Source organism: Vibrio sp. Vb1166, assembly GCF_033338695.1.
GTDB lineage: Bacteria > Pseudomonadota > Gammaproteobacteria > Enterobacterales > Vibrionaceae > Vibrio > Vibrio alginolyticus.
In genome coordinates this window covers 1-82,507 of record NZ_JAWOTE010000010.1, presented here as the reverse complement: position 1 = coordinate 82,507, position 82,507 = coordinate 1, and the positions used below count along the sequence as shown (strand labels likewise).

Sequence of the window (82,507 nt, the reverse complement as noted above, 5' to 3'; positions counted from 1 at the left end):
GCGTCCTGGAGGATTCGAACCTCCGACCGCCTGGTTCGTAGCCAGGTACTCTATCCAGCTGAGCTAAGGACGCGCAGATCTTCTTGCTAAGAAGTTGTGAAGTAAATCACATTCATTTCTTACGAAACAAAAAAAAGGCCATCGGGCCAGTCAATGAATGGCGGTGAAGGAGGGATTCGAACCCTCGATACGGGATAAACCGTATACTCCCTTAGCAGGGGAGCGCCTTCAGCCTCTCGGCCACCTCACCGTTTTCATTGTTATATCTCAGAAGAGATATGGCGCGTCCTGGAGGATTCGAACCTCCGACCGCCTGGTTCGTAGCCAGGTACTCTATCCAGCTGAGCTAAGGACGCACTTTTTGTTGATAAATCAACGTTGCAAGAATGGCGGTGAAGGAGGGATTCGAACCCTCGATACGGGATAAACCGTATACTCCCTTAGCAGGGGAGCGCCTTCAGCCTCTCGGCCACCTCACCGTCTTGCGGAGGCACATATTACGTTTTACCGAAAATATGTCAAACACTTTCTTTGAAAAAATCTACGAAACTGGCTTAACCGTTGCTGATTTAATCAAAGTGACTATTAAACGAACTTTATCACTCTATTATGATGAAAAAAAGAGAGTCTTCTCTGAAAAAAAGACATTTATTTTCAAATAACTTTCTGAAGTTCGAATCAACATTATTGATGAATTCACAGCCATACTCAACACAATAGTTTCTGCAAATTTTCAAAAACAGTAAAAACTAAAAAGGCCAACCCTTCGGTTAGCCTTTTTCATTCAAACTAAGCTCTGTAAACAGGAGCGACTTAGTAGTTACCTGAAGCAACGTTGCCATTGCCTTTTTCAGCTTGAATGCGCATGTAGATTTCTTCACGGTGAACTGAAACCTCTTTCGGAGCGTTAACGCCGATACGCACTTGGTTACCTTTAACACCTAGTACAGTTACAGTCACTTCATCACCAATCATCAGTGTTTCGCCTACGCGGCGAGTCAAAATTAGCATTCTTTGCTCCTTGAGTAATCTCTAAATTTTCTTGCTACAAAGCTATTATCCAACAAAAGTTATATTTTCGTAAACTACCTTGTTAGCGAAAATCAGCCTAAAAAGGCATGTTTTTGTTGAATGTTTAATGCTTCACTAGACGTAATGTAAGCATCATGCAGAATGTTTGCTGCTGTATCCACACATTCGGGTGCTAAAACTAGCATCATAGTGAGTGCATTCGTTGCGCTGAAATTGATCTCAATATCTCGCTTTGCCAACAAATCGCATGCGTGCTCTACCATTCCATTGGCCTCAAGCCCCACTGCGGTCAACAGGCTTACCACTTCACTATTACGGATTTTGTCGCTGAACACCAGATCGAACTTGGCACATGCATCTTGTTTTATCATGATACCTGCCCGTTCTGTTTCCTCGATCACATTCCAAATGTCGATACCCAACATCTGACATTGTTTTGTAGCACTAGATAAATGTTCTTTATCGACTTCGATTATGGCAAGGTCACGTTGAATGGCTATACCAGAGACGGCTTGATTGCCTAACTCCCCCTTTACCAGACTGCCTTCATTAACATCAAATGTCGAAAGCACGCGCAGTGGCACATTATTCTTCCATGCAAATTGCACTGAAGGTAAATGTAATACTTTCGCGCCTCGGCTTGCCATCGCTTCCATGGAAGGAAAATCGATAACCGCCAATTTTCGCGCGTTTTTCACTACACGTGGGTCACAAGTATAAATACCATCAACGTCGGTAAAGATTTGACACTCATCAGCGCGCAATGCGCCTGCCAGTGCCACTGCGCTCGTATCTGAGCCACCTCGACCTAATGTGGTGATATCCCCGTTCTCATTCACACCTTGAAAGCCTGCAACAATCACGATTTGGTCTTGCTCAAGCAATCCCAGAATTGTCTTAGTATCAATGTGTTTAATCGTTGCGTCATTGTGTTGATTATCCGTCACAATATTCGCCTGTGCTCCGGTAAGCGAGCGTGCAGCATGACCCAATTTATTGAGTGTCATTGCTAACAGTGCCATTGACACTTGCTCACCAGCAGAGAGCAAAACATCAAGTTCTCGAGCTGTAGGCACGCTATCTATCTGTTTAGCGAGGTCCATCAGTCTGTTTGTTTCGCCTGACATTGCAGACACGACAACAACAACTTGATTGCCATCATTTTTCGCCTTAATGATGTGTTCAGCAACTTGGTGGATTCTTTCAATTGAACCCACGGAGGTTCCGCCAAACTTTTGCACGATAAGGGGCTTTTTCACCAGTCTTCACCTTCCCAAGACCGAAGTCTCTTTAGAACTGCTTACATCGTCAGTATTTCCTTTTAGAAAAATTATATAAGCAGTAGTTACAACAAAAACCAAATAGCCTCAATGACTCGGTTAACTTTTGGTCAATTAAACCACTTGGCTGCTAAAAAAAATTACGCTCAATCAAAGAAACTTGATTGAGCGTAATTTTAGTAGTTAAAAGCTTATAAGCGCTCTTCTAACCAAGGCTGAACTGTTTTAATTGCCTCTGGTAGTGCGGCTACATCAGTACCACCAGCTTGAGCCATGTCAGGACGACCACCGCCCTTACCACCGACTTGCTCAGCAATCATCTTAACTAGATCACCAGCTTTTACTTTACCAGTTAGATCTTTAGTCACACCAGCAATCAGGCCAACCTTGTCACCTGTCACGTTGGCAAGCAGTACGACACCAGACCCCATTTGGTTCTTGATGTCATCAACCATAGTACGTAGGTTCTTGCTGTCAGCGCCTTCAAGAGCTGCGACTAGAACTTTTGTACCATTGACTTCAACCGCTTTGCCCATGATGTTAGCGCTTTCTGCTGCCGCCATCTTATCTTTTAGCTTCTGCACTTCTTTCTCTAGCGCTTTTGCTTTCTGTGCAGATTCTGCCAGTTTCTCTTCGTACTTCGCGTTTTGAGCTTCAATCGCGTCTAATGCAGCCTCGCCTGTTACCGCCTCAATACGTCGAATACCTGCAGCAATGCCGCTTTCTGAAGTGATTTTGAATAGGCCAATATCACCTGTGCTTGATGCGTGAATACCACCGCAAAGCTCTGTCGAGAAGTCACCCATAGACAGTACGCGTACTTCGTCATCGTACTTCTCACCAAACAGTGCCATTGCGCCTTTCTTCTTAGCAGACTCAATGTCCATCACGTTGGTTTCAATCGTGTGGTTGCGACGAATTTGCGCGTTAACTAGACGCTCAACTTCTTTCAGTTCTGCTGCAGTTACGGCTTCTAGGTGTGAGAAGTCGAAACGTAGGTTGTCTGCCTTCACCAATGAGCCTTTCTGCGTTACGTGCTCACCTAAAACTTGGCGTAGTGCTGCGTGTAGCAAGTGCGTTGCTGAGTGGTTTAGAGAGATAGCTGCGCGACGCTCTGCGTCAACGATAGTTGCTACTTCATCACCTTTCGCTAGAACGCCTTCTGCCATTACACCGTGGTGCGCGATTGCGTTACCTAGTTTTTGAGTGTCCTCAACGCGGAATACACCAGACTCAGTACGGATTTCACCAGCGTCACCACACTGACCGCCTGACTCTGCGTAGAATGGTGTTTCACCAAGTACGATGATTGCTTTGTCGCCCGCAGATAGCGAATCTACTTCGTTGCCTTCAACGAACATCGCTGCTACAGAACTAGAGCCTTTAGTACCTGTGTAACCACAGAATTCTGTTTGCGTATCAACTTTGATTGCTGCGTTGTAGTCAGTACCAAAGTTACCCGCTTCACGCGCACGTTGACGCTGCTCTTCCATCGCTTTCTCAAAACCTTCTTCGTCGATTGCGAACTCACGCTCACGTGCAACGTCGTTAGTTAAGTCAGCTGGGAAGCCGTAAGTGTCGTAAAGTTTAAATACGGTTTCGCCGTCCAGTACTTTACCGTCTAGGTTATCTAATGCTTCGTTTAGAATCGCCATACCGCGCTCAAGTGTACGACCAAAGTTTTCTTCTTCGATACGCAGTACTTTTTCAACCACAGCTTGTTGACGCTTCAGCTCTTCACCAGCCGTACCCATGATGTCTGCCAGTACGCTAACCAACTTGTGGAAGAATGCACCTTGTGCGCCCAGCTTGTTACCGTGACGAACTGCGCGACGGATGATACGGCGTAATACGTAACCACGACCTTCGTTTGAAGGCATAACGCCATCCACGATCAGGAATGAACATGAACGGATGTGGTCAGCGATAACGCGTAGTGATTGGTTTGATAGGTCTTCGTAACCGATCACTTCTGCTGCTGCTTTGATAAGAGCTTGGAATACATCAATTTCGTAGTTTGAGTGAACGCCCTGCATGATTGCAGAGATACGCTCGATACCCATACCAGTATCTACCGATGGTTTGGGTAGCGGTTCCATAGTGCCGTCTGCGTGACGATTGAACTGCATGAATACGTTGTTCCAGATCTCGATGAAACGGTCACCATCTTCTTCAGGCGTGCCAGGACGGCCACCCCAGATGTGCTCACCGTGATCGTAGAAGATTTCAGTACATGGACCACAGGGGCCAGTGTCGCCCATTTGCCAGAAGTTATCAGACTCGTACGGCTTGCCGCCTTCTTTATCACCAATGCGAACAATACGATCAGCGGGCACGCCAACTTTCTTGTTCCAGATGTCAAACGCTTCGTCATCGGTTTCGTAAACAGTTACCAATAAACGATCCGCTGGCAGTTTAAGAACTTCGGTTAGGAATTCCCAAGCAAAGGAGATCGCATCTTCTTTGAAGTAATCGCCAAAGCTGAAGTTGCCTAACATTTCAAAGAATGTGTGGTGACGAGCAGTAAAGCCAACATTTTCTAGGTCGTTATGTTTACCACCAGCACGTACGCAACGCTGAGCCGTAGTCGCTCGAGTGTAGGCTCGTTTTTCTAAGCCTAAGAAACAATCTTTAAATTGGTTCATACCTGCGTTTGTGAACAGCAGGGTTGGGTCGTTATGTGGAACTAACGATGAACTTTCTACGATTTGGTGTCCTTTGCTCTCAAAGAACTTGAGGAACGCGTTACGAACCTCATCAGTGCTCATGTACATGCAGCTCTTCCTGAAAATAGTCGAGTTAGAATTTTGCCGTATTGTAGATCATGCAAACAGCTGAGACTAGTTTTCTTGAGGAAAAGAGGGAGTAGGAGAAAAAATTTGAAGCAAAACAAAAATCAGTGCGGACGACTGACCGTTAATCTTCGTCCTCAAAGCTCAGCGCGTAGCTGATTTGGTCAAAACTGTAGCCGCGATACTGCAGAAAACGAACTTGTTTTGCGTACTCTTTTTGGTCTTTGGCTTTAATACCTTTGAATTTCTTTTCTGCCGCCTGTTTAGCCAGTTCAAACCAATCTTGCGGCTCTTCAGCCATAGCTTGCTCAATCACCGATTCCGCAACACGCTTCTGGTTTAACTCTTGACGAATTCGACGCTCTCCATGTCCTTTGTATACATGCTGTCTAATTTGACTCTTCGCGTAACGTAAATCATCTAAATAGTTATGGTCTAGGCAAAAATTAATTGCGATGTCGATGTCTGATTCTTCATAGCCCTTCATCGATAATTTTTGGTAAAGCTCATACTGACCATGATCGCGACGGCTAAGCAATTGGATAGCTGCCTCTTTGCTCGATAATGTTGGCGCCTGGCGTTTTTGGTACATGATGATCCTAAAAGTATTTTTGCTGTACAGGCTCTCAATGGCCTTTGTGATAATTCGATTTTTGATTTCAATAGATACAACAAAGCCCCGCATTGCAGGGCTTTGTCATTTATTAATCTATGAAAGATTAAAACTCTTCAGCTTGCTCTGGCGCTTCACCAGCTTCAGGCGCTTCCGCAAGTGCTGGCGCTAGCAACATTTCACGCAGTTTTGTATCGATAGTTTTGGCCACTTCAGGATGCTCACGCAGGTAGTTACACGCATTCGCTTTACCTTGACCAATCTTATCGCCATTGTAGCTATACCAAGCACCGGCTTTTTCAACTAACTTGTGCTTCACACCTAGATCGACAAGTTCACCTTCGCGGTTAAAGCCTTGGCCGTACATGATTTGTGTGTTTGCTTCTTTAAATGGTGCTGCAATCTTATTCTTAACAACTTTGATGCGCGTTTCGTTACCTACCACTTCGTCACCTTCTTTGATTGCGCCAGTACGACGGATATCTAGACGAACAGAAGCGTAGAACTTAAGTGCGTTACCACCTGTTGTTGTCTCTGGGTTACCAAACATCACACCAATCTTCATACGGATTTGGTTGATGAAGATACACATACAGTTAGACTGCTTTAGGTTACCCGTTAGCTTACGCATTGCTTGAGAAAGCATACGTGCTTGCAGACCCATGTGGCTATCGCCCATTTCGCCTTCGATTTCTGCTTTCGGTGTTAGTGCTGCAACAGAGTCGACAACCATAACATCGATAGCACCAGAACGTGCAAGTGCGTCACAGATCTCTAGAGCTTGCTCACCTGTGTCTGGCTGAGAAACTAGCAATGCATCGATATCAACGCCAAGTTTCTTCGCGTATACAGGATCTAGAGCATGCTCTGCATCGATAAACGCACACGTTTTGCCTTCACGTTGCGCAGCAGCAATAAGCTCAAGCGTTAATGTTGTTTTACCTGAAGATTCTGGGCCGTAGATTTCTACGATACGACCCATTGGTAGACCACCAGCACCCAAAGCGATATCAAGAGAAAGAGAACCCGTTGAGATGGTTTCTACGTCCATTGCGCGGTTATCACCAAGGCGCATGATAGAGCCTTTACCGAATTGCTTTTCAATTTGACCTAGCGCAGCGGCGAGCGCTTTCTGTTTGTTCTCGTCCATTACTTTCTCCGATTTATTCATCTTCTTTGGGCGACGAATAGTAATTCATTTTTCTTAAGCAGAAGAACTGCTCAGCAATGAAAGTTATTATACTGTTGATTCATACAGTGTCCATACCTGTATGAAAAAAATTTGGCTGACCTAAAGTCATGATTTGCTCTAGCCCTTATCAATGCTGGGCTAAAACAAGTTAAGAAATTCTAGAGCAGATGTTGATACAATTGAGTCAGCGCGTGCTCGACCGCTTTTTTGCGAACTTCTGCACGGTCACCAGAGAAATGCATGGTTTCGACTTGCTGCCAACTTTGGTTATCAGCAAAAGCAAAGCAGACCATGCCGACTGGTTTCTCTTCACTGCCACCACCCGGCCCTGCAATACCACTGATGGACACACCGATGGTGGCATTGGAGTTTTTAATTGCACCCTGCACCATTTCAATCACAACTGGCTCACTCACTGCACCATGCGCTTCTAACGTTGAAGCTTGCACACCAAGCATCTCCATTTTCGCTTCATTACTGTAGGTGACGAACGCACGGTCAAGCCAAGCTGAACTACCAGCAATGTCAGTAATGGCGGTTGCAACACCACCACCTGTGCATGATTCTGCGGTTGTTAAAACATGCCCGTGTTTAGTCAATAATGCGCCTAAATCGGCACTCAATTTTGTTGTTTTTTCCATAGCCAAAATGCCCTTTGTCTCTTTTTACTTGATAGGGATTCACGTATCCTAAGCCGCTACGGAAATAAACAAAAGAACTTACCTGTGAAAGCTGAACAAAAACACACTCCGATGATGCAGCAATACCTCAAGCTAAAAGCTGAGAACCCAGAGATTTTGCTGTTCTACCGCATGGGCGATTTCTACGAACTCTTTTACGATGATGCCAAGCGAGCTTCTCAGCTTCTTGATATTTCATTGACCAAACGTGGTGCGTCTGCAGGTGAACCTATCCCAATGGCGGGTGTGCCATTTCACGCCGTAGAGGGCTACCTGGCAAAACTTGTTCAGCTTGGTGAGTCTGTGGCGATCTGTGAACAGATTGGCGATCCGGCCACCAGCAAGGGACCGGTAGAACGTAAAGTTGTGCGTATCGTGACACCAGGTACTGTGACGGATGAAGCGCTGCTTTCTGAGCGTGTCGATAACTTAATCGCAGCAATTTACCATCACAACGGTAAGTTCGGTTATGCGACGCTGGATGTCACCTCTGGTCGCTTCCAACTGACAGAACCAGAGACTGAAGAAGCGATGACAGCCGAGCTTCAACGTACTGCACCACGTGAGCTACTGTTCCCAGAAGATTTTGAACCTGTACATTTAATGGCGGGCCGCAATGGTAACCGTCGTCGCCCAGTCTGGGAGTTTGAGCTTGATACGGCTAAGCAACAACTCAATCAACAATTTGGCACAAAAGATCTGGTTGGTTTTGGTGTAGAACATGCGTCCTTAGGGTTATGTGCTGCTGGTTGTTTGATCCAGTACGTAAAAGATACTCAACGTACGGCTTTACCTCATATTCGCTCTTTAACGTTTGATCGTCAGGATCAATCCGTCATCCTTGATGCTGCTACCCGACGTAATCTGGAAATTACTCAAAATCTAGCAGGCGGAACCGATAACACGCTCGCTGCAGTACTCGACCATTGTGCAACTCCGATGGGCAGCCGAATGCTGAAGCGTTGGTTGCATCAGCCTATGCGTTGCATTGAAACGTTAAACAATCGCCTTGATGCGATTGGTGAGATTAAAGAACAAGCTCTGTTTGCCGATCTTCAACCAACGTTAAAGCAAATTGGTGATATTGAACGTATCTTAGCGCGCCTTGCATTACGCTCTGCTCGCCCTCGCGATATGGCTAGACTTCGCAATGCCATGCAACAGCTACCAGAGCTAGAATCTGTCACCGCTTCTTTGACCCATCCGTACCTAACGAAATTGGCGAAGTATGCAGCTCCGATTGACGAAGTATGTGACCTGTTAGAGCGCGCGATTAAAGAAAATCCGCCGGTTGTTATTCGTGATGGTGGCGTCATCGCTGAAGGCTACAATGCGGAGCTCGATGAATGGCGAAAATTGGCAGACGGTGCAACAGAATATCTTGAGCAGCTTGAGCGAGATGAGCGTGAACGACACGGTATCGATACGCTTAAAGTAGGCTATAACAACGTTCATGGCTTCTTTATCCAAGTGAGCCGTGGCCAGAGCCATTTGGTTCCACCGCATTATGTACGTCGCCAAACCCTCAAAAACGCTGAACGCTACATCATCCCAGAGCTTAAGGAACACGAAGACAAAGTACTTAACTCGAAATCTAAAGCGTTAGCACTTGAGAAACAGTTGTGGGAAGAACTGTTTGATCTATTGATGCCAAACCTTGAGAAGCTGCAAAACCTAGCTTCTGCTCTGTCTCAACTGGATGTATTACAAAACCTAGCAGAGCGTGCAGATTCGTTAGATTACTGCCGCCCAACGCTTGTGAAAGACGCAGGAATTCACATTCAAGCTGGTCGTCATCCAGTCGTAGAACAAGTAACAACAGAGCCGTTCATCGCGAACCCAATTGAGCTGAACCCAGCCCGTAAGATGTTGATCATTACCGGTCCAAACATGGGTGGTAAATCAACCTACATGCGTCAAACTGCGCTGATTGCATTGATGGCACATATCGGCTCTTATGTACCGGCAGAATCCGCACAGATTGGTTCTTTAGATCGTATATTTACTCGTATTGGTGCGTCAGATGATCTTGCATCTGGCCGCTCGACCTTCATGGTAGAAATGACCGAAACAGCCAATATTCTTCACAACGCAACTAAGAATAGTTTGGTGCTAATGGATGAAATCGGACGCGGTACTAGTACTTACGACGGTCTGTCTTTAGCTTGGGCAAGTGCGGAATGGCTCGCAACACAAATTGGTGCGATGACCCTATTTGCAACCCACTACTTCGAATTAACAGAGTTACCAAGCCAGCTGCCAAACTTAGCGAACGTTCACTTGGATGCCGTAGAACATGGAGATAGCATTGCCTTTATGCACGCAGTTCAAGAAGGTGCGGCAAGTAAGTCTTACGGTCTGGCTGTTGCGGGCTTAGCAGGCGTACCAAAAACGGTCATCAAAAATGCGCGTAACAAGCTATCTCAGCTAGAGCTACTGGGGCAAAACAGTGACACACCACGTCCAAGTGCAGTAGATGTGGCTAACCAGTTGAGCCTGATTCCAGAGCCTAGCGAGGTCGAACAAGCTCTGTCAGGTATTGACCCTGACGACTTAACGCCACGCCAAGCTCTTGAAGAGCTGTATCGCTTGAAGAAGATGCTGTAAACAGACTCACACCGACGAGCAAAAAAGAAAAAAGGCTATGGGGAACCATAGCCTTTTGTGTATCTAGTGAAATACGGATTATTTAATCGTCTTCTACGTTAAACAAGTTTTCCATATTCAAACCTTGTTTGATTAGGACTTCACGAAGACGACGTAAACCTTCCACTTGTATTTGACGTACTCGCTCACGTGTCAGACCAATCTCTCGACCAACTTCTTCCAGCGTCGAAGGCTCATAGCCTAGTAGGCCGAAGCGTCGTGCAAGCACTTCTTTCTGTTTCGGATTCAACTCTTCTAACCAATGAATCAACGATGATTTGATGTCGTCATCTTGAGTCGAAACTTCTGGATCAGAGTTGTTTGCATCAGGAATAATATCCAGCAGCGCTTTCTCACCGTCACCACCGATTGGCGTGTCGACAGAGCTAATACGCTCATTAAGGCGTAACATTTTGCTTACGTCTTCGACTGGAATATCTAATTGAGCAGCAATTTCTTCTGCGGTCGGTTCGTGATCGAGCTTTTGAGAAAGTTCACGCGCAGTACGCAGATAAATGTTCAGCTCTTTCACTACATGGATAGGTAGACGGATCGTGCGAGTTTGGTTCATCAACGCTCGCTCTATCGTTTGTCGGATCCACCACGTTGCGTAAGTAGAGAAACGGAAACCACGTTCTGGGTCGAATTTTTCGACCGCTCGGATCAAGCCGAGGTTACCTTCTTCAATCAGATCAAGTAGTGCTAGACCACGGTTACTGTATCGACGAGAAATCTTAACAACCAAACGTAGGTTACTTTCGATCATACGTTTGCGTGCCGCTTCGTCGCCACGTAGGGCGCGTCTTGCGTAAAGCACTTCTTCTTCGGCAGTAAGTAAAGGTGAGAAGCCAATTTCGCCCAAATACAACTGAGTTGCATCTAAGCTTTTACTGCTCGCGTCAAATTCTTCACGCGCAGTCGCTTTGCTTTCTGTGGATGATGATCTTTCGAGTTCGTTATCAATGGTCTTCACTGACGCATTGTCAAATGCAAACTCTTCAACTTTGGTTACTGTGTTGCTGATACTCATAACGCCTCCCCCTGGCGAGTTAGCAAGACATGACAACTCAATATGTCGCTAAATGATGTCGCAAGTTGTTTTTCAAAGTTTTAAGGCAAATAGCGTTTTGGATTCACTGATTTACCTTGATAGCGAATTTCAAAGTGTAGTTTGACCGACTTTGCACCTGAACTACCCATGGTGGCGATTTTTTGTCCGCTTTTTACGCTTTGTCCTTCTGTGACCAGCAGTTTGTCATTATGTGCGTATGCGCTTAAATAATTGTCGTTATGCTTTACTATAATTAAGTTGCCATAACCTCGTAGCGCATTGCCTGAATAAACGACTGTGCCGGCTGCGGTTGAAACGATAGGTTGACCACGCTGTCCTGCGATGTCGATACCTTTATTTCCCTGTTCTCCCGCCGAAAAGTTCTTGATTACTCTCCCTTTTGTTGGCCACAACCACTTTGAGACTTTATCACTCTTTGCTGTGGTAGTTGGCGCTTTTTGCTTCACTTTTTGGTTATCTTTTGAACCAACATACTCCTTTGTTTTCGATTGTTCAACCTTCTTTGGAGGCTGTTTTTGTACGACTTTAGGCTTAGTCTCTGTAGGTTTTTGACTAGAGTTTTTACTCGAAGGTTTAGGTTTAGAGGCTGTTGATGTTTTCGTCACTGGAGCTGGGGGTGTCGTAACAACAGGAGCCACAACGGGTTCAACTTTTTGACCATATTTAGGGGCGACATATTTCGGAGCCCAAAGTTTTAGCCTCTGTCCTGGGTAGATAGTGTAAGGCTGAGTTAACTCATTGTAACGAACAAGATCATTTACATCTTTATCTGTGACATAAGCTATGAAGTAAAGTGTATCGCCTTTTTTTACCTCATAATAACTCCCTCTGTAACTCCCTCTTTCAAGGCTTGAATAGTCTTTTTTTAGGCTAGAGACAGGTGCAGGGGAATGCGCTGCACAACCAAGTAGTCCTGCAGCAAACACAAAGCTAATACCAATATGACGTAGTAACTTATTCACCTATCCCTAACCCTTAAGCTAAATCACCCGCAACCAGAGGTACGAACCGAACCATTTCTACAACGGTAGAGAGATATTCGTCTCCCTTACGCTCTATTTTTAATAACTGTTGTTCCGTATCTCCAACAGGAATGACCATTTTGCCGCCATCTCTTAATTGTGAGAGAAGAGCTTGGGGAATCACTTCAGCGGCAGCGGTAACAATAATAGCATCGAAAGGACCTCTCGCTTCCCAGCCCTGCCACCCATCAGCATGCTTAGTTGAAACATTGTAAATATCCAATTGCTTCAGGCGACGCTTTGCTTCCCATTGCAACGATTTAATTCGCTCAACGGAGTATACATGATCAACAATTTGCGCCAGTACCGCGGTTTGATAACCCGATCCCGTTCCGATTTCCAGAACACGACTCGCCGGCTCTAGCTCAAGCAACTCGGTCATACGCGCAACGATATAAGGCTGAGAAATAGTTTGTCCCTGACCAATTGGTAACGCATTGTTATCATAGGCTTGGTGCATCATCGCTTGAGAAACAAAGCTTTCTCGTGGCAAGCGTTGGATAGCATCCAGAACTCTTTGGTCTTTGATGCCACTGGAGATAAGAAACGCTATCAACCTGTCAGCATGTGGGTTACTCATTACTTCTCTTCCTTTAACCAACTATCCATAGCACGCAGCGACTCGTGAGCGGTGAGATCAACTTGCAGAGGCGTCATTGAAACTCGGCCATGCTCAATTGCATAAAAGTCCGTGCCCTCTCCTGCATCTTGCTCCTTTCCTGGTGGCCCTAACCAATAAATGTCATGGCCTCTCGGATCTTTCTGCTTGATCATATTCTCTGCGTGATGACGTGCACCTAAACGCGTAACTTCAATTTCACCTAAATTCTCTGATGGTAAGTCAGGCACGTTTACGTTCAGTAGACGATTCGTTGGAATCGGCGACGCTAAATGCTGTTGTACAATTTGACGTGCAATTTTAGCGGCGGATTCGAAATGTCGCTTACCCACTAGAGAAAAAGCCACCGACTGAACGCCAAGGAAATGACCTTCCATGGCTGCTGCTACTGTTCCAGAATAAAGAACATCATCACCCAAATTAGCGCCATGGTTGATTCCTGACAGAACAAGATCAGGCAAATCATCTTTCATTAGCTCATTCAGCGCGAAATGCACACAATCCGTGGGCGTGCCTTGCACTGAGTAGATATTTGGGGCAATTTCAGTCACGCGTAATGGTTGTTCTAATGTGAGTGAATTCGAAGCACCTGAACGATTTCGATCAGGTGCGACAATGGTCACTTCAGCGATATCTCTCAACTCATCAGCGAGGGCATGAATCCCTTGAGCATGAACACCATCATCATTGCTGATTAAGACTCTTAAGGGCTTCGGGTTTCGTGAATCCTGTTCCATTAGTATTCTCTTTCTACTTCAACCTCATTAACTAACTCACGAACAATAGAGGTCGCAAAAGATCCCGCATCCAGTGAGAAAGTCAGCGTAATGTTGTTACCTTCAACCGTCCAAGCTAAATCTTTTGGCTTCAGCGCAATATCGCGACGATCGTGGCGCATGCGATTACCACGAATCAACGCCATGAGGTCAGGCTCTTCGTCTAAAAACGGTTGCTCTAATGCCAGAGCCTCGGCTTGAGTAGGCAGTGCATTATCGCCAGCAAGCGCAGCGGTAATTGCCGCTTCACCTTGTGCAAATTGCACTTGCAAATCAGTGATGTTGTTTGCATCAATCAACTGAGTGCCTGAATTCGTCTGTGCAATGTCACCATCAATGAACTTATCAAACACACAATTCTCTAGACGAGCTGAAACGATGCGGTTGAAAATCCACGAACGAGCCGCTGATAAATACATGCTTCGCTTGTTTTGATTGCGGGTACGAACGTTTTCGCGTCCCCATCGACGTGCTTCTTCAAGGTTGTTGCCATCGTTACCAAAACGCTGACTACCAAAGTAGTTTGGCACGCCAACTTGTTTCACTTTTTCAAGACGTTGCTCTACATCCGCTATATCTGTCACTTCAGACAAAGTAACCACGAACTCGTTCCCTACTAGGTCACCAGGACGCAGTTTTTTATTGTGACGATCTGTTGCAAGGATTTCGATACTTGGGTATTGAGCCAAAAACGCTGAAAAATCTGGCGTTTCACCTTTTGGTAAATGGACACTTAACCACTGTTCCGTCACCGCATGACGGTCTTTAAGACCCGCCCAGCTAACGTCTTTCGACTTAACACCACAGGCTTTTGCTAACTCGTTAGCAACGAAGCTGGTGTTCTCGCCCGTTTTACGGATACGAACCATTAAGTGCTCGCCTTCGCCCGTAAAGGCAAAACCTAAATCTTCGCGAACCTGAAAATGCTCTGGCTGCGCTTTAATTTTTGCCGATGCAACTGGCTTACCCGTTAGGTAAGCCAATGAAGATAAAATGTCTGACATGATGTGTTTCCGCTGATATCACAGCTTAGAGGAGCAAATTGCTAGTTATTGCTTAAACAGAAGTACAACGGCTTCCGTTGCAATGCCTTCTTTGCGTCCAGTAAAACCGAGACGTTCTGTCGTCGTCGCTTTTACGTTAATGTTACTAATGTCGGTTTCTAGGTCTTCGGCTATCGCCGCACACATTGCGTCAATGTGTGGTGCCATTTTAGGCGCTTGTGCCATGATGGTTACATCAGCATTGCCAAGACGGTAGCCTTGCTCTTTAACTCGACGGTAAACGTCTTTCAGTAATTCACGACTGTTTGCGCCTTTCCATTTATCATCCGTATCTGGGAAATGACGACCAATATCGCCGGCAGCAATCGCGCCCAGCAGAGCATCCGTTAACGCATGCAACGCTACATCGCCATCTGAGTGTGCAATCAAACCTTGCTCATAAGGGATTGCTACACCACCAATAATGACTGGGCCTTCACCACCGAATTTATGTACATCGAAACCATGACCAATTCGAATCATTTTCTATCCTTTCTTTATTCGCCGCGCTCACGGCTTAGATAAAACTCGGCTAACGCAAGGTCTTCTGGCTGAGTGATTTTTATATTGTTCGCATTCCCTTGAACTAAGGCTGGCTTCTCGCCTAACCACTCCAAAGCCGAGGCTTCATCAGTAATAGTTACACCCTGTTCTAATGCGTCAGCCAGTGCTTGAGTAAGCTGCTGAGTTTTAAACATTTGTGGAGTCAGTGCATGCCACAATGCTTCTCTATCTACCGTATGATCGATATCTTGCACTGCGTTTGCTCGCTTCATTGTATCTCTCACAGGAGATGCGAGAATGCCACCCGTTGAGTGGGCGCAGCAAACATCAATCAAACGGTCAATGTCGGATGTTAATACACATGGCCTTGCAGCGTCGTGAACTAATACCCACTCGCTTTCCAGATGCTCATTGACATAGTTTAGCCCTGATAACACAGAGTCTGCTCTTTCTTTACCACCAGCTACACGAATCACATCTGGGTGCTTAGCAACGGACAATTCTGGGTAATATGGGTCGCCGTCAGTAACGGCAACGACAACCTTAGAAATATTTGGGTGAGAAAGCAGTTTCTCTACGGTATGTTCCAGTACCGCTTTACCTTCGATCAATAAATATTGCTTAGGGCGATCTGCCTTCATTCTGCTACCCACACCAGCAGCAGGCACAATTGCGATATGCGATGAGTTCATATCCAACATTTTAATGGTTTTCCTCACCTATAATGCGGTAAAAAGTCTCGCCATCTTTAACTAAACCGAGCTCATGACGCGCACGTTCTTCAATCGCATCAAGACCTTGCCTTAAGTCATCAATCTCAGCGAACATTTCATTGTTGCGAGCTTGTAGCTTGCTGTTCACTTGTTGCTGAACTTCAATTTCATCTTTTACTGTGTAGTAGTCAGACACTCCGTTTTTACCAAACCATAGAGTGTATTGAAGCAAGCCAAACAGTAGCGTAAGGGCTATAACAAAGATTCGCATATCGCTGCTAACATTCTGTACCGGAAGGAATTAGATAAGGTGACATATATAGCATAAATGCGAGGTTGCCTCTAGGGGAGAAAGGGAGACTCACACGCTCCTTACAAGAAATAAGCAGCAAAATGAAACAAGCTCATAGGAAGCGCTCCTTACCCATGACCAAAGTAAGAGCCAAAAATACAAACTTATAAATACAAAAAAACCGCCGTAGCGATGGTTTCAAAAAGCTATTTAGCGAAACTTTACTCAATAAGAATTAAGCTTGACCTTTAACTTCTTTAAGACCGCTTCCTTGAAACATGGAGGAGCGCGCTCACTTAGCGCTTCCGTCATATAAAAAACGCCCCACAAGTGCGAGGCGTTTTCAAAAGCTTTAAGTTAAGCGGTTAATTCAATTAAGAATTAAGCTTGACCTTTAACTTCTTTAAGACCGTTGAAAGGAGCGCGCTCACCTAGAGCTTCCTCGATACGGATTAGCTGGTTGTACTTAGCAACACGGTCAGAACGGCTCATAGAACCAGTTTTGATTTGACCTGCAGCTGTACCTACCGCTAGGTCAGCGATAGTTGCATCTTCAGTTTCGCCAGAACGGTGAGAGATTACTGCTGTGTAACCTGCGTCTTTAGCCATCTTGATTGCAGCTAGAGTCTCAGTTAGAGAACCGATTTGGTTGAACTTGATAAGGATAGAGTTAGCTACGCCTTTCTCGATACCTTCAGCAAGGATCTTAGTGTTAGTAACGAATAGATCGTCACCTACTAGTTGAAGCTTGTCACCTAGTAGTTCAGTTTGGTGCTTGAAGCCATCCCAGTCAGACTCGTCTAGACCGTCTTCGATAGAAACGATTGGGAATTGGTTAGCTAGCTCAGCTAGGTAGTGGTTGAACTCTTCAGAAGTGAAAGTTTTACCTTCGCCTTTCATGTTGTAGATGCCAGCTTCTTTGTCGAAGAACTCAGATGCAGCACAGTCCATAGCTAGAGTTACGTCTTTACCTAGTTCGTAACCAGCAGCTGCAACAGCTTCTGCGATAACTTCTAGAGCTTCAGCGTTAGATTTAAGGTTAGGAGCGAAACCACCTTCATCACCAACTGCAGTGCTGTAGCCTTTAGACTTAAGAACTTTAGCTAGGTTGTGGAATACTTCTGCACCGATACGTAGACCTTCTTTAAGAGTCTTAGCGCCAACTGGTTGGATCATGAACTCTTGGATGTCAACGTTGTTGTCTGCGTGCTCACCACCGTTGATGATGTTCATCATTGGTAGAGGCATAGAGAACTGACCTGCAGTGCCGTTTAGCTCAGCGATGTGCTCGTATAGAGGCATGCCTTTCGCAGCAGCAGCAGCTTTAGCGTTTGCTAGAGAAACAGCTAGGATAGCGTTAGCACCGAATTTAGATTTGTTTTCAGTGCCGTCTAGTTCGATCATTACTGCGTCGATTGCAGCTTGGTCTTTAGCGTCTTTGCCAACTAGAGCTTCAGCGATTGGGCCGTTTACAGCTTCAACTGCTTTAAGAACACCTTTACCTAGGAAACGTGCTTTGTCACCGTCACGTAGCTCAAGAGCTTCGCGAGAACCAGTAGATGCGCCAGATGGAGCTGCCGCCATACCTACGAAACCGCCTTCTAGGTGTACTTCAGCTTCTACAGTTGGGTTACCACGTGAGTCGATGATTTCACGACCTAGAACTTTAACGATCTTAGACATTAATGTTTCCTCTCGTTTCAAATATAAATGTCAATCTTAAAGGGCAGCAGCACAACCTTCGCCGCCGCCCGTATCCTTTTACTTCTCGAATTCGCCGCGTGCGTTTTGGCCCGCAGCCTTAACAAAACCTGCAAACAATGGATGTCCATCGCGAGGAGTCGAGGTGAATTCTGGGTGGAACTGAGCCGCTACAAACCATGGGTGAGCTGGGTTCTCAATCATTTCCACTAACTTCTTGTCCGCAGATAGACCTGATACTTTTAGGCCTGCTTTTTCGATTTGCGGACGAAGCACGTTATTCACTTCGTAACGGTGACGGTGACGTTCATGGATCGTCGCGCTACCGTACAGTTCACGAGCTTTAGTCCCTTTCTCTAGGTGACACAGCTGTGAACCAAGACGCATCGTACCGCCTAGGTCAGACTTTTCAGTACGCTCTTCTACGCTACCTGATTCGTCTACCCACTCTGTGATCAAACCTACCACAGGGTACTTAGTCTCTTTGTTAAATTCTGTTGAATGTGCACCTTCCATACCCGCAACGTTACGCGCGTATTCGATTAGTGCAACTTGCATACCCAAACAAATACCTAGGTAAGGCACGTTATTTTCACGTGCATATTGAGCCGCACGGATCTTGCCTTCAATACCACGATCGCCGAAGCCACCTGGTACTAGGATTGCGTCCAAACCTTCTAGAAGTTCAACGCCTTTTGTTTCGATATCTTGTGAGTCTACATACTTAATTGTGACGCTTAGGCGGTTTTTCAAGCCAGCGTGTTTAAGCGCTTCGTTCACAGATTTGTATGCATCTGGTAATTCAATGTATTTACCAACCATACCGATGGTTACTTCACCAGTAGGATTTGCTTCTTCGTAGATAACCTGTTCCCATTCAGAAAGGTCTGCTTCAGGAGCAGTAATACCAAAGCGAGCACACACAAGGTCATCTAGCCCTTGAGATTTAATCAACTGAGGGATCTTGTAGATAGAGTCTACATCCTTCATTGAAATTACTGCTTTTTCTGGAACATTACAGAACAGTGCGATTTTTTTACGCTCATTCGCAGGAATAACGCGATCGCTACGGCAAACTAGGATGTCTGGCTGAATACCGATAGATAGAAGTTCTTTTACAGAGTGTTGCGTCGGCTTAGTTTTCACTTCGCCCGCTGCCGCTAGGTAAGGAACAAGTGTTAGGTGCATGAACATTGCGCGCTCACGGCCTAGCTCAACAGCTAGCTGACGAATCGCTTCCATAAATGGTAGTGATTCGATATCACCAACAGTACCGCCAACTTCAACGATAGCCACATCATGGCCTTCAGAACCTGCAATAACGCGATCTTTGATTGCGTTAGTGATATGAGGGATAACTTGAATAGTTGCGCCTAGGTAGTCACCACGACGTTCTTTACGAAGTACGTCGGCATAAACACGACCTGCAGTGAAGTTGTTACGCTTGGTCATCTTGGTACGGATGAAACGCTCGTAGTGACCAAGGTCAAGGTCAGTCTCTGCGCCATCTTCTGTAACGAACACTTCACCGTGCTGAGTAGGGCTCATTGTGCCCGGGTCAACGTTGATGTAAGGGTCAAGCTTCATCATAGTCACTTTAAGACCACGAGCTTCTAGAATAGCCGCAAGAGATGCTGCTGCAATACCTTTACCTAGAGAGGATACAACCCCGCCAGTAACAAAAATGTAATTTGTCGTCATGTTTAACCTGAAATTGGTTGAATGAGGGAAATGGAGTGCTTCTGGACGGGAGATAAATATACCAGAAGCTCCTTACCGCCACAACGTGAAATCTATCACACCGTAATTTTTTATTTTTTGCTTCAAATCAAAGTGAGCAAAGACAAACCAAAGTCCGTTTTCGTGTAACCAAACAAGCTGACCTTATATTATGTATTCTGCCAGTTTACCTCTGCCTCGATTCTTCTTGTTTTACTTCATCCCAAAAATGGTCAAGTTCTGATAAAGAACAATCTGTAAGTACTTTGCCTGACTGCTGGACCTTGCCTTCAACTTGTTTAAAACGTCGCGCAAACTTTACGTTTGCTTTTCCTAGTGCGACTTCTGGGTTTTTATCAAGGTGGCGAGCCAAATTGACAGTCGCAAATAGCAAATCACCGAGCTCCAACTCAACTTTCTCTTCATCGGGCTGAACTTGCAGTGCCTCTTCCATGACTTCGTCAATTTCTTCTCGTACTTTATCGACAACCGGGCCAAGTGAATCCCAATCAAACCCAAATTTTGCACATTTTTTCTGAATTTTTGTAGCACGAGAAAGTGCCGGCAAAGAGTTTGGTATTGAGTCTAGGATACTTTCTTCCGCTTTGCCTACTAGGGCTTTTTCTTTTGCTTTTTCCGCTTCCCAGTTCGCGTTAATTTCCTCGTCAGATTCAAACTCAACATCTGAAAAAACATGCGGGTGGCGACGAGTCAGTTTTTCGTTCACGGTTTCGACGACATCCGAAAAGTCGAACAGCTCTTGCTCTTTCGCTAGCTGACTGTAAAAAATCACCTGAAACAACAAATCCCCTAGCTCTTCTTTTAGATTGGGCCAATCTCGATTTTGAATCGCGTCCACCACTTCGTAGGTTTCTTCTATAGTATGCGGAACGATGGTGTCAAAGGTTTGTTTTAAGTCCCAAGGGCAACCGTTTTCTGGGTCACGCAACTTCGCCATGATTTGTTCTAACTGTTCAATTGGATGACTCATTTTTTGTTCCTTTAAACCTTTCTATTAAAGAAAAAGGTGAGCAGCCAAAACCACTCACCTTCCACATTGTATTTTCTCAGCAGCTTTCACTAAGTAATTGTTACTTTGACAAGGCAACAAATTTTCGCGACTCCTGAGCATGGTTCACCATGTGATGGAGCAAGTGCGTACAGTCAACAACGCTACAACGATAACTATGACGAGAGTTTTAGCCGAGGCGTTTCACCGTCATGACATCCTTGATCTGTTCCACGCGCTTCGAAACCCGCGAAAGCACCTCAATATTGGTGACTTCTAGGTCAAAGTCCATGATGGCAAGTTGACGTCTGTAGTCGACTCGGTTCTTCATACTGGTCACTTTGATCTTTTCGTTGGCGAACAGTGTCGTAATGTCTTTGAGTAGACCACCTCGCTCCATCGCTTCAACACGCACGGTGAGGATGTATGACCCCACAAAGCCGCTGCCCCAGACTGTATCGATGATGCGCTCTGGCGCATGATGGCGCAGTTCTTCTAACTGTTCACAGTCACTACGGTGTACTGAAATCCCACGACCTTGCGTTATGTAACCAGAGATATCGTCACCTGGAATTGGCTGACAGCAACGTGCTAGATGTGTCATTAGGTTATCGACGCCTTCTACTACAACTGCGTCTTTTTTCGGTCGGCTTTGCGCGGGTGATTTATGCTCAGCTTCTTGCAGTTTTTCCAGTGCTTGCTGATCTTCTTCCTCTGCCGTTGGCTTGTTAACTAACGCGTTGATATGGTTAATTATTTGGTTGATACGCAAATCACCGCTACCTACACCAACATACAATTCATCTGGTGTTTTGACGTTAAACCGCTTGAGGGCGTAATGCTCTGCATCTTTTAACGTTGCGCCAATTTTGGCTAACTCATGCTCAAGGATTTCACGACCTGCTTCAAGGTTCTTCTCACGGCTTTGTTTTCGGAACCAGGCGTTAATTTTGGCACGCGCACGACCAGAATGAACGAAGCCTAATGATGGGTTTAACCAGTCACGTGATGGGTTAGGTTCTTTCTGAGTGATAATCTCGACTTGGTCACCCATATGTAATTTATGCGTGAACGGCACAATACGACCTCCGACTTTGGCACCGATACAACGGTGTCCCACTTCGGAGTGAATGTGATAGGCAAAATCTAGCGGCGTTGCCCCCATTGGCAAATCGACAACATCACCACGTGGTGTAAAGGCATAAACACGGTCATCAAAGACTTGGCTACGCAGCTCATCGAGCATTTCGCCAGAGTCAGACATTTCTTCTTGCCAATCCAATAGCTTACGCAGCCACGTGATCTTCTCATCATAACCGCTTCGGCTGCTTGCCCCTTCTTTATATTTCCAGTGCGCTGCAACCCCCAGTTCCGACTCTTCATGCATTTGCTTGGTACGAATCTGGATCTCGATGGTTTTGCCTTCTGGCCCTAGAATTACTGTATGGATCGATTGATAACCGTTTGGTTTAGGGTTAGCAACGTAGTCATCAAACTCGCTCGGTAGGTGCTTGTATTTGGTGTGAACTACGCCTAAAGCCGCGTAACAATCTTGCAGTTTGTCTGCGATGATACGCACTGCTCGCACATCAAACAGCTCATCAAAGGCCAAACTCTTTTTCTGCATTTTTCGCCAAATGCTGTAGATGTGCTTAGGTCGACCACTCACTTCGGCATTGATGCCCGACACTTCCATTTCGTGCGTGAGGTCTTCAACAAAGTCTTTGATGTACTGTTCACGAACAATGCGTCGCTCAGAAAGCTGTTTGGCAATTTGTTTGTAAGTTTCCGGTTGTTGGTAGCGGAAAGCGTAATCTTCAATTTCCCATTTCAGCTGACCGATGCCTAATCGGTTTGCTAGCGGCGCATAGATGTTGGCACACTCTTTTGCCGCCGCACGTCGAACTTCATCTGGCGCTTTTTTAACTTCAATAAGATTACAAATTCGTTCCGCGAGCTTGATAACTACGCAGCGGAAGTCATCCACCATGGCAAGCAGCATACGGCGTACGTTATCTACCTGAGATGACGCTGCACTGCCTTCCATGTTGACGTTGAGTTGGCCAATAGCAGCCATTTCTTCAACGCCGTCGATTAATTTTATGATTTCTTTGCTGTATTTCTCTTCCAGAATTTCTCTGTTAAAAGCACCACTTGAAACCAAAGGAAACAGTTGAGCAGCCACTAAAGTGGCTTGATCCATAGACAAGGTGATCAAAATTTCGATCATTTCTCGTCCACGCCACAACAACAGCTCCGCTTGCTCGTTATCAGCTAATACCGTCTGGCAATCTCGATATACTTCGATTAAGCGTGAGGCTGTGTTTTTCTCTTGTCCTAGGCTAGCCACCCAGTTTTCGAGTTCAAACTGTTCATCTTGGTTTAAATGCGCGCTTCTTACCGCAACCATCTCATCATCCTAATTATTATATTCGTGTGGTTTGACTAACACCGTCCAGGTTAGTTCTTTTTACCGCGCGTACACGCTGGCTTTATGACCACCCACCACAAATAAGGGGTCAAAGTCCTAAAGTTAGGACTTTTCAAACAATGCCATCGATTCTAGATGACTGGTATGAGGGAACATGTCCAGCATACCTAATTTAGTTAATTTATAGCCTTGCTCTATCAAGCTTTGACTATCCCTAGCAAGGGTAGCAGGATTACAAGAAACATAAACTACACGCTGTGCGCCAAGCTCAGAAACTTGATCGATGATCCCACTCGCTCCCGCGCGTGCCGGGTCTAATAATACTTTATCAAACCGCTCTGCGGTCCAGGCTTGGCCTTCAAAATCTTGCTCAAGGTTAGCGTGATAAAATTGCGCGTTATTGATTTGGTTCAAAGATGCATTGTTTGTGGCTTTTTCTACCATCTCTGCAACACCCTCTACTCCAACCACGTACTTAGCTAATTTCGCAACTGGTAAACTAAAGTTGCCTAAACCACAGAACAAATCTAACACTCGGTCACTCTTTTGTGGGTCTAACCACTCAACCGCTTGTTTGACCATTTGTTGGTTTACACCTTGGTTTACTTGAATAAAGTTATTTGGTGCAAAAGGGATTTTCACTCCAACTTCTTGATAAAAAGGCATATCGCCTTCGATAAGGTCTAATTGTTCTGTCGATGGCATTAAGTACAACGATGCGCCATGACGTTTTGCCAACTCCGTTAGAGATTGAGTTTCACTCGTTGTCAGAGCGCTCAAGTGGCGCAGCGTAATACACGGCCCATTATCACCAAGTACCAGCTCTACATGACCTAATTGTTCCGGCTTTTTGAACGCTTTTAGGGCTGAGTAAATCTCTGGCAGCAAAACATTCAGTTCCGGTGCCAGCACTGGGCAATCGGTCACTTGCGCAATTTGCTTACTCTGCTTTTTACGGAAACCAAAATGTAGCTGACGTGTTTTTTTATCAACAAACAAGCTCACTCTCGCACGGCGACGGTAGGCCTGCGAATATCCCAATAACGGGGCATCTAGTTCAATGTCACTGCCTGAAAATTTTCGCATTAGCTGACGCAACGTTTGCTGTTTGTACGTCAATTGTTGGTCATAATCTAGATGCTGCAAATCACAGCCACCGCACTCATGATAATGTGGGCAAAATGGCTCCACACGAGCTTCACTCGGCTTAAGGATTTTAATCAACTTACCGCGAGCGTATTTGCTCTTTTCTTCCACCAATTGAGTGACCACCTCCTCACCCGGCAGTGCTCCATCAATAAACAATGGCTTCTTTTTGAGGTAAGCAATGCCTGCGCCGTGGTGATCTAAACGCTCTACTTGCACTGCTTGGTGCCGAGTATTGAGTTGGGTTTTCTTTTTCGGTTGAAAGATGCGTGCCATGCTCTATGCCTGATTTATGTGTAATTGCTCTTCGGCTTCACTATTCTTGATTGCAGCCGTTGTGTGATTCGAGTGACTTGATTATGCTTACCGTTTATTCGGTGACGTCACTTCTTTGCTCAAGGCTTTATCGTGCGCTTGAGAAATAATGCGTTATTTTCCCATATCCAGACTCCGATGTAATTAGATAACATGACCAGATATGGCTTACGAGCACGTGTAATTACACTAACTCTCGCTCCCACTCTCATTATTGGTTTATTACTGAGCGGCTTTTTCTCATTTAACCGCTACCAAGACCTTGAGAAACAAGTTATCACCACTGGTAACAGCATTATTGAGCCGCTGGCGATTGCCAGTGAAACTCATCTACTATCAGAAAGCCGAGAGGCGGTACGTCGCTTGATAAGCTACGCGCACCGCAAAAACTCCAAACTGGTTCGTAGTATCGCGGTATTTGATGAACATCATGAGCTCTTTGTGACCTCTAACTTTCATCCTAATTTTGAAGCCTTGATGTTTCCCAAAGATAAACCGATCCCGCAACTGGGTAATTCGGAAATCTACGAAAACTCACTGATATTGCGTGTCCCCATTTTGTCAGAAGGTCACTACTTAGCGGAGTTGTCGAACGAAAGCCAAGGCACAAAAGCGATTGGTTACATCGCCGTCGAGTTAGATCTCTCCTCCTTGAGGCTGCAACAGTATCAAGAAGTCTTCTCTGCGTTTTTAGTTCTGGTTCTCGGTCTTGGCTTAGCAAGTGTGTTTGCTTCACGTCTAATGCACGATGTGACCCAACCTATCACCCACATGAAGAATGTCGTTGACCGCATTCGCCGCGGTCACCTTGATGTGCGTATCGAAGGCAAAATGCACGGGGAGTTAGACCAGCTAAAAAATGGCATCAACGCCATGGCGGTATCGTTATCAGAATATCACGTGGAGATGCAGCACAGTATAGACCAAGCCACGTCCGACTTACGTGAAACGCTTGAGCAGCTAGAAATTCAGAACGTTGAGCTGGATATCGCGAAGAAACGCGCGCAAGAAGCGGCCAGGGTTAAGTCAGAGTTCTTGGCAAACATGTCGCACGAGCTGCGTACTCCGCTCAATGGGGTGATTGGCTTTACTCGTCAAATGCTTAAAACGCAGCTTTCTAACAGCCAAACGGATTACCTACAGACGATTGAGAAGTCGGCGAACAACCTGCTGAATATCATCAATGACATTCTCGACTTCTCGAAACTTGAAGCGGGTAAGCTGGCGCTGGAAAACATTCCTTTTGATTTCCGAGAAAGTTTAGAAGAGGTAATTAACCTACAAGCCACAAGTGCACATGAGAAAGGGTTAGAAATCACCCTAAAAGTGGACCCTAAAATTCCACCGGGTTTAGTTGGGGATCCACTACGTATTCAGCAAATTTTGACGAACTTAGTCGGTAACTCAATCAAGTTTACCGAGCGAGGCAACATTGATGTTAGCGTAGAAATGCGCTCTCAATCAGGAGACTCCGTCGAACTGCAATTCATGGTGCGTGATACCGGTATTGGTATCTCTGAGCGTCAGCAAGCGCAGTTGTTCCAAGCCTTTAGCCAAGCGGATGCCAGTATTTCACGTCGTTACGGTGGTACTGGCCTTGGTCTGGTCATCACTCAGAAACTGGTGAGCCAGATGGGCGGCGAAATCAGTTTAACCAGCCGTCTACACCAAGGTTCAACCTTCTGGTTTACGGTGCGCTTGCACTCAACCGAGATGCCAATGAGCGAACTGATTGAAGTGGAACTTCTGACTGGGAAGCAGTTACTGCTGATTGAACCAAACATGCAAGCCGCATCCGTAACCCAACAGATTCTTAGTCAGGAGGGTATTTTAGTAACCTACCGCTCTTCGCTACCAAACAACGAAGAACAATATGATTATGTATTGTTGAATTTAGCGGCCAACCAGACTCACGATGCGGAAGTTATTACACCTTGGATAGAACAAGCGAAACGTATGGCTCCGAGTGTTCTCCTAGGGACACCGAGTACCGAATTGGCGCTTGCGGACCAAATAATGACAGAGCATCACGTCCAGTGCCTGACGAAGCCATTGTCTCGCCGTAAGTTGCTACAAAGCCTGATTAGCGAACATGTAGAATCGCCACCTGTATTAAGCGCTCCAATTACGCCAAGCGAAGGGGACCGTTTACCTCTGACTGTACTAGCAGTGGATGACAACCCTGCAAACTTGAAGCTGATCTCTGCACTGCTCCGCGAACGAGTAGAAACCGTCACCGCCTGTAGCAATGGCCAGCAAGCGGTGAACCTGGCGACAGAGAAAAAGTACGATTTAATCTTTATGGATATCCAAATGCCACAAATGGATGGGGTGACCGCTTGTAAGCACATTAAAGAGTTGGAGTTAAATAAAGACACGCCAGTGATTGCTGTAACGGCGCATGCCATGGCAGGGGAACGAGACCGCTTGCTCTCAGCAGGAATGGATGACTACTTGACCAAACCTATTGAAGAGCATGTGCTGCAACAGGTTTTGGTTCACTGGAACCCAAATGCTTGTACAGAGAGCATTGGCAAAGTCGCCCCTTCATACGTTGATGAACCTGAAGGAAGCGCACCACAACCCGTTTCTTCGCCTCAGCAGGATGTGATTATTGATTGGCAAGCAGCCTTAAAACAGAGCGCGAATAAAGAGGATCTCGCTAAAGACATGCTGCGCATGTTGATTGAGTTCATCCCTGAAGTAGAAGCAGTCGTTGACCAAGCTCTGGAGCAAGAAGATATCTCCCGTGATGACCTAATTCATGTCATCCATAAGCTGCACGGCAGTAGTTCATATTGTGGCGTTCCAAGACTGAAGTCACTCTGTGCGACGCTTGAGCAAGCACTGCGCTCAGGGGTCAGTCTTGAGGAAGTTGAGCCTGAAATGTTCGAGCTGCAAGATGAAATGATTAAAGTAACAACAACCGCAAAGTTATACCTTGAACAGTGATCTATTGAAGAGAAACAAAAGCCAGAGCAAATGCTCTGGCTTTTTAGTATTTTGTTTAAGACTTACAAGCTAGGATTCAAAAATAACCGTCGCCACAGCGTAATGACGCTCATCGGAAATGGACAGGTGAATGTGGTTAACGCCCATCGCATCCGCTATTTGCTTGGCTGTGCCCGTCAATGCGAGCACTGGTTTTCCAAGCGCATCGTTCGAGATGGAAAAATCGTGAAACGTGACCCCTTTTGCTATCCCTGTTCCCAATGCTTTTGAGGCCGCTTCTTTGACTGCAAAGCGCTTAGCAAGATAACGACCTTGCAGCTTAAGCTGTGAGAATTTGGCCATTTCTTCTTCTGAAAGAATCCGCTGAGCAAAAGGTTCACCACTACGAGCTAACGCTTTTTCAATACGCTCAATTTCTGCAATGTCGGTCCCTAACCCTATAATCGCCATCTAGATAGCCCTATGACTGGCGAGCCTCAATCATCAGTGCTTTCATGTCAGCAACCGCTTTATTTAAACCATCAAATACTGCGCGACCAATGATTGAGTGACCAATGTTGAGTTCGTAAATTTCTGGTAATGCAGCAATTGGTGCGACATTGTGATAAGTCAGGCCATGCCCGGCATTAACAATAATACCTAGGTCATGTGCATAACTCGCACCAGCAGCAATCTTCTTCAGTTCAGCTTGCTGTTCGTCTTCTGTCGTCGCATCTGCATAGTGGCCAGTATGTAGCTCAATAAACGGAGCGCCACACTTTTTCGCAGCTTCAATCTGTTGACGGTCAGCATCAATAAAGAGCGAAACTTTAATGCCGGCATCTGTCAGCTTTTTCGTCGCAGCTTTAATTTTTTCAAGCTGCCCTACAACATCTAAGCCACCTTCCGTCGTCAGTTCTTCACGCTTTTCAGGCACTAGACACACAAACTCTGGTTTAGTTTGCAGCGCAATCTCAACCATTTCGTCCGTCACTGCCATCTCTAGATTCATACGCGTTTGAATGGTTTCACGCAGAATACGTACATCACGATCCAAAATATGGCGACGGTCTTCACGTAAGTGGATAGTGATACCGTCCGCGCCTGCACGCTCTGCAATTTCAGCAGCGTGAACAGGATCCGGGTATCTTGTACCACGTGCATTACGTAGAGTGGCAATATGGTCGATATTGACGCCTAAATAAATTGAGCTCATTTTCCGTTACTCCGTGCTCTGGGGGTCTGAATGAAAAATTCACGACTTTTTAAAGGTTTGCCGCCAAGATACGGCTTTAAGGCTATACGTGTAAAGCGTTTTGCCGCTTTTAGCTGCTCTTTAGTGACGAACCGCCGCTCACTGATAGCAATCAGTTCATTCCCTAAAAACGTGAGGTTATCGCGCCTAACCGAAGCAATAAACCCTTTCTGTTCCCGGTAACGATAGGTCATTTCTGGATCGACGGGCTCGCCGGTACCTGCACAATGCAAAAAATCCACGCCATACCCCATCGCAGACAGCAAGGCTAACTCAAAACGACGCAGTGCAGGCTCAGGGTTCTCGTTGTGCGCCAACTCGGTTAAAGCATGCAAATAATCATGAAATAGTGCTGGCATCGGCACTTCAGCCATCAAAATACGGCCAATCAGTTCATTGACGTACATGGCTGAGTAGAGATTAATGCCCGTTAACGGCAAACCTAGACTTATCGGCTCGGCTTGACGCAAAGTTTTCATTGAGCCTTTCCCCGACCATTTAAGTAATAGCGGGGTAAAAGGTTGCAATGCGCCTTTTAAGTTCGAACGCTTACTGCGCGCGCCTTTGGCCATTAAAGTCATTCGGCCATATTCCTCACTAAATACATCAAGGATTAAGCTCGATTCACTGTAAGGGCGTCGGTGCAATACAAAACAGCGCTGTAAACCTTCGGAAGACAGATTACTCATCTAAGTCATTGTGCCTAAAAAGTGTGAAATAAAAAATAAGGAGCCGAGCGGCTCCTTATTTTAATCGATACTGATTTTTCATCGATGTTGGAGCGAAGCACCTTCGCAGCCAAGATTATAAATCGTCTATATAACCCAACGATCGCAACGCTCGTTCGTCGTCTGCCCAGCCAGATTTCACTTTTACCCAAGTTTCTAGGTAAACCTTACGACCGAACAATTCTTCCATATCTAAACGCGCTTCGCGACCAATGGTTTTAATCTTCTCGCCGCCTTTGCCAATCACCATTTTCTTCTGGCCATTACGCTCAACAAGAATCAAGGCATTGATGTGGAAACCGTCGGTTTCAGGGTTGTAATCAAAACGTTCAATCTCAACCGTTACTGAGTATGGCAGCTCTTCACCAGTAAAGCGCATCAGCTTTTCACGCACAATCTCAGACGCCATAAAACGCTGAGAACGGTCAGTCACGTATTCTTCTGGGAAGTGATGCGTTGCTTTAGGTAAGTGATTACGCACGTGCTTACGCAGTACGTCAATGTTCTTACCTTGCTTGGCAGAGATTGGCACAACATCCACGAAGTCCATCTTCTTAGACATCTCCGCCATGTGTAGCATCACGTCGTTACGATCTTGTACGTTGTCGACTTTGTTTACACAAAGCACAACTGGGAAGTTCGATTTTTGAAGTTTGGTCAGTACCATCTCATCGTCTTTAGTCCAATGCGTACCATCGACTAAGAAGAACACAAGGTTTACATCACTCAATGACGAGTTAGCAGCACGGTTCATCAAACGGTTGATCGCACGCTTTTCTTCAATGTGAAGTCCAGGCGTGTCGACGTAAATCGCTTGGTAATCGCCGTCCGTATCCACACCCATAATACGGTGGCGTGTCGTTTGCGGCTTACGAGAGGTGATCGAAATCTTCTGACCCAAAATCTTGTTCAAAAGTGTCGACTTACCTACGTTTGGACGACCAACAATAGCAATAAAGCCACAGTGTTGGTTTTCTGGCGAGCTTGGCTCACCTTGTGATGCGAAAAACGCATCGATATCGAATTCGTTATCAGCCATTTGTTAATTGCTCAAGTGCTGTTTCAGCAGCCGCTTGTTCTGCCTTGCGGCGGCTGGTGCCTTTACCGATTACAGGCTTATCCACACCTGCTACTTCGCACTCAACCGTGAACTCTTGGTTGTGCGCTTCACCTTTAATATTAGTCACTGTGTAGACAGGCAGCGGTTTTCTTCTGCCTTGTAGGAACTCTTGTAGGCGAGTTTTCGGATCTTTCTGTGAAACGCCTGGTTTAATGGCTTCAAGGCGTGACTGATACCAACTCAGTACAATGCCTCGCACAACTTCAAGATCACTGTCTAGGTAAATTGCGCCAATAATGGCTTCAACCGCATCGGCTAAAATAGAGTCTCGGCGAAAACCGCCACTCTTCAATTCACCTGGACCTAATTTTAAATAATCTCCTAGATCGAATTCACGACCCAGTTCCGCCAATGTATGTCCGCGAACCAAAGTAGCACGCATGCGGCTCATGTCACCTTCGTTCACTTTTGGGAAACGATGGTACAGATCATCAGCGATGACAAAACTTAAAATTGAATCGCCCAGAAACTCAAGACGTTCATTGTGCTTACTGTTGGCGCTGCGGTGCGTCAGCGCCAAATTGATAAGCCCGGCATCTTGAAACTGGTAGCCGAGCTTTCTCTCTAGTTTATCAATTGGAGAATTCATACTCTCTCGATATTTGAATGGTTAGTGAATGCCACCGATGCGGTTAAAACGCACACCAGTTGGAATCCATGAAGGTAGAACACTATCTGCGCCACGATCAAACTCGAAGCTGATCCAGATCGCGACAGCTTTACCGACTAAGTTTGCTTCTGGAACAAAGCCCCAGTAACGGCTGTCAGCACTGTTGTCACGGTTATCACCCATCACAAAATACTGACCTTGTGGTACAACCCACTCTGTCGTGCCGCTGCGTGGGAAATATTGCTCCACGCGGTTACGCACAAGAGGGTTAACCAAAATATTGTGCTCAACGTTACCCAATTTTTCATCCAGTTGGATCATTGGAATACCGTTCGAGCTAAACTGACTTTCTTCAACATTGCTCAGTTTAACTGGCTTACATGCCGATTCGCCTTGGCTTTGCACGCAAAGCTGCTTATCACTTGAATAACGCACGATATCACCAGGTAAACCAACTACACGCTTAATGTAGTCCACACTTGGTTGTGGTGGGTATTTGAATACCACGATATCACCACGCTCAGGCTTACCAGTTTCCACTAGCTGAGTACGCCATACTGGGTCTTTTAGACCGTACGCGTACTTCTCAACTAAAATGAAATCGCCAACCAGCAAGGTAGGCATCATTGAGCCTGATGGGATTTGAAATGGTTCGTAGATAAAAGAACGTAATACTAAAACGAACGCGATCACAGGGAAAATAGAGACGCTATTTTCAACCCACCAAGGCTGACGCTCAACTTTTTGCAAGGTCACTGCATCCAAACCATTAGACGTCTGAGCTTGAATCTCAGCCAGTTTTTCCTGACGCTTTTTCGCGAAAACCAGCTTTTCCAATAGCCAAACCACGCCAGTTACCAAAGTCGCAATAACCAACATCAGTGAGAATGTATTCGCCATTAAATTCCCTTATCTAAAAATACGAAAGTGAAAGAGCCGAAACCCTTTCACTTATTTTAATATCTAACGTCTTAAGACCGACAAGTGTGAGACAAAGTTCAACTTTAGTCTTTACCTACGTGAAGGATGGCTAGGAACGCTTCTTGAGGCAGCTCAACGTTACCGATCTGCTTCATGCGTTTCTTACCTTCTTTCTGTTTCTTCAGAAGTTTCTTCTTACGACTTACGTCACCGCCGTAACATTTCGCAATAACGTTCTTACGCAACTGTTTTACCGTTGAACGAGCGATAATGTGGTTACCAATTGCCGCTTGGATTGCGATATCAAACATTTGGCGAGGGATGAATTCTTTCATCTTCTCTACCAACTGACGACCGCGAGTCTGAGACTGATCTTTGTGTGTAATCATCGCCAATGCATCAACAGTATCACCGTTAAGAAGAACGTCTACACGTACCATGTTCGAAGCTTCAAAACGCTGGAAGTTGTAATCCAAAGATGCGTAACCGCGTGATGTTGATTTCAGACGATCGAAGAAATCCAGTACCACTTCAGCCATTGGAATATCGTAAGTCACAGCGACTTGGTTACCGTGGTAAACCATATCAACTTGACTGCCTCGCTTTTCAACACACAGGGTGATTACATTACCTAGGTACTCTGAAGGCACAAGGATATTACAACGCGCAATCGGTTCACGAATTTCTTCAATATCATTGATCGCTGGTAGTTTTGCTGGGCTATCAACATACAGCAGATCGCCATCCGTCTTCTCAACTTCGTAAACTACCGTTGGTGCTGTGGTGATAAGATCCAAGTCGTATTCACGCTCTAGACGCTCTTGGATGATTTCCATATGTAGCATGCCAAGGAAACCACAACGGAAACCAAAGCCTAGTGCTGCAGAGTTTTCTGGCTCGTAGAATAGCGATGCGTCGTTTAGGCTTAGTTTGCCTAGTGCGTCGCGGAAGTTCTCGTAATCGTCAGAAGATACAGGGAACAGACCTGCGTAAACCTGAGGTTTAACTTTCTTAAAGCCTGGTAGCGGTTTATCACAACCATTCTTCGCTAGAGTCAGCGTATCACCAACAGGGGCACCAAGAATGTCTTTGATACCACAAACAACCCAACCTACTTCACCAGTACGAAGGATATCGGTATCTACTTGTTTTGGCGTAAAGATACCAAGACGATCTACACCCCAAACTTGGCCCGTACTCATCACTTTGATCTTATCGTTCTTCTTCAGTTCGCCGTTTTTAATACGCACTAAAGAAACAACGCCAAGGTAGTTATCAAACCATGAGTCTATGATCAGCGCTTGTAGTGGCGCATCTGGATCACCTTCCGGTGCTGGAATCGCTGACACAATGTTCTCTAGAACGTCATCAACACCGATGCCTGTCTTCGCAGAACAGCGGGTTGCTTCCATTGCATCGATACCAACGATTTCTTCAATTTCTTCCGCTACACGCTCAGGATCGGCTGCTGGTAGGTCAATCTTGTTCAAGATTGGCACAACCTCTAGATCCATTTCGATCGCGGTGTAACAGTTAGCCAGTGTTTGAGCTTCAACACCTTGACCCGCATCCACAACCAATAGCGCACCTTCACAAGCCGCTAGAGAGCGTGATACTTCATATGCAAAGTCAACGTGCCCCGGAGTATCGATGAAGTTCAGCTGATACGTCTCACCGTCTTTAGCGGTGTAGTTTAGCGTCACACTCTGAGATTTGATGGTGATGCCACGCTCACGTTCAAGATCCATAGAATCCAGAACCTGTGCGGCCATTTCACGATCGGTTAACCCGCCACAAACTTGGATTAGACGGTCTGATAGGGTCGACTTACCATGGTCGATGTGGGCGATAATCGAAAAGTTACGAATGTGCTTCATAGATTTAGGGTGACTAACTCTTTACAAATAGGGACAGTAAGAAACGCCATCTACTGACGGCATTTCAATCAAGTTGGCAGATTCTACCGAATTTCGTTAACGGGCGCACGTAATTTAAAGTACATACCCAAATAACCTTTAGTGGAGGGGGACAGCACTTACTGGATTGGCTCTCCAAGTACCCGAACGAGGGTAACTTGGCGCTTGGATTCATCTTCTAACGGACGAGAAACACATTTTGCGATCCACATTCCACCAGCGGCAAACAATACCGATGCCAATATGATGATGCCTTCCCCGCCGGCTGTCAGCGGCGCTAATAGGAAGTGACCAAACATCGCGCCGATAATCAAACCAAACAATGGCAGTAAATAAACCGCCATTGCTGATTTTATTAGGCTTGACTCAGGAAAACCAATCTCGACGACTTGACCTATTTTCACCGATTTATCCGTGCGCAGGTGCCAAGATAAACTCTTGTTACCAATGGCTTTAGTAACAACGCCCGTTCCACAGCTTTTCTGTGAAGAGCAACTACTGCAACTGGTCTGCTGTTCGCAACTTAAATCAATTTCGTATTGCTTGCCGCGACGATGCACGTCTGTCACGGTAGCCAACGCGGTCATCATTGTTATTTACTCTTTGTTACATTAAATGTGACTGATTGGGCGATACGCTGTGCTGTGGTCGGTGGAATGTCTCCTACAACAGAGATTTCATGTTGACCGCTCACAAAACTGTGTAGCGTTCTTCTGCCTTGGCGAACCAACTGCCCTTTTAACGAATGCTCATCCTTGTTTGCTACGTAAACAGAGAAGCTAAACAGACCATCAGAATACAGCTGACTCTCCACCATTTGGTTAGTAACGGCCATTCGATAGCGGTTGAGCTCGTTCGGCTCGAAACCCTCAGGGATCCAACCAACCTGCCAATTACTGGTCCCAATATCGCCTTTTGGCATGGTGAGAACAGCAGGTAATTGAACATCTTGCAGGCCACTCATTAACTCTGCGATTTTTGGGTTTACCGTGTAAGAAATAGTGCGATATTGTTCAAGCATCTCACCATCTCGGTCCACAAGGTCGGCACGTAACGGCAATTTACTCTTTTCATCGATCCATAGTACGTATGAATAGCGCAGACCGTCTTTAGGAACAATACGCAGCACTTGTGTTGCCACACCAGCTTCACGAGCTCTGCCCACTTTTACATAGTCGTAATACAAGTTTAGCTCATCGATATTGGTGTTGAGCATAGGCATAGTCGGAGCGACCATTTTACCTGACTCGATGGTGAACGGTTCTAAACCCGTTTCGATATAACTTACTTCAGTTCCGCGACGAATCACTTCACGCACTGGGCCACTTAAGTAGACAAGATGAGCATATTGATCGTCACCATGCGTGGCATGACGATACAGCAACGGCTCAATGCTGTTCTTTTTGATAAGGATATAAGAGAGTTCGTAACTTAAATTCTTACTCGCCTCGCTCATTTGATGCAATAAAGCCTCCGCTGGCTTATCACCAGCAAAGGCTTGAGAAGACATCATACTGAACAGAGCGCAAGCGCTGATCAGAAATTTTTTCATTCAATATCCGGATTCAGATTTGCATCTTGTTGAGATGCATCACTGTTAATTCGTAACTGCAATTCGTAGTCTCGCAGCATAGCATGAACACGCTTGCGCTGCTCTTGCATATTTGCCTCGCCTACAGAACGTTCTACAGACTCACGAGTCAAACTCACTGGTTCTGCGCTGCCAGCAAACGGAACCGTCTGCAATACAGGTAATTGATCTGTTTGCGGCGACATTGAATCGCTACCACCGTACTGCTGTACACCTAAAATAACAACAAGCGATACACATGCAGCAACAGCAACTTGACCAAACTGCGTCAACCAACCTGGCAACTGACGTTTTGCTTTTTGCGGTTCTGGTTGCGACTCTTTTGGCGTATCCGCAATTGAGATAACATTTGCACTGTGCGAATCAAACGCACGGTGTGCAGGTTCATCTTCTAACGCTAACGCCACGCTTTCAGCAATATTCCACTCAGGTTTTGCTGGCGCTTCGCCTCGCATCACATCACCAATCAGGTGATAGTTCTGCCAAGCATCACGGCTCTCTTGGTCTTGCTCTAACTCTTGAATTAAAGCCTTATCGACCAATTCTCCATCCATGAGAGCTGAAAGTTTTTCTTTGTCAGCCATTATTTTCACCATAGTTATTACTTGTACTAGCGTTGCAAAAGAGGTCTGATTTTCTTTTCCACCGCCTCACGAGCACGGAAGATACGCGATCGTACCGTTCCTACCGGGCAATCCATCACTTCTGCAATTTCTTCATAACTCAAGCCATCGAGCTCTCGTAATGTCATTGCGGTTTTTAAATCTTCAGGTAAAGCTTCGATTGCACTGAACACCACCCGTTGCAATTCTTTGGACAACGTTAAGTTCTCAGGGTTCGATATTTCTTTAAGTGCACTACCTGTTTCGTAAAATTCAGCATCTTCAGCATCGACATCTGTCGCTGGAGGTCTACGCCCTTGAGCAACAATGTGATTTTTCGCAGTATTCACTGCAATGCGATACAGCCACGTATAAAACGCACTTTCCCCACGAAAGCTAGGGATAGCTCGGTAAGCTTTAATAAACGCTTCTTGTGCTACATCTGGTACATCGCCAGGATTACTAACGTATCTGGAAATAAGATTACATACCTTATTCTGGTACTTTGTTACCAACAGGTTGAATGCTTGCTTATCGCCATTCTGAACTCGCTCAATCAATACTTGATCGGTCAGCTGCTCGTTCATTCGAGCGGATACTCCTATTTGTTATGCCCCTACTCTTCTCAGATATGGGTACTAATTATGCAAAACGTAGTATTGACACCACTGCTTACTTGAGCACTATTGTGACCCTAACGTGAATGAGAAAGTTCCATGGTTTCTCAAGTTTTTTGTCATTGTTTTTTCACAGTGTGATGTCTGTACCCAAATGACCACCGCTGCCTGACTTTAGTCTAAGTTTGACAAGCGAGCATCTTGGAGGGAAATGGGTATAATGAATGATCTCTGTCCCAGATTGTGCTGGGTCGAGCATGGAAAAGCAATGGCATTGACAAACTATTACTTTTCATTTGCATGGCTAATGGCTATCTGAACACCGCGTTACAAATTATAACTTAGGAAGCATGCTCATGCTCTGCATGAAAAAGAAGAGTGGCTCAGTCACCGCCGTAACACGGACGTCGATAGGTCTCCCAACTTAGCCCTTAGCGACAGATGTCGCGATAATGGAATGCACATGGTGTGCAAATAATACACAAGGTAACTTTGTTACCTTAGCTTGGGATTATAAAAGTTATATGAACACAAATCGTGAACATGAGTGTGATGTATTAGTGGTAGGGAGTGGCGCGGCAGGTTTGTCGTTGGCTTTGCGCGTTGCTAACCACTGTAAGGTGATGGTGCTGAGTAAAGGACCACGCAGCGAAGGGGCAACCTACTATGCTCAAGGCGGTATCGCTGCCGTATTTGATGAGTCAGACACCATTGATTCACACGTTGAAGACACGCAAATCGCCGGGGATGGTATTTGCGATGAGGAGACCGTAAGGTTCATTGCTGAGCATTCAAAAGAGTGTGTACAGTGGTTGATTGACGGTGGTGTCCCATTTGATCGTGAAGAAGATGACTCTGACGATGAACCTCGCTACCACTTAACTCGTGAAGGTGGTCATAGCCGTCGTCGTATTCTTCACGCGGCAGATGCGACAGGTATGGCGATGCAAACCTCCCTGCAAGATAACGCTCATAACCATCCAAACATTCATGTTCTCGAACGTCACAATGCTCTGGACTTAATCACCGAAGACAAAATTGGCGGTGATAAAAACAAAGTTATCGGTGCTTATATTTGGAACCGCAACGAAGAGCATGTCGAAACCGTGCGAGCCAAATTTGTGGTTCTCGCTACAGGTGGTGCTTCAAAGGTTTATCAATACACCTCTAACCCAGATGTGTCGTCTGGTGATGGTATTGCGATTGCTTGGCGTGCAGGGTGTCGTGTGGCGAATATGGAATTTAACCAGTTCCACCCTACGTGTTTATATCACCCAGAAGCACGTAACTTCTTGCTGACTGAAGCGTTGCGTGGCGAAGGTGCTTACCTGCGTCGTCCAGATGGCTCTCGCTTTATGCCGGATTTCGATGAACGTAAAGAGCTTGCTCCGCGTGACGTCGTGGCTCGTGCTATCGACTTCGAAATGAAGCGTTTAGGTGCCGACTGTATGTATCTCGACATCAGCCATAAGCCTGCTGACTTTATTACGAAACACTTCCCAACCATTTATTCACGTTTGATGGATTTGGGCATCGACATGACTAAAGAGCCAATCCCAATCGTACCTGCTGCACACTACACTTGTGGCGGTGTCATGGTGGATAGAAATGGCTGCACCGATCTGAAAAATTTGTATGCGATTGGTGAAGTTAGCTACACCGGCCTGCACGGTGCTAACCGCATGGCATCAAACTCACTTCTCGAATGCGTGGTTTATGCTTGGTCTGCGGCAAAAGATATTCTAAAACATCACACTAACGTTGAGCTACCCTCACAGGTGCCATGTTGGGATGAAAGTAAAGTAACCAATAGTGATGAAGAAGTGATCATTCAGCACAACTGGCACGAGCTTCGTCTGTTTATGTGGGACTACATGGGCATTGTGCGAACTGACAAGCGTTTAGAGCGCGCCTTACGCCGTATCCAACTGTTGCAACAAGAAACACACGAGTACTACAGCAATTTCCGAGTGTCGAACAACTTATTAGAACTGCGTAACCTTTTACAAGTAGCAGAGTTGATGGTTCGTTGTGCGATGCAGCGTAAAGAGAGTCGAGGTTTGCACTACACGCTTGACTATCCGAACCAACTGGAAAACAGCGGACCAACGATTTTGGTTCCAGCTAAACAGCTTTAACTCTACCAAGTAAACTATTACATCAGCAGGGAGCATTAGCTCCCTGTTTCATTTCCCATTGGCGTAATACCAAAGATAGTTGACGATACTGCTCATCGTCACAGCTATCACGCCAAATCGTAACACTACGGCCAGATTGCAATTGGAATGTTATCTTGAATGGTGATGCCGATGTATCGACTCGCTGTAAATGACCCTTTTCGGACTCAATATCTTCCGAGTATTCGCCATACTCAAGGGCATCAAACCTAACCGAGCCATCGCAGTGCACATACCAATGCCCATGACTTGTAGGTTGAACAAGGCCTTGGCTTGAGAGAGCCTTAACAATCAGTAATAACAAATAAGTCGATAATACGAGCGGAATGCTAGAGAAGATAACAGCCCAAGTCATCAATAAGAAAAGTACAACATTGAAGACTCGGGCAGTCAGAGAGGGAGAAGCAGTAAAATTAACGAACTTTGCTGAGGTTATGGGCGACAATTTTATCAACCATTGCTGCATGACCTAAATTTTCGCTACGGCCATGCCCCATTACCCAAGTAAACAGATCAGGATCATCGCATTCAAGTAAAGAAACAAAGTCACGCTGCTCTTGTTCACTCAGAGTATCAAAGCACTCTTCAAAAAACGGCATAATTACTACGTCAAGCTCAAGCATGCCTCGACGACAAGCCCATTTAATACGCGCTTTTTCTTCCGGAGTGTACATTCACTATTCCTTCATAGATGTCTTGTTGTTAGTGCGGAGTGTAACAAGGGATGTGCTACGTCACTAGTGTGCGGGTCACAATACGATAGTGAAAGCAGACAAATGTTGATTCGTAAATCGCTCCCCTAGTATCTCAAGGTTATTTGGGTATAACATAGCGGAAAAATATCTTCAAAAGGCATTGTAATTATGGAATGGCAAACTCGTTTTTCAGCATTACCTCTCTCAACTCAAGACGCACTTCCAGAGTTATCTATCTCACTGCTGGATAACTTCGGCATGATCACCATGATCGGTGATGATAAAAAATCATACTTACAAGGTCAGGTTACCTGCGATGTTGTTTCTTTAGAACAAGACCAATCAACACTGGGCGCACATTGTGATGCAAAAGGCAAAGTGTGGAGCGTGTTCCGGCTTTTCCATCATCATGATGGCTACGGCATGATCCAACCAAAATCGGCGATTGACGTAGAACTTAGTGAAATAAAGAAATACGCCATTTTCTCTAAAGTAACGATTGAAGCTTCTGATGACGTTATCTTAGGTGTTGCTGGCGTCAAAGCCGACGAATTCATTTCAACAATGAGCAAGACAACTGGCAGCGTTCGCCCAGTTGACGGTGGCACAGCAGTGCAAGTTGCACAAGATCGCTGGTTACTGATATTAAGTGCGCCAGAAGCACAGCAAATCGTTGAAACTACCGACGCTGTCTTTACGACAAATGAGCTTTGGAATCGTTTCGATATTGAGGCAGGTTTACCATTTGTCTCTGCATCCGCGCAGAATGCTCACATTCCACAAGCACTTAACGTGCAAGCTTTAGGAGGCATAAGCTTCACAAAGGGCTGCTACACGGGACAAGAAACGGTAGCACGAGCGAAGTATCGCGGTACCAATAAACGTGCGATGTATATCGTAAAAGGTGCAACTTCTGCTCCATTCAGTGACGAACCAATTGAGCTCGAACGCAGCGTAGGTGAAAACTGGCGTTCAGTAGGTGCTTTATTAAATCACTACCAGTTCAGTGACAATCACGCGATTGGCCTGATCGTGCTGCCTAATAATCTCGATGAGGACACTCGTCTTCGTTTGGTTGCGCAACCAGAATGTGAATGGACAATCGAATCACTGCCTTACAGTCTTGATGATGAGTAATACAATCAATACTCCTTTGATGCAATTTCTCACAGACCAACACATTCCGTTTCGTCTGTTACCGCATCAAAGACCAGCAACCACCATTGAGGATGCCGCGCACCAACGCGGCATTCGCCCCTCTCAAATGGTGAAAGCAATCTTGCTACGAGACATGGGTAATCAATATGCACTCGCCTGTGCGCCAGGTGATCGTAGCGTTGATCCCAAAAAAGTGCGCTCGTTACTGAAATGTCGCCGGATGACTTGTGTTGATCAAGCCGATGTTGAGTCCATCACTGGTTACAAAATTGGTACTGTCACTCCTCTGCTACTAAAACGTCATATGCCAATCGTGTTCGACCCTAGCTTACTAGAAGAACAGGAAGTCACGATCAGCAGTGGCGATCGCATGGCTGGACTGGCGCTTTCTATCCAAGATCTTATCCAATTGTGTCAGCCGACCGTAGCTGAGATCTGTCGTTAATCGTCTAAAAACAATGTAATGACACGTAGTGTTTCTATCACTGCGTGATCTCGCTCATATCTACAAAAATAGACATGAGAATTTTTAATCACATATAAAACATAAATAGTCACAAAGATAAAACTCGTATATGCTGAATTTGTTGGTTAAGTTTCAAACAAGCACTTAACCAATATAAAGTGAGTCAGCTAGCTGAGTGACAGCATTCATGCAGTTAGTTATCCACTTTTGTGTAATGCATCTGTGACTATTCGCCCGCTGAAGCGGGCTTTTTTTTACGTGGAACTTTTTCTCTTTCATTTCCTCTAATCGTTAGAACGTAAAGTGTGTTACGCGAAGCACGACCTTAATAGAAACAACTAGCAAACAACCGTTTTCGTTCTATTCTTAATTCTGTAACAAAACTATTGCTTAATGCGTCACGTAAAAAGGAGTGTATTGGGTAAGGGTTCCTTTAGAGAGGTTATTTTTGGGGTAATCCTCACGCTATTTAAGAGATGACACTGTCAAATTGTCTAAGACAACACAATTCTCTGACGCAACACCCTACATCTGTATTTAATACTATTGCTGTCACAATAATTTTCGCGTCCAGAACGTAGAATACCTAGGCTAGGTTAGATAAAAGGAAAGTAAATATGAGACTGTTTAAGCGCTATACACCAAGTATGATTGCTAAACATATAAGTCGTCTTTTTAAAGGAAGAATTTATATTTACGGGGTCGGTAGATTCGAGTTTGATAACGGTAAGTTAATACTGCCGGAGAAAGCAGAGCAACGCCATTTCCGAGCGGTCAAAGAGATCAATCAAGAAATAATGAAACTCCGATGCGCATATGCTTAGCAAAATGTTGATAAAACAAAGGCTGGATTAACCAGCCTTTTGTGTATTTGAAGTTCGCTTTGCACTTACTGACGCGCCAGATCCGGCAAGTGTCCCTTTAAACCAAGCGCGCGCTTCATGATCTCATCTTTCGCTCCCGGCAGTTGCCCCGCTAAACTTAAGCCAATGCCACGAACGAGCTTCTTAGCTGGGTTCTCGCCAGAGAACAAATCTCGAAACCCTTGCATAGTAGCGATCATCTTTGCCGCTTCCGCTTTTCGCCAACGCTCGTAGCTTCTTAGGTTGCGTTTACTACCGATATCTTGTCCCTGCTTCCAAAGTGCTAACACCTCTTGAGCAAGACTGGCCGCATCTAATAAACCCAAATTCACACCCTGCCCCGCTAATGGGTGAATGGTATGGGCCGCATCACCAACCAGCGCGACTCGCTCGACGACAAAATCTCGCGCATAGCGCATTTTCAAAGGAAACGCAGCACGCTCTCCCACTACTTCACATAGACCAAGTCGAGCATCAAACTCACTCGTCAACGCTTTATTGAAATCATGTTCACTCATCGCCACTAACTGCTCTGCTCGATTTGGCTCCGTGGACCAAACAATAGAGCACATATTTGGTTGCGACATTGGCAAAAATGCCAACGGTCCGTGAGGAGTAAATATCTGGCGCGCAATGCTGTTGTGTGGCATAGCAGTTTTGACATTCGCGACCAAAGCATGATGACCATAGTCCCAATGCGTTAATGGAATATCCATTTGATGGCGAAGCCACGAATTCGCCCCATCGGCTCCGACCACTAATTTAGCGGTCATGGCTTGGCCATTATCGAGCGTCAGCCAGCTTTCTTGCTCACCGACCGCGAGAGTCGCGCAACGTGCAGGCATAAACATAGTGACGTTATCGAGCTTTTGGACTTGTTCAAGCAGCGCAAGTTGAATCACACGATTCTCAACAATGTGCCCTAAATCAGGTTGTGCCATACTTTGTGCATTAAATTCAATACTGGCAAAGCTATCTTGTTCCCATACTTCCATGCCATGGTAAGGTGAAGCTCGGCGCTGTTCTATGCCCTGCCAAGCACCAAGTTTACGCAAAATCGTCTCACTAGAGCGGCTCAGCGCAGACACACGAACATCGGGCAATTCTTTCAACGAATCATCTGGCACTTTACCTTCAATAACGGCGACACGCAGATCACTGTCTTTGAACGCGGCAGCAAGTGCCAACCCAACCATCCCTCCGCCGATGATGGCGATATCTACACTTTGCATCATTGCTTTTTATTACCTAATTCAGTGCGGCCGTTCATCGTTTTACCAAGCCAAGTGTATGGCGTAGTAGCGGCTGCTTAAAAATAGAAAGGTTATCCATCGCTGCTAAGGCAGTATTTCGGCCAATTCGCATCGCGGGTAAATCATTTGAAAAAACATGCACCAAGGCACTGGTTAGCCAAATAGTTTCGCTTCGATCTGCTTCTCTACGTTGACTAAAGCGCATCAGGCCTTGATAAAGACCCACATCCTCACTTTGGTGCACAATTTCTTCTGCTAGTGAGACTACATCGCGAATACCGAGATTAAAGCCTTGTCCAGCTATCGGGTGCAGCGTTTGCGCCGCATTTCCAACAATCGCAAAGCGATGTGAAATATTTTGCTTTCGATGGCGAAGAAGCAATGGGTAACTTGCACGACGCCCCACTTTTTTCATCGCGCCTAAACGCCAACCAAAATCGTTCTGTAAATGCTGGAGAAATGCTTGATCAGATAACTCAAGAACGGCTTGGGCTTCTTCAGGGTGCAAACACCAAACTAAGGACATTCGATTGTCACTCATTGGCAATAAAGCAACAGGGCCATTTTCAGTAAAACGTTCAAAGGCTCTACCTTGATGAGGTTCTTGAGTCACAATATTGGCAATGACAGCCACTTGTTCAAAATCTTGCTCAGAAAGTTCTAGACCAATTTTCTGACAACAGGTCGAAACAGCACCATCTGCAGCCACCAGCAGTTTTGCTTCAAGTTGCTCACCACTTTTCAACGTCACATGGGTACAGTTTTGCTCGCGCTCGATATCGGTAACGGAGTCAGGACAAAACAGCGTAATTGATTCGCTGCTGTCTAATAATTCTTGATATACACGCCCAACATCGGCTAATTCTACAACATACCCTAGAGCTTCAACCCCAACCTCTTGCTTGGTAATCTCCGTCATCCCAGCATGAGAACGGTCAGAAACGTGGATATGTTCAATGGGTGTGACAAACGGTTCTACTGACGTCCAGAGCTGTAGTTGACGCAACAGATTGACAGTACCGTAAGACAATGCGATTGAGCGAGAGTCAAAACCAGGGTGCATATCTGATTGTGCTTTAAAAGGCTCAACGACGGCAATGCGGAGCTTTCCCTGAGACAAATGGTCAATCGCCAATGCTAACGTTGCACCAGCCATGGCACCACCAGCAATGACTACATCATATTGCTTCATACTAACCTCTGGACGGTCTACGATTAGTGAATAGTAGGTTTTTTGTCGCTGCTTTCAGGACGAACACCAAATTCAGCATGAATCGTTAGTACGCAAGCTTTGATGTGCTCAATCACTTGCTCTAGCAATTGCGCTTGTTCACCAAGATCGTCATCTTCATCGATGCCTAATTTGGCAATCTCTTCTAGGTCAGCCAGTGCTTCTTTAGCGTCATCAGATGCTTTATTAAGCGCAACGCCTGCTAGACCTAACCCAGAAATAAAGTGGTTTACAAAGTCGGACACACTGTCGGCTAATGCGAATAAGCCTTCTTCGCCCGGCTCATCTGGCAATAGTAAAGACAGCTCCATTGATGTGCCAGTAAGCTCATTAACAGTAACGTTGAATATGCTCTGAGCAAAAGTGAGTGCTGTCGAGGGCCACCCCATCCCATCATTGGTGTAGTCAAAAAGAATCGGCTGCCAAGTTTGATCATTGATCGCCAATCCACCACTTAACATGCCAACAAATAAGCCATGTAACTCCGCCGGTGTCACAGCCAGGCTTGCCGATTGCAGTTCAGCAGCAATAGATTGGTATTCAGGAAGGGTGATTTCACTCATAACTTGGCTCATTCTTGCGTAATAATGTATTGGTATATCCTACCATCAAGGTTAGTGGTCTGAAACGGCTATCAAATTCAATTTTGGACAGCATTTGTTCAATTTGCCCAATTCCTGTGTGATCTCGTCATCATTTCTCTTTCTGTGATGGGAAATGCTTGAATCTTAATAGCGGTTTTCCTATAGTTTGCTCCTCGGTAGTTGTATGAAGCAACACCTTAGATAGCGCGAATATAGAGTTTATTCATCATGAGCAATCAAGCGATCGACGTTGAAATATTAGGCAAACTTACACGTGTGAATTGTCCGACAGGACAAGAAGAGTCTCTTGTTGCAGCGGCAAAAGATCTGGATCGCCGATTGAAAGAAATGAGCGAACGTACTAAGGTAACCAATGAAATCCAACTGCTGACCTTTGCTGCATTGAATATTTGCTATGAGTTGCACACCAAGTCATACGAATCCAATGGTCAACAGCAAGAAATTACTGAGCGAATGGAAAAGCTCACCGCGTCTTTAGAGAACGCACTAAGCAAAGTTACGCAAGGACAGCAGTAAATACAAAATTTACCCTGGGGTGTGCGTCAGCAGGATCTAAGTCCCTGAGCCGATAAGCAATACCTAAGGGTTAGTATTTGGTAACTATTGAGCAAGCTCGGCATGCACCGAGAAGCCTACGGTTGTCATTGCTGATCCGCCTTGAACCAGCTGGTTCAAGGGCCACAATCCTCAACGGCACCCTGGGGTATTCTCTCTATGTCAGACCTCTCTCGACAAGACTTCCGCAAACTGATTCGTGAAAAGCGCAACGCTCTGTGCAGTGATACGCAATACCAAGCGGGAATCGACCTTATTACTCAATTTTCCCAACTTCCTGAAATCGATCAGGCGCAACATATTGCCATCTACCTTTCTGCAGACGGTGAGCTTGATACTAAACCGCTCATTGAATGGTTATGGCAACAGGGAAAATCGGTTTATCTGCCCGTCATCCATCCCTTTTCTAAAGGTCAGTTACTGTTTCTTCAGTATATAAGTGATGAACAGCTCGTCTACAACAAGTACGGCATCTTAGAGCCCAAGCTCGATATCAGACACCTCAAACCCGTTCGCCAGCTTGATTTAATCTGCACGCCTTTAGTTGGGTTCGACAGTATCGGACACCGCTTAGGCATGGGCGGAGGGTACTACGATCGTACTCTATCACGTTGGTTTATAACTGGAGAGGGAGCTAAACCTGTTGGTATCGCTCATGACTGCCAACATGTAGAACGCTTACCAATTGAAAGCTGGGATATTCCATTACCTAAGATCGTGACCCCAAGCCAAATATGGCAATGGGAAAGTGACAAGTAAGCCGCTATAATCACGCCCGCAAACGTTAACGAACATCTATTCAGGAGATTGGCATGACTCAAGATGAAATGAAAAAAGCGGCTGGTTGGGCAGCACTAAAATATGTTGAGAAAGGCAGCATTGTCGGTGTTGGTACTGGCTCTACCGTGAATCACTTCATCGATGCACTAGGCACTATCAAAGATGATATTAAAGGTGCAGTGTCTAGCTCTGTCGCTTCAACTGAGCGCCTTAAAGAGCTTGGTATTGAAGTATACGAGTGTAACGATGTAATGAAGCTGGATGTGTATGTTGATGGCGCAGATGAGATCAACCCAGCACGTGAAATGATCAAAGGCGGCGGCGCGGCTCTGACTCGTGAGAAAATTGTCGCAGCAATCTCTGATAAGTTCGTATGTATCGTTGACGGCACTAAAGCAGTTGACGTACTTGGCCAGTTCCCATTGCCTGTTGAAGTAATCCCAATGGCACGCTCTTACGTGGCTCGTGAATTGGTAAAACTAGGTGGTGACCCAGCTTACCGTGAAGGCGTTGTGACTGACAACGGCAACGTGATTCTGGATGTGCACAATATGCAAATTACCAACCCGAAAGAAATGGAAGACAAAATAAACGGCATCGCTGGTGTGGTGACTGTGGGTCTTTTCGCTCATCGTGGTGCAGACGTAGTGATCACCGGCACACCAGAAGGTGCAAAAATTGAAGAATAAATAACAGCCCAAAATGAACCTATCTGGTTCACTTTTCTGTTATTTCATTACATACGGTGCTGCAAGGCACCGTTTTTTATTCCTTTCTATAAGAAAATTATCTCTTATTCCGTAATTTTCTTACCCAAAGCAATTTTTTTTTGTTACTTTATTGAACAGAAGACGCACAGGGAAACGTTTGTCTTCCTACAAAACTGTTAATTATCCCCTTTTTAATAGTTTTGTCCAATGTGCGCCACATTAGCCCACCTTTCCATTTTAAGGACGAGAAAAAATGGCCAAAGTTTCACTGGAAAAAGAAAAGATTAAGATCCTCTTGTTAGAGGGACTCCACCCTTCTTCAGTTGAAGTTCTTCAAGCAGCTGGTTATACCAACATTGAATACCATAAAGGTTCCCTTCCGGAAGAAGAACTAATTGAAGCGGTAAAAGACGTGCACTTCATTGGTATCCGCTCCCGTACGAACCTATCCGAAGAGGTAATCAATGCGGCGAACAAGCTGGTTGCAATTGGCTGTTTTTGTATTGGTACTAACCAAGTAAACCTAGATGCAGCAGCAAAACGCGGTATTCCTGTCTTTAATGCACCATTCTCTAACACTCGAAGCGTGGCAGAGCTTGTACTTGGGCAAATCCTTTTACTAGTGCGTGGTATTCCTGAAAAGAATGCACTTGCACATCGCGGTATTTGGAAGAAAAGTGCAGACAACTCTTACGAAGCTCGTGGTAAGTGCCTTGGCATTATCGGATACGGTCACATTGGTACGCAGCTTGGTATTATTGCCGAAAACTTAGGTATGCGCGTTTACTACTACGATATTGAGAACAAACTGTCCCTTGGTAATGCGACGCAAGTACATACCATGAGTGAACTATTGAACAAATGTGATGTGATTTCTTTGCACGTTCCCGAAACACCGGAAACGAAAAACATGATGGGTGAAGCTGAATTTGCTCGAATGAAACCAGGTTCCATCTTTATCAACGCGGCACGTGGCACCGTTGTGGATATTCCTGCACTTTGCCATAGCTTAGAAGCTGGTCACCTTGCCGGCGCTGCAATTGATGTATTCCCAACTGAACCAAAAACAAATGCTGACCCGTTCGAGTCTCCTTTACAAAAATTCGATAACGTCATTCTCACTCCACACGTTGGTGGTTCAACGCAAGAAGCACAAGAGAATATCGGCTTAGAAGTGGCGGGCAAACTGGCTAAGTACTCTGATAACGGCTCGACACTTTCAAGCGTAAACTTCCCTGAAGTGTCATTGCCAGAACACAGTGGAGAGTGCTCTCGTCTGCTTCATATCCACAAGAACCGTCCTGGTATTCTAACTCAGATCAACACCATCTTTGCTGAAGAAGGCATTAACATTGCCGCGCAGTACCTACAAACAGCCGCTGAAATAGGCTACGTAGTGATCGACGTTGAAACTGAACGAGCAGAAGAAGCTCTAACAAAGCTCAAAAACATTGAAGGCACAATCCGTGCTCGTATCCTTCACTAAACAGTGAAACAGAAACGACAAAGGCAGGGGTTATGACTCCCTGCCTTTTGCTTTTTACTGTTTGCTAAGCCTTACTTTAGCTTATAAATGACATCGACTTGATCGCGAATGATCATAGTTGAATCTTGGTAGCTATTCGCTCCTTCTTTACTATCCATCGCCATTGAACGCATTAACACAGGCTGAACGTGCATCTGTCTGTAATTGATCTGCCATACATCGCCCAACTTTTTCTCAAAACCAGTCGCTAATGACCCTGCTTTTTCTCTTGCGTCCTTAATCGCCGCCATTCGTGCCTTTTGCTGATACTCGGCTTGGTTGCTTACCTTAAGTTGAATATTATCAACCTGATTAATTCCCGCTTCTAACGCCATATCTAGGTATTGGTTAAGGTTTTTCAGATCCGTCACCGTGACATCAATACTGCGAGATGCTCGATACCCAACAAGTTCTGCTTTTCCTGATTTAGGGTAGTGGTACTGAGGAGCAAGGTATAAATTCGAGCTAGTAATATTGTCTTTTGACAAGCCGGCATCCGACAAGCTTTTTAGAAACTCTTCAACGGTTTTATCTACGGACAATTTCGCTTGTTCAGCCGTCATTGTCGTATCGACTACTTTTACAGAAAACGTAGCCATATCAGGTGTAGCCGTCACTTCGCCATACCCCGTTGTCGTAACATGAGCAAACTCTGGCGTATTCGCCAAAACTGAAGCACTGGTAAGGCTGAGTGCTGAAGCCAGCAAAAATGAATACAATTTCATTCAATAAATCCATCCATACAAAATTAAGTACTTAATCTCAGATTCCAACATCACTATCATGGCTGAGAAAGCGTGTGGTTTCATAATAGAAACTTCCGCCGATTATCCAAGCACCCATAGTGACTTCTAACACAACTTTGACTATGTAACATTGGCGTAATTTTTAAACAAAACACACTAAGTTAACGATATGCAGCTCTGACAAACTTATTGAGGTAGATGCTGCTGCGCATACCCCACTATCGCATGTGAGATTTCTTGTAGTACCCCAGTTTCTAACTGCCAGTGGTGCCAATAAATCCGATGGGACATTAAAAAACCTGGAGTCACATCAACCAACACACCTCTGTCTAATTCGTCGGTAATTTGCAAGCGGGGGATCAAGCAATAAGCTACACCAGCTAACGCCACTTTTAGAAACGCTTCAGAACTACTGATGTTGTGATGAATAACGCTGTCAGGATTGACGTTAAAGTGCTCGGTAAGAAATGTTTTATGTAGATCATCATATTGGTCATATGAAACGGCCGGTGCTTTTGCCAATGTCTGATTATTTACGCCTTTAGAAAAATAACGCTGATAGAACTCTGGGCTCGCGACACAAACATAATCGATGCGACCTAAATAGTCTGAGCTGCATCCGGGGATTGGCTGGGACTCCAAGCTGATCGCTCCTGTCACTTCGCCACTTTTGAGTTTTTCAATAGAGCGGTATTCACCATAGATAGTCAGTTTTAGTTCAACTTGACGCTGCTTCATAACATTTTGCAGCGCTGGCAGTAGCCATGTTGCAAGGCTATCTGCATTAGTCGCTAAAGAGAGTTGCACAGGTCGCGTACTGGTATCATTTTTTAGTTCGGGGAGAATTTCATGCTCTAGCAAGCGTACTCGCCGATAAAGACCCAACAATTTTTTACCAATTGGCGTTGGCTTAGGTGGCTGGCTTCGAATTAAAACAGGCTGCGCGAGAAACTTCTCTAACTGCTTGATACGTTGAGAAATGGCGGATTGAGAAACAAATAAATGCTCGGCAGCACGCTCAAAGCTACCCTGATAAACTATAGCGTCTAATGCCTCAATCCATTTGTAATCTAACCCTCGCATACCTTTCCTCTCACTCTTGCTCAAACGCCTCCCGTTAAATTAGCCTATCTAATGTAAGATTAAAATCATTAATTATACTTATTTAGATAAACGCTTTATCTTTCCCTTTTCTGTAAATGTATTTGTTATTTTGAAGTGAGGTGAAGTGTGAGCTTGTGGGTTCTATTGCAAGGTTTTGGTTTAGGAGCATCAATGATCATTCCGATCGGCGCGCAAAATGCGTATGTTTTGAATCAAGGCATAAAGCGTAACCACCACCTAACAACCGCCACTATTTGTAGCGTGCTAGATATGATTTTCATCTCTCTAGGTATTTTTGGTGGTGGTGCAATTCTGTCTCAAAATGAAATCTTACTGACGTCGGTGACACTTGGTGGTATTGCTTTCTTGAGCTTCTATGGACTGCTCTCGCTAAAAAGTGTTTTTAAGCCAGAGAGTGAATCGGAATCAAAAGGGGAGATCGTAGCTCGAGGTCGTCGAACGGTTATTCTAGGTGCGTTAGCCGTCACTGTGCTTAATCCGCACTTATATTTAGATACAGTCGTTATTCTAGGTTCGATCGGTGGACAATTTGAAGGCCATGATCGCATTGCTTTTGCACTAGGTACGATTATGGCTTCCTTTGTTTGGTTCTACACTTTATCGATAGGAGCCGCCAAACTAGGTCCAACACTCTCTAAACCAAAAGTGAAAAAAACCATCGACATTGCAATCGCAATGATGATGTTCACAATAGCGTATATCTTAGCGAGTGAGCTTATTGATAAGTATTGGTAATCATAAGGTAGTAAGGCAGCAAAGACATGGAGTCACTAAAACGTATTTATAACAACAATAGAGAGCGATTCAACGCGCTCTCTATTCCTTTTCGTGAATGGCAGCACGAAGCCATCTTAGACTTTGAGACAGATATACGCATTGCGAGAGAGCTTGGTTGGACGGGTACGCATACCAAAAGCCTCTTTTTAACACTCAAAGGACAAGGTTACGCAGTTTATCTGACAGATAAGGACTCGCGCCTCGATGCCAAGCAGATTAAAGCGATTACAGGTAAACGTCCCTCTATTTGTAATGACGATGAAATGGTCGAAGTGTTAGGTTGCGTACCCGGCGCGGTTTGCCCAATAGGCTTACCGGAATACATCACTATCATTGTTGATACCAATCTCTATCAACATCAAGAGTTGCTCTATACGCCTGGCTTACCTGAGTTCACATTTGGATTTGCAGGTAAACATCTAAAACGCCTCTTACTTGCTGGTCATCACACCCTTTACGAAATATAAAAAAGCGAGGCCTATTGGCCTCGCTTTTGAATATCGACTGCTTTTGATTAAGCGTCGACTTTGTTCAGGTGAACATCCATTTGTGGGAATGGAATCTCGATACCATTTTCATCCAATGCTTCTTTAATACCTTGCATTGCATCAAAGTATACGCCCCAGTAATCTGCAGTTTTCACCCATGGACGAACCACAAAGTTAACTGAAGAGTCTGCTAACGTAAGTACACCAATTGTGATATCTGGGTCTTTCAAGATACGTGGATCTTTCTCTAGCGTCTCACGAATCACTTTCTTCGTTAGTTTAAGGTCTGCTTTGTATGAAACACCAATCACTAGGTCGACACGTCGTGTCGCATGGCGAGAGTAGTTAGTAATGGCACCGCCGATAACTGAAGAGTTAGGCACAACAACCATTTTGTTGTCTGGTGTTTTTAGAACTGTTTGGAAGATTTGAATTGCTTCAACACTACCCGCTACACCACCGATTTCTACGTAGTCGCCTGATTTGAATGGACGGAACGCAACAATAAGTACGCCTGCTGCAAAGTTTGATAGTGAACCTTGTAGTGCAAGACCAACAGCAAGACCTGCCGCACCAATCACAGCAACAACAGAAGCGGTTTGAACTCCTAATCGACCAAGAGCCGCGATTAGCACGATTACAAATAGCAAGTAACGAACAAGACCGTGAATAAATTCAACGACGGCCTTATCCATGTTTTTCTTTTCTAGTACTTTAGAAACACTACCAGCGACTGCCTTAACGATAAGATTACCGATAAACAGAATAAGCAGCGCAGAGATAATGTTCACACCGTACTGAACCAGTAGATCTGAATTGTTTGTCAGCCAAGTTTCAGCCTGAGTTAGACCATCAGTTAAAGTGGTATCGATACCCACCGATTCACCTGCCATAATTCTTATCCTCAAAAATAAAGAGATATAAATCCAATTGCCGTTAATTTATGAACCTTGTTTTTTAAAGGCTCTTTTCTAAAACAACATCCCTATTGCTCCACTGAACAGTGTCAGATTTTTGGCACAATATCCCAACTCTGACTTTTTTCAAAGTCAGAGTTTCGCAAAGATATGCAAAACAAGACTTTATCAGAGCTTTCTGACACTGACTTGTTACAGGTTACGCAATGCACTCTGATTTCGCCACTCTTAAGACTGATATTCCCATGTTTTCTTTAAAAAAACGTTAAAGGTGAGATATCTAACTAGCAAATACAACCTAACGCATAAAAATATCGGGAGAAAGCAGAGGGGAAGAAAATGATAGATATAAAAAAAACCCGCTCAAAGAGCGGGTTTTTAAGTAACTTAATCAGTAACGATTATAGTACGTCAACTGCGTTAAGGTCAGCAAATGCTTGCTCTAGACGAGTAACCATTGAAGCTTGGCCTGCACGTAGCCATACGCGTGGATCGTAGTACTTCTTGTTTGGTGCATCTTCACCAGTTGGGTTACCGATCTGACCTTGTAGGTAATCGTGGTTTTCAGCTTCGAACTTACGGATACCATCCCAAGTAGCCCACTGTGTATCAGTATCGATGTTCATTTTGATTACACCGTAGCCGATAGATTCACGGATTTCTTCTAGAGAAGAACCTGAACCACCGTGGAATACGAAGTTTAGAGAGTTCGCTGGAAGACCGAATTTCTCAGAAACGTGCGCTTGAGAATCACGTAGGATAGTTGGAGTTAGTACAACGTTACCTGGCTTGTATACGCCGTGTACGTTACCGAAAGATGCTGCGATAGTGAAACGGTGGCTGATTGCGCTTAGTTTCTCGTATGCGTATGCAACGTCTTCTGGAGAAGTGTATAGCTCAGACGCATCCATATCAGAGTTGTCAACGCCGTCTTCTTCACCACCAGTACAACCTAGTTCGATTTCTAGAGTCATGTTCATTTTAGCCATGCGCTCTAGGTACTTAGCAGAAATTTCGATGTTCTCTTCTAGAGACTCTTCAGAAAGGTCGATCATGTGAGAAGAGAATAGTGGCTTACCAGTTTGCGCGAAGTACTCTTCACCAGCGTCTAGTAGACCGTCGATCCAAGGAAGTAGTTTCTTAGCTGCGTGGTCAGTGTGTAGGATTACTGGAACACCGTAAGCTTCAGCTACAGCGTGAACGTATTTCGCACCAGCAACAGCACCTAGGATTTGAGCTTCTTGACCTTCAAGTTTTAGACCTTTACCAGCAAAGAAAGCAGCGCCACCGTTAGAGAACTGAACGATAACTGGAGCTTTAACTTTTGCAGCTGCTTCAAGTACTGCGTTTACAGAGTCAGTACCCACACAGTTTACTGCTGGAAGTGCAAAGCTGTTTTCTTTTGCAACTTCAAATACTTTCTGAACGTCATCGCCAGAGATAACACCTGGTTTTACGAAGTCGAAGATCTTAGACATGGATGTAATCCTATTTATCTGTCGTTTTTAAACAAAACTTGTTAAGTTGAAAATCTTGCAAACGTTTGCTCACAACTGAGGCTATTCTAGCAGAGTTCCTCACACGTTGCAGCAAACAAGAAAGCGGGAGAATCACTCCCCCGCTTTGCTTTAATTACTTAGCGCGTGCTTCTAGCATTTCTACTGCTGGAAGAACTTTACCTTCTACGAACTCAAGGAAAGCGCCGCCGCCAGTAGAGATGTAAGATACATCCGCTTTGATACCGAACTTGTCGATAGCCGCTAGCGTGTCACCACCACCAGCAACAGAGAAGCCTTCAGAAGCTGCGATAGCTTCAGAGATACCTTTAGTACCTGCTTCGAAGTTCTTGAATTCGAATACGCCTACTGGACCATTCCATAGGATAGTCTTAGCGTTTTTAAGGATTTCAGCTAGTTCAGCTGTTGAATCTGGACCAAGGTCGAAGATCATGTCGTCGTCTTGTACTTCAGAAACGTGCTTAATTTCAGCTTCTGCGTTCTCGTCGAATGCTTTCGCACATGCAACGTCAGTTGCTACTGGAATTGCACACTCGTCCATTAGCTTCTTAGCTGTTTCAACTAGGTCTGCTTCGTATAGAGACTTACCAACGTTGTGGCCAGCAGCTGCGATGAATGTGTTAGCAATACCACCACCAACAACGAGTTGGTCAGCGATTTTAGATAGAGACTCAAGAACCGTTAGCTTAGTAGAAACTTTTGAACCACCTACGATAGCAACCATTGGACGAGCTGGCTTGTCCATTGCTTTGCCTAGCGCTTCTAGTTCGTTCGCTAGTAGAGGACCAGCACATGCTACGTCTGCGTGCATACCAACGCCGTGAGTAGATGCTTGAGCACGGTGAGCCGTACCGAATGCGTCCATTACGAATACGTCACATAGTGCTGCGTATTTCTTAGATAGCTCTTCGTCGTTTTTCTTTTCGCCTTTGTTGAAGCGAACGTTTTCAAGAACAACAAGTTCACCCGCATTTAGCTCTAGGCCATCTAGGTAGTCTTTTGCTAGCTTCACTTCGCAATCTAGTGCGTCGTTTAGGTAGTTAACAACTGGTTGTAGAGAGAACTCTTCAGCGTATTCACCTTCAGTTGGGCGACCTAGGTGAGACGTAACCATTACTTTAGCGCCTGCTTCTAGGCAGTGCTTAATAGTTGGAAGAGATGCGATGATACGTGCATCCGAAGTTACTTTACCGTCTTTTACTGGCACGTTTAGGTCAGCACGGATAAATACACGTTTACCTGCAAGATCCAGGTCAGTCATCTTGATTACAGACATGATGTGTCCTCTCAAATATTTAATAATTAAAGTTTTTGAAAACTCGGCAACCCTGCCAAGCCTGTTAATTCTTCAAACTGGTTATAGATATGGAGATATTATGGATTTATTTCAAGGCTAGAAATAAAAATTCTCCATCACTTCTTCGTCATTACTGTTCCACTTGCGAAGAAGCTTGCATTGCTAAGGCAGTATCCAGCATCCGGTTAGCAAAGCCCCATTCGTTGTCGCACCAAACGAGCATTTTTACGAGTTGCCCGTTACTCACTCTAGTCTGGCTTCCATCCACAATCGCACTATGGGGGTCGTGGTTAAAGTCGATGGAAACGAGTGGCGATTCAGTATAGTCAACAATGTTACGTAATGTACACTGAGATGCGTTAACAATGGTTTGATTTACGTCATTAACTTTCACATTTGTACTAATTGTGACACTTAAATCCATTGCAGTGACGTTAACCGTTGGAACACGAACAGAAATTGCTTCGAATTTGTTGGAAAATTTCGGGAAGATCCTTTCAATCCCCTTATGCAACTTAGTGTCCACCGGAATAATAGATTGGCTTGCAGCACGGGTACGGCGTAAGTCGTTATGATACGCATCAATTACTTGTTGATCGTTCATGGACGAATGAATTGTGGTAATGGTGCCAGACTCTATGCCGAAGGCTTCGTCTAGTACTTTAATGATGGGAACGATACAGTTGGTGGTGCAAGAGCCATTGGAGACAACACGGTGCTCGTCTTTCAGAGTTTCGTGGTTCACGCCATAGATAATCGTATTATCTAGGTCGTTTGCGCCCGGGTGCGAAAACAGTACTTTCTTCGCGCCAGCTTCTATATGCGCTTGCCCATCCGCTTGCGAACCAAATACGCCAGTGCAATCCAAGACGATATCAACTTCTAAATCACGCCAAGGAAGTAATTCGATTTCGGAGAGATGGAGAATGCGAATGGAATCATATTCACCGCTGTCATGATGAACATGCAAATGTTCTTGGTCATGGGAAATTTTTTTACCAAAGCGACCATGACTGGTGTCATATTGCAGTAGGTGTGCCATCGCCTCTGGCTGTGCTAGTTCGTTTACCGCCACAACCTTGATCTGCTGGTGTTTTCCGCTTTCATACACCGCTCGCAGAACATTACGACCTATACGTCCAAATCCATTGATCGCAACCTTTAGCATTTATCCTTCGCCCTACCAAAAATTTCGTGTCACAGATACTACCTGATCAGGCTGACAAACGCACCTGTTGAATCAAAGTAAAGCAGGATTAAAAAAAGGTCGAGACTATGCTCGACCTTATTACAACGATAGATAATTAAAATGCGACGTCTAAACCTAACCAGTAGCGACGACCATCTTCAATATATCCGTATTCTTCGTAACTGATTTCCTCGTCCAGCAAGTTATAGATAGCGCCTTTAATACGAGTATTGTCGGTTAACTGGTATGTCACACCGGCGTCCACAAAGGTATAAGCTGGTTCTACAATACTGTTTCTTGATGGGCCAGTAACCGGATCCATTTCTTTACCTCGGTACGTGACTTTCGCCCAGCTCTCTAGATCTGTTGTCGTTTGCCAAGTCACATCCACATTAAACAGATGCTTTGGTAACTGCTGCAGCGGCATGCCTTTGTATTCACCTGTTTTTTGCTCTGAGTCGGTAAATGTGTAGCTCGAGCTAAGGTAAATGGTTTCCGTTAACGGCGATGCTAAGGTCGCTTCAATACCTTGTGTGACGGCTTCATCCACGTTAATACGGTACGTTGGATCTGCGCCCCATTGGTTTGGACCATCAGTACAGATAGTGTCTGGACAAACAACACGTGTGATCTTGTCTTTGAATTCGTTATGGAACGCTGTCAAAGAGACATCTAAGCCAGAATCACCTTGATACAAGACGCTGATTTCTTTGTTTAGCGACGTTTCAGGGTCAAGATCTGGGTTACCGTAGATATTACCGCCACCACTGACTTGCGCCCAGCCAGGAGTAATTTCACGTAATTGTGGAGAACGGAAACCTGTTGCCACACCGCCTTTCACCGTCCAAGACGGATCAACTCGCCATACACCGTAAACACGCGGACTAAAATGCGCGCCATAGTTTTCGTCATGATCTAGACGGCCGCCAAGCGTAACGCTAAACGGATCAGCGATTTTCCATTCATCTTCAATGAAAATAGCCCACTGCGTATTCGATGTTTCAGTCTTCGATGACGCTTTGTTGGAGGTGAAATCCTCAAGCTCTGCATGAGTGGCGTCCACACCCGTCGTCAACGTATGGTTTCCGATACCAGTCACCAAGCTCGATTTGAACGTGGTGTTGGTGATCGTCATCTCACGAGATTTGTTCTCGCTCTCTTCTCGCTGTAAGTAAGTATCTGAAATGCCAATCGAATCCCAATCACCGTTGTGGCTTACCGTTACGTAATTACGACGATATTCATTCAGTGAGTCTTCACACCCACCACGACACCCAGTGGTCGGCACTGAAAGGCCCACATTACCACGACGACTTTGTGCCGACGTGCCACCTTCTAATTGCACCGAGTGGCGATCATTAATCTGGTAAGTCAGTTTTGAAGAGATACTCTGCATATCTTTATCTTCATAACCGTATTCGATGTCATCTTCTTCTCTGGTTGTGTACTGACCATATACTTGGAGAGATAAATTTTCAGCCAACGGACCATTAACGAAAAAGTTCGCGCTCTGCTCTCCACCTGAACGGCTATTCTCTTGTAGTACCGTGCCCAGTTGAACATTACCCGTCCACTCTAACGCATCTTTTCGTGTGATGACGTTAATCACACCACCAATCGCATCAGAACCGTAAAGCGTCGACATTGGGCCGCGAATAACTTCGATTCGCTCAATCGCTTGAAGAGGAGGTAACCAACCTTGTTCGATACCGGGGCCGTCGCTATTTGGACGAGTTTCACGCGTGCTTTGACGTTTACCATCGACCAGTATCAAAGTGTATTTAGAACCCATACCACGGATACTAATGTCGGTAGTATCACCACCACCTGTCACGACAACACCTGGCACACTTTTTAGTGCATCAGTCACATCGCGGTAATAACGGGAGTCCAACTCCTCACGTGAAATAACACTAATACTTGCAGGCGCGTCCGCTTGAGATTGCTCGTAGCTTGATGCAGTTACAACCACTGTTTCCATTTTAGAAACTGCATCATTGGCAAAAACATGAGGGACACTGACGAAGGCTAAAATACCAGTTGCGGTAATAACTGGCAGTCTAAGAGTAGACATCTACATCTCCATAATTGATAATGATTATTATTTTCGAAAGTGAATTATTCACAAATAGAATGAGATGCATAGTGAGAGTTATGGAACGGTTCTTTCCATTTATGGAACTCGTACATAACGCAGTAAGGAGTAAAAGAAATATGCACGACTTAGCATCAATTAGAGCCTTTGATGCGCTCAATCAGCATAAAAGTTTGACAGCCGCTGCTAAAGCCCTTAATCAGCCAAAATCAACGCTAAGTCGTCGCTTGGCACAATTAGAAGAAGACTTCGGTCAGGCTCTAACCGCCAGACAAGGTAATCGATTAGTTCTGACAAGAGCTGGAGAAATCTTTGCCCACTACAGCCGCCAGATTCTTGAGTTAAGCGAAGAGAGTTATGATGCACTGCAAGGTTTAACGAACCAAGTTTCAGGGCCACTGCATATTGTTTGTCACACTGCCTTAGTTAGAAGCTGGCTCGGTGGCGTACTCAATCGTTTTCTTGCTGATAATCCCGATGTTAGAGTTCAACTTACCAGTGACTTTTCTGAGGCGCATCATGACCCAGATTTGTTCATCTGGCTCGGTGAACGTAAAGAGCTAGACTGGCGAAAAGAAGTGCTGGGGGTATTTCGCTATACGCCTTTTGCCTCTCCAAATTATCTAAAACAACATGGGCCTATACCGCACCCCAAAGAACTTGAAGCACATCCATGGATCGATTTTGGTTCAGTGCAAGAAAATGGATTGATGCTAGCACACCCTCAACACGGTGAGTTCTTTTTAGAGCCCTTTGTTAGTCGCTTATACAGCGACAACATAGCAATGCAAATAGACAGTATCGCGAATGGTCATGGTATTGGACTGCTGCCGACTTGGACAGCATGCGGCTATGAGAAACATCACCCAGGGCGAATCACACCTTGCTTAGAAGGTTGGCTTTCTGAGCCTATTTCCATTAACTGCTATACACCAGCAGGACGACCACCACTGCGCTTATCCGTACTTTTAGACTGCATTCACCAAAGCATTCCACAAGGTTGGAAAACCTGACAAAAATAAAAAGGCCATCATAATGATGGCCTTTCTAACTTTAGCGTTTAACAATCGTCGTTTACGTTCGACTGTTTAGACGGTCCTGCAATTACGCTAGCAATTCTTTTGCTGTGTTCACTACGTTTTCAGTCGTGAAGCCAAACATCTCGAATAGCTGACCAGCAGGTGCAGATTCACCGAATGTTGTCATACCGATGATGCGACCGTCGAAGCCTACGTACTTGTACCAGAAATCCGCAATGCCCGCTTCAATAGCGATACGTGCCGTTACGTCTGATGGCAGTACAGATTCACGGTAAGCAGCGTCTTGTTTGTCGAATGCGTCTGTTGATGGCATTGAAACAACGCGTACTTTCTTGCCTTCTGAAGCTAGTTGCTCAGCGGCTTTCACTGCAAGCTCAACCTCAGAACCTGTTGCGATAAGGATTAGCTCAGGCTTACCTTCGCTATCTTTCAGGATGTAAGCACCTTTCGCGATGTCTGCGACTTGTTCAGCAGTACGCTCTTGTTGCGCTAGGTTTTGACGAGAGAAGATAAGTGCAGTTGGTGCATCTTTACGTTCAATCGCTAGTTTCCATGCAACTGCAGACTCAACTTGGTCACATGGGCGCCATGTGCTCATGTTTGGAGTTACACGTAGAGACGCCATTTGCTCAACAGGTTGGTGAGTTGGGCCATCTTCGCCAAGACCGATCGAATCATGCGTGTAAACTTGGATGTTCTGAATTTTCATCAGCGCAGCCATACGCATTGCGTTACGAGCGTATTCCATGAACATTAGGAATGTTGCGCCGTAAGGAACGAAACCACCGTGCAATGCGATACCGTTGATGATAGCAGTCATACCGAATTCGCGTACACCGTAGTGGATGTAGTTGCCAGAGAAGTCCTCCGTTTCTAGAGACTTAGAACCAGACCACATGGTCAGGTTAGAAGGCGCTAGGTCAGCAGAACCACCCATAAACTCAGGAAGCATTTGACCAAACGCTTCTAGTGCATTTTGCGATGCTTTACGTGATGCAATGTTCGCTGGGTTTGCTTGAAGATCGGCAATGATTTGGTTCGCTTTTTCTTCCCATTGTGCAGGAAGTTCGCCGTTTAGACGACGTTTAAGCTCTGCCGCTTCAGCAGGGTAAGCTGCAGCGTATGCTTCGAATGTTTCATTCCAAGCTGCTTCTTTCGCGGCGCCCGCTTCTTTTGCATCCCACTCAGCGTAAACATCTGCCGGGATCTCAAATGGGCCGTACTCCCAACCTAGGTATTCGCGAGCCGCTTGGATTTCATCGTGACCTAGTGGTGCACCGTGACAGTCGTGCGAACCAGACTTGTTAGGAGAACCGAAACCGATAATTGTTTTGGTACAGATAAGCGTAGGACGTGGGTCCGCTTTTGCTGCTTCAATTGCTGCGTTGATCGCGTCTGAGTCGTGACCATCGACTGCTGGGATTACATGCCAGCCGTACGCTTCAAAACGCTTAGGTGTATCGTCAGAGAACCAGCCTTCAACATGACCGTCGATAGAAATGCCGTTGTCATCCCAGAACGCGATCAGTTTGCCTAGACCTAACGTCCCAGCAAGAGAGCATGCTTCATGCGAGATGCCTTCCATTAGACAGCCGTCACCCATGAACACATACGTAAAGTGGTCAACGATATCGTGACCTTCTTTGTTGAACTGTGCCGCTAGTGCTTTCTCTGCGATCGCCATACCAACAGCGTTAGTGATGCCTTGACCTAGAGGACCCGTTGTTGTCTCGATACCAGGCGCGTAGCCGTACTCTGGGTGACCTGGGGTTTTTGAGTGCAATTGACGGAAGTTTTTCAGATCGTCAATAGATAGCTCGTAACCGCTTAAGTGCAGTAGAGAGTAAATAAGCATTGACCCATGACCGTTTGACAGCACAAAGCGATCGCGGTCGGCCCACTCTGGGTTTGAAGGGTTATGGTTTAGGTGAGAGCGCCAAAGAACTTCAGCGATATCAGCCATACCCATTGGTGCGCCTGGGTGGCCTGAGTTAGCTTGTTGAACACCATCCATGCTTAGAGCACGAATTGCATTGGCAAGATGTTTACGAGACGACATGTCTGCTCCTGAGTACATTAAGCGAAACGAAAAGTAGGTCATAATTCTCTCAAAGCCCTGTTGGGTGTGCAAACGTTTTCCAATCCAAAACCTCACAAATATTGCACCTTTCGCGCCAAATCGTTCGAAGTTCTTAAAATTATCAATAAATCAGGCAAACGTTTGGTTATAACAAAAACCAAAAAAGAGCTTGTAATTCGAGCAATCAAATTTAGAATAGACGTCTAGATGTAGACACACCTACAAAAATTAGTATTAATTTGCGCTGGAGAGTTTATCATTCCCCAGTTTTAAACCAGATATAGTGGAGCTAACATGGCTAAGCACCTGTTTACTTCTGAGTCAGTATCAGAAGGTCATCCAGATAAAATTGCAGACCAGATTTCTGATGCGGTTCTTGACGCGATTCTAGAGCAAGATCCAAAGGCTCGTGTTGCATGTGAGACTTACGTTAAAACCGGTATGGTAATGGTGGGTGGTGAAATCACGACTTCAGCATGGGTAGACATCGAAGAGTTAACTCGTGAAACCGTTCGTGAAATCGGCTACGTACATTCAGATATGGGCTTTGACGCAGATTCTTGTGCGGTACTAAACACAATCGGTAAACAGTCGCCAGATATCAACCAAGGTGTTGATAAAGCTGACCCTAAAGAACAAGGTGCAGGCGACCAAGGCATCATGTTTGGTTACGCTTGTAACGAAACTGAAGTACTAATGCCAGCGCCAATTACTTACTCTCACCGTCTTGTTCAAAAGCAAGCAGAAGTTCGTAAAAACGGCACACTACCTTGGTTGCGTCCTGATGCAAAATCTCAGGTAACATTCCAATACGATCAAGGTAACATCGTTGGTATCGACGCGGTTGTTCTTTCAACTCAACACTGTGACTCAATCTCAACTTCAGACCTGCGTGAAGCGGTAATGGAAGAGATCATTAAGCCAGTGCTACCTTCTGAGTGGATCAACAAAGAAACAAACTTCTTCATTAACCCAACCGGTCGCTTCGTAATCGGTGGTCCTATGGGTGACTGTGGCCTAACTGGTCGTAAGATCATCGTAGATACCTACGGCGGCGCAGCTCGTCACGGTGGCGGTGCGTTTTCTGGTAAAGATCCATCAAAAGTTGACCGTAGTGCAGCATACGCAGCACGCTACGTAGCGAAAAACATCGTAGCGGCAGGCATGGCTGACCGTTGTGAGATCCAACTTTCTTACGCAATCGGTGTTGCTGATCCAACGTCTATCATGGTGGAAACGTTCGGTACTGAGAAAGTATCTCACGACATCATCATTGAAGCGGTTCGTCAATTCTTCGACCTACGTCCATACGGTCTACAAGAAATGCTTAACCTTCTTCAACCTATCTACAAGAAGACAGCGGCTTACGGTCACTTCGGTCGTGAAGAATTCCCGTGGGAAGCGACAGACAAAGCTGCACTTCTACGCGATTTCGCTGGCATCAAATAATCAAGCCAAGCAAGAATCAATCAAGCCCTCGCCTATGGCGGGGGCTTTTTATTTTCAGCAACTTTTATCCAGCCATTTCGGCTCATACCGCCCTGCCCCACAAAGCAGTCCTGTTTCTCCCTCATTTTTATACCGAATAAATTTTAAGCAATTATTTGTAAATTATCCCATCTCCGCCAATAGTTAAAATATTGTTAACTCCAATTTAAATAGAGACGTCGGATGCTGGCGACTGTGGAAGCAACACTTAAGTAAAGACATGAGTCAGGCATCTTTATGGCCGATACCAAACTAAGCCAATGCTCAGATGTAAACTTGAAAAAGTCGCTTCAAGTTTGACTGAACAAAAACCGCTGTCAGTTGGTATAAGCGGATAATGTGGGAATAAATCAAGGAGGAGTTATGCCTCGAACTGTTAATCCATCGGACTTCCACAACAAACGAAAGGAAGTGCCAGACAACGAATACGCCAGAACCATACCGTGCAATACGGTCAATCTTTCTGCACCTTTTCATTGGCTCGCATTAGGTCTGCATGATTTCGTGCGAATGCCGCTTATTAGTGCTTTCTATGGCATCTGTTTTATGGCTGCTGCGATAGGCATTGTTTTGCTCGTACAGTGGCAAGGCACACACTTAGTCGTCATGCCCAGTTTGATTGTTTACATGTTAATCGGTCCGTTTCTCGCGCTGGGCTTGTATGATGCCAGTTGGGAGAGAGAGCGCGGACACAAAGCAAGCTTGTTCCATTCAATGAAAGCGATCGGTCGTAACTCAACATCTCAATGGGCGTTCGCCGTGTTACTCGCAGTGTGTATGATATTTTGGATGCGCATTGCCGCTCTACTTCATGCACTCTACCCTTCTGTTCAAGGGGCACCTTTAAGTGAGTTCCTACCCTTCCTTGTCATCGGCTCTTTAGTTGGCTTTGTTTTGGCTTGTGTGGTGTTTAGCATTTCAGCCTTTTCTATTCCTCTCATGATGGAGCGTCGTGTAGACATGATGACCGCTGTATTTACCAGCTTTAATGCAGTGAAATCCAACATTCCAGCAATGATTGTTTGGGCAGCGATCATCTGTGGCGGTATTCTTATCGGCTTTGCGACCTACGGGATCGGAATGTTGTTTACCATGCCAATTCTAGGCTACGGTACATGGCACGCTTACCATGCCACCATCAAGAAAAAACACACACCATAATTAACTGATGCTATGATCTGGCCCTCGCAATGCGGGGGCTTTTTTATTTGATTTATCGAGGTGAATTGTGGATATAGAACTCAGCTATAAAGCCAAGCAAGTGATGGCGGGATGTATCGCGATGGCGGAACAAGCTTTCAAACGTTCTTTCCCGATTCCAACAATCACCTTCGACGTCCGTGGGAAAGCGGCAGGAAAAGCCTACCTTCAATTAAATCAAGTACGCCTAAACCCTGTTTTATTTCGCGAAAACACCCAAGCATTCTTAGATGAAGTCATTCCTCATGAAGTAGCACACCTGATTACTTATCAGGTTTACGGGCGAGTTAGGCCTCACGGTAAAGAATGGAAAGGCGTCATGGAAGCCGTATTTAACGTACCAGCCAAAACCACTCACAGCTTTGAAGTAAAATCCGTTCAAGGTAAAACCTTTGAGTATCGTTGTGGTTGTATGACCTACCCTCTATCGATTCACCGTCATAATAAAGTGCTGCGCAAAGAGGCGACGTACTCTTGTCAAAAATGCCGCCAACCACTTAACTTCACCGGCATTCAATTATCGTAGCCCTTACCTCATAGTGTTAATTGCGTTCCCAAAATAAAGATCGAGTTGATCAAAACCTTCCCTTCGCCAACTATTGTTAACTTACTCATCACTAAAGCTATTTTATGCGTGTTATCATGAATAAAGTCATACTTTATAAAGACTTTTATCATGAAATACTTATTCTCTCTGTTGCTTATCGCGCTTTCTAGCACTGCGATTGCCGCGCCACCGAGCTCATTCTCTGCAGCCAAACGTGAGGCGGTCAAAATTTATCAAGACCACCCAACAAGCTTTTACTGTGGCTGTAACATTCAATGGCAAGGCAAGAAAGGCTTACCCGATTTAGCCTCTTGCGGTTACCAAGTCCGTAAACAAGAAAAACGGGCTGCACGAATCGAATGGGAGCACGTTGTTCCTGCGTGGCAATTTGGCCACCAGCGTCAATGCTGGCAAGATGGCGGACGTAAAAACTGTAAGAAAAAAGACAAAACTTTTCGTTTGATGGAAGCAGACTTGCACAACCTAACTCCTGCTATTGGTGAAGTAAACGGTGACCGTTCGAACTACAACTTCAGCCAATGGAACGGTATGGATGGCGTGAGTTATGGTCGCTGTGAAATGCAAGTGAACTTTAAGCAGCGTAAAGTCATGCCACCAGACCGTGCGCGTGGTTCAATTGCTCGTACCTATCTATACATGAGCAAAGAGTACGGTTTCAAACTGTCGAAGCAGCAAACGCAATTAATGAGTGCTTGGAACAAAACCTATCCTGCCGATAAATGGGAATGTGAGCGTGACGAGCGCATTGCAAAAGTACAGGGCAATCACAACCCATTTGTTCAAGAAGCCTGCCGCGCACTGTAACCTCCGACCTCGAAGCGTTTCAATTACTGATATTGAAACGCTTCTTGCCCCTTGTTTTTTCGGTGCAAAGCATCCATGTTAGGGTTTAAGTTTATTCTCTTGCTGGAAATCTCATGCGTACCCCTCGAATTTATCATCCAGAAACTATTCATCAACTTGGCTCACTTGCTTTAAGTGACGACGCAGCAGGCCATATCGGTCGTGTTTTGCGCATGAAAGAAGGCCAAGACGTTCTCCTTTTTGACGGCAGTGGCGCAGAGTTCCCAGCGGTTATCAGTGAAGTCAGCAAGAAATCAGTTTTGGTTAACATCACCGAGCGCGTAGAAAACAGTATTGAATCCCCTTTAGATCTGCACCTTGGTCAAGTCATTTCACGTGGCGATAAGATGGAGTTCACCATCCAAAAGTCTGTTGAACTTGGCGTCAATACCATCACTCCTCTGATTTCTGAACGTTGTGGCGTCAAGCTTGACCAAAAGCGTTTTGAGAAAAAACTCGCGCAATGGCAGAAAATCGCCATCAGTGCCTGTGAGCAATGTGGGCGTAATGTCGTGCCCGAAATTCGTCCAATTATGAGCTTGGAAGAGTGGTGTAAAGAAGAGTACGATGGTTTAAAGCTTAACCTTCACCCTCGTGCTAAATACTCAATCAACACTTTGCCAACCCCGGTTGAAAAAGTGCGCCTACTGATCGGTCCTGAAGGCGGTTTATCGTCTGAAGAAATCGAGATGACTCGAGAATACCAATTTGAAGAAACGCTACTCGGCCCTCGCGTTCTGCGTACCGAAACAGCGGCTCTGACAGCAATTACAGCCTTACAAGTTCGTTTCGGCGATCTTGGTTAAACGGAGAAAAATAATGATCAAACTCGGTATCGTAATGGACCCAATCTCGTCCATTAACATCAAAAAAGACTCTAGCTTTGCCATGATGCTTGAAGCGCAACGACGCGGCTATGAAATCCACTACATGGAAATGAATGATCTGCATCTCGATCAAGGCGTTGCCATTGCAGATACTAAAGTGGTAGAACTAAAAGAAGATCCAAACGGTTGGTACGAGTTCAAATCAGAGCAAACTATCGAACTGTCTGAGCTAGACGCGGTGCTAATGCGTAAAGATCCTCCGTTTGATACTGAATACATCTACGCGACTTACATCCTTGAGCGTGCAGAAGAACAGGGTGCACTGATCGTTAACAAGCCTCAAAGCTTACGTGATTGTAACGAAAAGCTGTTTACAGCATGGTTCCCAGAGCTGACACCTACAACGATCGTGACGCGAAAAGCAGAAAAAATTAAAGAATTTCGTGAAAAACATGGTGATGTCATCCTGAAACCGCTTGATGGTATGGGTGGCGCGTCCATCTTCCGTGTAAAAGAAAACGATCCAAACGTCTCTGTAATCATCGAGACATTGACTAACCACGGTCAAAACTACGCAATGGCACAAACCTTCGTGCCAGACATCAGCAACGGTGACAAACGTATCCTAGTGGTAGATGGCGAACCTATGCCTTACTGTCTAGCACGCATTCCTGCTAAAGGCGAAACGCGCGGCAACCTAGCCGCTGGTGGTACTGGTGAAGCTCGTCCGCTAAGCGAAACCGACCTCAAAATTGCGCAAACCGTTGCTCCGACACTGAAAGAAAAAGGCCTTATCTTTGTTGGCCTTGACGTAATTGGCGACAAGCTAACAGAAATCAACGTCACCAGCCCAACCTGTATTCGCGAAATTGAAGCAGCTTTTGATATCTCAATCACAGGCAAGCTGATGGATGCGATTGAGCGTCGAGTAAAAGGCGAATAACTCAAACTGTATTACAGTTAATAGAGAGCGTAGTACATTAACTTAAGCAAACTCATGCACATACCTAGATGTAAATTGTATGATGTTTGCTTAAGGGCATTTACGAGAGTTAAGGGTCAGTATGAGTATGAATCTCACAAATCACTTTTTGGTTGCCATGCCTGGGATGAAAGATCCGTACTTTCAAAACAGCGTGATCTACGTTTGTGAGCACAACGAAGACGGCGCTATGGGGCTGATGATCAATGCTCCTGTTGATATCACCGTCGGCAACATGCTCAAGCAGGTGGAAGTTCAGCCAGTACACCCGCGCCTATTTGAAGCCAGTCTAGATAGACCAGTCTACAATGGCGGCCCAATCTCGGAAGATCGTGGTTTTATTTTGCATAAACCCAAAGATTACTACGAGTCCAGCGTCCAAATGACCGATGACCTCGCGGTAACCACTTCGCGTGATATTCTGTCGGTGTTAGGAACAGAAGCAGAACCAAGTGATTACTTAGTGGCACTTGGCTACTCCGGTTGGAGTGCAGGCCAATTAGAAAGTGAGCTGGTCGAAAACTCTTGGCTCACCATTGAAGCGACGCCTGAAATTATCTTTAATACACCAATCAACGAGCGTTGGAAGAAAGCGGTCGAAAAGCTGGGCATCGACCCAAGTCACCTTTCAGCAGACTCTGGACATGCTTAGTCCAAATATACAGTTACATTAGATAGAGACACCTTATGTCACGCACAATTATGGCTTTTGACTTTGGAACCAAAAGCATTGGTAGCGCTATTGGCCAAGAAATTACTGGTACAGCTTCCCCATTAAAAGCCTTTAAAGCCAATGACGGTATTCCAAACTGGGACGATATCGAAAAGCAAATCAAAGAGTGGCAACCAGATTTGCTAGTGGTCGGTTTACCGACCGATCTGCATGGTAAAGACCTTGAGACCATAACCCCTCGTGCACGAAAATTTGCTAAGCGTCTGCAAGGCCGATACGGATTGCCAGTTGAACTGCATGATGAGCGTTTATCTACAGCAGAAGCTCGTGCGGAGTTGTTCAGCATGGGCGGCTACAAAGCCCTATCGAAAGGTAATGTTGACTGCCAGTCAGCAGTGGTGATTCTAGAAAGCTGGTTTGAAGCCCTTTGGGGTGAGTAAACACTTCAAGCACAATGAAAAAAGGTTGGCTCCTGCCAACCTTTTTTTGTTTCTGGATTGGATTAATCCATATCGATCTTAACGTTCGCCAAACTGCCCGTAGAGAATGCTTCACCACGCTGCGTTTTCAACATCAAGCGCAGATCATTTGCCGAGTCGGCACTATGTAGTGCATCCTCTTCGCTGATCTTACCTTGCATCACTAACTTATAAAGAGATTGATCGAACGTCAGCATACCAAACTCATTTGAGCGAGCCATGGTTGACTTCAACTCATGTAAATCTCCGCGACGAATCAAATCCGACACACGTGGGCTATTTAGCAAGATCTCAAATACACCATGACGTCCCTGCCCATTTTTATCTCGGATCAGCTGCTGACCAACCACGCCTTTCAGATTCATCGACAAGTCGAACAAGAATTGTTCTTTTTGATCTTTCGGTACCAAGTGAAGAATGCGCTCTAAAGCTTGGTTTGCATTGTTGGCGTGCAACGTTGCCATACACAGGTGACCCGTTTCGGCGAAGGTCATCGCGTATTCCATTGTTTCACGGCTACGGATCTCACCAATCAAAATCATATCTGGTGCTTGGCGCAGCGAGTTTTTAAGCGCAACTTCATAGCTTTCCGTATCTAACCCAACTTCACGTTGAGTCACGATACAGCGCTTGTGTTCATGCACGAACTCGATCGGATCTTCGACCGTCAAAATGTGCCCGGTTTTATTACTGTTTCGATAGCCTGTCATCGCCGCCATAGTGGTCGATTTACCCGAACCAGTAGCACCGACCACCAGCACCAAACCACGCTTAGCTATCGCCAAATCTTGCAACACTAACGGTAACTTTAACTGCTCAAAAGTAGGAATATTAGTTTCAATACGACGAATCACTGCGCCTGGTAACTCGCGTTGAAAAAAGGCACTCACACGGAAGCGACCACAATCTCTCACAATGGCAAAATTCGACTCGCGACTTTTACGAAATTCCTGACGCCGATCTGGTTCCATAGCGCTGTCGAGTAATGCAGCCACATCGCTCTCGGTAAGTTTTTCCCCTTGCGGACGCAATTCGCCATCCACACGAAATAGAATTGGCGCTCCAACCGTGATGTAAAGATCCGACGCTTTCAGCGCCAGCATGCCTTCGAGAAATTTATCTAGATCCATCTTCCGTATTCACCATTATCTGTATGAACGTTACGAGAATTGCTGCACTTCTAATCCGATCTTACTATCGACCTCTTCACGAGCAACCATGCCTTGCGCCATTAACTGACGAGCATTTTGCTCCATGGTTTGCATGCCGTGAGCCGCACCTGTTTGAATGATCGAATACATCTGCGCGACTTTGTCTTCGCGGATCAAGTTACGAATCGCAGGCGTTGCCATCATAATTTCATGGCATGCAATACGTCCACCACCATTACGCTTCAGAAGCTTTTGCGCGATAACCGAACGAAGAGACTCAGATAGCATCGAGCGAACCATATCTTTATCACTACCAGGAAACACATCGATAATACGGTCAATGGTTTTTGCCGCCGAGCTGGTGTGCAACGTCCCGAAAACTAAGTGACCCGTTTCTGCCGCCGTTAAGGCAAGGCTGATGGTTTCTTTGTCACGCATCTCACCAACCAGAATAACGTCTGGGTCTTCGCGCAATGCACTACGCAAAGCATTTTGGAAACTATGGGTGTCACGGTGAACTTCACGCTGGTTGATCAAACATTTATTGTTGTTGTGAACAAATTCAATCGGATCTTCAATTGTGAGTACGTGCTTGTTGTGATTACGGTTAATGTAGTCAACAATGGCTGCTAAGGTCGTCGATTTACCTGAACCTGTTGGGCCAGTGACCAGAACTAAGCCTTTTTCAGCGTTCGCAATTTTTTTGAAGATCTCTGGCGCTTCTAGCTCTTCCAGAGTTGGAATGCTACTTGGAATGGTACGGAATACTGCCGCACAACCGCGAGATTGGTTGAAAGCGTTGACACGGAAACGGCCAACGTTATGCAACTCAAAAGAGAAATCGACTTCGAGTTTTTCTTCGAACTCACTGCGTTGGGCATCGTTCATGATTTCGAAAACCAAACGATGCACTTCTTGGTGTGTAAACGCTGGAATACCTAGTTTTCTCACATCCCCATCAATACGAACCATTGGTGGGACACCTGCAGAAAGATGTAGATCCGAGGCATTATGTTTTACACTAAAATCCAGTAACTCAGTGATATCCATTTAAAATCCTTAAGTCTAAAGTACAGCTATGAGTAGTATTCAACAAAATATTGAACATATCACCTCTCAAATTCGATATGACGAGCAAAAATGTGGTCGAACTCCAGAGTCAGTGCAACTTCTAGCGGTAAGCAAAACTAAACCTGTCGAGGCAATTCTCGAAGCCTACCAAGCGGGACAAACCTCCTTTGGTGAAAACTACGTCCAAGAGGGCGTCAGTAAAGTTCAGCACTTTGCCGAGCATTATCCAGATAATCGAATCGAATGGCACTTCATTGGCCCGATTCAGTCGAATAAATCGCGACTTGTTGCCGAACATTTCGATTGGGTTCACACCATCGATCGAACCAAGATTGCTCAACGCCTGAATGATCAGCGTCCAAGCGAACTTAAACCGCTACAAGTTCTGATTCAGGTTAACACCAGTGGTGAGGCATCTAAGTCTGGTGTCACTGAAGCGGAAGTATTCGAGCTGGCGGAGTTGATTTCTCGCCTACCCAACCTCACTTTAAGAGGGTTGATGTCGATTCCTGCCAACGTGTCTGACTACGAATCACAACTCCATGAATTTCAGAAGTTGGCTACGTTGAAGCAAACACTCGAAGCACAGTTCCCAGAAATCGATACATTATCAATGGGAATGAGTGGTGATATGACCGCTGCAATCGAAGCTGGTAGTACAATGGTTCGTATTGGAACCGCTATTTTCGGCGCACGAGACTACAGCTAAATCAACAAAACGCTCACTCGCGACATAAGTTATGTCGCCAATCGTTAGAGCGTAAATGCGCAATCATCTTACTCGCCAATAGGAGCAGTAAGTAACAGCGGCGCCATTATACACCTGAGCGCACAACAAATTCTAAATATCATGATGGAAATCAGACAAATGGAACATAAAAAAATCGCCTTCATTGGTGCTGGCAACATGGTGAGAGCCATTGTTTCCGGCTTGGTTGCTAACGGATACCCAGCGCAAAACATTACCTCGACGGCTCCTTCAGAGGCTCGTCGCCTTCTGCTAGAACAAGATTTTGGCATCCGTACCACCAGCGATAACATCCAAGCTGCGACCGAGGCGGATGTGGTGGTATTGTCTGTAAAACCGCAAATGATGGCGGATGTCTGTAAACCACTGCAATCGATCGATTTCACTAATAAACTGGTGATTTCTATTGCCGCAGGCATCAACTGTTCACGATTGGATGATATGCTAGCCACCAAATTGAACTTGGTTCGTGTTATGCCAAATACGCCATCACAACTTGGGTTGGGTATGAGTGGGTTATTCGCACCAACTCATGTAACCGAGCACGACAAAGCTTTTGCCGCAGAGTTAATGGAAGCGGTCGGTAAAGTATGCTGGGTTGAGCAAGAGTCTGGCATCAATAATGTGATTGCCGCAGCGGGCAGTGCTCCAGCATACTTCTTCCTGTTTATGGAAGCGATGCAAGCAGAAGCGATTGCGCAAGGCTTTGATAAAGAGACCGCACGACTATTGGTTCAGCAAGCTGCACTGGGCGCGGCCAGTATGGTGGTTAGCAACCCAGAAACTGAGCTATCGACCCTGCGTGAGAACGTAACATCGAAAGGTGGGACAACGGCAGAAGCACTGCGTACATTCAACGAACATCAACTTTCAGATATTGTCGCTAAAGCCATGCAAGCTGCTGTGGCTCGCGCGGAAGAAATGGAAAAACTGTTTTAATTATTTGGATGAACTCCGTTTAGTATCATCCATCACTTGTTAAGGGTACCTTATGAATTCAATGAGTTTTCTCATCTCAACCCTATTTGACCTGTACATCATGGTCGTAATTTTGCGAATTTGGTTGCAAGCTGCGCGCGCAGACTTCTACAACCCATTCTCGCAATTTATAGTAAAAGCGACTCAGCCGGTCATTGGTCCACTGCGCCGCGTTATCCCTTCCGTGGGGAATATTGACCTAGCAACCGTGTTGTTTGCCTACGTGTTGTGTGTGCTTAAATTTGTCGTGCTTATCCTAATAGCTTCGAACGGTTCCGTCTCTTTCAGCGCTGACTTCTTATTCTTGGGCTTACTATCATTAATCAAAGCCGCTGGTGGCCTATTGTTCTGGGTACTATTGATCCGTGCAATTTTGAGCTGGGTAAGCCAAGGCCGCAGCCCTATCGAGTACGTATTCCATCAACTGACCGAGCCAATGTGCGCTCCAATCCGTCGTATTCTTCCGGCTATTGGTGGTCTTGATTTAAGCGTACTGGTGTTATTTATCGGCTTGCAGTTCGCGAACTTCTTAATGGGCGATATCATTGGTCCAATTTGGTTCCAGCTATAATGTCAGCTGCAGTTTGGCAAGATGGTGAGGACATCATCCTGAAGCTCTATATTCAACCTAAAGCTAGCCGCGATAAAATCGTTGGCTTGCATGGTGAAGAGCTAAAAATCGCCATTACTGCTCCACCTGTCGATGGCAAAGCTAATGCACACCTAACTAAGTTCTTAGCCAAGCAGTTTAAAATCGCTAAGGGCTTGGTTCACATAGAAAAAGGTGAATTAGGACGGCACAAACAAATTCGGATAGAATCGCCTACCCAGATACCGACAGAAATTAAAGCCATCTTATGATGGCTTTTTATTTACGATTTTGTACCACACTTACTAATACCAACGACTGAGTACGCATTTTTACCCCCTGACCAAGGTAAAATTGCAGCTATGGTTGTTTTATAACAAGTGCTTTGAGGAAGTAACAATGAGCAAATGGATTACCGCATTACTGATTAGCCTGTTGTCGTTACCAAGCTTCGCCGATCAGTTTAAAAATATGAAAGATATCGAAGTACACTATGTCGCGTTTAACTCAACATTCCTAACACCCAAAGTCGCACGTAGCTACGATATCAAACGTAATGGATACCTCGCTGTGGTTAATATTAGCGTGTTAGATAGAGCTTCATTGGGTAAGCCAGCATTAGAAGCAAAAATTGCTGGACGCGCGAAGAACCTTATCGGCCAAACTCAGACCTTGACCTTTCGTGAAGTCAAAGAAGGCAATGCGATATACTATTTAGCCGAACTGCCAATTACCCACGAAGAAACTTTTACTTTCGATATTGACGTAAAAGCTGGAAACAAAGGCTCAGGTAAGCTTAAATTCACCCAGAAGTTTTATGTTGAAGAGTAATTGGGTTGTGATGCTCCAAAAGCTTTTGGATCTAAGCAGGCTAAAAACCACTTATTAGTTAAAGAATATCTAGAGGAGAACGATTTGTTCTCCTCTATCACTATTAAAAGAGATTCCCATGAAAAAAATTGTGCTAGCAACTGGTAACCAAGGCAAAGTTCGTGAAATGGCAGATTTGTTGTCTGACTTCGGCTTTGAAGTATTAGCGCAAAGTGAATTCAATGTATCGGAAGTAGCTGAAACGGGTACAACTTTCATTGAAAACGCAATCATTAAAGCTCGCCATGCCGCACAAGAAACAGGGCTTCCTGCCATTGCAGACGACTCTGGATTAGAAGTCGATTTCTTAAAAGGCGCTCCGGGCATTTACTCTGCACGTTACGCAGGCGAGAGCGCATCTGATCAAGAGAATCTAGAAAAATTGCTAGCGGCAATGGAAGGCGTACCAGAAGCAGAGCGTACAGCACGTTTCCACTGCGTATTAGTCCTCATGCGTCACGAGAACGACCCAACGCCTATCGTCTGTCACGGTAAATGGGAAGGCCGAATTCTAACTGAAGCACACGGTGAAAATGGCTTTGGCTACGACCCAATCTTCTTTGTTCCTGAAGACAACTGTGCGTCAGCCGAACTTGAACCTGCACGTAAGAAACAACTGTCTCACCGCGGTAAAGCGCTCAAGTCGTTGTTTGCTCAACTGTCTGAGCAAGTGTCTCAGTAATCACGAGCGAATTAGACCATGTTAACGCCCCCAGCACTGAGCTTGTATGTACACATCCCGTGGTGTGTACAAAAGTGCCCTTATTGCGACTTTAACTCTCACGCGCTTAAAGCCGAGATCCCAGAAGAAGAGTACATCAATGCCCTTCTTGAAGACTTGGATACCGACATTGAGAAATACCGCCTTAACGAAGCGCCACGTTCACTGCATTCAATCTTCATTGGTGGTGGTACGCCGAGTTTGATTTCGGCAGAAGGTATCGAGCGTCTACTTAAGGGCATTGAAGCGCGTATTCCGTTCAAGCCTGAAATCGAAATTACCATGGAAGCGAACCCAGGCACCATCGAAGCAGAGCGTTTTGTTGGCTACCGTAAAGCCGGGGTAACGCGTATCTCTATCGGCGTGCAAAGCTTTGAGCAGCAGAAGCTTGAGCGTTTGGGGCGCATTCACGGCCAAGACGAAGCCGTCAATGCTGCTAAGCTGGCGCACCAAATCGGTTTGAACAGCTTTAACCTCGATCTCATGCACGGCTTACCTGATCAAAGCATCGAACAAGCCTTGGCAGATTTGGACAAAGCGATTGAGTTGGCACCGCCGCACTTGTCTTGGTATCAGCTGACCATCGAACCAAACACCATGTTTTACTACAAGCCACCAACGCTACCTGACGATGATGACTTGTGGGATATTTTCGAGCTCGGACACCAAAAACTTGCAGCTGCGGGTTATGTGCAGTATGAAATCTCCGGTTACAGTAAGCCGGGCTATCAGTGTCAGCACAACCTCAACTACTGGCGCTTTGGTGATTACCTTGGTATCGGTTGTGGCTCTCATGGCAAACTCAGTTTTACCGACGGACGTATTATTCGAACGACAAAGGTAAAACACCCGCGAGGCTATTTAGCGGCTTATCAAAATATGGTCAAACCTTATCTGCATACAGAACATGTCGTCGCGGATGAAGATCGTCCATTCGAGTTCTTTATGAACCGATTCCGCTTAATCGAAGCCTGTCCGAAGCAAGATTATGTAGACACCACGGGCTTACCGCTCAGTACGATTCAAGAAACCATCAACTGGGCGATAGAAATGGGCTACCTGAGTGAAACGCCTACCCACTGGCAAATTACTGAAAAAGGGAAGCTCTTCCTTAATGATTTGCTCGAAGCCTTTATGGCCGAAGAAAGCGAAGAGTAACGCAACCCCAAAACAAAAAAAGCCTCTCAATTGAGAGGCTTTTTATTTAGAAACTGTGTGCCGTCCTAAATAAGGTTGACACATTTCCAACATTAGAAAATTGAACGGCCAATTCGCTCTGAGAGCAGCTCAAGCGCCTTAGTACCAGCAAGCGAGTTACCTGAAGGATCAAGCTCTGGAGACCATACTGAAATGGTCATTTCACCAGGTACTACCGCAATAATGCCACCACCAACACCAGACTTACCAGGCATACCAACGCGATAAGCAAACTCGCCCGCGCCATCATACAAGCCACACGTTGCTAACAGTGCATTAAGTTGTTTGGTTTGCACAGGAGAAACTACAGGCTTACCCGTTTGTACCGATGTGCCCTTGTTTGCTAAATAGCTAAACGTTTTAGCCAAATCGACGCAACTCATCTTCAGCGCACAAGCGTGGAAGTAGTTTTGTAGTACTGGAATCACTTCATTTTCGAAGTTGCCAAACGAACGCATGAGATATGCAATCGCCGCATTACGGTCACCATGCATCATTTCGGATGCCGCAACGACTTTGTCATACACAATATGGGTATCACCAGAAAGCTGACGCACAAACTCCAACAGGCGCTGACGAGGCGCAGATAAGCGAGTTTGTAACAAATCCGCCACTATTATCGCTCCAGCATTTATAAATGGATTACGAGGAATACCTTGCTCCATTTCTAGCTGGATTAGCGAATTAAATGCCTGCCCCGAAGGCTCTTTTCCCACTCGAGACCAAATTTCTTCTTGCTTGTACAAGCACATCGCTAACGTCAAGCTCAATGCTTTTGAAATAGATTGGATAGAGAAAGGTTCATCGGCATCACCCGCCTTAATAACCTCACCTTCGTTGGTGTATACCGCAATACCTAACTTGTTGCTGGGTACTTTTGCCAGAGCAGGAATATAATCAGCCACTTTACCTTGGCCGATTAAAGGGCGTACTTCCGCCAAAATATCTGTCAAAATTTCCACTGTCGGTTTCATTCTCTACCTTCTATTTACAAGAGAACTCGTTGAGCTCAGAGGTAAAAAAAGCCAACGTGTCGTTGGCTTTTCCATAGGGTTCGTTCGACTCAAGTCGATTATGGTTTTACTGCCACAATAATATTGCGGTTGATAGATTGATCAACACGGTGAAGATAACCGATGTAAGGCTCTTCTGAAAGTACCTTCCAACCTTGCTCTTCAAATAATGCCGCGACATCTTTCCATTTCAATGTGAATTCATTGAAAGACAACACCACTGAACCTTGCTTTTTCAATACCACTTTCCATGCAGGCAGAGCCTCTTTTAAAAGCTCTAGTGGGCTGCGGTTCAGTTTGCTGTCCTTGGCATTTTTGCTGCCGTGCTGCACGCCATAAGGCAGATCAGACACCATCACATCAACTGAGTTCTTTTTCACGACTTGATCAGCGATACGAGTATCAGCCGAATACAGCTTCATAAACTGAAGATTGCCTTGGTTGTAATCTTCTTTATTTGCTGCAGCTTCAACCACGAAACCATCCGCCACTTTCTTGCCACCCGCAGTGCGCTTTTCTTTGCTCACTTTGTGCTTAAAGCGGCCATTCTTCATGAACTTAACAATAAAGGTCTGGATCTCTTGCACCCACTTGGCGTTGATCTCAACCCCTACCACGTTCAAACCATGGATCAAGCCTTCAAATAAGGTTGTACCTTTACCACACATTGGATCCATTAAGGTCAGTTGTTCACTTCCCGTATTGGACGCACTAATGCCGATATTCACCATCAAACGGGTAAACTGCTCGTTTGTTTTCCCGGTGTAGCGCAAAATCTGGCTCATACTTTCCGGGAAAGTGTTAAATACGGGCGATTGAACTGGTCGAAGTAAACCATCTTCGCGCACTTCAAATAGCGCATAGTAAATCGAAGAGGCTGCGATTCTTCGCGCCTGCTCATCGGTTAGCGCTTCCTGACAAGAAAACACCAACGCAGCAGGTAAGCCAACGTCTTTACTACCAATTTCTGTCACATCCACGCCTTGTGAAGCTAAAATTGCTTTTAGCTCAGAACAGGCAATGGTCATTGCGCTATCAAAGTAAATTCGGTTATGACCCGGATTCGCTAATATCGCGTAATGGTACATCCCATGAACTCCTCTGGTTACGCAATACGCTTATATTTGATATCCCAAACACCGTGACCAAGACGGTGACCACGAGCTTCAAACTTCGTTAGCGGGCGATCGTCTGGACGAGGAACGAAATCACCATCTTTAGCAATGTTTTCGAAACCTGGCGCTTGGTTCATCACTTCAATCATGTGCTCTGCGTAGTTTTCCCAGTCGGTCGCCATGTGGAAAATACCTTCATTAGGGATAAGCTTCTCACGCACCATTTCCGCAAAACCTAATTGAACAATACGACGCTTGTGGTGACGCTTCTTATGCCAAGGGTCTGGGAAGAACAATTGCAGTGTCGATAAGCTGCCATTTGGGATCATGTGTTCGAATACTTCTACCGCATCGTGACACATTACACGCAGGTTAGTAATTCCCGCTTCGCGAGCATCGGCAAGACAAGCACCAACGCCTGGGCTATGAACTTCGATACCGATGAAGTTTTTCTCTGGCGCGTTCTTTGCCATTTCAACCAATGAAGCACCCATACCAAAACCGATCTCAAGCACTACTGGGTTATCGTTGCCAAACACCTCTTTCCAATCGAGAAGTTCAGCTTTGAAGTCAATACCCATCGTAGGCCAGCATTCATTCATCGCGCTCTCTTGACCTTTAGTCAAACGCCCTTCACGGCGTACAAAGCTGCGGATTTTGCGGATCAGCTTTCCGTCTTCGTTGTATTCGTTAGTGGTTACTTCACTCATTGATTTTGCCTGCACATTGATTAATCAAAGCGGGGATTATCCAAAGAATTTACTTAGGTGCAAGTATTTGTTGAGCTCTTGGTCTATGGCAACCCAAAAGCAACGAAACACCTCTTTATATCCCTACAGTTTATCCGTTGTACTTCTTGCCCATTATGTGGTGCAATTTTGCACCTAACCAATAATAGAATACAGAGCAAGTCGTGACACCTTTCGCCAGTGCCATCCTAGAATGGTATGACGCATATGGAAGAAAAGATCTTCCGTGGCAACAAAATAAGACCGCATACAGTGTCTGGTTGTCTGAAATTATGCTTCAGCAAACTCAGGTCACTACGGTTATTCCGTATTACCAACGTTTCTTGGAGCGCTTTCCAACCGTAATCGATCTTGCCAATGCTGAGCAAGATGAAGTCCTACACCTTTGGACTGGCTTAGGGTATTACGCCCGAGCCCGTAACCTTCACAAAGCAGCACAAGAGGTCGCCTCTACATACAATGGTGAGTTTCCTCTTGATATAGATAAAATGAACGCCCTACCGGGGATTGGTCGCTCTACTGCTGCCGCCATTTTATCGTCTGTGTATAAACAACCACACGCGATTCTTGATGGTAACGTGAAGCGCACCCTATCCCGCTGTTTCGCAGTTGCAGGATGGCCAGGACAAAAAAAGGTTGAAAACCAGCTGTGGGAAATTGCCGAAACGCATACCCCACAAACGGATGTAGATAAGTATAACCAGGCAATGATGGACATGGGCGCAATGGTCTGCACTCGCAGCAAACCCAAATGTAGCCTCTGCCCTGTTGCTGACCTGTGTGTGGCAAAACAACAAGGTAATGTGCTCGACTACCCGGGCAAAAAACCGAAGAAAGATAAACCAATCAAGCAAACTCGTTTCGTGATGCTTCACCACAACACCGAAAATGGTCATGAGGTGTGGTTAGAGCAAAGACCACAAACAGGCATTTGGGGTGGCTTATTCTGCTTCCCACAAACCGAACATGTGGATGCAGAAAGCGACATTGAATTGCTACTGGATCAACGCGGCATTCAAGCCAGCAATATCAAACAGAAGCAAACACTGATTACCTTTCGTCATACATTCAGCCATTACCACCTAGATATCACGCCAATTTTGATTGATTTATCAAAGCAACCGGACGTGATAATGGAAGGCAACAAAGGTCTTTGGTATAACTTATCTAAACCTGAAGAAGTCGGTTTAGCCGCGCCAGTAAAACTATTGCTGGAAACGCTACCCCACGAACTTCGTTAATTGAATACAAGGAGTCATTATGAGCCGCACTGTATTTTGTGCTCGACTAAAGAAAGAAGGCGAAGGTCTAGACTTTCAACTTTACCCTGGTGAACTAGGTAAACGCATTTTCGACAACATCTCGAAAGAAGCGTGGGCTCAGTGGCAACACAAACAAACCATGTTGATCAACGAGAAGAAACTCAACATGATGGATCCAGAACACCGCAAACTGATCGAAACAGAAATGGTAAATTTCCTCTTTGAAGGAAAAGACGTTCATATCGAAGGTTACACACCGCCGAGCGAATAAAGTCGCTTGAGTTAAACAATGACATCACAACCATTTGTGGTGTCATTTTTCTATTACCTTCAATAACTCTGATACTTATGAAAAAAATTGTCTTTATCGCTGCCGCACTTTTAATGGCAGGCTGTAGCCGTGAATTCGTCGAAAAGATTTATGACGTCAACTACGAGCCAACAAACCGTTTTGCCAATAACTTAGCTGAGCTACCAGGACAATTTGAAAAAGATACTGCGGCGCTAGATGCCTTAATCAATAGCTTTTCAGGCAATATTCAAAAGCGCTGGGGTAAAAAAGAGATCAAGTACGCTGGCAAGAGTAATTACGTTAAGTACATCGATAACTACCTTAGCCGCGCCGAGGTCGACTTTCGCAAAGGCGTGATCACGATAGAGACCGTATCACCGACCGAGCCCCAAAAACACCTAAAAGACGCGATTGTCACCACCTTATTAACACCAGACGATCCCGCGCACGTCGACTTATTCTCCTCTAAAGGTATCACGTTAGAGGGGCAACCATTCCTGTATAAACAAGTTGTCGACCAAGACAATAAGCCAATTCAATGGTCTTGGCGGGCAAACCGATTTGCGGAATACCTCATCGCAAATAAAATAAAAACCAAAAATGTAGATTTCAAGAAAGCGTATTATGTCGAAATTCCCATGGTTGAAGACCACTTTTCAACACGCAGCTACCAATACGCCGATATCGTGCGTCGAGCTTCCAAGAAATACGACATTCCAGAAGACTTGATATACGCCATTATTAAAACCGAGAGCAGTTTCAACCCATACGCGGTAAGTTGGGCAAATGCATATGGCCTAATGCAAGTTGTACCTAAAACCGCGGGACGAGATGTGTTCAAACTCGTGAAAAAGCGCTCAGGCCAACCAAGCCCTGAATATTTGTTTAATCCAGAAAACAACATAGATACTGGTACTGCGTATTTCTATATCTTAAAAAATCGTTATTTAAGAGAAGTCCGCCACCCTACCTCTCTCGAGTACAGCATGATTTCAGCTTACAATGGCGGTACTGGAGGAGTTTTAAACACATTTCATCGCAGTGATCGCAAACGCGCAATGCAAGATCTTAATTCATTGCAACCCAACCAAGTTTATTGGGCGTTAACCAAGAAACACCCGAACGCAGAAGCGCGTCGCTACCTAGAAAAAGTTACAAATTTCAAAAAGGAATTTAACTCGAAGCAAACTTTGTAGTGATAGTTGAATAAAAAGCGTTCGAACAACCACTTTTTTGAAATTATTTAAAAAAAGTGGTTGACGCAACGCGGGAAAATCCGTTTAATAGCGCTCCGTTGCCCGGATAGCTCAGTCGGTAGAGCAGAGGATTGAAAATCCTCGTGTCGGTGGTTCGATTCCGCCTCCGGGCACCACAATTTGATTTGTTGGTGTCTTAACGAAATGTTATAACACGGACAAAAGCACAAAGAATAAAGTGTGCCGACTTAGCTCAGTAGGTAGAGCAACTGACTTGTAATCAGTAGGTCACCAGTTCGATTCCGGTAGTCGGCACCA

At 45.3% G+C, this 82,507-nt stretch carries 79 protein-coding genes, 6 tRNA genes and 1 other RNA gene; 34 read left to right on the top strand and 52 right to left on the bottom strand.

Features of this window, described 5'->3' with window-relative positions; translation table 11 throughout:
* From R7E51_RS12350 to pncC, 10 genes are all read right to left on the bottom strand, one after another.
* Window positions 1-73: transfer RNA gene (locus R7E51_RS12350), tRNA-Arg, on the bottom strand.
* Window positions 74-158: 85 nt separating this feature from the next.
* Window positions 159-250, bottom strand: a tRNA-Ser gene (locus tag R7E51_RS12345).
* Window positions 251-279: 29 nt separating this feature from the next.
* Window positions 280-356, bottom strand: a tRNA-Arg gene (locus R7E51_RS12340).
* A 31-nt stretch (window positions 357-387) separates the two neighbouring features.
* Window positions 388-479: transfer RNA gene (locus tag R7E51_RS12335), tRNA-Ser, on the bottom strand.
* 334 nt (window positions 480-813) lie between these two features.
* Window positions 814-1,011, bottom strand: a complete 198-nt coding sequence (gene csrA, locus R7E51_RS12330; RefSeq protein WP_004415691.1) for a carbon storage regulator CsrA — start codon at window positions 1,009-1,011, stop codon at window positions 814-816.
* A 92-nt stretch (window positions 1,012-1,103) separates the two neighbouring features.
* Window positions 1,104-2,291: an aspartate kinase gene (locus R7E51_RS12325; RefSeq protein ID WP_005383803.1), complete on the bottom strand. Its 1,188-nt coding sequence runs from the start codon at window positions 2,289-2,291 to the stop codon at window positions 1,104-1,106.
* A 212-nt stretch (window positions 2,292-2,503) separates the two neighbouring features.
* Window positions 2,504-5,086 carry an alanine--tRNA ligase gene (alaS, locus tag R7E51_RS12320; RefSeq protein ID WP_053350718.1) on the bottom strand — a complete coding sequence of 861 codons (2,583 nt, stop codon included), beginning with the start codon at window positions 5,084-5,086 and terminating at the stop codon, window positions 2,504-2,506.
* Window positions 5,087-5,228: 142 nt separating this feature from the next.
* On the bottom strand, window positions 5,229-5,696 hold the full coding sequence (gene recX, locus R7E51_RS12315) for a recombination regulator RecX (protein WP_017633543.1): 468 nt from the start codon (window positions 5,694-5,696) through the stop codon (window positions 5,229-5,231).
* A 127-nt stretch (window positions 5,697-5,823) separates the two neighbouring features.
* Entirely contained in the window at window positions 5,824-6,867 is a 1,044-nt protein-coding gene (gene recA, locus R7E51_RS12310; protein ID WP_005380874.1) for a recombinase RecA, read from the bottom strand.
* 200 nt (window positions 6,868-7,067) lie between these two features.
* On the bottom strand, window positions 7,068-7,550 hold the full coding sequence (gene pncC, locus R7E51_RS12305; protein ID WP_206958353.1) for a nicotinamide-nucleotide amidase: 483 nt from the start codon (window positions 7,548-7,550) through the stop codon (window positions 7,068-7,070).
* An 84-nt stretch (window positions 7,551-7,634) separates the two neighbouring features.
* Between pncC and mutS the strand changes: the two genes are divergently transcribed.
* Window positions 7,635-10,196 carry a DNA mismatch repair protein MutS gene (gene mutS / locus R7E51_RS12300; RefSeq protein WP_206958355.1) on the top strand — a complete coding sequence of 854 codons (2,562 nt, stop codon included), beginning with the start codon at window positions 7,635-7,637 and terminating at the stop codon, window positions 10,194-10,196.
* A gap of 82 nt (window positions 10,197-10,278) precedes the next feature.
* Here the strand turns inward: mutS and rpoS are convergent, their stop codons facing one another.
* From rpoS to rlmD, 13 genes are all read right to left on the bottom strand, one after another.
* Entirely contained in the window at window positions 10,279-11,265 is a 987-nt protein-coding gene (gene rpoS, locus R7E51_RS12295; RefSeq protein ID WP_005380887.1) for an RNA polymerase sigma factor RpoS, read from the bottom strand.
* An 80-nt stretch (window positions 11,266-11,345) separates the two neighbouring features.
* On the bottom strand, window positions 11,346-12,269 hold the full coding sequence (locus R7E51_RS12290; protein WP_206958357.1) for a peptidoglycan DD-metalloendopeptidase family protein: 924 nt from the start codon (window positions 12,267-12,269) through the stop codon (window positions 11,346-11,348).
* A 13-nt stretch (window positions 12,270-12,282) separates the two neighbouring features.
* Window positions 12,283-12,909: a protein-L-isoaspartate(D-aspartate) O-methyltransferase gene (locus R7E51_RS12285; protein WP_005380892.1), complete on the bottom strand. Its 627-nt coding sequence runs from the start codon at window positions 12,907-12,909 to the stop codon at window positions 12,283-12,285.
* Entirely contained in the window at window positions 12,909-13,685 is a 777-nt protein-coding gene (gene surE, locus R7E51_RS12280) for a 5'/3'-nucleotidase SurE (RefSeq protein WP_005380894.1), read from the bottom strand. Before surE ends, R7E51_RS12285 begins: the two co-directional genes overlap by 1 nt.
* Window positions 13,685-14,728, bottom strand: a complete 1,044-nt coding sequence (gene truD / locus R7E51_RS12275; RefSeq protein WP_017821624.1) for a tRNA pseudouridine(13) synthase TruD — start codon at window positions 14,726-14,728, stop codon at window positions 13,685-13,687. Before truD ends, surE begins: the two co-directional genes overlap by 1 nt.
* Window positions 14,729-14,773: 45 nt before the next feature.
* Window positions 14,774-15,250, bottom strand: coding sequence for a 2-C-methyl-D-erythritol 2,4-cyclodiphosphate synthase (ispF, locus tag R7E51_RS12270; RefSeq protein ID WP_005380896.1), 477 nt, complete (start codon window positions 15,248-15,250; stop codon window positions 14,774-14,776).
* Between the two features lie 14 nt (window positions 15,251-15,264).
* A complete protein-coding gene (gene ispD / locus R7E51_RS12265; protein ID WP_054701898.1) occupies window positions 15,265-15,972 on the bottom strand; it encodes a 2-C-methyl-D-erythritol 4-phosphate cytidylyltransferase in 708 nt (235 codons plus the stop codon).
* A gap of 1 nt (window position 15,973) precedes the next feature.
* Window positions 15,974-16,255 (bottom strand): cell division protein FtsB, encoded by a 282-nt coding sequence (ftsB, locus tag R7E51_RS12260; RefSeq protein WP_005380907.1) that lies wholly within the window; start codon window positions 16,253-16,255, stop codon window positions 15,974-15,976.
* Window positions 16,256-16,657: 402 nt separating this feature from the next.
* A complete protein-coding gene (eno, locus tag R7E51_RS12255; protein ID WP_005383785.1) occupies window positions 16,658-17,959 on the bottom strand; it encodes a phosphopyruvate hydratase in 1,302 nt (433 codons plus the stop codon).
* 78 nt (window positions 17,960-18,037) lie between these two features.
* Window positions 18,038-19,678: a CTP synthase gene (locus R7E51_RS12250; protein ID WP_021034029.1), complete on the bottom strand. Its 1,641-nt coding sequence runs from the start codon at window positions 19,676-19,678 to the stop codon at window positions 18,038-18,040.
* A gap of 205 nt (window positions 19,679-19,883) precedes the next feature.
* On the bottom strand, window positions 19,884-20,687 hold the full coding sequence (gene mazG, locus R7E51_RS12245; protein ID WP_005383780.1) for a nucleoside triphosphate pyrophosphohydrolase: 804 nt from the start codon (window positions 20,685-20,687) through the stop codon (window positions 19,884-19,886).
* A gap of 208 nt (window positions 20,688-20,895) precedes the next feature.
* Entirely contained in the window at window positions 20,896-23,115 is a 2,220-nt protein-coding gene (relA, locus tag R7E51_RS12240; protein ID WP_005380915.1) for a GTP diphosphokinase, read from the bottom strand.
* Window positions 23,116-23,238: 123 nt separating this feature from the next.
* Window positions 23,239-24,558: a 23S rRNA (uracil(1939)-C(5))-methyltransferase RlmD gene (gene rlmD, locus R7E51_RS12235; RefSeq protein WP_206958359.1), complete on the bottom strand. Its 1,320-nt coding sequence runs from the start codon at window positions 24,556-24,558 to the stop codon at window positions 23,239-23,241.
* 192 nt (window positions 24,559-24,750) lie between these two features.
* On the opposite strand from rlmD, the gene barA reads away from it, so the two are divergent.
* Window positions 24,751-27,549, top strand: coding sequence for a two-component sensor histidine kinase BarA (gene barA / locus R7E51_RS12230; RefSeq protein ID WP_005383774.1), 2,799 nt, complete (start codon window positions 24,751-24,753; stop codon window positions 27,547-27,549).
* A 69-nt stretch (window positions 27,550-27,618) separates the two neighbouring features.
* Here barA and acpS read toward each other — a convergent pair whose 3' ends face one another.
* The 11 genes from acpS to rpoE form a co-directional block, all read right to left on the bottom strand.
* Window positions 27,619-27,999, bottom strand: coding sequence for a holo-ACP synthase (gene acpS, locus R7E51_RS12225; RefSeq protein ID WP_012841407.1), 381 nt, complete (start codon window positions 27,997-27,999; stop codon window positions 27,619-27,621).
* 10 nt (window positions 28,000-28,009) lie between these two features.
* A complete protein-coding gene (pdxJ, locus tag R7E51_RS12220) occupies window positions 28,010-28,744 on the bottom strand; it encodes a pyridoxine 5'-phosphate synthase (protein WP_206958362.1) in 735 nt (244 codons plus the stop codon).
* On the bottom strand, window positions 28,741-29,472 hold the full coding sequence (gene recO / locus R7E51_RS12215) for a DNA repair protein RecO (protein ID WP_005384578.1): 732 nt from the start codon (window positions 29,470-29,472) through the stop codon (window positions 28,741-28,743). The genes pdxJ and recO overlap by 4 nt, the downstream gene beginning before the upstream one ends.
* 115 nt (window positions 29,473-29,587) lie before the next feature.
* The gene (gene era, locus R7E51_RS12210) at window positions 29,588-30,550 is read right to left on the bottom strand and encodes a GTPase Era (RefSeq protein WP_005380931.1); all 963 of its coding nucleotides are present in this window, start codon (window positions 30,548-30,550) and stop codon (window positions 29,588-29,590) included.
* Window positions 30,543-31,220 (bottom strand): ribonuclease III, encoded by a 678-nt coding sequence (gene rnc, locus R7E51_RS12205; protein WP_005380932.1) that lies wholly within the window; start codon window positions 31,218-31,220, stop codon window positions 30,543-30,545. The genes era and rnc overlap by 8 nt, the downstream gene beginning before the upstream one ends.
* A gap of 21 nt (window positions 31,221-31,241) precedes the next feature.
* Window positions 31,242-32,141, bottom strand: a complete 900-nt coding sequence (gene lepB, locus R7E51_RS12200) for a signal peptidase I (protein ID WP_005380933.1) — start codon at window positions 32,139-32,141, stop codon at window positions 31,242-31,244.
* A 104-nt stretch (window positions 32,142-32,245) separates the two neighbouring features.
* A complete protein-coding gene (gene lepA / locus R7E51_RS12195; protein WP_005384577.1) occupies window positions 32,246-34,039 on the bottom strand; it encodes a translation elongation factor 4 in 1,794 nt (597 codons plus the stop codon).
* A 158-nt stretch (window positions 34,040-34,197) separates the two neighbouring features.
* Window positions 34,198-34,668, bottom strand: a complete 471-nt coding sequence (locus R7E51_RS12190) for a SoxR reducing system RseC family protein (protein ID WP_017821629.1) — start codon at window positions 34,666-34,668, stop codon at window positions 34,198-34,200.
* Between the two features lie 2 nt (window positions 34,669-34,670).
* Complete coding sequence (gene rseB, locus R7E51_RS12185) at window positions 34,671-35,630, bottom strand: sigma-E factor regulatory protein RseB (RefSeq protein WP_005380941.1); 960 nt, start codon at window positions 35,628-35,630, stop codon at window positions 34,671-34,673.
* The gene (locus R7E51_RS12180; protein ID WP_005380944.1) at window positions 35,627-36,253 is read right to left on the bottom strand and encodes a sigma-E factor negative regulatory protein; all 627 of its coding nucleotides are present in this window, start codon (window positions 36,251-36,253) and stop codon (window positions 35,627-35,629) included. Before R7E51_RS12180 ends, rseB begins: the two co-directional genes overlap by 4 nt.
* Before the next feature lie 26 nt (window positions 36,254-36,279).
* The gene (gene rpoE, locus R7E51_RS12175; protein ID WP_005380946.1) at window positions 36,280-36,858 is read right to left on the bottom strand and encodes an RNA polymerase sigma factor RpoE; all 579 of its coding nucleotides are present in this window, start codon (window positions 36,856-36,858) and stop codon (window positions 36,280-36,282) included.
* 554 nt (window positions 36,859-37,412) lie between these two features.
* Here rpoE and nadB point away from each other — a divergent pair.
* Window positions 37,413-39,026 carry an L-aspartate oxidase gene (nadB, locus tag R7E51_RS12170; RefSeq protein ID WP_005380947.1) on the top strand — a complete coding sequence of 538 codons (1,614 nt, stop codon included), beginning with the start codon at window positions 37,413-37,415 and terminating at the stop codon, window positions 39,024-39,026.
* A 22-nt stretch (window positions 39,027-39,048) separates the two neighbouring features.
* On the opposite strand, the gene R7E51_RS12165 is transcribed toward nadB, so the two are convergent.
* Together R7E51_RS12165 and R7E51_RS12160 are read right to left on the bottom strand one after the other, a co-directional pair.
* On the bottom strand, window positions 39,049-39,510 hold the full coding sequence (locus R7E51_RS12165) for a protein YgfX (RefSeq protein ID WP_238939353.1): 462 nt from the start codon (window positions 39,508-39,510) through the stop codon (window positions 39,049-39,051).
* Window positions 39,479-39,739 carry an FAD assembly factor SdhE gene (locus tag R7E51_RS12160; protein WP_005380951.1) on the bottom strand — a complete coding sequence of 87 codons (261 nt, stop codon included), beginning with the start codon at window positions 39,737-39,739 and terminating at the stop codon, window positions 39,479-39,481. The genes R7E51_RS12165 and R7E51_RS12160 overlap by 32 nt, the downstream gene beginning before the upstream one ends.
* Window positions 39,740-39,928: 189 nt before the next feature.
* Between R7E51_RS12160 and ygfZ the strand changes: the two genes are divergently transcribed.
* The 3 genes from ygfZ (at window position 39,929) to R7E51_RS12145 (ending at window position 42,208) form a co-directional block, all read left to right on the top strand.
* Window positions 39,929-40,897 carry a tRNA-modifying protein YgfZ gene (ygfZ, locus tag R7E51_RS12155; RefSeq protein ID WP_025768842.1) on the top strand — a complete coding sequence of 323 codons (969 nt, stop codon included), beginning with the start codon at window positions 39,929-39,931 and terminating at the stop codon, window positions 40,895-40,897.
* The gene (locus R7E51_RS12150) at window positions 40,890-41,363 is read left to right on the top strand and encodes an aminoacyl-tRNA deacylase (RefSeq protein WP_005384562.1); all 474 of its coding nucleotides are present in this window, start codon (window positions 40,890-40,892) and stop codon (window positions 41,361-41,363) included. Before ygfZ ends, R7E51_RS12150 begins: the two co-directional genes overlap by 8 nt.
* Window positions 41,364-42,001: 638 nt before the next feature.
* The gene (locus R7E51_RS12145; RefSeq protein WP_005380970.1) at window positions 42,002-42,208 is read left to right on the top strand and encodes a DUF1107 domain-containing protein; all 207 of its coding nucleotides are present in this window, start codon (window positions 42,002-42,004) and stop codon (window positions 42,206-42,208) included.
* A gap of 65 nt (window positions 42,209-42,273) precedes the next feature.
* On the opposite strand, the gene R7E51_RS12140 is transcribed toward R7E51_RS12145, so the two are convergent.
* The 3 genes from R7E51_RS12140 to R7E51_RS12130 are packed head-to-tail and all read right to left on the bottom strand — an operon-like array spanning window position 42,274 to window position 45,294.
* Window positions 42,274-43,482 (bottom strand): FAD-dependent 2-octaprenylphenol hydroxylase, encoded by a 1,209-nt coding sequence (locus R7E51_RS12140; protein WP_017633554.1) that lies wholly within the window; start codon window positions 43,480-43,482, stop codon window positions 42,274-42,276.
* Window positions 43,483-43,513: 31 nt separating this feature from the next.
* Window positions 43,514-44,692 carry a 2-octaprenyl-6-methoxyphenyl hydroxylase gene (gene ubiH, locus R7E51_RS12135; RefSeq protein WP_017633555.1) on the bottom strand — a complete coding sequence of 393 codons (1,179 nt, stop codon included), beginning with the start codon at window positions 44,690-44,692 and terminating at the stop codon, window positions 43,514-43,516.
* A 23-nt stretch (window positions 44,693-44,715) separates the two neighbouring features.
* A complete protein-coding gene (locus tag R7E51_RS12130) occupies window positions 44,716-45,294 on the bottom strand; it encodes a YecA/YgfB family protein (RefSeq protein WP_005380976.1) in 579 nt (192 codons plus the stop codon).
* A 249-nt stretch (window positions 45,295-45,543) separates the two neighbouring features.
* Here R7E51_RS12130 and R7E51_RS12125 point away from each other — a divergent pair, with 249 nt between their 5' ends.
* The 5 genes from R7E51_RS12125 (at window position 45,544) to serA (ending at window position 48,867) form a co-directional block, all read left to right on the top strand.
* Window positions 45,544-45,852: a cell division protein ZapA gene (locus R7E51_RS12125; protein ID WP_005384553.1), complete on the top strand. Its 309-nt coding sequence runs from the start codon at window positions 45,544-45,546 to the stop codon at window positions 45,850-45,852.
* Window positions 45,853-45,860: 8 nt separating this feature from the next.
* A non-coding RNA gene (gene ssrS / locus R7E51_RS12120) (6S RNA) lies at window positions 45,861-46,045 on the top strand.
* A 5-nt stretch (window positions 46,046-46,050) separates the two neighbouring features.
* The gene (locus tag R7E51_RS12115) at window positions 46,051-46,650 is read left to right on the top strand and encodes a 5-formyltetrahydrofolate cyclo-ligase (RefSeq protein WP_005384552.1); all 600 of its coding nucleotides are present in this window, start codon (window positions 46,051-46,053) and stop codon (window positions 46,648-46,650) included.
* A 53-nt stretch (window positions 46,651-46,703) separates the two neighbouring features.
* Window positions 46,704-47,360 carry a ribose-5-phosphate isomerase RpiA gene (rpiA, locus tag R7E51_RS12110; protein ID WP_005380982.1) on the top strand — a complete coding sequence of 219 codons (657 nt, stop codon included), beginning with the start codon at window positions 46,704-46,706 and terminating at the stop codon, window positions 47,358-47,360.
* Between the two features lie 274 nt (window positions 47,361-47,634).
* On the top strand, window positions 47,635-48,867 hold the full coding sequence (gene serA / locus R7E51_RS12105; RefSeq protein WP_017821632.1) for a phosphoglycerate dehydrogenase: 1,233 nt from the start codon (window positions 47,635-47,637) through the stop codon (window positions 48,865-48,867).
* Window positions 48,868-48,938: 71 nt separating this feature from the next.
* Here serA and R7E51_RS12100 read toward each other — a convergent pair whose 3' ends face one another.
* Window positions 48,939-49,631 (bottom strand): oxidative stress defense protein, encoded by a 693-nt coding sequence (locus R7E51_RS12100; protein WP_005384550.1) that lies wholly within the window; start codon window positions 49,629-49,631, stop codon window positions 48,939-48,941.
* A gap of 207 nt (window positions 49,632-49,838) precedes the next feature.
* On the bottom strand, window positions 49,839-50,735 hold the full coding sequence (locus tag R7E51_RS12095; protein ID WP_017821633.1) for a LysR family transcriptional regulator ArgP: 897 nt from the start codon (window positions 50,733-50,735) through the stop codon (window positions 49,839-49,841).
* A 147-nt stretch (window positions 50,736-50,882) separates the two neighbouring features.
* On the opposite strand from R7E51_RS12095, the gene R7E51_RS12090 reads away from it, so the two are divergent.
* Both R7E51_RS12090 and R7E51_RS12085 read left to right on the top strand, forming a co-directional pair.
* Window positions 50,883-51,512 (top strand): LysE/ArgO family amino acid transporter, encoded by a 630-nt coding sequence (locus R7E51_RS12090; RefSeq protein ID WP_017821634.1) that lies wholly within the window; start codon window positions 50,883-50,885, stop codon window positions 51,510-51,512.
* 26 nt (window positions 51,513-51,538) lie between these two features.
* A complete protein-coding gene (locus tag R7E51_RS12085; protein ID WP_005380994.1) occupies window positions 51,539-52,021 on the top strand; it encodes a YbaK/EbsC family protein in 483 nt (160 codons plus the stop codon).
* A gap of 47 nt (window positions 52,022-52,068) precedes the next feature.
* On the opposite strand, the gene mscS is transcribed toward R7E51_RS12085, so the two are convergent.
* From mscS to R7E51_RS12060, 5 genes are all read right to left on the bottom strand, one after another.
* Window positions 52,069-52,935: a small-conductance mechanosensitive channel MscS gene (gene mscS / locus R7E51_RS12080; protein ID WP_005380995.1), complete on the bottom strand. Its 867-nt coding sequence runs from the start codon at window positions 52,933-52,935 to the stop codon at window positions 52,069-52,071.
* Between the two features lie 425 nt (window positions 52,936-53,360).
* Entirely contained in the window at window positions 53,361-54,437 is a 1,077-nt protein-coding gene (fbaA, locus tag R7E51_RS12075) for a class II fructose-bisphosphate aldolase (RefSeq protein WP_005380996.1), read from the bottom strand.
* A 154-nt stretch (window positions 54,438-54,591) separates the two neighbouring features.
* A complete protein-coding gene (locus tag R7E51_RS12070) occupies window positions 54,592-55,752 on the bottom strand; it encodes a phosphoglycerate kinase (RefSeq protein WP_005384547.1) in 1,161 nt (386 codons plus the stop codon).
* Window positions 55,753-55,903: 151 nt separating this feature from the next.
* Window positions 55,904-56,941, bottom strand: a complete 1,038-nt coding sequence (gene epd / locus R7E51_RS12065) for an erythrose-4-phosphate dehydrogenase (RefSeq protein WP_005384545.1) — start codon at window positions 56,939-56,941, stop codon at window positions 55,904-55,906.
* Window positions 56,942-57,077: 136 nt separating this feature from the next.
* Window positions 57,078-59,036 carry a ligand-gated channel protein gene (locus R7E51_RS12060; protein WP_021034033.1) on the bottom strand — a complete coding sequence of 653 codons (1,959 nt, stop codon included), beginning with the start codon at window positions 59,034-59,036 and terminating at the stop codon, window positions 57,078-57,080.
* A 140-nt stretch (window positions 59,037-59,176) separates the two neighbouring features.
* On the opposite strand from R7E51_RS12060, the gene R7E51_RS12055 reads away from it, so the two are divergent.
* Window positions 59,177-60,070 carry a LysR family transcriptional regulator gene (locus R7E51_RS12055; RefSeq protein WP_017633561.1) on the top strand — a complete coding sequence of 298 codons (894 nt, stop codon included), beginning with the start codon at window positions 59,177-59,179 and terminating at the stop codon, window positions 60,068-60,070.
* A 91-nt stretch (window positions 60,071-60,161) separates the two neighbouring features.
* Here the strand turns inward: R7E51_RS12055 and tkt are convergent, their stop codons facing one another.
* Window positions 60,162-62,156, bottom strand: a complete 1,995-nt coding sequence (gene tkt / locus R7E51_RS12050) for a transketolase (RefSeq protein ID WP_206958363.1) — start codon at window positions 62,154-62,156, stop codon at window positions 60,162-60,164.
* A 315-nt stretch (window positions 62,157-62,471) separates the two neighbouring features.
* On the opposite strand from tkt, the gene metK reads away from it, so the two are divergent.
* From metK to ruvX, 8 genes are all read left to right on the top strand, one after another.
* On the top strand, window positions 62,472-63,626 hold the full coding sequence (gene metK / locus R7E51_RS12045) for a methionine adenosyltransferase (protein ID WP_005381027.1): 1,155 nt from the start codon (window positions 62,472-62,474) through the stop codon (window positions 63,624-63,626).
* A 402-nt stretch (window positions 63,627-64,028) separates the two neighbouring features.
* Complete coding sequence (locus R7E51_RS12040) at window positions 64,029-64,826, top strand: DUF2189 domain-containing protein (protein ID WP_005381026.1); 798 nt, start codon at window positions 64,029-64,031, stop codon at window positions 64,824-64,826.
* Between the two features lie 67 nt (window positions 64,827-64,893).
* Complete coding sequence (locus R7E51_RS12035; protein ID WP_054577166.1) at window positions 64,894-65,391, top strand: SprT family zinc-dependent metalloprotease; 498 nt, start codon at window positions 64,894-64,896, stop codon at window positions 65,389-65,391.
* Between the two features lie 150 nt (window positions 65,392-65,541).
* Entirely contained in the window at window positions 65,542-66,237 is a 696-nt protein-coding gene (gene endA, locus R7E51_RS12030) for a deoxyribonuclease I (protein ID WP_170897433.1), read from the top strand.
* Between the two features lie 113 nt (window positions 66,238-66,350).
* Window positions 66,351-67,082, top strand: coding sequence for a 16S rRNA (uracil(1498)-N(3))-methyltransferase (rsmE, locus tag R7E51_RS12025; protein ID WP_025768830.1), 732 nt, complete (start codon window positions 66,351-66,353; stop codon window positions 67,080-67,082).
* A 13-nt stretch (window positions 67,083-67,095) separates the two neighbouring features.
* The gene (gshB, locus tag R7E51_RS12020; protein WP_005381021.1) at window positions 67,096-68,046 is read left to right on the top strand and encodes a glutathione synthase; all 951 of its coding nucleotides are present in this window, start codon (window positions 67,096-67,098) and stop codon (window positions 68,044-68,046) included.
* Window positions 68,047-68,173: 127 nt separating this feature from the next.
* Window positions 68,174-68,737: a YqgE/AlgH family protein gene (locus tag R7E51_RS12015; RefSeq protein WP_005381020.1), complete on the top strand. Its 564-nt coding sequence runs from the start codon at window positions 68,174-68,176 to the stop codon at window positions 68,735-68,737.
* A gap of 35 nt (window positions 68,738-68,772) precedes the next feature.
* On the top strand, window positions 68,773-69,198 hold the full coding sequence (gene ruvX / locus R7E51_RS12010; RefSeq protein WP_005381017.1) for a Holliday junction resolvase RuvX: 426 nt from the start codon (window positions 68,773-68,775) through the stop codon (window positions 69,196-69,198).
* Between the two features lie 62 nt (window positions 69,199-69,260).
* Here ruvX and R7E51_RS12005 read toward each other — a convergent pair whose 3' ends face one another.
* Both R7E51_RS12005 and R7E51_RS12000 read right to left on the bottom strand, forming a co-directional pair.
* Window positions 69,261-70,367: a PilT/PilU family type 4a pilus ATPase gene (locus tag R7E51_RS12005; RefSeq protein WP_005381016.1), complete on the bottom strand. Its 1,107-nt coding sequence runs from the start codon at window positions 70,365-70,367 to the stop codon at window positions 69,261-69,263.
* A gap of 30 nt (window positions 70,368-70,397) precedes the next feature.
* Window positions 70,398-71,438, bottom strand: a complete 1,041-nt coding sequence (locus tag R7E51_RS12000; protein WP_005381015.1) for a type IV pilus twitching motility protein PilT — start codon at window positions 71,436-71,438, stop codon at window positions 70,398-70,400.
* A 28-nt stretch (window positions 71,439-71,466) separates the two neighbouring features.
* Between R7E51_RS12000 and R7E51_RS11995 the strand changes: the two genes are divergently transcribed.
* The 7 genes from R7E51_RS11995 (at window position 71,467) to hemW (ending at window position 76,523) form a co-directional block, all read left to right on the top strand.
* Window positions 71,467-72,168: a YggS family pyridoxal phosphate-dependent enzyme gene (locus R7E51_RS11995; RefSeq protein ID WP_206958365.1), complete on the top strand. Its 702-nt coding sequence runs from the start codon at window positions 71,467-71,469 to the stop codon at window positions 72,166-72,168.
* A gap of 159 nt (window positions 72,169-72,327) precedes the next feature.
* Window positions 72,328-73,146 (top strand): pyrroline-5-carboxylate reductase, encoded by an 819-nt coding sequence (gene proC, locus R7E51_RS11990; RefSeq protein ID WP_169628502.1) that lies wholly within the window; start codon window positions 72,328-72,330, stop codon window positions 73,144-73,146.
* Between the two features lie 52 nt (window positions 73,147-73,198).
* Window positions 73,199-73,756 (top strand): YggT family protein, encoded by a 558-nt coding sequence (locus R7E51_RS11985; protein ID WP_005381012.1) that lies wholly within the window; start codon window positions 73,199-73,201, stop codon window positions 73,754-73,756.
* A complete protein-coding gene (gene yggU, locus R7E51_RS11980) occupies window positions 73,756-74,046 on the top strand; it encodes a DUF167 family protein YggU (protein WP_005393980.1) in 291 nt (96 codons plus the stop codon). The genes R7E51_RS11985 and yggU overlap by 1 nt, the downstream gene beginning before the upstream one ends.
* Window positions 74,047-74,173: 127 nt before the next feature.
* Window positions 74,174-74,605: a DUF4426 domain-containing protein gene (locus R7E51_RS11975; RefSeq protein WP_005381010.1), complete on the top strand. Its 432-nt coding sequence runs from the start codon at window positions 74,174-74,176 to the stop codon at window positions 74,603-74,605.
* 118 nt (window positions 74,606-74,723) lie between these two features.
* The gene (locus tag R7E51_RS11970) at window positions 74,724-75,326 is read left to right on the top strand and encodes an XTP/dITP diphosphatase (RefSeq protein ID WP_005381009.1); all 603 of its coding nucleotides are present in this window, start codon (window positions 74,724-74,726) and stop codon (window positions 75,324-75,326) included.
* 18 nt (window positions 75,327-75,344) lie between these two features.
* Window positions 75,345-76,523, top strand: coding sequence for a radical SAM family heme chaperone HemW (gene hemW, locus R7E51_RS11965; RefSeq protein ID WP_206958367.1), 1,179 nt, complete (start codon window positions 75,345-75,347; stop codon window positions 76,521-76,523).
* A gap of 92 nt (window positions 76,524-76,615) precedes the next feature.
* Here hemW and glsB read toward each other — a convergent pair whose 3' ends face one another.
* From glsB to trmB, 3 genes are all read right to left on the bottom strand, one after another.
* A complete protein-coding gene (gene glsB / locus R7E51_RS11960; protein WP_206958369.1) occupies window positions 76,616-77,536 on the bottom strand; it encodes a glutaminase B in 921 nt (306 codons plus the stop codon).
* A gap of 98 nt (window positions 77,537-77,634) precedes the next feature.
* Window positions 77,635-78,663 carry a TRM11 family SAM-dependent methyltransferase gene (locus R7E51_RS11955; RefSeq protein ID WP_053304146.1) on the bottom strand — a complete coding sequence of 343 codons (1,029 nt, stop codon included), beginning with the start codon at window positions 78,661-78,663 and terminating at the stop codon, window positions 77,635-77,637.
* A 17-nt stretch (window positions 78,664-78,680) separates the two neighbouring features.
* Window positions 78,681-79,400 (bottom strand): tRNA (guanosine(46)-N7)-methyltransferase TrmB, encoded by a 720-nt coding sequence (gene trmB, locus R7E51_RS11950; RefSeq protein ID WP_005384506.1) that lies wholly within the window; start codon window positions 79,398-79,400, stop codon window positions 78,681-78,683.
* A gap of 203 nt (window positions 79,401-79,603) precedes the next feature.
* Here trmB and mutY point away from each other — a divergent pair, with 203 nt between their 5' ends.
* The 5 genes from mutY (at window position 79,604) to R7E51_RS11925 (ending at window position 82,507) form a co-directional block, all read left to right on the top strand.
* The gene (gene mutY / locus R7E51_RS11945) at window positions 79,604-80,680 is read left to right on the top strand and encodes an A/G-specific adenine glycosylase (RefSeq protein ID WP_206958371.1); all 1,077 of its coding nucleotides are present in this window, start codon (window positions 79,604-79,606) and stop codon (window positions 80,678-80,680) included.
* A gap of 19 nt (window positions 80,681-80,699) precedes the next feature.
* Window positions 80,700-80,972 (top strand): oxidative damage protection protein, encoded by a 273-nt coding sequence (locus tag R7E51_RS11940; RefSeq protein WP_005381002.1) that lies wholly within the window; start codon window positions 80,700-80,702, stop codon window positions 80,970-80,972.
* Window positions 80,973-81,049: 77 nt separating this feature from the next.
* A complete protein-coding gene (gene mltC, locus R7E51_RS11935; protein ID WP_005381001.1) occupies window positions 81,050-82,189 on the top strand; it encodes a membrane-bound lytic murein transglycosylase MltC in 1,140 nt (379 codons plus the stop codon).
* Between the two features lie 100 nt (window positions 82,190-82,289).
* Window positions 82,290-82,365, top strand: a tRNA-Phe gene (locus R7E51_RS11930).
* Window positions 82,366-82,431: 66 nt separating this feature from the next.
* Window positions 82,432-82,507, top strand: a tRNA-Thr gene (locus R7E51_RS11925).

Bases quoted from the DNA above. Each gene is read 5' to 3' on its own strand.
- ruvX (WP_005381017.1), top strand. From the start codon at position 68,773: ATGTCACGCACAATTATGGCTTTTGACTTTGGAACCAAAAGCATTGGT.
- hemW (WP_206958367.1), top strand. From the start codon at position 75,345: ATGTTAACGCCCCCAGCACTGAGCTTGTATGTACACATCCCGTGGTGT.
- barA (WP_005383774.1), top strand. From the start codon at position 24,751: ATGACCAGATATGGCTTACGAGCACGTGTAATTACACTAACTCTCGCT.
- metK (WP_005381027.1), top strand. From the start codon at position 62,472: ATGGCTAAGCACCTGTTTACTTCTGAGTCAGTATCAGAAGGTCATCCA.
- glsB (WP_206958369.1), bottom strand. From the start codon at position 77,536: ATGAAACCGACAGTGGAAATTTTGACAGATATTTTGGCGGAAGTACGC.
- eno (WP_005383785.1), bottom strand. From the start codon at position 17,959: ATGTCTAAGATCGTTAAAGTTCTAGGTCGTGAAATCATCGACTCACGT.
- trmB (WP_005384506.1), bottom strand. From the start codon at position 79,400: ATGAGTGAAGTAACCACTAACGAATACAACGAAGACGGAAAGCTGATC.
- yggU (WP_005393980.1), top strand. From the start codon at position 73,756: ATGTCAGCTGCAGTTTGGCAAGATGGTGAGGACATCATCCTGAAGCTC.
- R7E51_RS11975 (WP_005381010.1), top strand. From the start codon at position 74,174: ATGAGCAAATGGATTACCGCATTACTGATTAGCCTGTTGTCGTTACCA.
- R7E51_RS12145 (WP_005380970.1), top strand. From the start codon at position 42,002: ATGAGACTGTTTAAGCGCTATACACCAAGTATGATTGCTAAACATATA.
- alaS (WP_053350718.1), bottom strand. From the start codon at position 5,086: ATGTACATGAGCACTGATGAGGTTCGTAACGCGTTCCTCAAGTTCTTT.
- R7E51_RS11985 (WP_005381012.1), top strand. From the start codon at position 73,199: ATGAATTCAATGAGTTTTCTCATCTCAACCCTATTTGACCTGTACATC.
- R7E51_RS12055 (WP_017633561.1), top strand. From the start codon at position 59,177: ATGCACGACTTAGCATCAATTAGAGCCTTTGATGCGCTCAATCAGCAT.
- epd (WP_005384545.1), bottom strand. From the start codon at position 56,941: ATGCTAAAGGTTGCGATCAATGGATTTGGACGTATAGGTCGTAATGTT.
- R7E51_RS12000 (WP_005381015.1), bottom strand. From the start codon at position 71,438: ATGGATATCACTGAGTTACTGGATTTTAGTGTAAAACATAATGCCTCG.
- R7E51_RS12160 (WP_005380951.1), bottom strand. From the start codon at position 39,739: ATGTACACTCCGGAAGAAAAAGCGCGTATTAAATGGGCTTGTCGTCGA.
- nadB (WP_005380947.1), top strand. From the start codon at position 37,413: ATGAACACAAATCGTGAACATGAGTGTGATGTATTAGTGGTAGGGAGT.
- R7E51_RS11955 (WP_053304146.1), bottom strand. From the start codon at position 78,663: ATGTACCATTACGCGATATTAGCGAATCCGGGTCATAACCGAATTTAC.
- rpoE (WP_005380946.1), bottom strand. From the start codon at position 36,858: ATGAACGAGCAGCTGACCGATCAAGTATTGATTGAGCGAGTTCAGAAT.
- R7E51_RS12190 (WP_017821629.1), bottom strand. From the start codon at position 34,668: ATGATGACCGCGTTGGCTACCGTGACAGACGTGCATCGTCGCGGCAAG.
- rseB (WP_005380941.1), bottom strand. From the start codon at position 35,630: ATGAAAAAATTTCTGATCAGCGCTTGCGCTCTGTTCAGTATGATGTCT.
- acpS (WP_012841407.1), bottom strand. From the start codon at position 27,999: ATGGCGATTATAGGGTTAGGGACCGACATTGCAGAAATTGAGCGTATT.
- R7E51_RS12115 (WP_005384552.1), top strand. From the start codon at position 46,051: ATGTCAGACCTCTCTCGACAAGACTTCCGCAAACTGATTCGTGAAAAG.
- R7E51_RS12250 (WP_021034029.1), bottom strand. From the start codon at position 19,678: ATGACGACAAATTACATTTTTGTTACTGGCGGGGTTGTATCCTCTCTA.
- surE (WP_005380894.1), bottom strand. From the start codon at position 13,685: ATGGAACAGGATTCACGAAACCCGAAGCCCTTAAGAGTCTTAATCAGC.
- ubiH (WP_017633555.1), bottom strand. From the start codon at position 44,692: ATGAAGCAATATGATGTAGTCATTGCTGGTGGTGCCATGGCTGGTGCA.
- ispD (WP_054701898.1), bottom strand. From the start codon at position 15,972: ATGTTGGATATGAACTCATCGCATATCGCAATTGTGCCTGCTGCTGGT.
- R7E51_RS12060 (WP_021034033.1), bottom strand. From the start codon at position 59,036: ATGTCTACTCTTAGACTGCCAGTTATTACCGCAACTGGTATTTTAGCC.
- gshB (WP_005381021.1), top strand. From the start codon at position 67,096: ATGATCAAACTCGGTATCGTAATGGACCCAATCTCGTCCATTAACATC.
- pncC (WP_206958353.1), bottom strand. From the start codon at position 7,550: ATGGAAAAAACAACAAAATTGAGTGCCGATTTAGGCGCATTATTGACT.
- R7E51_RS12095 (WP_017821633.1), bottom strand. From the start codon at position 50,735: ATGCGAGGGTTAGATTACAAATGGATTGAGGCATTAGACGCTATAGTT.
- truD (WP_017821624.1), bottom strand. From the start codon at position 14,728: ATGTCAGACATTTTATCTTCATTGGCTTACCTAACGGGTAAGCCAGTT.
- rpoS (WP_005380887.1), bottom strand. From the start codon at position 11,265: ATGAGTATCAGCAACACAGTAACCAAAGTTGAAGAGTTTGCATTTGAC.
- rnc (WP_005380932.1), bottom strand. From the start codon at position 31,220: ATGAATTCTCCAATTGATAAACTAGAGAGAAAGCTCGGCTACCAGTTT.
- R7E51_RS12150 (WP_005384562.1), top strand. From the start codon at position 40,890: ATGAGTAATACAATCAATACTCCTTTGATGCAATTTCTCACAGACCAA.
- ygfZ (WP_025768842.1), top strand. From the start codon at position 39,929: ATGGAATGGCAAACTCGTTTTTCAGCATTACCTCTCTCAACTCAAGAC.
- relA (WP_005380915.1), bottom strand. From the start codon at position 23,115: ATGGTTGCGGTAAGAAGCGCGCATTTAAACCAAGATGAACAGTTTGAA.
- R7E51_RS12005 (WP_005381016.1), bottom strand. From the start codon at position 70,367: ATGGATCTAGATAAATTTCTCGAAGGCATGCTGGCGCTGAAAGCGTCG.
- tkt (WP_206958363.1), bottom strand. From the start codon at position 62,156: ATGTCGTCTCGTAAACATCTTGCCAATGCAATTCGTGCTCTAAGCATG.
- lepA (WP_005384577.1), bottom strand. From the start codon at position 34,039: ATGAAGCACATTCGTAACTTTTCGATTATCGCCCACATCGACCATGGT.
- recA (WP_005380874.1), bottom strand. From the start codon at position 6,867: ATGGACGAGAACAAACAGAAAGCGCTCGCCGCTGCGCTAGGTCAAATT.
- rlmD (WP_206958359.1), bottom strand. From the start codon at position 24,558: ATGGCACGCATCTTTCAACCGAAAAAGAAAACCCAACTCAATACTCGG.
- rpiA (WP_005380982.1), top strand. From the start codon at position 46,704: ATGACTCAAGATGAAATGAAAAAAGCGGCTGGTTGGGCAGCACTAAAA.
- R7E51_RS12100 (WP_005384550.1), bottom strand. From the start codon at position 49,631: ATGAAATTGTATTCATTTTTGCTGGCTTCAGCACTCAGCCTTACCAGT.
- R7E51_RS12125 (WP_005384553.1), top strand. From the start codon at position 45,544: ATGAGCAATCAAGCGATCGACGTTGAAATATTAGGCAAACTTACACGT.
- fbaA (WP_005380996.1), bottom strand. From the start codon at position 54,437: ATGTCTAAGATCTTCGACTTCGTAAAACCAGGTGTTATCTCTGGCGAT.
- serA (WP_017821632.1), top strand. From the start codon at position 47,635: ATGGCCAAAGTTTCACTGGAAAAAGAAAAGATTAAGATCCTCTTGTTA.
- mazG (WP_005383780.1), bottom strand. From the start codon at position 20,687: ATGAGTCATCCAATTGAACAGTTAGAACAAATCATGGCGAAGTTGCGT.
- R7E51_RS12140 (WP_017633554.1), bottom strand. From the start codon at position 43,482: ATGATGCAAAGTGTAGATATCGCCATCATCGGCGGAGGGATGGTTGGG.
- R7E51_RS12130 (WP_005380976.1), bottom strand. From the start codon at position 45,294: ATGAGTGAAATCACCCTTCCTGAATACCAATCTATTGCTGCTGAACTG.
- mscS (WP_005380995.1), bottom strand. From the start codon at position 52,935: ATGGCAGGTGAATCGGTGGGTATCGATACCACTTTAACTGATGGTCTA.
- rsmE (WP_025768830.1), top strand. From the start codon at position 66,351: ATGCGTACCCCTCGAATTTATCATCCAGAAACTATTCATCAACTTGGC.
- R7E51_RS11995 (WP_206958365.1), top strand. From the start codon at position 71,467: ATGAGTAGTATTCAACAAAATATTGAACATATCACCTCTCAAATTCGA.
- era (WP_005380931.1), bottom strand. From the start codon at position 30,550: ATGGCTGATAACGAATTCGATATCGATGCGTTTTTCGCATCACAAGGT.
- csrA (WP_004415691.1), bottom strand. From the start codon at position 1,011: ATGCTAATTTTGACTCGCCGCGTAGGCGAAACACTGATGATTGGTGAT.
- lepB (WP_005380933.1), bottom strand. From the start codon at position 32,141: ATGGCGAATACATTCTCACTGATGTTGGTTATTGCGACTTTGGTAACT.
- R7E51_RS11940 (WP_005381002.1), top strand. From the start codon at position 80,700: ATGAGCCGCACTGTATTTTGTGCTCGACTAAAGAAAGAAGGCGAAGGT.
- R7E51_RS12070 (WP_005384547.1), bottom strand. From the start codon at position 55,752: ATGTCTGTAATCAAGATGACTGACCTGGATCTTGCAGGTAAACGTGTA.
- proC (WP_169628502.1), top strand. From the start codon at position 72,328: ATGGAACATAAAAAAATCGCCTTCATTGGTGCTGGCAACATGGTGAGA.
- pdxJ (WP_206958362.1), bottom strand. From the start codon at position 28,744: ATGAGCTCAATTTATTTAGGCGTCAATATCGACCATATTGCCACTCTA.
- R7E51_RS12085 (WP_005380994.1), top strand. From the start codon at position 51,539: ATGGAGTCACTAAAACGTATTTATAACAACAATAGAGAGCGATTCAAC.
- ftsB (WP_005380907.1), bottom strand. From the start codon at position 16,255: ATGCGAATCTTTGTTATAGCCCTTACGCTACTGTTTGGCTTGCTTCAA.
- endA (WP_170897433.1), top strand. From the start codon at position 65,542: ATGAAATACTTATTCTCTCTGTTGCTTATCGCGCTTTCTAGCACTGCG.
- R7E51_RS12015 (WP_005381020.1), top strand. From the start codon at position 68,174: ATGAATCTCACAAATCACTTTTTGGTTGCCATGCCTGGGATGAAAGAT.
- mltC (WP_005381001.1), top strand. From the start codon at position 81,050: ATGAAAAAAATTGTCTTTATCGCTGCCGCACTTTTAATGGCAGGCTGT.
- R7E51_RS12285 (WP_005380892.1), bottom strand. From the start codon at position 12,909: ATGAGTAACCCACATGCTGACAGGTTGATAGCGTTTCTTATCTCCAGT.
- ispF (WP_005380896.1), bottom strand. From the start codon at position 15,250: ATGATTCGAATTGGTCATGGTTTCGATGTACATAAATTCGGTGGTGAA.
- R7E51_RS12180 (WP_005380944.1), bottom strand. From the start codon at position 36,253: ATGGCTGACAAAGAAAAACTTTCAGCTCTCATGGATGGAGAATTGGTC.
- recX (WP_017633543.1), bottom strand. From the start codon at position 5,696: ATGTACCAAAAACGCCAGGCGCCAACATTATCGAGCAAAGAGGCAGCT.
- R7E51_RS12040 (WP_005381026.1), top strand. From the start codon at position 64,029: ATGCCTCGAACTGTTAATCCATCGGACTTCCACAACAAACGAAAGGAA.
- R7E51_RS11970 (WP_005381009.1), top strand. From the start codon at position 74,724: ATGAAAAAAATTGTGCTAGCAACTGGTAACCAAGGCAAAGTTCGTGAA.
- recO (WP_005384578.1), bottom strand. From the start codon at position 29,472: ATGAGTAATCTGTCTTCCGAAGGTTTACAGCGCTGTTTTGTATTGCAC.